Origin of the sequence: Streptomyces sp. NPDC047043 (genome assembly GCF_040644055.1) — a bacterium.
In the GTDB taxonomy this organism is placed as follows: Bacteria; Actinomycetota; Actinomycetes; order Streptomycetales; family Streptomycetaceae; genus Streptomyces.
This window is the reverse complement of record NZ_JBEYVO010000027.1, coordinates 8,495-123,081: the sequence shown is the minus strand read 5'-3', so window position 1 is coordinate 123,081 and position 114,587 is coordinate 8,495. Positions and strand designations below refer to the sequence as shown.

The window sequence follows — 114,587 nt, the reverse complement described above, 5'->3', positions numbered from 1 at the left end:
GCGCTGCTTCGCCCGCAACGGGTTCCATGCCACGTCCATGCAGGACGTGCTGAAGGAGGTCGATCTGTCGGCCGGGGCCGTGTACCGCTACTTCAGCGGCAAGGAAGAGCTCATCGCCGCGATCGTCGGCGAAGTGCTCGGCCAGGTCCACGAGGGCTTCGCGGAGGCGTCCCTCAGCAGCCCGCCCCCGCCTCCGGACCTTCTGGTGACGTCGGTCATGGGCCGCGTCCTCGCCAGCAAGGAGTCCGTGACCGTGGACGGCCGGCCCGCGTTCCCGAGGCTGGTCGTCCAGGTGTGGGCGGAGACGCTGCGGAACGACGAGCTCGCGAACCTGCTGAGCGAGGGCTACGGCGCCGTGCAGGACGCGTGGACGCGGATCGCCGAGGCCTACCAGGACGCCGGGACGATGCGGTCGGACGTGGCCCCGGACCGTGTGGCCCGCACGATGATGGCCGCCGCGATGGGTTTCCTCGCACAGCAGGCCCTGTTCGGGCCGACGTCGGGCGAGGTCCTGCAGGACGGTCTACGGGCGTTGATGAGCGTGCAGGATCACAGCTCGGTTAACTTGCTTGAAACTCGGTCCAACTAGCCTGCCGATCCACGCCACCAGGGACTTTTCCCGGCGGCTGAGGCAACCGGACCCCGCACGGTCCGGAGCGAGGACTGTGAGGTGGGACGTGCAACTGACCCCGCACGAGCAAGAGAGGCTGCTCATCCACGTGGCGGCCGACGTGGCCGAGAAGCGCCGGGCCCGCGGGCTGAAGCTCAACCACCCCGAGGCCGTCGCCCTCATCACGTCGCACATCCTCGAAGGCGCCCGTGACGGCCGTACGGTCGCCGAACTCATGGCCTCCGGACGCAAGCTGCTCACCCGGGACGACGTCATGGAGGGCATCCCCGAGATGATCCACGACGTCCAGGTCGAGGCGACCTTCCCGGACGGCACCAAGCTCGTCACCGTCCACGACCCGATCGTCTGAGGGGGCCTCGATGATTCCCGGCGAGATCCTGTTCGCGGACGAGCCCGTTGTGTACAACGAGGGTCGCGAGGTCACCCGCCTGACCGTCCTCAACGCCGCCGACCGGCCCGTCCAGGTCGGCTCCCACTACCACTTCGCCGAGGCCAACCCCGGTCTGGACTTCGACCGCGCCGCCGCGCGCGGCAAGCGGCTCAACATCGCCGCGGGTACGGCCGTGCGCTTCGAGCCCGGGATCCCCGTCGACGTGGAACTCGTCCCGCTCGCCGGTGCCCGTGTGGTGCCCGGGCTGCGCGGGGAGACCGGAGGTGCCCTCGATGCCTGAGATCTCGCGTGCCGCGTACGCCGATCTGTTCGGCCCCACCACCGGCGACCGCATCCGGCTCGCCGACACCGACCTCATCGTCGAGATCGAGGAGGATCGTTCCGGCGGACCCGGACTCGCCGGTGACGAGGCGGTGTTCGGCGGCGGCAAGGTCATCCGCGAGTCGATGGGCCAGTCGCGCGCTACGCGCGCAGAAGGCACCCCGGACACCGTCATCACCGGCGCGGTGATCGTCGACCACTGGGGGATCGTCAAGGCCGACGTCGGCATCCGTGACGGCCGGATCACCGGGATCGGCAAGGCGGGCAACCCCGACACGATGGACGGGGTGCATCCGGATCTGGTCATCGGCCCGGAGACCGAGGTGATCGCGGGCAACGGGCGGATCCTGACCGCCGGCGCCATCGACGCGCACGTCCACTTCATCTGTCCGCAGATCGCCGACGAGGCGCTGTCCGCCGGTGTCACCACCCTGGTCGGCGGCGGCACCGGTCCGGCCGAGGGCTCCAAGGCCACGACCGTGACGCCGGGCCCCTGGCACCTCGCGCGGATGCTGGAGGCGATGGAGGACTACCCGCTCAACATCGGCTTCCTCGGCAAGGGCAACACCGTCTCGCACGAGGCGATGCTCTCGCAGATCCGGGGCGGTGCGCTGGGTCTCAAGCTGCACGAGGACTGGGGGTCGACCCCGGCCGTCATCGACGCCTCGCTGACCGTGGCGGACCGGACGGGTATCCAAGTCGCCATCCACACGGACACCTTGAACGAAGCCGGCTTCGTGGGCGACACGCTCGCCGCGATCGGCGGACGCGGCATCCACGCGTACCACACCGAGGGTGCGGGCGGCGGGCACGCGCCGGACATCATGAGCGTGGTCTCCGAGCCGCACGTGCTGCCGAGTTCGACGAACCCGACGCGGCCGTTCACCGTCAACACCGCCGAGGAACACCTCGACATGCTGATGGTGTGCCACCACCTCAACCCGGCGGTGCCCGAGGACCTGGCGTTCGCTGAGTCGCGGATCCGGCCGTCCACGATCGGGGCGGAGGACATACTGCACGACCTGGGCGCCATCTCGATCATCTCGTCCGACGCCCAGGCCATGGGGCGCGTGGGCGAGGTCATCATGCGGACCTGGCAGACCGCGCACGTCATGAAGCGGCGGCGCGGGGCGCTGCCGGGGGACGGGCGCGCGGACAATCGCCGGGTACGGCGGTACGTCGCCAAGTACACGATCAATCCGGCGGTCGCGCAGGGGCTCGCGCGCGAGGTCGGATCGGTGGAGACCGGGAAGCTCGCCGACCTCGTGCTGTGGGAGCCCGCGTTCTTCGGCGTCAAGCCGCATCTGGTCGTCAAGGGCGGGCAGATCGCCTACGCGCAGATGGGCGACGCCAACGCCTCGATCCCCACGCCGCAGCCGATCCTGCCGCGGCCGATGTACGGGGCGATCGGGCGGGCGCCCGCCTCCAACTCCTTCAACTTCGTTGCCCCGCTCGCCATCGAGGACGGGCTGCCGGAGCGGCTCTCGCTCGGCAAGCGGTTCGTCGCCATCGAGTCGACGCGCGGGGTGACCAAGGCCGACATGCGGGAGAACGACGCCCGGCCGCGGGTGCAGGTCGATCCCGACAGCTTCGCCGTGCACATCGACGGGGAGCTGGTGGAGGCCACTCCTGCCGCCGAACTGCCCATGGCCCAGCGGTACTTCCTCTTCTGATGTCCAGGGCTGCACTACTGGTCCTGGCCGACGGGCGCTTTCCCGCCGGGGGGCATGCGCACTCCGGCGGGGCCGAGGCGGCGGTGAAGGCCGGGCGGATCACCGGGGCGGCGAGCCTGGAGTCCTTCTGCCGGGGACGGCTGCACACGGCGGGCCTGGTCTCGGCCTCGCTCGCCGCCGCCGCCGTACTCGGTGTGGATCCGGTGGAGTTGGACGCGGCCGCGGATGCGCGGACGCCGTCGCCCGCGCTGCGGGTTGCCGCGCGGAAGCTGGGGCGGCAGTTGATGCGGGCGGCTCGGGCGACCTGGCCTTCTGCTGAACTCGACGACCTGGCACGGGAGTTCCCCAAGGGGGCGCATCAGCCGGTCGTGCTGGGCCTTGCTGCCAGGGCGGCGGGGCTGGGGGCCGAGGATGCGGCCTACTGCGCGGCTTACGAGAGTGTCAGTGGGGCGGCGAGTGCGACGGTGCGGTTGCTGAGTCTTGATCCCTTTGACGCCACGGGGGTGTTGGCCCGGCTGGCGCCGGAGGTGGATCGTGTCGCGGATCGGGCGGTGGAGGCGGCGCGGGGGGTTGTCGACGACGGGGTCGATGCGTTGCCTGCGGCTTCTGCGCCGTTGTTGGAGATCGGGGCGGAGGTGCATGCGGCTTGGGCTGTGCGGTTGTTCGCCTCGTGACTGGGGGCTCCGCCCCCAGACCCCCATCGGCCCTGAAGGGGCCTCGTCCTCAAACGCCGGACGGGCTGAAGATGCCTGAACGGCGCTGAGATTGCACCGTAGAAACACAGTAGGAGCCGCCCCATGCACCTCGACCACTCCCACAACGGCCCCGCCGCCGTCAGCGCCGATGCCCGTCGCCCCGACGGCTCGCGTCGCGCGCTCCGCATCGGGCTCGGCGGGCCCGTCGGATCCGGCAAGACCGCCACCGTCGCCGCGCTCTGCCGGGCCCTGCGCGAGGAGCTCTCCCTCGCCGTCGTCACCAACGACATCTACACCCGTGAGGACGCCGAATTCCTGCTCAGGGAAGCCGTGTTGCCGCCCGAGCGGATCACGGCCGTGGAGACGGGGGCCTGTCCGCACACCGCGATCCGGGACGACATCTCCGCCAACCTCGAAGCGGTCGAGGATCTGGAGGACGAGGTCGGGCCGTTGGATCTGATCCTCGTCGAGTCCGGTGGCGACAATCTCACCGCGACCTTCTCCAAGGGGCTCGTCGACGCGCAGATCTTCGTGATCGATGTCGCGGGTGGGGACGACATTCCGCGCAAGGGTGGGCCGGGTGTGACCACCGCCGACCTGCTCGTCGTCAACAAGACCGACCTCGCGCCCCACGTCGGCTCCGACCTCGCGCGGATGGCGGCCGACGCAAAGGCCCAGCGTGCCGAACTGCCCGTGGTCTTCCAGTCGTTGAGGAGCGAGGCCGGTGTGGGCGACGTCGCCGCCTGGGTGCGGACGCAGCTCGCCGCCTGGACGGCGTGATCGTGAGCGGGGTGCGGGCCACCGCCCGGATCGTCGCCCGGGAGGACGGCAGAGGCGCTACCGCCCTGCCCGTGCTGGAGGGCGACGGACCGCTCGCGCTGCGGCGGACCCGGGGGAGCGGTGCCGAGGCCCGGGTCATGCTTGTCGGGGCGATGAGCGGACCGCTCGGCGGCGATGCCTTCGCCGTGGAGACGGAGGTGGACAGCGGCGCGCGGCTGCGCGTCGGGTCGGCCGCCGCCACCATCGCCCTGCCCGGGCAGGTGAAGGGGGAGGCCCACTACGACGTACGGCTGCGGGTGGCGGACCATGCTGAACTGACCTGGCTGCCCGAGCAGTTGATCTCCGCCAAGGGCAGTGACCTGTACGTCACCACCCGGGTCGAACTCGGTGCCGCCGCGCGGCTCGTGCTGCGTGAGGAGCAGGTGCTCGGGCGGGTGGGGGAGGAACCCGGGCGGCTTGCCAGTCGTCTTACGGTGCGGGTCGCGGGACGTGTCGTGCTCGACCAGGAGCTGGCCTGCGGGCCCGGAGCGCCCAGCGGGTGGGACGGTCCCGCCGTGCTGGGCGGGCATCGGGCGGTGGGGCAACTCGTCGTCGTACGGCCGGAGTTCGGGGTGGCACCGGTGGCTGCCCGGGTGCTCGGGGACGGTGCCGCCCTGGTGCCGCTCGCCGGGCCCGCGGTGCTCGTGAGCGCGGTGGCGGCCGACGCGCTGCGGCTGCGGCGTGTGCTGGACGAGGCGCTCGCCGAGCTCGGCTGAGTCACCGCTGAGCGGGACGGATCTCTCCGTTTATCGGATTGGCAAAGAAGGTCAACGACCCCTGTTCTCAGGCAGCTCACAGCCGCGAGGATCCCTCTACCAATCGCAAAGACGTTGGGGGGAGATCCCACTTGAGGGATATGAGACGGAACAGGCGGACGACGGTGCTCGGCTCGGCAGGGGCGCTCGTCACCGCGACGCTCATAGCCGGCGCCGTCGCCGCGCCGACCGCGAACGCGAGCGCCGGCTCGCGGCACGGGCAGGACCGCGAGGCCCGTGGCGCGGCGATCGCCGCCGAACGAGCCGCCAAGGCCGGCATCGACTGGCAGGACTGTCCCGCCGACTGGGGGCTCGAGAAGCCCATCCAGTGCGGCTATGTCAGCGTCCCGCTCGACTACGCCAAGCCGTACGGCAAGCAGATCAAGCTCGCCGTCGACCGCATCGGCAACACGGGGACGAAGGAAGAGCGCCAGGGTGCGCTGGTCTACAACCCCGGTGGTCCCGGCGGTTCCGGCCTGCGCTTCCCGCGCCGGGTCACGACCAAGAACCCGATCTGGGCCAACACGGCCAAGGCGTACGACTTCGTGGGCTTCGACCCGCGTGGCGTCGGCCACTCGGCGCCCATCTCCTGCATCGACCCGCAGGAGTTCGTGAAGGCGCCGAAGATGGACCCGGTGCCGGACAGCGAGGCCGACAAGACGGCCCAGCGCAAGCTGGCCCGCGAGTACGCCGAGGGCTGCGCCGAGCGCAGCGGCAAGGACGTCCTCGCGCAGATGACCACGCCCAACACGGTGCGCGACCTGGACGTGATCCGTGCCGCGCTCGGCGAGAAGAAGCTCAACTACCTGGGCGTCTCCTACGGCACCTACATCGGCGCCGTCTACGGCACGATGTTCCCGGGCCATCTGCGCCGCATGATCGTGGACAGTGTGGTCAACCCGTCGCGGGAGAAGATCTGGTACCAGGCCAACCTGGACCAGGACGTCGCCTTCGAGGGCCGCTGGAAGGACTGGGAGGACTGGGTCGCCGCCAACGACGCCGCCTTCCACCTCGGCACCACCCGTGCCGCGGTCCAGGCGAAGTGGCTGGAGCTTCGGGCCACCGCGAAGAAGAACCCCATCGGCGGGGTCGTCGGCCCGGCCGAGCTGATCGGCTTCTTCCAGAGCGCCCCGTACTACGACTCCTCGTGGGTGCCGGTCGCGACGGTCTTCAGCAAGTACTTCGCCGGCGACACCCAGGCGCTCATCGACGCGGCCGCCCCGGACCTGTCCGACACCGCGGGCAACGTCGCCTCGGAGAACGGCAACGCCGTCTACACGGCCGTCGAGTGCACCGACGCCAAGTGGCCCACCAGCTGGAAGAAGTGGGACAAGGACAACACCGAGCTCAACAAGCAGTATCCGTTCATGACTTGGGCCAACGCATGGCTCAACCTGCCGTGCGCCACCTGGCCGGTCAAGCAGCAGACGCCGGTGAACGTCAAGACCCACAAGGGTCTGCCGCAGGTGCTGATCGTGCAGTCCACGCGTGACGCCGCCACCCCGTACGACGGAGCCGTCGAACTGCACAAGCGGTTCAAGGGCTCCCGTCTGATCACCGAGAAGGACGCGGGCTCGCACGGTGTGACCGGCCTGGTCAACCCGTGCATCAACCAGCGGGTGGACGACTACCTGCTCACCGGCAAGCTGGACGCCGCGGACGTGACCTGCACCCCGCACGCCACGCCCAAGCCGTAACCGGCAGTCGTACGAAGATGAAGTGAGGGGCGGCCGGAACAACCCGGCCGCCCCTCGCACTTGTTCGACTCGCCCTATCCCAGCGGCATCCGCGGGAAGGCGCGCTTCTTCTCCGCGGCCCCGGCCGCCTCCGCCTCCGCCGCCTTCGCCACGGCCGCGTACTCGTCGACGTACTCCTGCTCGGACAGCGACAGGATCGCGTACATGATCTCGTCGGTCACCGCGCGCAGGATCGCCCTCTCGTTCTCCATGCCCGCGTAGCGGGAGAAGTCCAGGGGCTTGCCGAAGCGGATGACGACGGGGTGGATGTTCGGGATGACCTTGCCGGGCGGCTGCGCCTCGAAGGTGCCGATCATCGCGCAGGGAATCACCGGGACCTGGGCCTTCAGCGCCATGACCGCGACGCCGACCTTGCCCTTGTAGAGGCGGCCGTCGTGCGAGCGCGTGCCCTCCGGATAGATGCCGAGCAGTTCGTCCTTGCGCAGCACACCGAGGCCCTCGCGGATCGCGGCCTGGCCCGCCTCCTTGCCCTTGCGGTCCACCGGGATCTGCCCAGCGCTGCGGAAGAAGGCCGCGGTCAGACGGCCCTTGATGCCCGGACCAGTGAAGTACTCCTTCTTCGCGAGGAAGGTGATGCGGCGCTTGAGGATCGCCGGCATCAGGAAGTGGTCCGAGAACGACAGGTGGTTGCCGGCGACGATCGCCGCACCTTCGGCCGGTACGTGTTCGAGGCCTTCGATGCGAGGCCGGAAGACCAGTCTCAGCAGAGGTCCCAACAACACGTATTTGAGCACGTAGTAGAACAAAGGGGTCGCTCCTCACTCCGGCGGATCGCCTGGGCCGCCTCGTTCCAGCAGGTCAACCGGCGTGTCGTGGGGCTGCCAGTGTATGTGCAGGGGCAGTTCGCCGGAACACGGCGGACGCCGCGTCGCGCGCGGGGGGACAACTGCCGCACCAGCCTCCTGTTACCGGCCGGTAGTCAGCAACCTGAAGACGCATCATGGCGCGATCACGCTCAACTGCTGGCGGACGCACGGCCCTTGCGCATTCCGCGCCCGGTCTGTCAGGGCGACCGTCAGCGGTGGCTCAGCCGGCCCGTATGGCCGCATGGACCGCATCCACGTCATCCACCTCCTCGCTACGGCATGCCACTGGGACTCCCAGGAGTACTACGGCATGCCCGCCTCCGCACGCCTGCCACGATGCATGGGCACAATCGGTAAGGAGAGGCAGGAGAGGCAGGAGAGGAGAGTCGGCGATGGCCGAGCGCATGATCGAGGCGGACGGTGTCGAACTGTGCACCGAATCCTTCGGCGACCCGTCGGATCCGCCCATCCTGCTCATCATGGGCACCGGGGCCTCGATGCTCTGGTGGGAGGAGGGCTTCTGCCGGATGCTCGCCGGGGGCGGGCGGTTCGTGATCCGTTACGACCACCGCGACACCGGCAGATCGGTCACCTACGAGCCCGGCCGTCCCGGGTACACCGCATCGGACCTGGTCGGTGACGCCGCCCGCGTGCTCGACGCCCATGGGATCCCGGCCGCGCATGTCGTGGGCGTCTCGGCCGGAGGAGCGTTCGCACAACTCCTCGCGCTCGACTACGCCGAACGCGTCCTCTCGCTCGTCCTGATCAGCACGTCCTCCGCCGTGCCCGGCGGCCGCGAGCTTCCTGGGCCGACCGGGGAGTTCATGCGGTTCGTCTCGTCCGCGCAGGTCCATTGGTCGGACGCGGAGTCGGTGATCGACTACCTGGTCGCCTACTCGCGCATGCTCGCGGGCGGCCGACGCCCGTTCGACGAGACTGCCGCCCGTGGCCTTGTCCGTCGCGACGTCGAGCGTGCACACGACTTCGCCGCGGCCCGCAACCACGACGTACTGCCGGACGACGAACGCTCACGGACTGCCCTGTCCTCGATCGCCGTGCCCACGCTGGTGATCCACGGGACCGCCGACCCGATGTTCCCGCTCGGGCACGGTGAGGCACTCGCGGAGCAGATCCCCGCCGGCAGGCTGTTGGCTCTGCCGGACGCCGGCCACGGGGCCGAGCGAGCCGACTGGGCGACGATCGTCCCGGCGATCCTCGGGCACACCGCCGGAGGCCAGGGCGGCTAGATGTGCTGTCCTGCTTCAGTTACCTTTTGGGGTCTTCCGGCTGTTGGTCGTCCTGAGCGTGGTCGCACTCGTCTGCTCGGCGCTCGCGACGTGGCGGTTCGCCGGCGGGCGTACCGGCGAGGGGTTTGTCGACGCGGGCGCCGAGCCGACGAGAAAGGGCTCCACGGTGTTCGCCGGCGACGACTGGGGATACCGCTCGCGCGGCGCGCTGCTGGGTTCGGTGCTGCCGAAGGCCGGGGTCCTCGTGCTGGTACTGGGCGCACTGGCCGTCTTGTCGGCCATCCCGCGGCTCGGGCGCAGGCACGGGTACACGCTGCCGCGCACCTTGAGCGCAAACTCCTGGGCCTGCGCCGGGTGTTGTACGCGTCGGACCCGACGGCGCCGACGGGCCGGAAGGTGACCGGCTCGCCCCTGCGTCCTGCGGTCAGGGCATGTTGTTGATGCTGGCTCGGACCTTGGCGATGACGTCGGCGGGGAGCGTGGCGTAGCCCTGGAAACTGAGGTCCTGCTGGCCTTTCCGGCCGGCGATGTAGGTGAGGAAAGCCTTGGTGGCGGGCCAGGTCGCCGGTTTGTTGCCTTTGTTGCAGACGACCTCGTAAGTGACCATGTCGATGGGATAGGCGTTCGCGGCTTTGGTCGAGTAGTCGAGGGCGAGCGTGATGTCGCCCGCGGTACCGGAGATCTTCGCCCCTGCGATGGCCTTCGACGCGGTGATGATGTTCGGGTCGACGGGGGAAGCGGCGCCGGTGGCGATGGAGGTCGTGGGGATGGCGTTGTCGATGGCGTACGGCAATTCGAAGTAGCCGATCGCGCCTGCCGTCTGTTTGACCTTGGTGGCCAGCCCCGAGGAGCCTTTGGCGGACTGGCCGCCCTTGGCGACCCATTGCTTTCCGTGCTTGTACGGCCAGGTGCTGGACGCGGTGGCGCCCAGGTAGGAGGTGAAGTTGTCGGTGGTGCCCGAGGCGTCGGCGCGGTGCAATGGCCGGATCGGCGTCTTCGGCAACGTGGTGCCCGGGTTGAGTTTCGCGATCGCGGGATCGTTCCACGCGGTGATCTGCGAGTCGAAGATCTTCGCGAGCGTGGGGGCGTCGAGGACCAGTTTGCCGACCCCGCGCACGTTGAAGCCGACCGCGATCGGGCCGCCGAGCATCGGCAGGTCGACGGCACGCCCGCCGTCGGTGCAGACGCTCTTGGACTGGGTGATCTGATCCGGGCTCAGCGCGGAGTCGGAGCCCGCGAAGGCGGTGCGGCCGTGCAGGAAGTCCGTCTGCCCGGCTCCGGAGCCGGTGCCGTTGTAGGTGATCCGGGTGCCTGGGCATGCCCGCGTGAAGTTTTTGATCCAGTACTGCATGGCGTACTGCTGCGCGCTCGAGCCGGAAGCCAGCAGGCCGGCCGCCTTGCCGCAGGTGATGCCGCCGGCGGCGACGGTGGTGGAGGCGAGGGGGGTGGCGGGCGCTCTGCTGGAGGGGGTGGACGAGTTGTGCTCCGCGCCGCAGCCACTCAGGACCAGGGCGCCACAGACCACCGCCGCGCCGACGGTCAGGGGATACGGCCCGCTCTTCGGGGGAGACGTCACTTTCGGGCGTTCCTTCCTGTGCGTAACGACCCGATTGCTTAGAGTGTTCACCCCTCGAGATGGACGGCGCACCCTCCCGCGGCAAACGGCGGAAGATCGAGGCTTTCGGAAGATGGAGGCTTTCGGCAGATCGGTGCCGCGGTGGGTGTTCCGCGCTCTCACAGCCGCACGATGACCAGGGCGGTGTCGTCGGTGGCGCCGCCCGGTGGCAGCAGCTCCAGGAGGACCGAGTCCGCGAGCCGCTCGGGGTCCTCGGCGCGGTGGCGGCCGAGGGAGTCGGCGAGACGGGCCAGGCCGGTGTCGATGTCCTCGCGTCTGCGCTCGATCAGGCCGTCGGTGTAGAGGACGAGGGTGGCGCCCTCGCCGAACGTCGTGCAGGCCTGCGGCCGGGGGATCGGCTCGGGGCGGGCGTCCAGCGGTGGGTCGGTGGCCCGGTCGAGGAACTCCACGCGGCCGTCGGCGTGGACGAGCACCGGCGGCGGGTGGCCGGCGCTGCTGTACGTGATGGTGTGCTCGTCGAAGTCGATGAACGTCGTGACCACCGTGGCCGATTCGGCGCCGTCGACGACGTTCGCGTACCGGCCGAGCACGTTGAGCGCCTCGCCCGGCCCCGCGGCCACACGGGAGGCGGCGCTCAGCGCGCTGCGCAGCTGGCCCATGACCCCGGCCGCCACCAGACCGTGCCCGACCACGTCGCCCACCGCCACGCCGATCCGGTTGCCGCCCACCAGGTCGACGAGGTCGTACCAGTCGCCGCACACGTTCAGCGCGCCGACCGCGGGCCGGTAGCGCACGGCCACGTCGTGGTGGCCGACCTGCCGGCGGGCGGGCAGCATCGCCTCCTGCAGGGCGAGGGCCACCTCGCGCTCACGGGCGTGCGCCTGGCGCAACCGCTCGTTGAGCTCCTGCAGTTCGCGGGCGCGGGTGTACAGCTCGGCCTCCAGGACGCGGGCCCGGCTGCCGGTGGGGCCGCCGCGCGCCTTGATCAGCTCGGTGACCTCCTCGACCCGGTGCACCAGCAGCACCACCTTGCCGTCCGGGCCGATCACCGGCGCGTTCACGGGGCTCCAGTAGCGCTCCTCCCACACCCCGGACTGGTGGGGATCCTCGACGTCGTAGCGCTGCAGGGCCATGGTGTCCCGCTCGCCCGTGTCCAGCACGCGTTGCAGCGAGGCCGCCAGGTTGCGCATGCCGGACGCGCCGCCGTCGTTGGGGTTGTCGGGGAAGACGTCGAACAGATAGCGGCCGACCACCTGCTCGCGGGTGCGCCGCGCATTGCGCAGGAACTCCTCGTTGGCGTCCGCGTAGACCAGGTCGGGCGTCAGCAGCGCCACCATCCCCGGCAGGCACTGGAACACCGCCGCGTAGTCGATCGCCGCATCGTTCATGGCTTCCGCCTAACTGCCGGGTTCGCTCTATTTTCCTACGTCATACGACGTATGTACTGACCCTGTTGTGTCAGGCCGGAGACTCCGTCAGCGGCTGCTCGGCCCAGATGACCTTCCCCTCGGGTACGAAACGGGTGCCCCAGCGCTCGGTGAACTGCGAGACCAGCAGCAGCCCGCGGCCGCCCTCGTCGGTGGTGCGCGGATGGCGCAGATGGGGCGCGGTGGCGCCGCCGTCGGATACCTCGCAGATCAGGGCGCGTTCCCGGATCAGGCGCAGCCGGATCGGGCCGTCCGCGTGCCGGATGGCGTTGGTGACCAGTTCGCTGACGACCAGTTCCGTGGTGAACGCCAGCTCCTCCAGGCCCCACTCGGTCAACTGCCGGGTCGCCTCCTTGCGGGCGTCGGCGACCACGGCCGGGTCGGCGGGCAGGTCCCAGTCGGCGACCTGGTCCTCGCCCAGCAGCCTGGTGCGGGCCATCAGCAGGGCCACGTCGTCGTACGGCCGGGCCGGGACCAGCGCGTCGACCACGGCCCGGCAGCGCAGGTCGAGCGAGGACGCGGCCCGTTCCAGGGCCCCCCGCAGCCGGTCGCGGTCCGCGTCGACGGCCCAGTCCTCCCCGCGGGCCAGCAGACCGTCGGTGTGCAGCGCGAGCGTGCTGCCCTCCGCGAGGGCCAGCTCGACGGCCTCGAAGGGCGGCCCGGCCGCGCCGAGCGGCGGCCCCTGCGGGAGGTCGACGAAGCTGACGGTGCCGTCGGGCATGACGACGGCGGGCGCGGGATGCCCGGCGGCGGCCATCGAGCACTGCCCGTCGACGGGGTCGTAGACGACGTACACGCACCCGGACCCGGCGACCTGGACGTCACCGGTCTCCCGCCCGTCCGGGGCGACACCCTCCTCGCGGGCCGTCCGCACGACCAGGTCGTCGAGGTGCGCGAGCACCTCCTCCGGCGGCAGATCCAGCGCCGCGAGGGTCCGTACGGCGGTGCGCAGGCGCCCCATGGCCGCGGCGGCGTCGATGCCGTGTCCGGGGACCTCGCCCACGACGAGGGCGACGCGCGCGCCGGACAGCGGGATGAGGTCGTACCAGTCGCCGCCGAGGCCGGTCAGCTCGTCGGCGGGCCGGTAGCAGGCGGCCACCTCGACCGCGTTCTGCTCGGGCAGCCGACGGGGGAGCAGGCTGCGCTGCAGCACCAGTGCCGCGTCGCGCTCGCGGGTGTAGCGGCGGGCGTTGTCCACGCAGACCGCGGCCCGGGACACCAGGTCCTCGGCGAGGGACAGGTCGTCCTCGTCGAACGGCTCCTGGCGTGCGCGCCGGAAGAACGTGGTGACGCCCAGGGCGACGCCCCGCGCGCGGATCGGCACGATGATCACGCTGTGCAGTCCGAGCTCCAGGAAGGTGGCCGCCCGGCCGCCGGGGATGCGGGTGGCCCACTCCTTGGCGAGCGGGTCGAGCCGTTCCTCGCGCCAGGGCCGGCCCGTGGTGAGACTGCGGATCGGGGGTGACCCGGCGAGGTAGGTGGCCACCTCGCCGATCTCCACGACGGCCTCCGGCACGCCCTCGTTCACCGACTGGTGGCCGGAGCGGCGCAGCGACACCGGTTCCGTGTCGCTGAGCGGCCCGGGCGTGGGCTCCGCGCCCCGCAGCACCGACTCCAGCAGGTCCACGCTGACGAAGTCGGCGAAGTCCGGCACCGCCACGTCGGCCAGCTCCTGCGCGGTCCGCACTATGTCCAGGGTGCGGCCGATGTGCTCGCCGGCCCGGTCGAGCAGGGCCAGCCGCTGCCGGGCGCGGTGCCGCTCGGTGACGTCGACGACCGTGTAGTAGACGCCCATGGGGTGGCCCTGCTCGTCGTCGAGCCGGGTGAACGACATCATGTGCGCCGTCTCGCGGTGCGGCGCGGACTTGATGCGGCCCACGTGCTCGTAGCCCACCACCGGGCGGCCGGTCGCCAGTACGTGCCGCATCTGCTCTTCTATCGCCGCCGTGTCGATGCCCGGCTGGACGTCCGAGATCCGTAGCCCCAGCCGATCCTGCGGCGAACCGCCGCCGAACTTCGCCAGGGCGTCGTTGGACCACACGAAGCGCAGGTTGGCGTCCACGATCGCTATGCCGACGGGCGAGCCGGTGACCATCTGCTCCAGCACCGGGCGGCTCATGTCCCAGCCGCCGGCGTCGGCCATGTCGGAGACCAGCACCAGCCAGTGCGCGACTCCGCCGGGTTCGACCGCCGGAGTGACCCGCACCATGACCCTCACCGGCCGGCCGTCCTTGCGGCGCGCGGTCAGCAGTCCCGCCCAGCCGCCGTCCCTGCGGCACCGCTCGGCGAGCTCGGGCAGGCGCGCGGCGTCCTCGGTGGTGAGCAGCCCGGTCACCCGGGTGCCCACCACCTCGGCGGCGGCATAGTTCAGCAGCCGCTGTGCGTCCCGCGTCCAGCTGGTCACCACGCCCTGTGCGTCGAGCAACAAGGGCACGGCATCGGCCACGTCGAACCGCTGCCGGGCGACGTCCTGCTCCTCGTGAGTGCCCACGGCCGACCTCTCTGTCGCTGAGAGTGGTCTACCACCTCTTGTCCCCATCTTCACCCTTCCAGGATGGAGTGGGGGTGTGCACCCGGCCCGGCGGGAGCGGGGGGTGCGCGGTGGGACGAGGGGCGGCGCGGCGGAGTCGTAGGACCCCTGTGCGTCAGGCCTTCTGCGCCAGCACCCGCTGCAGCGAACCCAGCGCCGACTCCAGCTCCTCCCCGGTGATCGTCAGCGGCGGTGCCAGCCGGATGGTGGACCCGTGGGTGTCCTTGACCAGGACTCCCTCGCGCTGGAGCCGTTCGCTGATCTCGCGGCCTGTGCCGATGGCGGGGTCGATGTCGACGCCCGCCCACAGGCCGCGGGCACGGAAGCCGGTCACGCCGCTGCCGACGAGCGCGGCCAGGCCGCCCCGCAGCACCACGCCCAGCTCGGCCGCCCGGCGCTGGTACTCGCCCGTCTCCAGCAGTTCGACCACGGCCGTGCCGACCGCGGCCGCCAGCGGGTTTCCGCCGAACGTCGAGCCGTGCTCGCCCGGGCGCAGCACGCCGAGCACGTCCCGGCGGGCGACCACCGCGGACACCGGAATGATGCCGCCGCCCAGCGCCTTGCCCAGCAGCAGCACGTCGGGGACGACGCCCTCGTGCTCGACGGCGAGGGTGCGGCCCGTGCGGCCGAGGCCCGACTGGATCTCGTCGGCGATGAACAGGCAGCCCTTGCGGCGGGTCAGCTCGCGCACGCCGGTCAGGTAGCCGTCGTCGGGGATGACGACGCCCGCCTCACCCTGGATGGGCTCGATGAGCACGGCCGCCGTCGTCTCGTCGACGGCCGCCTCCAGCGCCGCCAGGTCGTTGTACGGCACGATCCGGAAGCCCGGCGTGAACGGGCCGAAGCCCGCCCGTGCGGTCTCGTCCGTGGAGAAGCTGACGATGGTCGTCGTACGGCCGTGGAAGTTCTCCGCGGCGACCACGATCGTGGCCTGGTCGGTGGGGACGCCCTTGACCTCGTAGGCCCACTTGCGGGCGACCTTGATGCCGGACTCGACCGCCTCGGCGCCCGTGTTCATCGGCAGCACCATGTCCAGGCCGGTCAACTCGGCCAGCCGCTCGGCGAACTCGGCCAGCCGGTCGTTGTGGAAGGCGCGGGAGGTGAGGGTGAGGCGGTCCAGCTGCTGGTGGGCCGCGTCGATCAGCGCCGGGTGGCGGTGGCCGAAGTTGAGGGCCGAGTAGCCGGCCAGCATGTCGAGGTAGCGGCGGCCCTCGACGTCCTCCACCCAGGTGCCCTCGGCGCGGGCGACGACCACGGGCAGCGGGTGGTAGTTGTGCGCCAGGACCGGTTCCTCGGCGCGGATGAGGTCGGCGGACGTGCGCGTGGTCACGGGAGCGGTCATGAACGGATCTCCTGGGTGCAGCACTTGATGCCGCCGCCTGCCTTGCGGAACTCGGACAGGTCGACGGGCACGGGGACATAGCCGCGGTCGGCGAGGGCGGTGGCGAGGGACTCGGCCTGGGGCGCGATGAACACGTTCCGGCCGTCGGACACGGAGTTCAGGCCGAAGACCAGCGCATCGTCCAGGGTGGCGAGGACGGCGTCCGGGTACAGGCGCGCGAGCACCTCCCGGCTGCCCGGCGAGAACGCCTCCGGGTAGTAGGAGATGTTGTCGTCGTCCAGGACGAACAGCGCCGTGTCCAGGTGGTAGAAGCGCGGGTCCACCAGCGTCAGGCTGATCACCGGGTGGCCGAAGAACTCCTGCACCTCGCGGTGCGCCTCCCGGGTCGTACGGAATCCGGTGCCGGCCAGGACGTAGCGTCCCGTCCAGACCAGGTCGCCCTCGCCCTCGCACACGGACTCGGGGCGGTGGACGGCGAAGCCAGCCGCCTTGAACCAGGTGTCGTAGTGCGTGGACTCCGGGCGCCGCTCGGGCGCGTGGAAGAGGGAGCCGAAGACGCGGCCGTCCACGACGACCGCCGAGTTCGCGGCGAAGACCATGTCCGGGAGACCGGGGGCCGGCTCCAGGGTGTCGACGGTGTGGCCGTGGGCCCGGTAGGCGCCGATCAGCGCCTGCCACTGCTCGTGGGCCAGGTCCACGTCGACGCGGACATCGGGTTGCATCCAGGGGTTGATCGCGTACTGCACGGCGAAATGTCTGGGTTCGCAGACGAGGAAGCGCCGCCGGCGCGGCACACGGGAGTCGGACACAGAGGGGTTCCTCCGCTTTCCTGCGGTGTCGACTGGGGTTGACACCAAGGTAGGAAGTGACGGAGAGGGGCGACAAGCAACGAGAATTGCGTGTCCGCGCAGGAATGCTGCGTCTTTGGCCGAGGGTGCGCAGGTTCGCTGCGTGCTCGGATGTTTATTCGGGAGCGGGCTGGGTGGCGCCGGCCTCGGGGCTCTCCGGGAGCAGGTGGGACAGCACCATCACGCTGATCGTCTTGCGGATGAAGGGCTCGACACGGATGCGTTCCAGCACCTCCTCGAAGTGCTCCACGTCCCGCGCCCGCACATGCAGCAGCGCGTCCGCGCCGCCGGTCACCGTCATCGCCGCGGTGATCTCCGGGTGATTGCGCACGACCTCCGCGAGCCGCCGCGGCGGAGCGGCCCCCTCGCAGTACACCTCGACGTACGCCTCCGTGCGCCAGCCCAGCGCCTCCGGCTGCACCGTGGCCGTGAACCCGGTGATCACGCCCGTGTCGCGCAGCCGGTCCACCCGCCGCTTCACCGCCGTCGAGGACAGCCCGACGGCCGCACCGATCTCGGCGAAGCTCGTTCTGGCGTTCGCCATCAGGGCCGTGATGATCTTCCGGTCGAGCTCGTCGAAGGGGGCCGGCCTGCTGTTCATGAGGGCACTGTATCCAGCGGGAACGTCCACGCCCCGGCACATGTCCAGGCGTACGGATTCCACCTACACTCCGGGTTCATGCTGCGCGCCCTGGCCGTCGACGACGAACGCCCCTCGCTGGAGGAACTGCTCTATCTGCTGCACGCCGATCCCCGCATCGGCAGCGCGGAGGGCGCCGGCGACGCGACCGAGGCGCTGCGCCGCATCAACCGCGCGCTGGAGTCCGGCCCGGGCGGGCCCGAGGCGATCGACGTCGTCTTCCTCGACATCCAGATGCCCGGCCTCGACGGGCTCGACCTGGCCCGGCTGCTGACCGGCTTCGCCCAGCCGCCTCTGGTCGTGTTCGTCACCGCCCACGAGGACTTCGCCGTCCAGGCCTTCGACCTCAAGGCCGTCGACTACGTCCTCAAACCGGTCCGCAAGGAACGCCTCGCCGAGGCCGTCCGCCGGGCCGCCGAGCTCACCGGCAGCGCCCCGCGCATCCCCGTGCACGAGCCCGATCCCGATCACATACCCGTCGAACTCGGCGGCGTGACCCGCTTCGTCGCCGTCGACGACATCACCCACGTCGAGGCCCAGGGCGACTACGCCCGCCTGCACACCGACAAGGGCAGCCATCTCGTACGGATCCCGCTGTCCACCCTGGAGGAGCGCTGGCGCTCCCGCGGCTTCGTCCGCATCCACCGCCGCCACCTCGTCGCCCTGCGCCACGTCGGCGAACTTCGCCTGGACGCGGGCACGGTGAGCGTCGTGGTCGGCGGCGAGGAGCTCCAGGTCAGCCGCCGGCACGCGCGCGAGCTGCGGGACCTGCTGATGAGGAGGCCCTGACCGTGCCCCACCAGGACCCTGCCGAGCGCCGAGTCGTCGTCACCGGCCCGCCCCGCCGCACCCGCCGCGCCTCCGGCTACTACCGCCCGCGCACCGAGATCGACGAGCAGACCACCCTCGGCCACACCTACGTCCGCTCCCTCATGCGCACCCAACTCCGCGCCGCTTTCACGGTGTTCGCGGTCCTGGGCCTGCTCATCGGCCCGCTGCCGCTGCTCTTCGCCGCCATGCCGGACGCGCACCGCCTCGAATGGCTCGTCCTCGGCTTCTGCCTGTACGCCCCCCTGGTTCTGCTCGCCCGCTGGTACGTGAGGCGTGCCGAGCGCAACGAACGGGACTTCGTGCGGCTCGTAGAAGACCGATGAACTCCAGTTACGCCGTTCCGGCGGTCGCCCTGGTGGTCGTGGCGACCGTCCTGGTGGGCGCGTTCGGCCTGCGCATCTCCCGTACCACCTCCGACTTCTACGTCGCCTCCCGCACCGTCGGCCCCCGCCTGAACGCGGCCGCCATCAGCGGCGAGTACCTCTCCGCGGCGTCCTTCCTGGGTATCGCGGGCCTGGTCCTGGTGCAGGGCCCCGACATGCTCTGGTACCCGGTGGGCTACACGGCCGGCTACCTGGTCCTGCTGATCTTCGTCGCGGCCCCGCTGCGCCGCTCCGGCGCCTACACGCTGCCCGACTTCGCCGAGGCACGGCTCGCCTCGCACGGCGTGCGGCGGCTGGCCGGGACCTTCGTCGTCGGCGTCGGCTGGCTGTACCTGCTGCCCCAACTCCAGGGCGCCGGCCTGACGTTGACGGTGCTCACCGGTGCCCCCGACTCGCTCGGCGGGCTGATCGTGGCCGTCGTCGTGGTCGCCACCGTCGCCGCCGGCGGCATGCGCAGCATCACCTTCGTGCAGGCCTTCCAGTACTGGCTCAAGCTCACCGCCCTGCTCGTGCCCGTGCTGTTCCTGGTCCTCGCCTGGCAGGGCGACGGCGCCCCCAGCCACGCCTTCGAGGAACCGGCGACCTTCCGCGAGCAGCGCGTCGTGCGCGTCGACGACAGCGTCGACCTCAGACTCGAGCGCCCGCTGAGCATCACCGTCAGCGGCACGGTCGACGGCCGCCCGCACGACGACCAGCGGCTCCAACTCCCCGCCGGCACGCACCACATCGAGGCCGGCACCCGGCTGACCTTCGCCAAGGGCGACCGGGTCCCGGCCGCCGACCGCGGCAGCAACGGCGGCATGTCCACCTCGCTCGCCGCGGGCCGCGAGGAACGCCCGCTGTACGCCACGTACGGACTGATCCTCGCCACCTTCCTCGGCACCATGGGCCTGCCGCACGTCGTCGTCCGCTTCTACACCAGCCCGCACGGCGTCGCCGCCCGCCGCACCACGGTCGCCGTGCTCGCCCTGATCGGCGTCTTCTACCTGCTGCCGCCGGTCTACGGCGCCCTCGGCCGGCTCTACACCCCCGAACTCACCCTCACCGGCAGCGCGGACGCCTCCGTACTGCTGCTGCCCGACCGGATGATCGGCGGCGTCGGCGGCGATCTGCTCGGTGCGCTGGTCGCGGGCGGCGCCTTCGCCGCGTTCCTGTCCACGGCGTCCGGGCTGACCATGGCGGTGGCGGGCGTGCTCACCCAGGACGTCCTGCCGACGCGCGGCGTACGGCACTTCAGGCTCGGCACGGTGCTGTCCATGGCCGTGCCGCTCGCCGCCAGCGTGCTCGTGGGCGGGCTGCCGGTCGCCGACGCGGTGGGGCTGGCCTTCGCCGTGTCCGCCTCGTCCTTCTGCCCGCTGCTCGTCCTCGGCATCTGGTGGCGGCGGCTGACCCCGCCGGGCGCGGCCGCCGGGATGCTGGTCGGCGGCGGCTCCGCGTTCGTCGCGGTCGCCGTCACCATGGCCGACTTCCCGGGCACGGGCCCGCTGCACGCGCTGCTCGCCTGGCCCGCGCTCTGGTCCGTGCCGCTGGGCTTCCTCACCATGGTGCTGGTGTCCCTGGCCACCCCGGGACGGGTGCCGACCGGGACGGAGGCGATCCTGGCCCGGTTCCATCTGCCGGAGGATCTGCGTGCGGAGGTGAAGGCATGAGCGGATTCCTCGCCGGGCTGTGCGTGGCCGTACTCCCGCTGCTGGCCGCCGGGTTCTGGCTGGGCAGGCGCACCGCGCGCCCCGAGAGCCTGGGCGGTCTCGGCACCCCCGTCGAGCACGCCACCTTCCAGACCCTGCACACCGCCTCGCTCGCCGCGCCCCCGCTGCGGGCCGGCCTCACGGAGGAGACCGCCCGCAAGTCGGCCCGCAGACTGCGCACCCTGCTCGGCACCGACGCGCTGTGCCTGACCGACCAGAAGGAGGTCCTGGTCTGGGACGGCGTGGGCGACCACCACCGCACCGAGATCATGGAACGCCTCGCCTCACCCCTGGAGACCGGCCGCGGCGAGGCCTTCCGGCTCAAGTGCGACACCCCGGACTGCCCGGTGCGCTGGGCGGTCGTCGCCCCGCTCACCGTCGACGACCGGGTGCACGGCGCACTGGTCGCCTGTGCGCCCCGTGAGTCCGCCGTGCTGGTCCGGGCCGCCGGCGAGGTCGCCCGCTGGGTGAGCGTCCAGCTGGAGTTGGCCGACCTCGACCAGTCCCGCACCCGTCTGATCGAGGCCGAGATCAAGGCACTTCGGGCCCAGATCTCCCCGCACTTCATCTTCAACTCGCTCGCGGTGATCGCCTCGTTCGTGCGCACCGACCCCGAACGCGCCCGTGAACTCCTCCTGGAATTCGCCGACTTCACCCGCTACTCGTTCCGAAGGCACGGCGACTTCACCACCCTCGCCGACGAACTGCACGCCATCGACCACTACTTGGCGCTGGTGCGGGCACGCTTCGGCGACCGCCTCTCCGTCACCCTGCAGATCGCCCCCGAGGTGCTGCCGGTCGCCCTGCCCTTCCTGTGCCTGCAGCCGCTCGTCGAGAACGCCGTCAAGCACGGCCTGGAGGGCAAGGCGGCACCGGTGGGCAAGAGCCACATCAGCATCACCGCGCAGGACGCCGGCGCCGAGGCCCTGGTCGTCATCGAGGACGACGGCGCCGGAATGGACCCCGTCCTGCTGCGCCGCATCCTCGCCGGCGAGACCAGCCCGTCCGGCGGCATCGGTCTGTCCAACGTCGACGACCGGCTCCGCCAGGTCTACGGCGACGACTACGGGCTCGTCATCGAGACCGCCGAGGGAGCGGGCATGAAGATCACCGCCCGGCTGCCGAAATACCAGCCGGGGGTGCACTCGGCCGGGCGGATGACCCAGGAATGAGGGTCATGTGCTGCGGGAGCCTCACGAACTGCGGGAGGCGACCATCCCGAGGGTGAGCAGGCCCAGCACGACCCAGCCGAACCACAGCCAGCCGTTGGAGCCCAGCGCCACCGTGTAGGCGGTCACCACGACCAGACCGCCGACGGTGAGCACCCCCATCGCCTTGATAGAACCGTCCGTAGAACCGGGCATCGCAACACCCTCCTCAGGATTCGTCCCCCTCTATGGTGCCCCCGTTCTGCTTCCGGGCGGTGCACACGACGAAATGCGTGCCCGACTTCCATGCGCCCTGACTGGTCCAGGAGCCGGAGGTGTAGACCGACGGGTCGAAGCCGTAGTCACGCGGGGGCACGTCCTTCGCACAGGCCGCATCCGACTCCGTACGGGCCTCGGTGAGCGTCACGTCCTTGCCCAGCCGGGTGAAACCGAGCACCTGCTCGTCGTGCGGGCCGGCGCAGGAGACCAGCCGGGCGTCGCGGTTGGAACGGGCCTGCAGACAGTCCCGGCGCTGCATGTTCGCCGTGTCGGTGAAGGCCGAGCCGATCTTCCGGTTGTCGCCGAGCGGCCCGAAGACCGGCCCGTGGGCGCCCAGCACCAGACAGGCCGTGCGCCGGCCCGCGGTGTCGAACCCGGCGTCGCTCGGCACGACGGCGACGCTGCGCACGTCCGCCAGCCGCTCCCGGATCTCCTGCGTCCGCTGCTCGCACCGGGCCGGCCCCAGCTTGCGCGCCTCGCCCGCGGAGGCGGCCGACACGAACGCCATCACCTGACCGTCGGGCGCCTTGGCCTGGCAGGTCGGGTCGGGTGTGAGCCGGGGCGTGCCCTGGAAACGGGCAGATCCCGGCCAGTCGGCGGTCACGCACTCCCCGTCCTTGAGCGGCTCGGCGAGCCCGACGGCCGAACCGTACGGCGACGTCTTGCCGCCGTCACCCGTCTCGCCACGGTTGGCCATCGCGTACCAGACACCGCCCAGCGCCAGCACCAGCCCGAGGGAGGCGGCGAGGACGGCCCGCAGGACCCGCGGCAGCTCGCGGCGCCGGTGGGCGGGCCCGGGAGCGACGACGACGGGCCCGAAGCCGTTCGACGCGGGCCCCGGGCCCGGCCCCGGCGGGGGAGGCGCGGGCGCCACCCCGGCCCACGGCGGCTGCGAACCGAGGTCGGTCTGCGTGCGGGCGTAGGAGTCGGCCTGCGGCGTGACGATCCGCGACAGCGCCGCCTCGGCCTCCGTCGCGGACGGCCGCCGCGTCGGATCCTTCGCGAGCAGCGCCTGCAGTACGGGGCCCAGCGCACCGGCGCGGACGGCCGGGCGCGGCTCCTCCATGACCACCGCGGTGACCTCGGCGAGGTTGGACTCGCGCTCGAAAGGGCCGCGGCCCTCGACGCCGAAGTACAGCGTGCAGCCCAGCGAGAACAGATCGGCGGCCGGGGTCGGCGGCCCGCCCGTGGCCCGCTCCGGCGCCAGATAGCCCGACGTCCCCACCAGCACCGACGCCAGCGTGTACCGGGTCTCACCGGCGTCCGGCTGCACCGAGATGCCGTAGTCGGTGAGCAGGATGCGGCCGTACGGCGCCCCGCTGCGGTCCGGCGCCAGCAGGATGTTCGCCGGTTTCACGTCCCGGTGCATGACACCCCGCTCGTGCCCGGCGGTCAGTGCGTCGAGGACGGCGAGCCCGAGGCGGGCGCACTGCGCGGGCGCGAGCGGGCCGCGCTGTTGCACCAGGTCGCGCAGGTCGACGGCGCCCGCCACGTACTCCATGACGATCCACGGCAGCCCCTCGTGCTCCAGCACGTCGTGCACCGTGACCACGTGCGGATGGCCGCGCAGCCCCGCCGCGTGCCGGGCCTCCGCGCGGGCGCGGGCGACCCGGGCCTCCAGCTCGTCCCCGGCCGGCCCCGGGCTCCGGAACACGATCTCCTTGAGCGCGACCTCGCAGGCGAGTCTCTGGTCGTGGGCGAGCCAGACATGGCCCATGCCGCCGCTGCCGAGGCGGTTCAGCAGCAGATAGCGGCCGGCGATGACCCGGCCCACTCCCGACGTCGGTGATCCTGAATGCATCCGGTGACTCCCGGGTTCTGCGGGGGCGCTACATGATCGCGCTGGAGGCGGGCCCGGAGGACGCGGGCCCACTCGTGGCGGGTGCGCTGCTCGCCGGCTCGCTGGTGGCCGGGGCGCTCGTGGTCCCGGGCGGCGGTGCGCTGCTGGTGACCGGGTCGCTGGGCGGGGGCGCGCTGCTGGTCACCGGGTCGCTCGGCGGCGGGGCACTGCTGGTCACCGGGGCGCTGCTCGGAGGCGCACTGGTGGTCTTCGGCGGCGTGCTCGGGGGAGGTGCCTTGGAGCTGGGCGGTGCGCTCGAGGGCGGCGCGGAGGACGAGGACCCGCCCCCGCTGCTCGACGGCGAAGACGGCGGAGCCGACGACGATGACGAGGAAGACGAAGACGAGGAAGACGAGGAAGACGAGGACGGTGGTGATGACGTCGACGATGACGGGGGCGTCCTGGACGGTCCCGAGCTCGAGGACGGCGGCGGAGTGGTCGACCCCTCGGACGTCCCCCCGGCCACGCTGAGCATCACGTACTGGCCGAACTGCAGCTCGGTCCCGGCAGGCGGGTCCGAGGCCGTCACCTGCGCATTGTCGGGCGGCCGCGACTTACCGTCGTACCCGACCGCGAGCCCCTTGTCCGCCAGCCGACGGCTCGCGTCACCGAACGTCGTCCCGGCGAGATCGGGCACCGCGCGCTCCTTGCGCGTGTTGAAGGTCTTGTCGTGCGCGCCCGTCGTGCCGACCGGCCGCTCGATGCCCCGGGCGGGATCGTCGACGTCGACGAGAGCGAGCTGCTGCATTTTCTGGGGCGCGGGCTTTACGGCGACCACGGAGGAACGTTCGTATCCCTGCCACTTCTTGTTGCCGTCCTCGAACTTGACCGAAATCCTGTTCGTGTCATCCGTGAAGGGACGCAGCGGATTTCCGCACGAGCACTTCACAGCCGGAAGCCCCTGTTCATCGACGAGAACGGCGATTCCCGCCTGGAGCAGGGAGTTGTAGGGGACGGCCTTGCCCTTTTTGTAGTCGTGATTCTTCACGAGAGTGTCGTGACGCAGGAGAACAGGAGTGAGCCGGTCCAGATATCCCGGAATCTCGGCCGTGGTGATGTTCAGCGCGGCCGCCCACGCCTGCGCCTTCTGCTTGTTCCTGGGATCCGTGAGGAATGCCTTGAGCTGCTTGACGTCGCAGATGGTCGGCTTCCTCGTGCCCCCGTACAGGCCAGGAGTGTCGCCCTGCTGCAGGCTGCCGTGCACCGCCTGCGGCCTGACCCCCACGGCGTCGTGGCCGAGCCCGCTGCCCTCGTCGAAGAAAGGCGCGAGAGAGGGAACTCCCGCGGCCACCGCCTTCACGACGAGCAGCGGCGTATTCCGATCACACCCGCTGAGTGCGAGTAAGAAAACGAGCAGGACGGCGATCCTGCGAATCACCGATTTCCCGGCCCCTTGCATAAATGCATGAAGTGTCATCACCGCTCCCCCCTGCGGTTCCCCCAATGCACTTCATGCTACTGAAAGCTTCCGGACGGCGAAGCCTTCAACGCCCGCGTGCGTTCAATGAGGCCAAATAGGCGTTGTATGCCTCGAGTTCCTTGTCGCCGTCGCGGTCGGCGGCCCGGTCCTTGCGCCTGGCCTGCCGCTGCTCGGAGCCGTACCACTGGAACAGCAGGGCGATCAGCACCAGTACCGACGGAATCTCGCTGAACGCCCAGGCGATGCCGCCCGCCGCCGTCTGGTCGGACAGCGCGTCGATGCCCAGGGAGGCGGGCGGGTTCTTGAACGTCTCGACCATCGGCGTCGACGCCATCATCAGCGCGATGCCGAAGAAGGCGTGGAAGGGCATGCCCGCGAACAGTTCCAGCATCCGCATCAGATAGCCGGGCCGCTGCGGCCCGGGATCCACGCCGATGATCGGCCAGAAGAAGACCACACCCACCGCGAGGAAGTGCACCATCATCGCGATGTGCCCCGTCTTGGAGCCCATCAGGAAGTCGAAGATCGGCGTGAAGTACAGCGCGTACAGGCTCGCGATGAACAGCGGGATGGTGAACGCCGGGTGCGTGATGATCCGCATGTACCGGCTGTGCAGCAGCATCAGCAGCAGCTCACGCGGCCCCTTGCGGCCCTTGCCGGCGGTCGGCAGCGCGCGCAGGGCCAGGGTGACCGGGGCGCCGAGCAGGATCAGGATCGGCGACAGCATGCTGATGATCATGTGCTGCACCATGTGCACGCTGAACATGACCATGCCGTAGTCGTTGAGCCTGGTGCACATGACGAGCCCGATGGTCAGCACACCGAGGACGAACGAGACCGTCCGCGCCGCCGACCACTTGTCGCCGCGCCGCCGCAGCCGCACCACGCCGTACGCATACAGCCCGAGCCCCACCAGGCAGGCCACGAGGAAGAACGGGTCCGCCGACCACTGAAGCCCCCGCCCCAGCGTGAACGGCGGCAGATCCATGGTCATGCCGTGCCCGCTGTGATCCATTTCGCCGGCTCCTGATTCGTGGGGGGTTGTGCAATGTGTCCGTCCCACAGACTAGAACCGCCCCCGGCCGCACTTGCGACCGGGGGCGATTCTTCGATGCCGTACTGGATGGGTCGGGTGCTAGAGCACGCACTCCGCCTCGTCGTACCGCTCGGAAGGAACCGTCTTCAGCGTCTCGACCGCCTCCGCCAGCGACACCATCACGATGTCCGTGCCGCGCAAGGCGGTCATCTTGCCGAACTCGCCCCGGTGCACGGCCTCCACGGCGTGCCAGCCGAAGCGGGTGGCGAGCACGCGGTCGTACGCGGTCGGCGTGCCGCCACGCTGGACGTGCCCCAGGATGACCGGCCGTGCTTCCTTGCCGAGCCGCTCCTCCAGCTCGATCGAAAGCTGACGCGCGATCCCGGCGAAGCGCTCGTGGCCGTAGATGTCCTTGCCGCCCTCGTCGAACTCCATGGACCCGGCCTTGGGCTTGGCACCCTCGGCCGCCACGACGATCGCGAAGCGCTTGCCGGCCTCGAACCGCTCACCGACCCGCTTGGCCAGCTCCTCGATGTCGAAGGGCCGTTCCGGTACGACGATGGCGTGCGCGCCGGCCGCCATGCCGGAGTGCAGCGCGATCCAGCCGGTGTGCCGGCCCATGACCTCGACGACGAGCACCCGCTGGTGGGACTCGGCAGTGGTCTTCAGCCGGTCCAGCGCCTCCGTCGCCACGCCGACGGCCGTGTCGAAGCCGAAGGTGACGTCCGTGACGGCGATGTCGTTGTCGATGGTCTTCGGGACGCCGACGATCGGCAGCCCGCTGTCGTACATCAGCCGGGCCGCCTTGAGCGTGCCCTCACCGCCGATGGGGATGATCGCGTCGAGGCCGAGCTCCTCGACATGGCCCTTGGCCCGCTCGACGCCGTCCCGCAGATGGGAGGGCTGGACGCGGGAGGAGCCCAGGATCGTGCCGCCGCGGGCCAGGATGCCGCCCACCGCGTCGAGGTCGAGCTTGAGGTAGTCGCACTCCAGGAGGCCCTTCCAGCCGTCCCGGAAGCCGATGACCTCGTCGCCGTGGTCGACGACGGCACGGTGCACGACGGACCGGATGACGGCGTTCAGGCCGGGGCAGTCGCCGCCGGACGTGAGGACACCAATGCGCATAGCCCGAAAAACCTTCTCAACGTGGTCGGGTCCGGACCACGCTGTCCGGCTCGAACCCCGCCACCCTAGCGGCAGGAGGGGGCGGGACCGAACCGTGCGTCCGCCTGCTGGACGACCCCGCTCACCTGTGCAGACGCGCCGTCAGACGGGCTGGTTGCGGGGGTGTGGAATGCAGGTGTCAGGCGGGCTGCTGAGCTGCCGCGATGCGCTCGTTGCGAAGCGCCTCGTACCACCGGTCGTCGGTCGGCGGCAGCGCGTTCACGTCGAGCGCAAGCTTCAGCAACAGGTCCGCGATCTGCGGATTGCGTGCCAGCACGGGCCCGTGCATGTAGGTACCGAAGACCGTGTCGTTGTACGCGCCCTCCGTGCCGTCGCCCGTGCCGTTGCCGTTGCCCAGGCGGACGTTGGCCAGGGGGCGGGCGGTGGGGCCGAGGTGCGTGACGCCCTGGTGGTTCTCGAAGCCGGTCAGCGGCGGCAGACCGAGGCGTGGGTCGATGTCGGCGAGCACGTCACCGACGCACCGCGCCCCCTCACCACGGACCGAGACCACGTCCAGCAGCCCCAGGCCGGGCTCGCGCTGGCCGAGGTCGTTGATGAACTCGTGGCCGAGGATCTGGTAGCCGGCACAGACGGAGAAGACGATCGCGCCGTTCTCCACGGCCCGGTGCAGTCCGCCGTCGCGGCGCAGCCGCTCGGCCGCGAGCCGCTGCGGACGGTCCTCGCCGCCGCCGATGAGGTAGATGTCACCGGAGGTCGGGATGGGCTGGTCGCTGCGCACGTCGAGGCGGGCCACGTCGAGGCCGCGCTGGCGGGCCCGGCGCTCCACGACGAGGACGTTGCCCTGGTCGCCATAGGTGCTGAGCAGGTCGGGGTAGATCCAGACGACCCGCAGGCTGTTGTCGCTCACAAAAGTCCCCTGAGTTGTCAGTTGCCGACCCGGCGGCGCAGGTCCTGGAAGGCGGTGTAGTTGGCGATGACCTCGATCCGCCCCGGCGGGCTCATCTGCACCGCCTGGTCGAGATCGTCGCAGACCTGGAAGTGCTGGTTGGCGACCTCCAGACGCACCGCGAGGTCCAGCTTCCGGTCGCCGATCACACAGATCGGGTGGCCGGTCAGGCGCGTGTAGTCGACGTCCCACAGCCAGGAGGTGTCGGTGCCGTCGGCGCCGCGAGCGTTCACGGAGAGGATCACCGGGGTGGGCGGAGGATCGATAAGGCTGAACGTTTCGAGCCAGCCCGCCGGGTTCTTCGCGAGCAGCAGCCGCAGGTCGCGCTGCGCGAACTGCACCACGTCGTAGCGGCCGGCCACGGCCTGCACCTGGTACATGCGTTCCAGGGCGACCTGCGGCGGCACGCCGAAGACGGCGGCGACGGCGGCGGAGCTCGCCGCGTTCGCCTTGTTGGCGCGGCCGGGCAGCTGGAGGTGGATCGGCCAGGCGGAGCCGTGCGGGTCGAGGACGTGGTCGCCGGACAGCGCCCAGCTCGGCGTGGGCCGGCGGAAGCCGCACTCGCCGCAGAACCAGTCGTCGCCCGGACGCTGCATCACACCGCCGCAGGACGGGCAGGACCAGGCGTCGTCCTTCCACATCTGCCCGGCGGCGACCCAGATCACGTTGGGGGAGGAGGAGGCGGCCCACACGACCAGCGGGTCGTCGGCGTTGGCGACGATGACGGCCTTGGACCCGGCAAGACCCTCGCGCCAGTTCTCCGCGAGCATGCGGGTCTCCGCGGCGCGGTCGAGCTGGTCGCGGGAGAGGTTCAGCAGCGCGATGCACTTGGGGTCGGTGTCCCGGGCGACGCCGGCGAGGTACTTCTCGTCGACCTCGATGACCCCGAACCGGGCGTCCGAGCTGCCCGCGAGGGCCGAGGTGATGCCGGCCGGCATGTTCGCGCCGAGCGCGTTGGAGACGACCGGACCGGCGGCCCGGAGCGCCTCGGCGATCAGCCGGGTGGTGGTGGTCTTGCCGTTGGTCGCCGAGACCAGGGTCACGTCCAGGTTCTGGGCGAGCCGCGCGAGGAGGTCGGGGTCGAGCTTGAGCGCCACCCGGCCGCCGATCACCGAACCGCTGCCGCGCCCCGCGGCACGCGATGCCGCCGCGACCGCCTTGCCCGCGGTCACGGCCAGCTTGGCCCGCGGCGTGAGCGGGTCCGAGTTGCCTGACATCAGTTCTCGATCCTCCTTGCGTACGCGCCGCGCCTCTGCCTGACGGCAACGTGGTGTGGACCTCAGCCTATCGAGATCTGTTCACGCTCCCGTACCGTGGGCGGCTGCACGGCGGACGCGCGCCTACGGGACCGTAATCTTGCGCCCATGCGACACGGCTCCATCCCCGGCGCCCGCGGGCGAGTGAGACCTCTCACCCTGTTCGGCGACCCCGTACTGCACGCCCCCGGCAAGGAGGTCACCGCATTCGGGCCCGAACTGGCCGCTCTCGTGGAGGACTTGTTCGCCACGATGTACGCGGCGCAGGGGGTCGGTCTGGCCGCGAACCAGATCGGTGAATCTTTGCGCGTGTTCGTGTACGACTGCCCCGACGATGAGGATGTTCGTCACGTGGGGCACGTGGTGAACCCGCGGCTGGTGGAGGCGGACGGTGTGGTGATCCGTGGTCCCGAGGGCTGTCTGTCGCTGCCGGGCCTGGAGGCGGGGACCGAGCGCTACGACCATGCCGTGGTCGAGGGCCGCACGGTGACCGGGGAGCCGGTCACCGTGCACGGGACGGGTTTCTTCGCCCGCTGCCTGCAGCACGAGTGCGACCACCTGGAGGGCAGGGTCTACGCCGACCACTTGAGGGGCCTGCGCCACCGCCGCCTGATGCGACAGGTGACGCGCTCCTCCTGGCACCGCCCGCGTTAGAAGCCGGGTCCGCCCATCTTGTCCCCGGCCGCCGCGAGCCGCCCCCACAGCAGGTCGGCGAGGCTGCGCACCAACTCCGCGCGCGAGCAGGGCCGTTCGCCCAGCCACCAGTCCCCGGCGGCATGCATCATGCCGACGATCCCGTGCCCCCACACCCGGGCCAGCTGCTGGCCTCCCGGCCCGAGGTCCAGACGGTCCTCGATGACCTGGGCCAGCTCCTCGCCCATCCGGCGCAGCAACGGCGCCGAGTGCTTGCCGACGTCGAAGCCCTGGTCGGCCGTCTGGCTGCCCTCCGCCGGATGCATCAGGAACCGGTACACCTGCGGGCGCAGCTCGATCGCCGCGAGGTAGGTGTCGAGCGTGGACTCGACCCGCTCCCGCCGGTCCGCCGGGGCGTCGAGCGCCGCTCTGAGCGAGTTGAGCAGGGCGTCCGTGTGCCGCTTGGCCAAGGCGGCGTACAGTCCGCTCTTGTCACCGAAGTGCCGGTACAGGATCGGCTTCGTGATGCCGGCCTCCGCCGCGATCGCGTTCATCGAGGCCTGTGGGCCGTCGCGCAGCACCACTCGGTCCGCGGCCTCCAGCAGTTCGCGCCGGCGACGGTCGGCGGACCGTTGCTGCTCGGTCCGCTGCGTGGTGTCCATGAGCTCTCCCCACCCGTGCTGATTCGGTAACGCCTGCGCAAACTAACACTCAGCCTGCACCCTGCATCGAACGGGTTGCCGAGGCGTCATCAGGAGTTGACTTTTCCTACCCGCGGGTAACAAACTAGGGTTACCGCTAGTAACAAGCAAATGTGCCGCCGCTGGAGGGGTCATGGCCGAGTTCACCATGGAGCTCAACGACGAACAGAAGGAGGTCCGGGACTGGCTGCACGGCTTCGCGGCCGACGTGATCCGCCCCGCGGCCGCCGAATGGGACGAGCGTGAGGAGACTCCCTGGCCGGTCATCCAGGAGGCCGCGAAGGTTGGCATCTACTCCCTCGACTTCTACGCCCAGCAGTATTTCGACCCCACCGGCCTCGGTATCCCGATGGCCATGGAGGAGTTGTTCTGGGGCGATGCGGGCATCGCCCTGTCGATCGTAGGCACGGGTCTGGCCGCCGTGGGCGTTCTCGCCAACGGAACCGAGGAACAGATCGGCACCTGGATCCCCCAGATGTACGGGGACGCCAACGATGTCAAGGTCGCCGCGTTCTGCTCCTCCGAGCCCGACGCCGGTTCCGACGTGGCCTCCATGCGTACGCGTGCCGTGTACGACGAGGCCAAGGACGAGTGGGTGCTCAACGGCACCAAGACCTGGGCGACCAACGGCGGCATCGCCAACGTCCACGTGGTCGTGGCCGTCGTCGACCCGGAGCTCGGCTCCAAGGGCCACGCGTCCTTCATCGTCCCGCCGAACACGCCCGGGCTGTCCCAGGGCCAGAAGTTCAAGAAGCACGGCATCCGCGCCTCGCACACCGCCGAGGTCGTCCTGGAGAACGTGCGCGTGCCCGGCTCCTGCCTCCTCGGCGGCAAGGCGAAGCTCGACGAGCGCTTCGCCCGTGCCCGCGAGCGGGCCAAGGCCGGCAACGGCGAGCGCGTGAAGAACGCCGCGATGGCCACGTTCGAGGCGTCCCGCCCGGCCGTCGGCGCGATGGCGGTCGGCACCGCCCGCGCCGCGTACGAGGTGGCCCTCGACTACGCCAAGACCCGCGAGCAGTTCGGCCGCCCGATCATCGACAACCAGGGCGTCGCCTTCCAGCTCGCGGACATGCGCACCTCCATCGACGCGGCTCGTCTGCTGGTCTGGCGCGCCTCCTGGATGGCGGTCAACGGCAAGCAGTTCACGGCCGCCGAGGGCTCCATGTCCAAGCTGTTCGCGAGCGAGACCGCGAAGAAGGTCACGGCCCAGGCGGTGCAGATCCTCGGCGGGAACGGCTACACCCGGGAGTACCCGGTGGAGCGGATGCACCGTGACGCCGCGATCTACACGATCTTCGAGGGCACGAGCGAGATCCAGCGGCTGGTGATCGCCCGTACCCTCTCGGGCATGCCGATCCGCTAGCCCCTTCGGTCCTGCGAGTGGGCCCCCGGCCGCTACCGGCCGGGGGCCCACTGCGTCCACGGCTACGGCACCCACCGGTGCAGGCAGGCCAGGCAGATCACCTCACGGCTCCAGCGGCTCCGGGCCGCCAGGGACGCGGACGCCTCCCGCGACGTGAACACCCCCCACAGCAGACCACCGACCGCCACCAGCAGGCCGAGCAGGACGCCGCCCGACACCATCACCCAGAAACCGCCCACCATCGCCGCGAGCACACCCAGATACTTCGCCTTCACCACCTCCGGCGGCGCAAGTTCCGCCTTCGCCGGCGAACCCTCCGGCAACGACTTCCACCGGTGCGCCACCTTCTCGATGTTCATGCCACCACATCGCGGACACAGCACAGCAACCCCCCGAGGTCCGGCCGCAGTTGAAGACCGCAGCATCCGCGGAGGGCCGGGCTCCGACAAGGGCGCACACGCCGAGCCCCGCCCGTGCACGACGGGCGAGGTCAGCGGTGTCGTAGAGGCGTCAGCTGCTCGATGTCGTAGCGCCGCCGCAGGTCCTCGATGGCCCGGTGGTCCGGTGGTGCCCCGCTGCCCAGGATCTCCAGGAGCTCCTCGAAGTAGCGCTCGTGGTCGGGTGGCGGGGACGCCTGGAAGAACATCTTCGCGGGCCGGTCCGTCGGGTTGGCGAACGCGTGCGGACAGCCCGGCGGTACGACGATGACCGTGCCCGGGGTGGCGCGCACCACGCGGTTGCCCGAACGCGACTCCCACCTCTGCCAGTTGTCGGGGGTACGGATGCAGGGCTCGAAGGCGAGCACGTCCAGTTCGCCCTCGAGCACGTAGAACAACTCCTCGCTGCGGGTGTGCACATGGGCGCCGACGTCGAAGCCGGGCGGCACCTCGACCTCGAAGGTGGACGCCGTGCGCGAGTGTGTGCCGGTCACCTTGAACGTCACGCGCTGGGCCGGGGTCTGGACGACCCGGCCGTGCCCCGGCGGCACCAGCAGCCCCTCCGTCGCGGTCATCGCCCGCTCACCACGTGACCGGCAGTGCTTCGGGGCCCCGGATCAACGCGCCCTTCTTGAAGGGAACTTGGCCGGGCTCCACGGCGAGCGTGAGACCCGGCAGCCGGTCCAGCAGCGCGTCGACCAGCAGCTCGGACTCCAGACGGGCCAGCATGCCGCCCGGGCAGTAGTGCGGGCCGAAGCCGAACGACACATGGGGGTTCGGGGCGCGGGTGAGGTCGATGGTCTCGGGGTCGGGGAAGACGGCCGGGTCGCGGTTGGCGGCCAGGTAGGAGACGTAGATCGGGTCGCCCGCAGGGATCCGTACGCCCTTGATCTCCACGTCCTCCATGGCGATGCGGGACAGGCCGACCGCGTTGCGGTGCGGGATGTAGCGCAGCAGCTCGTCGATGGCCTGGGGGCGGATCTCCGGCTCGGTGCGCAGCCGTGCGGCGAGGTCCGGGCGGGTCAGCAGGAGGTAGAACATCTGCCCGCTGTTGTTGGTGACCGCCTCTCCGCCGATCTGCAGCAGCACCGCGAGGCCGACGGCCTCCTCCAGGGTGATCTCGCCGCGGCCGACGGCGGCACCCAGCAGCGACGCCACGTCCTCGCCGGAGCTGCCCTCCCGCAGCCCGATGAGGTCGGCGAAGTAGGCGCCCATCTCGTTCTTCGCCTTCTCGCTGACCTTCGCGCCGTGCGAGGAGGACAGGATCAGCTGCGTCCAGGTGTGCATGCCCTGCCGGTCGGCGGCCGGGACGCCCATCAGCTCGCAGATCACGGCGATGGGGAAGGGGGTCAGGACGCTCGCGGTGAGGTCAGCCGGCGGCCCGTCCTGCAGCAGCTCGTCGACCAGCTCGTCGAGCATCCGCCGGGACCGCTCGCGCACCCGCTCGACGCCCTTCGCGGTGAAGGCGGCGGCCACCGAGCGGCGCAGCCGGGTGTGGTCCGGCGGGTCGAGGAAGCCGACCGCGCCCCGCTGCGGGATGAAGTGCGGGGCGAGCCGGGTGACCGGCTGGTCCATGACCGCCTCGCGGCTGAAGCGGGGATCGTTGGTCACCATGCGCACGTCGTCGTGGCGCGTGACGAGCCAGGCCCAGCCCTCGCCGTTGGGCAGCTGGATCCGGGTGACGGGTCCCTCGGCCATCAGCTCGGTCAGCACCGGGTCGAAGTCGACGCCGGTCAGGTCGAGGGCCGGCCAGTGCCGGACCGGGGGAAGCGTCTCGGTGAGGGTTTCCTCAGCCATGGTGTGACCACGCCTTCTCTTCGTCCCGGCTGCGCCAGCGGCCCAGGGACATCTCCGCGGTGATGCCGGGACCGAACCCGGCGAGCAGCCCGCGCGCCCGGTCGTGGACACCGCCCTCGTCGAACAGCCTCCGCAGCGCGTCCAGGACGACGGCGCTGGCGATGTTGCCGTACTCGGTGAGGGTGGCCCGGCTGAACCGGAAGGCGTGCGGGTCGACCTGCAGGAACTTGCTGAGATCGTCGAGGATGCGGGGGCCGCCCGCGTGAACGATGTAGAAATCCAGGTCGGCGGCGTCCCAGCCGTGCAGCCCGGCCAGGTCCTGCAGCGCCGGCGCCAGCGGCTCCATGGTGCCCGGCACCCGCTTGTCCAGCAGGAAGTGGAACCCGGTGGCCCGGACGTCGTACATGATCCACTCCTCGGTCTTGGGGATCAGGTACGAGCCGTTGCGCTCGAGCTCGATGCCCTCGCCGCCCCGGCCCCGCACCACCGCGGCGGCGATCCCGTCGCCGAACAGGCCGTTGGACAGCAGGGATCCGATGGCCAGGTCGGTGGGCTGGTAGCACAGCGAGCAGAACTCACAGGCCACGATCAGTGCGTTGGCGTCGGGATAGGCCGTGCAGAAGTCGTGCGCGCGGTTGATCGCCGCGCCGCCGGCCGCACAGCCCAGCTGGGCGATGGGTATCTGACGGGTGGTGGAGGCGAAGTCCATTTCGTTGATCAGCCAGGCGGTCAGCGACGGCATCATGAAGCCCGTGCAGGAGACGTAGATGATCACGTCGATATCGGTGGCCAGCACCTCGGCGTCGTCGAGCGCCCGCTGGATGACCTCCGGCACCCGGGCCTTCGCCTCGGCCACGTAGATCTTGTTGCGCTCCTCGAAGCCGGGGTGCTTGAGAGTCTCCTCGATCGGCTGCACGATGTGCCGCGTGCGGACGCCGGTGTTCTCGATCAGCCGGAGGGCCAGCGGCAGTTGAGGGTGGTCTGCGTGGCGGGAGCGTGCCAGCTCCAGTGTCTCCTCCATCGTGATCACGTGCTCTGGTACGGACACCGAGGGTCTGCACAAAGTCGCCATGAACCGTGCCTGCTTTCGCCGTCCGGAAGGCCTGCGCCCCCCGGTCAGAAAGTGGATCACCGCAGCGGGTGGTTCACCCACGATCACCCGACCCCACGGCGATCTCGCGCCGAACTACTCCGTATCGGGGACGCCGTGTCAGGGTCGAAGGAGCAGGCCCCGTACCCGAACCGACGGAGGACGCGATGACGCGTACGGCCACGGAACTTCTGGCGACGACCACGGCGAAGCTCGCCCCGGACCCGCAGGCCAACCCCCTGGTTCCGCTGATCGCCCGGGGCGAGGCCTCCCGCGACACCCTCGCCACGCTGGCCCTGGAACAGCGCTGGGTGATCCCCGCGGACCGCCGCGCCTTCCACCACTTGGCCGAGCGTGGGACGGAGGAACCCGAGGCCGCCGGGTTCTTCGAGCTGCTCGCCGAGGGCGAGGCCCTGGCGTGGGAGCGCCTGAAGCCGTTCGCGGCGGCCTGCGGCGTGGACGAGCCCCGCGCTCGCGCCTACGACCCCCTCCCGGGCTGCCAGGCCTACCCGTCCTACGTGTCCTGGCTCGCCCTCAACGCCTCCCCGACCGACACGGTCCTGGCGATCACCGTCAACTTTTCGGCGTGGGGCGGCTACTGCGCGAAGATCGCCCAGGCCCTACGAGTCCACTACGGCTTCGGCGACGAGGCCTGCGCCTTCTTCGACTTCTTCGCGGAGCCGGCCCCCGACCTGGACCGGAGGGCAACGGCAGCGGTCCAGGCGGGCCTGGACGCGGGTTACCTGAACGAGGAACGCGCACACGCGTACGGCCGCTTGCTGCAAAGCTACGAGGCGATGTTCTGGGAGACCCTTCAAGCGCGGGCAGCCTGACCGCCCCTACGGCGCAGTCCCGCTGCTGTGAGCGATGCAGGCCACGTCGATCCGGTCGGCAAGCTTCGCCAGCTCAATGGTCAGCGCAGCCACCGTGTCCTCGTCCAGCCCATGCTCCCCGGCCTCGACAAGGTGCAGCCATCGCCCACCCACGGTCCGCAACAACTTGCTCACATCGGCGGCAGCCACCTGCAAGGTCCCGCGGTCATCGACGATCAGAGGCAGAGTCACTTCGCGGTTCACAACCGGGATGTTAGCCGCGCAGCGCTCACGCACCGTGCCAAACCGTAGTGATGTTGCAGAACTCCCGGATTCCGTGCCCGGACAGCTCACGCCCGTATCCGGACCGCTTGACCCCGCCGAACGGGAAGGCCGGGTGGGAGGCGGTCATCCCGTTGACGAACACGCCGCCGGCCTCCAGATCCCGTACGAACCGGTCCACCTCCGCCTCGTCCCGCGTCCACACGTTGGAACTCAGCCCGAACGGCGAGTCGTTGGCGATGAGCACGGCCTCGTCGAGATCGGCCGCGCGGTACAGCGTGGCGACCGGCCCGAAGGCCTCCTCGCGGTGGATCCGCATCTCGCGGGTGATGCCGGTGAGCACGGTGGGCGGGTAGTACCAGCCGGGCAGCTCGGGCCGGCGCAGCCGATGGCCGCCGCACAGTGCCGTCGCCCCGCTGCGCGTCGCGTCGTCGACCAGTTCCTCCAGGTCGGTCCGTCCCTGTTCGCTGGAGAGCGGCCCGACGTCCGTGTCCTCCTCCATCGGGTCGCCGACCTTGAGCGCCTTCATGCCTTCGACGAAACGTTCGGCGAAGGCGTCGTGGACGTCCGTGTGCACGATGAACCGCTTGGCGGCGATGCACGACTGTCCGTTGTTCTGCACGCGCGCGGTGACCGCGATCTGCGCGGCCCGGTCGATGTCGGCGGACGGCATGACGACGTACGGGTCGCTGCCGCCGAGCTCCAGCACCGTCTTCTTGATCATCTCCCCGGAGGTGGAGGCGACCGCGCGCCCCGCGGGCTCGCTTCCCGTCAGCGTGGCCGCCTTGACCCGTTCGTCGCGCAGGATGTCGTCGACCGCGCCGGAGCCGATCAGCAGGGTCTGGAAGCAGCCCTCGGGGTAGCCCGCCTGGTGGAAGAGGTCCTCCAGGAACAGGGCGGTCTGCGGGACGTTGGAGGCGTGCTTGAGCAGGCCCACGTTGCCCGCCATCAGCGCGGGCGCCGCGAACCGGATCACCTGCCACAGCGGGAAGTTCCACGGCATCACGGCGAGCACGGGCCCGAGCGGCCGGTAGCGCACGCGCACGCGGGACGCGCCGGAGTCCTTCACGTCGGAGTCGGCGGGCTCCTCGTCCGCCAGCAGTTCCTCGGCGTGGTCGGCGTACCAGCGCATCGCCTTGGCGCACTTGGCGGCCTCCGCGCGGGCCTGCTTGACCGGCTTGCCCATCTCGGTGGTCATCACGCGGGCGATGTCCTGCTGGATCTGTTCGAGCAGCCCGGCCGCCTTGTTCATGAGGCGGGCGCGTTCGGCGAAGGGCGTCGTCCGGTACGTGCGGAACGTCGCCTCCGCGAGCTGGAGCCGGCGCTCGAGCTCCTCCTCGCCCATGGCCTCGTACGTCTTGAGCGTCTCGCCGTTCGCCGGGTTCACCGTCGCGATGGGCATGGCTGACCTCCTGGGGCGGCTCTGTGATACGACCTTCCCGCGCACCGCGGGCGACCGCAACGCGTGTGCGTCTGCTCAGGGCGAGTGCTCCGCCAGCCGGTCCAGAAACGCGGCCTGGGCCTTCACGATCACCTCCCTGGCCCGGTCGAGTGCGAACCACTCGACGCGGTCCAGTTCCGGGAACTCCTGGAGCTGCCCGGACCTCGGCGGCCACTCCATGCGGAACGTGCCGGGGGCGATCGTCGCCGGGTCGAGGTCGGACTCGATCGCCCAGGCCGTGACGGTCTTGCCGTTGGTCTGCCGGACCTCGCCCAGCTCCGCCGCCTCGCCGTCGGGCGGCTCCAGGCCGAGCTCCTCCTGGAACTCACGCCGGGCGGCGTCCCAGGCGGTCTCCTCCTCGGGCTCGTACTCGCCCTTCGGCACGGTCCAGGCCCCGGCGTCCCGCTTGGCGAAGAACGGCCCGCCCATGTGGCCGAGCAATACCTCCAGGCCGTCGTCGGTGTGCCGGAACAACAGCAGGCCGGCGCTGCGCTTGCCCTTGGCGGCGCTCATGGCTTCACCTCCGGGTGCGCGGCGAGCAGTGTCTCGACCGTGTCCGCCTCCTCGGGGCGCTTGTCCTCGCGGTAGCGGACCACGCGGGCGAAGCGGAGGGTGACGCCGGCCGGGTAGCGGGTGGACTTCTGCAGGCCGTCGTAGGCGATCTCCACGACGAGTTCGGGGCGTACGGTCACCACGTGGCCGTTGGTGTCCGTGGCCAGCTCCTGGAGGCGTTCGGTCTGCCAGGTGAGCATCGCGTCGGTCATGCCCTTGAAGGTCTTGCCGAGCATGGCGAAGGAGCCGTCGGCGTTGCGCGCCCCGAGGTGGAGGTTGGAGAGCTTGCCGGTGCGGCGGCCGTGGCCCCATTCGGCGGCGAGCACCACCAGGTCGAGCGTGTGCACGGGCTTGACCTTCAGCCAGGACGCGCCGCGCCGGCCCGCGCTGTAGGCGGCGTCGAGGGCCTTGACCACGACGCCCTCGTGGCCGCGCTCCAGGGTGGCGGAGAGGAAGCCGTCCGCCTCGGCCACGTCCTCCGGGCCGGACACCAGCGTGCGCCGCACCCGCATCGGCTCGGGGACCAGCCGGGCCAGCTCCGCGTGCCGTTCGGCGAAGGGCAGGTCGAGCAGGTCGCGGTCGTCGACGGACAGGGCGTCGAAGAAGACGGGGGAGACGGGGACCGTCTCCGCGGCCGTCGCCACGTCCACCCGCGAGCCGACGCGCCCGGCGGTCTCCTGGAAGGAGCGGGGCCGCCCGTCCTCGCCGAAGGAGATCACCTCGCCGTCGAGGATGAACCGGCGGCCGCTCAACTCCAGGGCTGCGGCGGTGAGTTCGGGCAGGCGGTCGGTGATGTCGTCGAGGGTGCGGGTGTAGATCCGTACGGTGTCGCCGTCCCGGTGGACCTGGACGCGGATGCCGTCCAGCTTCTCCTCGACCGCGCAGGCACCGAGCTTGTCGACCGCCTCGGCCACCGAGGAGGCGCTGTGCGCCAGCATCGGCAGGACCGGGCGGCCGACGGTGAGCCGGAAGCGGTCCAGGGACGCCGGGCCGTCCGCGAGCAGAGCCTGCGCCACGGGCTGCAGGGAGCCGGCGAGCATCACCGCCCGGCGTACGTCCGCGGGCGGCGCCTCGGTCGCCTGCGCCAGGCCCTCGACGGCCACCGCGTCCAGGGCGCCCTGCCGCACCTCGCCGGTGATCAGGCCGAACAGGAACCGCTGCTCGTCCTCCGTCGCCGCGCCCATCAACTCTCCGACCAGCCGCGCCCGTTCGGCCTGCGAACCGGCGCCCGCGACCTTGCCGAGCGCACTGAGCAGGGCGTCCACCTCGCGCACGGTCAGGGTCGGCTCCGCGGCCGGGGCGACCGGGCGGCTGAGCACCTTCCAGCCGACACCGAGCCGCCCCTGCGGCAGCCGTCCCGCCAGATACGGGATCACGATCGGCACGTCGTCCGCCTCGGCGTCCCGGAACAGCTCGGCGAGCAGAGCGATCTTCCGGGACCGCGCCGAGGTGGCGGCGACCTCCTGGGACACTTGGGCCAGCCGGGCAAGCAGCATGCAGCCATGGTGCGGTGCGCTCCGCTGGGTTTGCACGCCGGCGAAGGGGACGGATTTCGGCTGCGGGTCCGTTGTGGCCGGTCGCGCAGTTCCCCGCGCCCCTTTAGGAGGCTGCGTCCAGGGCGGCCATCAGCAGGTCGGCGTTGATCGTGGCGCCCGCGCGGTAGCCGCCGGCCGCCGCGTTCACGACCTGCTCGGCGAAGCCCATCGCGTTGCCGACCGCCCAGACGCCCGGCACGGAGGTGAGCCCGGTCGGGTCGACGACCGGGTACGCGCCGAAGGGGGTCTCCTGGAGTTCGGCGCCCAGCCGCTCCAGCAGCCCGGTCTGCGGGATGGCGCGGGGCGCGGTGAAGACGACCTCGCGCGCATGCGTCGTACCGTCCGCCAGGCGTACGCCGGTGAGCCGGTCCTCCTCCACCACCAGTTCCGCGACCTCGCCCGGCACCACCTTCACCCCGGCCGCCGCGAGCCTGCGCAGATCGTCGTCGGACAGTTCCTTCTCGGCGACCGTGTGCAGGAAGAGGGTCACGTCCTTCGACCACTGCGACACCATGAGCGCCTGGTGCGCGCTCATCGGGGTCGTCGCGAGCACGCCGAAGGCCTGGTCGCGCACCTCCCAGCCGTGGCAGTACGGGCAGTGCAGCACGTCCCGGCCGAAGCGCTCGGCAACGCCCGGGACCTCGGGCAGCCCGTCCCTGAGCCCGGTCGCGATCACCAGGCGGCGGGCCCGTACGGTCCGCCCGCTCGCCAGAGTGACCACGAAGTCCTCGGTGACGTCCACCGCCCGGTCCCGGACCAGCTCCACGCCGTACTGTGCGATCTCCTCGCGGCCGATCGCCAGGAACTCGGCCGGCGGCATCCCGTCCCGGGACAGATAGCCCTGCATACGGGCGGCAGGCGCGTTGCGCGGCTCGCCCGCGTCGACGACCAGGGTGCGGCGACGGGCCCGGCCCAGCACGAGAGCCGCGGACAGACCCGCCGCGCCGCCGCCGATCACGATCACTTCGTATGTCTCGGTCATGCCGACACCGTGCTCCGCAGGTGCGGGATTGACAAACATCTTTGCCGATCCTGCAATACGAGCATGAGCACCGAAGACGTTCTCGCCGATGTGGGCCCCCGGCTGCGACGGATCCGGAAGGAGCGGGAGGTGACCCTGGCGGCGCTTTCCGAGACGACCGGTATCTCCGTCAGCACCCTCTCGCGCCTGGAGTCCGGCCTGCGCAAGCCCAGCCTGGAACTGCTGCTGCCGATCGCCCAGGCACACCAGGTGCCGCTGGACGAGCTGGTCGGGACGCCGCCGGTGGGGGACCCGCGGGTGCGGGCCAAGCCCCTTCAGCGGCACGGACGCACCTACTGGCCGCTCACCCGGCAGCCCGGTGGGCTCCAGGCCTACAAGGTGCTCGTACCGCAACGGAAAGAGGAGCCCGAACTGCGTACCCATGAGGGCTACGAGTGGTTGTACGTCCTGTCGGGGCGGCTGCGGGTGGTCCTCGGCGAGCACGACGTGGTGATGTCCGCCGGGGAGGCGGCCGAGTTCGACACTCGGGTGCCGCACTGGTTCGGGTCGACGGGGGAGGGGCCGGCGGAGTTCCTGAGCCTGTTCGGGCCGCAGGGGGAGCGGATGCACGTACGGGCGAAGCCCCTGCGGAAGTGACGCGCGCTACTGTTCCCTCCCGGGCAAGCGACCGCTTAGTATGCGTAACGACCCCGGTCAGACTCCGGCACGACAACGCAGTCCCGTGGAGGCACCGCATGCAGGCATGGCAAGTGCACGAGATCGGCGAGCCGAGCGAGGTGATGCGGCTCGAGGAGGTGGAGCGGCCCACGCCCGGTGACGGCCAGGTCCTGCTGAAGGTGCGTGCCGCCAACATCAACTTCCCGGACGTGCTGATGTGCCGGGGCCAGTACCAGGTCCGGCCGCCGCTCCCGTTCACGCCCGGCGTGGAGATCTGCGGCGAGACCGAGGACGGCCGCCGGGTGATCGCCAACCCCGCGCTGCCGCACGGCGGATTCGCCGAGTACGCCGTCGCGGACGCCGCCGCGCTGCTGCCGGTGCCCGAGTCGCTCGACGACGCCGAGGCCGCCGCCCTGCACATCGGCTACCAGACGGGCTGGTTCGGCCTGCACCGCCGGGCCCACCTGGAAGCCGGCGAGACGCTGCTCGTCCACGCTGCCGCAGGAGGGGTCGGCAGCGCGGCCGTGCAGCTCGGCAAGGCGGCCGGCGCAAGGGTCATCGGCGTCGTCGGCGGCGCCGACAAGGCCGCCGCGGCAAGGGAGCTGGGCTGCGACGTCGTCATCGACCGCAAGGCCGAGGACGTCATCGCCGCCGTGAAGGAGGCCACCGGCGGCCGGGGCGCCGACGTGATCTACGACCCCGTCGGCGGCGAGGCCTACACCCAGTCCACCAAGGTCGTCGCCTTCGAGGGACGGATCGTGATCGTCGGCTTCGCGAGCGGGGTCATCCCGAGCCCGGGCCTCAACCACGCCCTGGTGAAGAACTACTCGATCCTCGGACTGCACTGGGGCCTGTACGGCACCAAGAACCCGAAGCTGATCGCGCACTGCCACGAGCAGCTCACCGAGCTGGCCGCCCGGGGCGCCATCAAACCGCTGGTGAGTGAGCGCGTACCGCTCGGCGGGGCCGCGGACGCCGTGCAGCGCGTCGGCGACGGTGTGACCACCGGCCGGGTGGCCGTGCTGCCCTCGCTGTCGCAGGAGAACGGAGCCGCCTGATGACCGACGCAGCCGAACTGCAGAGCCGGACACGGGAGTTGCTGACCGCGCACCCGCCGGCCACCACCGACCGCCTGGACTTCCTCAAGGCCCGCTTCGACGCGGGACTCGCCTGGGTGCACTACCCGGAGGGCCTCGGCGGGCTCGGCGCTCCCCGCTCCCTCCAGGCCGTAGTGGACGCCGAGTTGGAGGCCGCGGGCGCCCCCGACAACGACCCGCGGCGCATCGGCATCGGCCTCGGCATGGCCGCGCCGACGATCCTGAAGTACGGCACCGAGGAGCAGAAGCAGTGCTTCCTGCGGCCGCTGTGGACCGGCGAGGAGGTCTGGTGCCAGCTCTTCAGCGAGCCCGGCGCCGGATCCGACCTCGCGGCGCTCGGCACGCGCGCCCTCCGTGAGGGCGAGGACTGGGTGGTCAACGGGCAGAAGGTGTGGACGTCCAGCGCCCACGTCGCCCGCTGGGCGATCCTCATCGCGCGCACCGACCCGGACGTGCCCAAGCACGCGGGCATCACCTACTTCCTGTGCGACATGACCGACCCCGGCGTCGAGGTCCGGCCGCTGCGCCAGATCACCGGCGAGGCCGAGTTCAACGAGGTCTTCCTCACCGACGTCCGCATCCCCGACTCCCGCCGCCTCGGCGAGATCGGCGACGGCTGGCGCGTCGCGCAGACCACCCTGAACAACGAACGCGTCGCCATCGGCGGCATGCGGCTGCCCCGCGAGGGCGGCATGATCGCCCCGGTGTCGAAGACCTGGCGCGAGCGCCCGGAGCTGCGCACCCACGACCTGCACCAGCGGCTGCTGAAGCTGTGGGTGGACTCCGAGGTCGCCCGCCTCACCGCCGAGCGTCTGCGCCAGCAGCTCGTCGCCGGGCAGCCCGGCCCCGAGGGCGCCGGCATGAAGCTCGCCTTCGCCCGCCTCAACCAGGAGATCAGCGGCCTGGAGGTCGAACTCCTCGGCGAGGAGGGCCTGTTGTACGACGACTGGACCATGCGCCGCCCGGAGCTGGTGGACTTCACCGGACGTGAGGCCGGCTACCGCTACCTTCGCTCCAAGGGCAACAGCATCGAGGGCGGGACCAGCGAGGTCCTGCTGAACATCGTCGCCGAGCGCGTTCTGGGCCTGCCGTCCGAGCCGCGCACCGACAAGGACGTCGCCTGGAAGGACCTCGCCCGATGACCGACCTGCTGTACTCGGAGGAGGAAGAGGCGCTGCGGGCGGCCGTACGGGACCTGCTCGCCGACCACTGCGACGCCCCCGGCGTCATCGCCCGCACCGAGTCCGGTGCCCCGCACGACCTCGCGGCCTGGAAGGCCCTCGCCGACGGCATGGGCCTCGCGGGCCTGCTGGTGCCCGAGGCGCAGGGCGGCCAGGGCGCCACGCACCGCGAAGTCGCCGTGGTCCTGGAGGAGTTGGGCCGCGCGGTCGCCCCCGTGCCGTATCTGACCAGCGCCGTCGTGGCCACCGAAGCGCTGCTGGAATGCGGCGACGAGGGGTTGCTGGCCGACCTGGCATCGGGCCGGAAGATCGGTGCCCTTGCGGTCGCGCTGAGCGTGGCTCCGGGCAGCGCCTACAAGGCCGTGCGGCTCGAAAACGGCACCCTGCACGGGGAGTTGACCGGCATCGCGGACGCCGCCGTCGCCGACGTGCTGCTGGTGCCTGCGGCGGACGGCGGGCTGTACGCCGTCGACGCGGACGCCGCGACCGTCACCCCGCAGACCTCCCTCGACCTCACCCGGCCCCTCGCGAGGGTCATCCTCGACGGGGCGAACGGGCGCCGGATCGGTGACGCCGAGGCCGCCGTACGACGGGCCCTGCGCGCCGGCGCCGGACTGCTGGCCGCCGAGCAACTCGGGCTCGCCGACTGGGCGTTGACCGAGACGGTGCGCTACCTCAAGGAGCGCAAGCAGTTCAACCGGCCCGTCGGCGGCTTCCAGGCACTCAAGCACCGGCTCGCCCAGCTGTGGCTGGAGGTCGTCAACCTCCGCGCCGCCGCCCGCAACGCCGCCGACGCGCTCGCCACCGGCCAGGACGTCGACGTGGCGGTCGCCGTCGTACAGGCCTACGCGGCCCAGGTCGCCGTACATGCCGCCGAGGAGGCGCTGCAGTTGCACGCCGGTATCGGCATGACCTGGGAGCACCCGATACACCTGTACCTCAAGCGGGCCAAGGCCGACTCGATCGCCTACGGCACGGCCGGCGCCCACCGCGCCACCCTGGCCGAACTGGTGGACCTCCAAGCCCCCTGACGTACACCTTCAGACACACCGGGAAAGCCCGCCCCACCTGGGGCGGGCTTTTTCGTGTGCCCGCCGGGGAGGGGGTGAACGCACGGCGGCAGTCCGGCCAACTCCTGTCCGGGACATGCTCTTTGCGGACCTTGGGACCCCATACTCGCTGTCGTCCCACATGGCCCTCAAAGGGAGGCAGAGCATGGCCCTCACCACTCGTCGCAGAGCCCTCAGCACCCTCGGCGCCGCGCTCGCGGGCACCCTCGCGCTGCCCGCCGGCCGGGCGGTGGCCGGTGAACACGGGCGCGGTCCGCGCCCGTTGTGGCGCGCGCACGCCCACAACGACTACGAGCACACGCGGCCCCTCTTCGACGCCCTCGACCACCGCTTCGGCAGCGTCGAGGCCGACATCTTCCTCGTCGGCGACCAGCTGCTGATCGGCCACACGGTGGACGACCTGGACCCGACGCGGACACTGGAGTCCCTCTACCTCGACCCGCTGGCGGCCATCGTCAAGGCCAACCACGGCTCGGTGTACCGGGGTTACCGCAGGCCGCTGCAGCTGCTCATCGACATCAAGACCGAGGGCTCGTCGACGTACCTCGAACTCGACCGCCATCTCCAGCGCTACAAGCACCTGTTCACCACATACGCCCACGGCCGCGTCCACCCCGGCGCGGTCACCAACGTCATCTCCGGCGACCGCGCGGCCCGTACGCCCATGGAGGCCCAGACCGTGCGCCGCGCCTTCTACGACGGCCGGCTCATCGACCTCGGCACCTCGGCGCCCGCCTCCTTCGTCCCGCTGATCTCCGACAACTGGCAGCTCAACTTCACCTGGCTGGGCGAGGGCGCCTTCCCGGACGCCGAGCGGCAGAAGCTGCGGGGCATCATCGGCCAGGCGCACGCCCGCGGGCAGAAGGTGCGCTTCTGGAACACCCCGGACGTGGCCGGCCCCGCCCGCGACGCGCTGTGGACCGAACTGCTCGCCGCCGACGTCGACTACTTCAACACCGACGACCTGGCCGGCCTGGAGGCCTTCCTCGACGCCCGTCGGGCCGCGTAGAACCATCCATTCGGCGGACAGGTCAGCCGCCCGGACGAACCCTCCGCTACGCCACACTTACGGCCGAATGCCGCGAACCGACCTGCGGCGTGGCGGAGGAGGCTGACGATGGCGATTTCCATCTCTGTGGTGGTGCTGCTGCTGATCCTGGCGGTGATCTTCATGCGCAACGGCGGGCTGAAGGTCTCCCACGCGCTGGTGTGCGCGCTGCTCGGCTTCTATCTGGCCAGCACGAGCATCGCGCCCACCATTCACAGCGGCGTCACCGCCACGGCCGACATCGTCGGCAGCCTGCGGCCGTGACCTCTGCGGCGGCTACGACGTCTGGAACACCCCGATGCCGTTGGGGACCGGGCGTTCCGCATCGCCGGACGGATGGTTCCGTACGGAGACGGCGCTCGACCCCGGCTCCCGGGCGACCAGTGTCGTCGACCCGCCGCCGTCCAGGCTGAAGGCGTCGACCGAGCCCAACGCCCGCATTTCCGCAGCCACTTCGGCGATCGTCAGACCCTTGCTGCGGTAGTCGGGCGCACCGTTCAGGGCGAACAGCAGCAGCCGCTTCCCGCCGTTCGCGATGCCGACGGCGGTGCGCACCGCCGCGGCCGTGTTGTCGAGGCCGGCCAGCGGACTGCCGCCCTTCAGTACCGGGTAGCCGCCGAGCGCGAAGCGGTACGGGACCCGGGACGTCGACGCCACCAGCCGGTGCGAGACGGTCACCGGCTCGCCCTTGAAGAACTTCCGCAGCCGCTGCGCGCCCGCCTCCCGGCCGACGAGCACCGTGGTCCCCGCGGCGATGGCGCCCTTGCCCGGGGTGTCGGCGGTGGAGACGACCCGGTTGCCGCGGATCGTCACCTCGTAGGTGTCCTCGCTGCAGGGCGCGGCCCGCTCCTCGTCCGTGCCGCAGGTGGCGCGGACCCGGGAGACGCTGCCCCAGTCGGAGGTGAAGGCGCCGATCGAATCCACCGGCAGCGCGTACTGGTTGAGCCCGCCGAGCGGCAGCCGCCCGACCGGTGTGCGGACCGACCCGGTGAGGCTCATGCTGTCCATGCGTGCCCTGCGGTCGGTGCCCACGCCGAGCACGTCCCGGGTGGTGGTGCCGGGCGGCATCGCCGGGCCGAAGCGCTGGCCGTCCGGCACCGACGCCTTGAGCACGTGCCCGCTCGCGATTGCCGGCCCGTTGGTCGAGCCCGTCGCCTCGACGCCCGGGTGCTGGGTCTCGGAGATGTTGAAGAAGTCGCCGTTGATGCCCGCGACGGCGCCTTGCGCGTCGGCGAGCTTGGACACCGCGGACCGGGCCGCCACCGCTCCCGGGTACAGCAGGTCGAGCCGTACGCGGGTGTTGCTCAGGTCGACGGTGAGCAGATGGGCGTGGGTCAGGCCCCTGGCCCCCTGGACGTCGAACTGTTTGTAGGTGACTCCCGGCGCGATCGTGCCGGCGCCCTGCGCGGCGCCGGCCGGTGCCGCCCCCACCAGGGCCGCACCGGCCAGCGCGCCGAATGCCGTGAGAAACGCGAGTACCGATCTACCCGACGTCAGTTCGGATCTACCGAATCTGCTTGCTGCGAAACGCTTCTGACGATGCGTCACAGTTCCCCCTGAGGGATCGTCAACTGTCTCAGGTCTCAGGGGAAGTGCACCAGACGACGGTGGCCCGCGGGATGGCTATGCGCCGACTACGCGAGAACGGGTGAGAAAACGCACCCCCTCGGGTGCTTCCAGCGAGAAACCGCTGCCGCGGCCTGCTACGACGTCCACGATCAGCCGGGTGTGGCTCCACACCTCGTACTGGCTGCGCGACATCCAGAACGTCACCGGCCGCGCCACCCCCTCGACCTGCAGCTCCGCCAGCAGCACGTCCGAGCCGCCGGTGCGGAACTCGCCCTCCGGGTAGCACATGGGCGCACTGCCGTCGCAGCAGCCGCCGGACTGGTGGAACATCAGCGGGCCGTGCTCCGCCGCCAGACGGCGGATCAGGTCGGCGGCCGCGGGGGTGAGCTCGACGCGCGGGGTCTCGTCATGCATGCGTCCAGGGCAGCACGGCCAAGGTTGCGAGAGGGTTGCACGCACCTGATGTGTCATTCGGTGGGCAGTGCCGCCGCCGTGCGGATGCGCGCCGCCCAGCCGGCCGGCAGGAGCGAGCCCAGGACGGCGATTGCCGTGCCGGCCAGGGCGAGCAGGAGCAGTTGGGGCGCGCCGTAGACGGCGATGACCGATCCGGGCAGCCGCAGGCCCGTGCTGCGCCCCATGGCCGGCACCACCGCGTCGAGCACCGCTACCCCGAGCCACACGCCCAGCGCGCCCCCGACGAGGCCGGGCAGCACGACCGAGGTGACGACCATGGCGACAGTCTGACGGGGCGTCATGCCGAGGGCCTTGTGCACGCCGAGGTCCCGGATGCGTTCATGGGTGTCGAGGACGACGCCGCCGAGCACGCCGAGCGCGGCCACCGAGACGAGCAGCGCGGTGAGGAACGCGGTGAGGGCGTTGAGGACGGTGACGGGGTCGCTGCCGTTGACGTACTTGTCGCCGGTCGCGGAGACGCCCAGCGGTTTGAGCGCCGCGTTGAGCGTCTTGATGTAGGCGTCCGTGTCGGTGCCCGCCTTCAGGTCGATGGAGTACGACGTCGGCTTCAGGTCCGGTACGGCGGACTTCAGCGTCGCCGCGTCGATGAAGACATGCGTGCCGCCTTCGCTGGTGTCGCGGACCTCGCCGACGATCCGTACGGGCACCGGCTTGCCCTGCACGGTCAGTGTGATCGTGTCGCCGACCTCTGCTCCGGCGGCGGTCAGGACCGGTGTCGCGGCCACGGCTTCGCCCGCCCCCGCGCATCCACCTTCCCGAGACCATGCGGAAGCCGCCCCAGGAGGCGTCCCCGTCGTACATGACCAGGTTGATCTCTCCGGACACGCCCGGCAGGGCCGCCGGTGTCGTGGCGGTGCCGTAGTACCGGCGGGTGCCGGACCGGTCCTCGATGGCCCTGGCGACCGCGGCCGGATCGGCGGGGGTCGGTCGCCCGCCGCCGGGAGCGACGTGCACGCCGCCCGCCGGGCCGGCCTCGCCGACGGTGACATCTGCGGCGTTGTGGTTCTTGGCCGCGATCACCTCGCCCAGCGAGGCGGACAGACCGGTGGTGAAGGTGATCGCCGCCGCGCCGAACACAACGGCGGCCACCATCGAGACCGTGCGCGCCGGGTGGGCGAACGGGCGGGCCAGGCCCAGCCCGACCGGCCGCGGCAGCGGAAGCCGGGCGGCCAGACCTGCCGCCCGCCGGCCCCGGCCGGGAGCGGGGGTGCGGCCCACGGCCAGCGCGTCGACCGTACGCAGCCGCCCGGCCCGCCAGGCGCTCGCGCACGCCGTCACGGCGACCACGCCCAGCACCCCGCCGATCACGGCGACGTCCAGCCGCCCGCCTGCACCTCTCCGAGGCGACGGTGAAGACCCACGTCTCGCGCATCCTCACCAAACTCTCCCTGCGCGACCGCGCCCAGGCGGTGGTGGTGGCGTACGAGACGGGTCTGGTCAGCCCCCGGTCCCGGGCGGCGGAGGGCTGACCGGGCCGGGCGGTGCCACGTAGCAGCGCACGGACACCAGCTGGTCCGGTGCCCAGCGCTGCTCGACGACGTCCAGCAACTTCCAGCCCAGGCGCTCGTACAGGACCGTCGCCGCCGAGCGGGAGTCGACGACGTCGAGCACGGGCTGCAGGCCCCGCGCCCGGGCCTCCTCGACGGCCCGGTCCAGCAGCGCGGCCCCCAGTCCCTGCCCGTGTGCGGCCGGCGACACGAACAACCGGCCGACCACGGCGGTGACTTCGGCGCCGACGCCCGCACGGGCGCCCCACAGCCCGGGCGCCGCGTCCCCCTCGGTGGCCCGGGACAGGCTGAGGTGCCCCACCACACGGCCGTCGACCTCGGCCACCCAGGCCTCCAGCTGGGAGTGCGGGGTCAGCCAATCCGCCGGTCTCTCGGGCCAGTTGACGGGGTAGCCGCTGTGCCGGTGCACCTCGGCGAGGATCTCGACGCAGCGGTCGACATCGCCGTCGGTCCGCGGCCGGATGTGTGACTCGTACGCTTTCATGATCCGCAAGTATCACGGCTGGGCGCCGACCGCGGGCACGTTGTACCCCTCGACATGGAGTCTCGGCCTCGTCGCGCCCGGCGCAGAGGCCGGCCAGGAGGCGGTCACGAGCCTGGATTCGCCCGGCAACAGCCACAGGTAGTTGTCGCTGTAGAGGGTCGGCAGCAGCCGGTGCCCGGTCCGGGCGTCGAGGAGCGAGAGGCGGATCATCGCCGCCACCGAGGAGCCGCGGTTGCGCAGTCGCGCCGTGAGCGTGCGGCGGGGCCCCGAACCGTCCGCCGCCGTGATGTCGACGGACACCCGGGTGCGTGCGACGGCGTTCAGCGCCCGCATGTCGTCCGCCTCGCGGTAGCGCCAGTACGTGTTCTCGGAGAGCAGCCCGCCGTGTGCGTCCGTCAGACGGAGCCGCAGCAGGTGGCAGGCGGGCAGACCGTCGGCCGCGTCCATGGTGAAGGCGGATGCCGTCGCCGAGGGCGCGATGTCCACCGACTTGCGCTGCTCGGGGGCGAGTTGGCGGCCGGAGAGGTCGTAGCGGCGGGCGGAGACCGTGGCGCCGGTGATCGGGCGCGGCGTGTGGTTGACCGCCATCACCCGGCCGTCCGTCGGATCGGCCTGGACGTGGATGGGTTCACTCGCCTTGCGGGCGCCGTAGTAGGCGCCGTTGACGTCGAAGTCGTAGTCGTACGTCTGCCACACCGTGCTGTACCAGGCGGGATGCGACATCCACAGCATGAGCCCGCTCGCGTCGTCCCACGGACGGGCGTTCCAGGCCTCGAACATGGCCCGGTGGTTCTCGTAGTTGACGAACTGTGCCTTGCGGCAGAAGTCCTCGAGGTCGGTGGCGGTGTCGAGGCGTGACTCGATGGCGGCGCGGTAGTTCTGCGGCGCCTGATTCCCCTTGGTGCTCCAGTCGTGGTAGTACCAGGCCCCGCCGACCGGCCACTCGGGCTCGTCGCCCACGAGCCGGCGCATCGTCTCCGCAGTCGGCACGACCGGCATGCCGATCTCCGTGTGAAAGCCGAAGCTGCCACTGCCGTAGGTGGCCGGGGAGGAGTAGCGCTCCGGTTCCACCCAGCCGTACGGGCCGCCGCCGGAGACGATCCCGCCCGCCGAGTTGTTCTGGTACAGCAGCTCCGGCGCCTCGGCGCGCACGGCGGCGCGCATGCCGTCGTCCACCGGGCCCGGCGGATTGCCCTCGTTGGCACCGCACCACACGACGACGCAGGGGTGGATGCGGTAGCGGCGCACCGTGTCGCGGGCCAGGTCGAGGAAGGCCTTGTGGTCCGGCGGGTCCATGGCCCAGGCGTTGGGGAAGTCGTTCCACACCAGCAGGCCGTGCTCGTCGCAACTGGCGTAGAACTCCTCGCGGTTGCTGCTGCCCACCCAGTTGCGGATCATCGTGAAGTTCATGTCGCGGTGCATGCGCACGGCCGCGTCCATGCGCTCGGCGGGCATACGGCGCAGCAGCTCGTCCCAGCCCCAGTTGCCGCCGCGGCAGAACACCCGGACGCCGTTGACGGTGATCTTCAGCGGGACGGTGCTGTTGTCGACGGACTTCACGTCCGTCCACTCCTCGCCGTCGTCCGAGACCTGGATCGTGTACGTCTTCGGGTACGCCGTCTCCCACAGGACGGCCACGCGGTCGAAGGTCACCGAGGAGCCGAGGTCGACCTGGATCCACTGGTCGTCCTCGAAGGCGGAGGACCAGCGGGTGTTCGGGTCGCCGTCGGTGGCGTTGCCCGCCGCGTGGTCCGCCTCGTCGGCCGACGAGGCCGAAGCCTGCTTGTGCAGGGCAAGATCCTTGTCCGGCGAGGAGCTGTCCAGGACCGACAGACTCCACATCGACGAGCCCCAACTCGTCGCCCGCGCATGGCAGAAGACCCGCAGATGCCGGGCCGTGCGCGCGGGGAAGTCCGCCGTCTGCAGAGCCGCGGAACCACTGGTCCGGAACGGCAGCGGCACCGCCGTGTTGTCGACCGACGCCGCGTCGGTCCAGGTCTCATCGTCGTCGGACACCTGGATCGTGTACGTCCGCGCGTACGCCTGCTCCCAGGTGATGACGACCCGGTCGAAGGAGACCGACGAGCCCAGGTCCACCCGGATCCACTGGTCGTCCTCGAACGCCGAGGACCAGCGCGTGCCGGCGTCGCCGTCGGTGGCATTGCCCGGTTGGTTGGACGAGTCGTCGACGGAGGAGGCCGTGGCCTGCTGGTGCAGGGCGAGGTCCGTGTCGGGTGCGGAGCTGTCGGCGACGGACAGGGCCCACATGGACGAGCCCCAACTCGTCGTCCGGGTACGGCACATGATGCGCACGTACCGCGCCTTAAGGCGGGCGAAGTTCACCGTCTGGGCGTATGCGTCGCTGCCGGACTGGAAGGTGAGCGGTACGTCGTACTCGTAGCCGAACTGGCGTATCCCGAAGCGGGCGGTGCGGCGGTCGCTCTCCGCGCCGTCGACCGTGGCGGTGAGGGTGAGCCGGTGCAGGGCCGGCTCGCCGTAGCCGTTGGGCCACCACAACGTCGGGTTCTTCAAACGTAGTTGGGGGTGATCTGCGGGCGTGAAGGTGACGTCCGCCGTCTCGCCGCCGGGGATCGTGACCGTCCGGGTCAGGCGTACGCCGTCGAAGGCCGCGGAGAGTGTGACGCGTCGCTCGGCGGGGTCCGCGTTGCGCACCGGGACGACGATCGTCAGCTCGGCCGTGCGGGTGTCGGGCAGATCGGGCAGACGGGTGTCCACGCGGGGGTCGCCCAGGACCGCGGCACCCGTGGAGCGCAGCCGGACGTGGTTCCAGATGCCGGCCGCCCGGTCCCGCACCGCGGGCATCCAGTCCCAGCCCGAAGCGGCCAGATACGTGGGCGAGTTGCGGTTCATCATGTTCGCCCCGGCGTCGACCCATGACAGGCCCGCCGGACCCTTGTCGCCCGGGCTGCCCGGGAACGGCATGGGCGTGATCCGGACCGCCAGCGCCTGCTCGTCGGAGTCACCGATCAGGCCCGTCACGTCGAACGCGGCACGGGCGAAGGGGAAGGTCAGGTCGCCGACCCGGCTGCCGTTCAGCCACACCTCGGCCTTGTGGTTGACCCCGTCGAACTCCAGCCAGACATGGCGTCCGGCGCCGGTGCGCAGGCCCTCGGGCAGGCTGAAGGCGCGCCGGTACCACCAGGCGTGCCGCGAAAGGGCCTCCGGGACATGGAGGTTGCCGAAGCCGGCGACCGGGTCGGGCAGCTTGCCCTGATCCACCAGCGAGGTCAGGACCGTGCCGGGCACCGTCGCGGGCAGCCAGCGGCTGGTGTCCGCGGACGGCTTCGACAGCGTGGCGCCGTCCCCGTCCGCCCAGTCGTCCAGGGTCAGGTCCCAGCCGGACTCCAGCGGCACGGTGCCGTCGTCGGCGACTTTCAGGGCCGGGGGCGTGCGGTGCTGCGAGCCCCAGTCGGTCCAGCCGGTCACGTCCCGACGGGTTGTGCGGCAAGTGCCGTACACCTGAAGGCCGTTGAGGCCGAGCGGGTTCGTGTTGGACCGCTTGTGCACGGTCATCCGGACCCAGCGCGCGGTGACGGGCCCGGGCAGGGCGATCTCCACGACCCCGCCCTTGCCGGAGTCGGTGCGGTACACGGTCGTCCACGCCTTGCCGTCCCGCGACGTCTCGATCACGAAGTCGACCGCGCAGCTGGAGAGGATCTCCTGCCCGGTCGTGTCGTTGCGCGGATTGCCGCCGGGAGCGTTGACGTACGGCGGGTCGTCCGCCGTCGCCTCGAAGGTGAGGCGGAGCGAGGCGACCTCGCACAGCGCCTGGAGGTCGACGGAGATCCACTGGGGGTCGCCGGGCGCGGCCCGCCATCCGGTGCCGCGGACTCCGGGCGCCGGCACCCCGTCGACCGCGAACTCGGCCGGGGTGGGGGCGTAGTCCGTCGAGGACACCGTCACGGGTCGGTAGGCGGCGAGTTCGCCGGGCTGCTTCGGCTGTCCGGAACTGGATGCGAGGGCATCGGCGGGGAAGGTCGCGTCGAGGCCGAAACCCGCAAGGAGTGTGGCCCCGGCGGAGAGCATGGTGCGACGCGAAGGTCTGGAGGGCTGGTCCGACATGAACTGCGGCTCCGATCAGGGACGTTGGCCTCTGACAACGTTGCCAAACAGTGCACCTGGGCCTGGGTGGTGTCAAGACCTGCGGCGGCTCTCGAGGCCGTGTTTGAATAAATTAGGAATTAATATTGACAGGGTTCCGGCCACGAGCCACAGTCGTCGCCGTGACCTCACACCCGCACGGCCGGAAGGCCCACAGACTCGGGCGCCCCGCCCTCACGGCTGCGATCGCAACCGTTCTCGCCATCACCGCTGCCCCGGCGGCAACCGCGCAGAGCGCCGCGGACCAGGGCGCCCCCGCGTACTACGACAGCGGTCTGGCACCGACGCCCTACATGGGCTGGAACACCTACTACGGTCTCGGCGCGCCCACCGAGAAGGAGGTGCGCGCCGTCGCCGACAAGCTGGTCGGCAGCGGTCTGCGCGATGCCGGCTACGACATCGTGTGGCTCGACGGCGGCTGGCAGGCCGACAACCCCCGTGATGCACAAGGGCACTTGGTGGCCAATCCGGACCGCTTTCCCTCCGGTATCCCGGCGCTCGTCTCCTACCTGCACAAGCGCGGACTGCGGGCCGGCATCTACACCGATGCCGGCGCCTACGACGGCGGCAAGAGCTGCGGGCTCGGCAGCCGCGGCTACTACGACCAGGACGCGCGGCAGTTCGCGGACTGGAAGGTCGACGCGATCAAGGTCGACTTCCTGTGCGGGATCGGCGCGAAGCTCGATCCGGGCCCGGCGTTCAAGGAGTTCAGCGACGCGGTCGCCAAGTCCGGCCGCAGGATGCTGCTGAACCTGTGCAACCCGCTGACCGACGACTGGGGCCTGCCGCACAGCCCCGAGCAGGACGCCCACAACACCTACGTCCATGCCCCGACGATCGCCGACTCCTGGCGCACCGGCACCGACATCGCCTGGGGCACCCCGAGCCCCGGCCAGTGGCCCAACGTGCTGCGCAACATGGACGCCAACGCCTGGCACCCCGAGGCGCAGGGCCCCGGCCACTACAACGACCCGGACTACCTCATCCCGATGCGGAGGATGACCGACGGGTCGTACGAGCTCACCCAGGAGGAGTCCACCAGCCAGTTCGTGATGTGGGCCGAGATGGGCTCGCCGCTGATGCTGGGCTCCGACCCGCGCACCCTCTCCGACTCGATGCTCAAGACGCTCCGCAACCCGGAGATCATCGCCGTCGACCAGGATCCGCTCGCCATTCAGGGCGTTCGCGTCGCGACCGACTCGGTGGGCGACGTCTACAGCAAGGTCCTTGCGGGGCACGGGCGGCGTGCGGTGGTGCTGCTCAACCGCTCCGACCAACCCGCCCGGCGCACCGTGCAGTTCGCCGACGCCGGACTCGGCGGGCCGGTGCAGGTCCGCGATCTGCGGGCGCGCGCCGACCGGGGCGCGTACACGGGGTCGTACACCGTGGAGGTCCCCGCGCACGGCACCGCGTTCCTCAGGCTGACCGGAACCGACGCCCTGCCCGGCACGAACCTGGGCGAGAAGGCCACCGCGAGCCCGGCCGTCGTGCGTGACGGCTCCAAGCTGATCACCTTCTTCCGCGGCCCTGGCGGCTCCCTCGTCCAGCAGGCCGACGGCAGGACGAAGGACCTCGGCGGCCCCGCGCAGGGCAGGATCCTCGGCCAGCCCGCCGCGTACGCCTCCGCCGGCGGCCGTATCGACGTCTTCGTACGCGGTGCCGACAACCGGGCCTACCGGCGGGTCTACGCCGACGGCCGCTGGGGTCAATGGCAGTCGCTGGGCGGGAAGTTGACCGACGCGCCCTCGGTGGCGTTCACCGACCCCACGCACTGGACCCTCTTCGCGCGCGGCGCCGACGGCGCGGTGGTCCAGCGCGGACCGGCCACCGACTGGTCCTCGCTCGGACTGCCTGGCGGCAGGCAGACGTACGGTCGTCCGTCCGCCGTCGTCGATGCGCAGGGCCGTGTCCATGTCGCCGTACGCACCGCTGCCGACGACGTGTGGACCCGCTCGCAGGACACGTCCGGTCAGTGGTCGGCGTGGAGTTCGCTCGGCGGGACCGTCAGCGGCAGTCCGACGCTGGTCGCCGTAGGGGATGCGGTGGTGCTGTACGCGCGGGCCGCCGACTACACGCTCTGGCAGCAGCGGTACGCCGACGGTGCCTGGCAGGGGTGGAGCAAGCGACAGGAGTTCCCGAGCGCTGCGTTCGACGGGGCGCTCGGCGCGGTCGCCGGACCGGACGGGGCCGTGGATGCGGTGTTCCGCGGAGTCGACGGCTACCTGCACCGGACCGAATTCAAATAAATTAGGAATACATCATGGCCAACCAACAGCCCAGTCGTCGCCGGATCCTCACCGGGCTCGGTGCCGCCGGGACGGCGGCACTGCTCAGCGGCTGCGTCACCTCCACCTCCTCCGGCAAGACCTCCTCCAAGGGCGATGTGACCCTCCAGTCCAACCTGTCCGCCCCGCAGGCGAAGGCGGCGATGGAGGACATCGTCGCCGCCTACGGCAAGGAGGGGTCCGGCAGGGCCAGCCTCAACACGGTCGCCGCCGAGACCTTCCGCACCCAGCTGCCGACGTACCTCACCTCGGCCAACCCGCCGGACGCGTACACCTGGTACCCCGGCTCGGTGGCGAACGCCTACGCCAAGAAGAACCTGCTGCTCGACCTCGACGAGGTGTGGAACTCCTCGCCCGACCTCAAGCGCTACTCCAAGGCGCAGAACCGCCTGTGCACCTCCGGCGCCGGCAAGAAGGTCTTCGTCCCCGCCACCTACTACTGGTGGGGCATGTTCTACCGGAAGTCCAACTTCGCCAAGTGGGGCATACGCGAACTCCCCAAGAGCTGGGACGACTTCCTCGACCTGTGCGACAAGCTCAAGTCCAAGGGCGTCGCCCCGATCGGGCTCGGCGCCGGCGGGAACACCCCCTGGGTGGCCTCGGCCTGGTTCGACTACCTCGACATCCGGATCAACGGCGCCCAGTACCACCGTGAACTCCTCGCCGGGAAGCACCGGTTCGACGACCCGGAGGTGCGCAAGGTCTTCGACCGGTGGCAGGAGGTCCATCCGTACTTCGACCCGAACGGCACCGCCCTCGCCTTCCAGGACGCCACGACCGCCCTGCTCAACGGCAAGACCGGCATGATGCTCATCGGCACCTTCTTCGCCGACTCGGCACCCAAGAGCGCCCTGGACGACATCGACTTCTTCCGCTTCCCGATCATCGACTCCAAGATCCCGCTCGCCGAAGAGGCCCCCGTGGACGGCTACTTCGCCAGCGCCCGCACCGGCCGCCGCGAGCAGGTCTACGACCTGATGCGCTACCTCGCCACCGCCGAGGCCCAGGAGACCTACATCAAGGGCTCGTCCGGGACCGTCCTGCCCTGCAACCCGGACGCCAAGGACGCCGGGACCGCCCTGGTGAAGAAGGGCCGCGAACACGTCGACTCGGCCGCCGAGATCACCCAGTTCTTCAACCGCGACTCCAGCGACGCCCTCCAGCCCACCGCGGACACCGCGCTGACCAGGTTCCTGGCCAAGCCCAAGTCGATCGGCTCCATCCTGACCGACTGGCAGCGCGACGCCGAGAAGATCTGGAACGCCTGAGATGGCCGTCCTGACCGCCCCCCACCGGAAAAAGCTCCCGGTCCCGACGCCGTCCCGTGGCGGTCGGGGCCGGGGCCCCCGGCGCACCCCACCCCTGGTCCTGGCGTTCGTCCTGGTCCCGCTGCTCGCCGAGTCCGTGTGGGTCTTCTGGCCCGCCCTGCAGGGCTTCTACCTGGCCCTCACCAAGTGGGACGGTGTCTCGGCGCCCCAGTTCATCGGGTTGGACAACTTCCGGGAGATGGCGCACGACGACGTCTTCCGCAGCGCGGCCGGCCACACCGTGCTGTGGCTCGTCGTCTTCGGCGGCCTGTCCGCCCTGCTCGGCCTCGCCGCCGCGCTGCTGCTCCAGCAGGAGCGACGCGGCGTCGGCTTCTACCGGGCGGCCCTCTTCCTGCCCGTCGTGTTCTCCCTGGTGGCCACCGCCCTGGTCTGGCAGGCGATCTACCAGCCGGACGGCGTCCTCAACCAACTCCTGGGCTCCGTCGGCCTCGACAGCCTCCGCCACGCCTGGCTCGCCGACCAGGCCACCGCCCTGTACGCGGTGATCGTGCCCGCGCTGTGGCGCCAGATCGGCTACGTCATGGTCCTGTACCTGGCCGGACTCAAGGGCATCGACCCGGCCCTGTACGAGGCGGCCAAGGTCGACGGCGCGAGCGCCTGGCAGCGCTTCCGACACGTCACCCTGCCCCAACTCCGCAGCGTCAACGCGGTCGTTGTGTCGGTCATCATCATCGACTCGCTGCGCTCCTTCGACGTCGTGTGGTCGCTCACCCGCGGCGGCCCCTACCACTCGTCCGAGCTGCTGAGCACCTACATGTACTCAACCGCCTTCCAGTCCCTGCGACTTGGCTACGGTTCCGCACTGGCCGTCGTCATCTTCGTGCTGGCCTTCGGCGTCATCGCCTCTTACCTCGTCCGCGCGTTCCGGGAGGCCGACTGATGTCCGCCAACTCCACGGCACTGCGCCGCAAACGGGCCGCGACCGCCGGATTCCACCTCGGCGCCGGCGCGCTGGCCGCCCTGTGGCTGCTGCCCGTCGCCCTGGTCCTGGTGACCAGCCTGCGCTCCTTCGACGACATTGCCGCCCACGGCCTGGGCAGTTGGCCGCGCTCCTTCACACTGGAGAACTTCCGCCAGGCCTGGGTCGACGGCGGCCAGCAGCGCGCCCTGATCAACAGCCTGATCGTCACCGTGCCCTGCGTCCTGGTCACCCTCGCCCTCGCCGCGATGGCCGCCTTCGCCCTCAGCCGCTACGAACTCCCCTTCCGCCGCGCCCTGTTGCTCCTGATGCTCGGCGGCAACCTCCTCCCGCCGCAGATCCTGCTCATCCCGGTGTCCAAGCTGAGTGAGCTGATGGGCGTCTACGACACCCTGCCCGCACTGATCGGCGTGCAGATCGGCTTCGGCGTCGGCTTCTACGTCTTCGTCCTGCACGGCTTCATGCGGGCCATCCCGGTGGAGATCCAGCAGGCGGCGGTCGTCGACGGGGCCGGGCCCTGGCAGATCTTCCGGCGGATCATCCTCCCGCTGACCCGCCCGGCCCTGGCCGCGCTCAGCGCCCTGTCCTTCACCTGGATCTTCAACGACCTGCTCTGGGCGATCACCGTCCTGCGCAGCGACACCAAGATGCCGATCACCGCCGCCCTCATCGGACTTCAGGGCCAGTACGTGTCCATGTGGAACGTGATCGCCGCCGGATCGATCATCGCCGCCGCGCCCACGGTCGCCGTATTCCTCCGCTTCCAGCGGCACTTCGTGGCCGGTCTCAACCTGGGGGCGGTCAAGTGACGTACCAACGCTGGACTTTGCGCACCGAGCGCACGAGCTACACCGTGCGCCTGTCCCCGGACGGCCCGTGGGCGGAACTCGACGCCTGGGGCCCGCTCGGCGTCGAACACGGCCCCTCCGCCCTCGACTGGTCCCGGCGCACCCACTTCATCACGCCCGCCGACGCGGCCCCCGCCGAGTATCTGCCGTACGGGCTGCGGCCGTTCACCGGAGCCGAGCTGGTGGCGGCACGTCCGGGCGAGGAGCGGGGTGTGTGGTGGGAGTTCGACGGGGCGCAGCAGGGGGAGGGGGCCCTGCGGCTCGCCTTCACCGACGACGTGCTCGGCCTCCGTACGGTCCTCTGCTACGAGACCGTGCCGGGCACTGACGTCATCCTCCGCTGGACCGAGCACACCGCGAGGCAGGAACTGCGGCTGGAGCGGTTCGACTCCGGTGCCGTGAACATCCCGGTGACCGGTGCGGCGGCCCGGCTCACGTATCTCTCCGGCCAGTGGTCGCAGGAGTTCCAGCGCACCCGACTCGACCTGTCCCGGGGCGCGTTCAGCATCGGCAGCCTCCAGGGCGCGCCCGGACACGCGTACGCGCCCTGGCTCGCGGTGCAGGACGAAGAGGCCGCCTTCGGCATCGCTCTCGAGTGGCCGGGCAACTGGCACATCACGGCGGAGGCCGAGCCGGGCGGCGCCGTGCGCGTCCGTGCCGGGCGCGTCCCGCACGAGGGTGCCGTGCTCCTCGCACCCGGCGAAACCCTCACGACCCCCCGCCTGGCCTGCGCCTTCAGCCCGGGCGGCCTCGACGGACTCTCCGGCGTCTGGCACCGCTACGAGCGCCACCTCGCCGGCGACCGGCTCAACCGCCCCCGCAAGGTGCTCTACAACTCCTGGGAGGCCACCGGCTTCGACGTCGACGCGGCCGGGCAACTGGAGCTGGCCAAGACGGCCGCCGACATCGGGGCCGAGCTGTTCGTGGTGGACGACGGCTGGTTCACCGGGCGGGCCGACGACACCGGGGGGCTGGGCGACTGGTACCCGGATCCGACGGCGTTCCCGCAGAGCTTCGGTCAATTCGTGGAGGACGTACGGGTGTTGGGGCTGGACTTCGGCCTGTGGATCGAACCCGAGGCGGTGAGCCCCGACAGCCGTCTGTACGCCGAACACCCCGAGTGGGTCTACCGGATCGACCACCGCCCCGCCCGTCTGGTCCGCAACCAGCTGCTGCTCGACCTGGGGCGGACCGACGTCCAGGACTTCGTCATCGGCACGCTCGACCGGCTGCTCGGCGCGTACGACATCAGCTATCTGAAGTGGGACATGAACCGGCCGCCCACCGAACGCGGCCGCCCCGGCGCCGGGCCCGCCGACCGCCTCGACCTGGACGCGCAGCACGTCACCGGCTACCTGCGCGTCCTCGACCATCTGCGCACCGCTCACCCCGACGTCACCGTCGAGGGCTGCGCGGGCGGCGGCGCACGCATCGAGCACGCGACCCTCGCCCGCACCGACGTCGTCTGGCCCAGCGACAACACCGCCCCGCTGGACCGGCTGTCCGTCCAGTACGGCTTCCTGCATGCGCACGCCCCGCACGTGATGAGCTCCTGGGTCACCGACGCACCGGGTGTCTTCGACCCGCGCCCGCGCAGCCTCGCCTTCCGCTTCGTCAACGCCATGTGCGGGGTGCTGGGGGTCGGTGCCGACCTGCGTGCGTGGTCGCCGGAGCAACGGGCCGAGGCCGCCCGCTGGATCGCCCGGTACAAGGAGGTGCGGGAGGTCGTCCATCACGGAGAGACCCGGCTCCTCGGTACCCCGCAGGACCCCACCTGCGGGGTGCAGTACGACGCCGGGGAGCGGACCGTCGTCGCCGCGCTGAGCACCGGCCGGCTCGACGGCGCCCCGCTGGTGCCCGGCCGCCCGGACCGCCTGCGGCTGCGGGGACTCGACCCGGCGGCGCGCTACCGCGACACGGCGAGCGGGACCTCGTACAGCGGAGCCCATCTGCTCCACTACGGGCTCCCGTTCGCCTGGAGCGCCGAGCACGACGCCGACCTCGTCGTGCTGAGACGTGAGTGAGCCCCTTATGTTTCGAGCAAGCCCTTTCACGCGAAGGAGTCGAAGCCCACGATGGACCAGCCCGCACGACGGCACGGCGCCCGTTTCACCGGCCGCACGGCCGTGGTCACCGGAGCGGCCTCCGGTATCGGAGCCGCGACCGCCGCACGCCTCGCCGAGGAGGGAGCCGCCGTCGTGCTCGCCGACGTCGCCGAGGAGCGCGGCGAGGTGGTGGCGGAGCGGATCGGCAAGGACGGCGGCCGGGCCCGGTTCGTGGCCGCCGATGTCGCGGTCGAGGCGGACTGGGCGCTGGTCGTCGCCGCCGCGCACGCCTTCGGGCCGGTGGACGTGCTGGTCAGCAACGCCTTCACCGTCGACGTCAGGCCCGCGCACGAGATGTCCCTGCCGTCGTGGCAGCGGCAGCTCGACGTGAACCTGACCGGCAGCTTCCTCGGCTTCCGTGCGGTGCTGCCCGATCTGCGGTCCCGGCGCGGCGCGGTGGTGCTGACCTCGTCCGTGCACGCCCGCATGGGCATCCCCGGCCATCCCGCCTACGCCGCCGCCAAGGGCGCCCTGCTCTCCCTGTGCGGGCAGCTCGCCGTCGAGTACGGGCCCGAGGTGCGCGTCAACGCGGTCGTGCCGGGCCCGATCCTGACCGCGGCCTGGGACAGGGTGCCGTCCGAGGAGCGGGAGCGCAGTGTCGCCGAGACCGCCGCCCGGCGCTTCGGCACGCCCGAGGAGGTCGCCGCGGCCATCGCGTTCCTCGCCGCCGACGAGGCCTCCTACATCACCGGGACCAGCCTCGTCGTGGACGGCGGCTGGAGCGTCGTGAAGGCCTCCGCATGAGCGCGCCCACCGTCAAACACAAGAAAGGCTGTACGACATGACCCCCTACGCCAGCCGCGGCGTGCACGGCCAGACCGTGGAAGCCCTCGCGCGCCGCATCCTGGGCGGTGACATCCCCGAGGGGGCCACGCTCGACCTGGTGGCGCTGCAGAGCGAGCTGGACGTGAGCCTGACCGCCCTGCGCGAGTCCCTGAAGGTGCTCGCCGCCAAGGGGATGGTCGACGCCCGGCAGAAGCGCGGCACCTTCGTCCGCTCCCGGGCCGACTGGAACCTGCTCGACGCCGACGTGCTGCGCTGGCAGTTCGAGGGCGGCCGCACCGGCGAGGCCGACCGGGCGCTGCTGCGGAACCTCGCCGAGGTCCGCGCCATCATCGAGCCCGCCGCCGTCCGCCTCGCGGCCGAGCGCCGCACCGACGCCGACCTCGCCGCCCTCGACGGCGCGCTCGCGGCGATGGGGGAGGAGGACGCCGGGGCCGCCCACGCCGTCGAGGCCGACCTCGCCTTCCACCGCGCCCTGCTCGCCGCCACCCACAACGAACTCCTCGAACGCATGGAGATGGTGATCGAGTCCGGCCTCGCCCACCGTGACCGCATCGTGCACAGCTCCCCGCACAGCGAGGACCCGATACCGGCCCACCGCGCGGTCCTGGATGCCGTGCGCGGCCAGGATCCGCTGGCCGCGGAGGCCGCCATGCGGGCCCTGCTCGACCAGGCCGGCCGCGACCTGGACCGGATCGGCACCGCCGACGACACGGAAGGCTTCAGCGCCCAGTGAAGATCACCCGTATCGAAACCTTCCTGGTCCCGCCGCGCTGGCTGTTCTGCCGCGTCGAGACCGACGAGGGTGTGGTCGGCTGGGGCGAGCCCGTCGTCGAGGGCCGCGCCGAGGTCGTCCGGGCCGCCGTCGATGTCCTGGCCGAGTACCTGATCGGCCAGGACCCGCTGCGTATCCAGGACCACTGGCAGGTCCTCACCAAGGGCGGCTTCTACCGCGGCGGCCCGATCCTCTCCAGCGCCGTCGCCGGCCTCGATCAGGCCCTGTGGGACATCGCCGGGAAGACGTACGGCGCCCCCGTGCACGCCCTGCTCGGCGGGCCCGTACGCGACCGGGTCCGCGTCTACGCCTGGGTCGGCGGCGACGAACCCGCCGAGCTCGGCGAGCAGATCGCCGCCCAGGTGGAGGCCGGCTTCACCGCGGTGAAGATGAACGGCGCCGGAGCCACCTCGCCGGTGGCCACCGCCGCCGAGACCGCGGCCGTCGTCGCCCGTGTGGCCGCCGCCCGCGAGGCCCTCGGCCCGGACCGGGACGTCGCCGTCGACTTCCACGGCCGCTTCAGCGCCGCCGCCTCCCGCCGGGTCCTGGCCGAACTCGCCCCGCTGCACCCGCTGTTCGTGGAAGAACCGGTCGTCCCCGAACAGAGCCATCTGCTGCCGGGCCTGGTCACCTCGACCTCCGTGCCCCTCGCCACCGGCGAACGCCTCTACTCCCGCGCCGAGTTCCTGCCCGTCCTCGCCGCCGGCGTCGCCGTCGCCCAGCCCGACCTCTCCCACGCCGGCGGCATCTCCGAGGTGCACCGCATCGCCTCGCTCGCCGAGACCTACGGCGCCCAACTCGCCCCGCACTGCCCACTCGGCCCGATCGCGCTCGCCGCCAGCCTCCAAGTCGCCTTCGCCACACCCAACTTCCTCATCCAGGAACAGAGCCGCGGCATCCACTACAACAAGGGCGCCGACCTGCTCTCGTACGTCGTCGACCCCGAGCCGTTCCGGTTCGTGGATGGGCATGCGCCGCGTGGCGACGCCCCCGGCCTGGGCATCGAGGTCGACGAGGCCGCTGTGCGTGCCGCTGACCGGACCGGTCATGCGTGGCGCAATCCGGTGTGGCGGCACGCCGACGGATCGTTCGCGGAGTGGTGACAGTGGGGTCGGGGGCGGGGTCGCCGTCGCCGTCGGTGGAGATCGTCACCGACCCCGCGCACGGCGGGCGTTGGACCTCGCTCCGGGCGCACGGGCGCGAATGGCTGTGGCGGCGGGACGGCGTCGGGCGTGCGGACGTGTCGCCCGGGGACGCCTTCGTGGACGCGGGCGGCCTGGAGGAGTGCGTGCCGACTGTTCGGGGTGTGCCGGACCACGGGGATGCCTGGTCACGGGCTTGGAGGAGAGAGAGGAACGGTACGGAGAGCGTGGACTGCGACCGCTTCTCGCTGACCCGGACCATCCAGGACGGCGCCCGGATCGACTACGTCCTGACGGCCGACCCGGGCTTCCGCTTCGTATGGGCCGCGCACGCCCTGCTCGACCTCTCCCGGCGGGCGACACTGCTGCTGCCCGAAGGGGCGGACACCCGGCTGTACCCGTCGGCGAACGGCCCCTGGGTGGAGGGCAGTTGGCCCGCACTCCGGGGAGTGCGTCTGGACCGCTTCGGACCGGACGACGGCACCGCGATCGGCGCGGTCGTCGACGTCCCCCGCGCCTGCGTCCACGACGACCCCGACCGCCTGTCCTTCGCCCTCGAGGCCGACGGCCAGCCGCGGTCGATCGCCCTGTGGCGCAACCTCGGCGGCTTCCCGGCCACCGCCCCCTATCGCAGTACGGGCGTCGAGCCGATGCTCGGCCGCGTCTTCGACCTCGCGGAGGCGGGCCCGGGCGACACCGCCCAGGTGCCGGCGTCCGGGGAGGTGCGCTGGCGGCTCACCGTGACTGCCGATTGCGGCTGTCCCTGAAACCAGCCGTACCTGTCCCTCGCGGGCCGTGGCGCCCGGCGTCGGCATCTCAAGCCGGCTGCGGCGTAAGCCGTTTGTGGCCCTTGCGGTCGTAGTAGCGCGTCATCGCGAAGCCGAAGAGGAGGGCGAGTGCCGCGCCGATCGCGATCATGATCCAGGAGCGGGTGAGGCCCGCGTCGCCGCGGGCGTCGAAGTAGAGGATCGCGCGGACGCCGTCGCTGAGTTGGCGCATGGGCTCGAAGTTGGACAGGAAGCGGTAGAAGCCGGGGACCGCCTGGAGCGGGACCGTGGCGCCCGAGGACGGCAGGCCCAGGACGATGAACACGAACATGGAGATCAGCTGGCCGATTCCGCCGAAGGCCGCGTTGATGGCCTGTACGCCCAGGCCCACGGCGAGGGCCGCGCAGTAGGAGTAGATCCACAGCAGCGGGATGTGCGTGGCGTCCATGCCCAGGATGGTGATGGTGGCGAGCATGACCAGGGAGACGCTGACGACGGTGATGCCCGCGGTCATCCCCATGTTCAGCAGCAGTGTCTGCGTGCGGGTGATCGGCACGGTGGGGCGGCGGGTGTGCCAGGGGCCGATCTCGGTGTCGGCATAACCGAGGGAGGTGTCGACGGCGTTGCTGATGACGTTGCCGCCCATGAAGCCGGCCAGCACGAGCAGCAGCGTGTAGTAGAAGGCGCTCAGCCCGAGGCCGCTGTGGCTGCCGATCGGGTGGCCGACCTGGGTGACGACGTTCACCGGGTCGGCCAGCAGCAGCTTGGTGGTGGAGTTCGCCTGCGTTCCCACGGCCGCGGTGAGCTGTTTGCCGAGGCTCTGCGAGGCCTGGTGCGCGGCGGCCGTGGTGATCTGGCTGGCGAGGGACGAACCCAGGCTGCCCTTGCCGGGGTTCGTGAGCACCGTCATCGTCGGCCGGGCGGTGGCCCCGGTCGTGGTGAGCGCCGTGATCGAGTCGGTGAAGTCGGCGGGGATGACCAGGGCGCCGTAGACCTTGCCGGAGTCGAGCTCGTCCTGGGCCTGCGCGAGGCTGAGCGTGCGCCACTCGGCCTTCTCGTTCGACGTGTCGGAGGTGATGGCGGCGGCGATCTGCGTGCCCGCGTTCTGCTTCTGCCCGGCCGGCGGCTTGCCGGTGTCCCCGTTGACCAGGGCGATCGGCAGACGGTGCAGTTCGCCCTGCGGGTTGACGATGCCGCCCATGTAGAGCAGGGCCAGCAGGAAGGCGAGCAGTCCGGTCAGGACGGTGGGCATGAGCCACAACTTGGGGCGGCCCAGCAACGTGACGGCTCGGGCCTGGGGGCTGGCGTCGGCCATGGTTCTCCGTAGGTTGTCGGGACGGGGGGCGACTACCGGACGGCTCCTTTGCGCACCCCGAGCGTACGGAGCAGAGGGCCCCAAAGAGGACAGGCCGCGCGCGACAGGCCTGAACTGGACTGCGCGGCCCGGGTTCTCAGGGAACCCACAGGGCCATCGGTGCCTCATACCAGGTGCGACCCACGAGAGGAGCGTCCGTTGGACGGCATCGAGTCCCCCGCCGCCGGCACCGGCCCGGCCCCGGGCGGGGCGACGGCACGGCATGCGGTCTCCCGCCGCCGGTTCATGGTCTACTCCCTGGCCGCGTCCACGCTCACGGTCGCCGCCCCGCTCGCCTGCGACACCTCGAAGGCACAGGGCAGCGAGCCCGCACGCGCCGCGTCCGACGTGCTGGTGACCGGCGCCGACGACGAGATGCTCGTCCTGGAGGTCACCGAGGCGAACAAGGTCGTCGTACGGCTGCCGCGGGTCGAGGTCGGCCAGGGCATCACCACCGCCGTCGCCATGATGATCGCCGAGGAGCTGGACGCCCGCCTCGCCGACGTCGACATCCCCCTCGCCGACGCCCGCACCAAGGGCAACCAGTACACCGGCGGCTCCAATTCGGTCAGTTCGCTGTACGGCCCCGCCCGGCAGCTGGCCGCAACGGCCCGCGCCCGGCTGGTCACCGCCGCTGCGCGGCGCTGGCATGTGCCCGCCTGGTCCCTGCGCACCAGGAACACCATGGTGATCGCCCCGGACGGCCGTACCGCCACCTTCGGCTCGCTCAGCGCGAGCGCCGCCAAGATCCGCCGTACGGCCGTGTCCGCCAAGCCCAAGCCGGCGTCCAGACACAAGGTGATCGGCCGGCCCGCGAACCGTATCGACGCCCGGGACATCGTCACCGGCAAGGCGAAGTACACCGGAGACCTCTCCGTGGCCGGGGCCGGGCCGACCGTGGTGGCCCGGCCGCCCACGATCGGCGGGAAGGTCGTCACGGTCGACGACCGGGCGGCCCGCGCGCTGCCGGGCGTGCACGCCGTGGTGAGGGTCGCGGGCGGGGTCGCCGTCGTGGCCGAGACCTTCCACCACGCCTTCAACGCCCGCGACGCCCTGAAGATCAAGTGGGCGCCGGGGCCGCTGGCCCCGCTGTCCGACGCGAAGATCCGCTCCCGGCTGCGGGCGGCCGTGCCCTCCCTGGGGTCGCCGCCGCGTGGATCGACGCAGGTGGAGGGCGAGTTCGAGTTCGCCTTCGTCAGCCATGCCCCGATGGAGGTGCTGACCGCGGTCGCGGACGTGTGCGCCGACAGGGCCGAGATCTGGTTCTCCTCCCAGACGCCGACGGACGCGCGCGACAGCATCGCCTCGGCGACCGGGCTGCCGGCCTCCAAGGTCAAGGTCCATGTGCTGCGGGGCGGCGGCTCGTTCGGGCGGCGGCTGAACTTCGACGCCGCGATCGAGGCCGCCCTGATCTCCAAGGCGGCGAAGCGGCCGGTCAAGCTGATGTGGAGCCGCAACGACGACACCCGGCACGGCCGGATGCGCCCCGCCAGCCACCACAGGATCCGCGCCAGCCACGCGGACGGCCGGGTGGTCGCCTTCGCCCATGCGACGGCCTCGGTGAACGAGTCGTACGGCAAGAAGGGCACCGCGAGCCAGGCGTCCTTCGTACGACCGGTGTCCGCACCCTTGCCCAGCGACTCCGGCCTGTACAACTTCGGCCGCCTGTCCGGCGATTCGGGCGGCGTCGACCTCGCGATGCCGCTGGGCGCCTGGCGGTCGGTGGACTCCGGGACCTCGCGGACCGCCGAGGAGATCATGGTCGACGAGGTGGCACGGAGCCTGGGCAAGGACCCGGTCGCCTTCCGCCGTACGACGCTGCGGAGCAAGGCCGTCAAGGCCGTACTCGACAAGGTCGCCGAGGCAGGGGGCTGGGGCCGGGCGATGCCCGACGGGCACGGGCAGGGTGTCGCCGTGCACGAGGAGTACGGGTCCTGCGTGGCCTGTCTGGCGGAGATCGACGCGAGTGATCCGAAGCATCCGCGGGTCACCAAGGTGGTGATGGCGGCCGACGTCGGCACCTGCGTGAACCCGCGCGGGCTCGAGGCACAGCTGATGGGCACGTCGATCGACGGGATCTCGACCGTGCTGAGCGCCGGGCTGCACATCGACCGGGGTGCCGTGCGCGAGGGCAGCTTCGCCGACTTCCGCTGGGCCCGCCAGGGCCACGCCCCGCTGCACTTCGAGGCGCACATCATGCCGTCCAAGGGGGAGCCCGGCGGGGCCGGCGAACTCGGTGTGCCGGCCGCCTCCGGGGCCGTCGCCAACGCCTACGCCCGGGCGACCGGCACCAAGCCGCGCCGCTTCCCGCTCAGTTTCTGACCGCCAACTCCTGACCGCCGCCGGATCAGCCTTCGAGAAGGTACCGATGCCCTCCTACTCCTTCGTCCTCAACGGCGAGCCGGTCACCGTCGACGCCCCGGCCGACATGCCGCTGCTGTGGGTGCTGCGCGACCTGCTGCACGTCACCGGCCCCAAGTACGGCTGCGGCGTCGGCGTCTGCCGTGCCTGTACGAGCCATCTCGACGGCGCGGAGATCCAGCCCTGCGTCGTCAAGGTCAAGGACTGCGCGGACCGCAAGGTCACCACCATCGAGGGCCTGGCCGACGGCGACACCCTGCACCCCGTGCAGCAGGCCTGGATCGATTGCGACGTCTCGCAGTGCGGCTTCTGCCAGCCCGGGCAGATCATGGCCGCGGCGGCCCTGCTGAAGAAGTCGTCCGAGCCCACCGACGCCGACATCGACGCCATCGAGAACGTCTGCCGGTGCGGCACCTACTCCCGTATCCGCGAAGCCATCAAGAAGGCCGCGACGTCATAAACAGGGTGCCGCGAGCCCATGAAGAAGGCCGCCGACCGCACTCCGTGACCCGACACGCGCAATGAGTGGCCCGGCTCACATGGCCAGAAAGGCATGTCACCGACACCATGGGGGACGTCATCTCGGCAGGCTGAAGGGAGCGGCGATGTTCCGCAAGGTGCTGGTCGCCAACCGCGGTGAGATTGCGATCAGGGCATTTCGCGCCGGCTATGAGCTGGGCGCGAGGACGGTCGCCGTCTTTCCGCACGAGGACCGCAACTCGCTGCACCGGCTCAAGGCGGACGAGGCGTACGAGATCGGTCAGCCCGGGCATCCGGTGCGGGCGTATCTGTCGGTCGAAGAGATCGTGAGTGCGGCGCGCAAGGCCGGCGCGGACGCCGTCTACCCGGGCTACGGCTTCCTGTCCGAGAACCCCGAGCTGGCCAAGGCCTGCGAGGAAGCGGGCATCACCTTCGTCGGGCCCAGCGCGCACACCCTGGAGCTGACCGGCAACAAGGCCCGAGCCGTGGCCGCCGCCCGCGCGGCCGGCGTGCCCGTGCTCGGCTCCTCCGAGCCCTCCAACGACGTCGACGAACTGGTCCGCGCCGCCGAGGAGATCGGCTTCCCGGTGTTCGTGAAGGCGGTCGCGGGCGGCGGCGGCCGCGGTATGCGCCGCGTCGAGAACCCGGCCGCGCTGCGCGAGTCCATCGAGGCCGCCTCCCGCGAGGCCGCGTCCGCGTTCGGCGACCCGACCGTCTTCCTGGAGAAGGCCGTCGTCGACCCCCGCCACATCGAGGTGCAGATCCTCGCGGACGGCGAGGGCAACGTCATCCACCTCTTCGAGCGCGACTGTTCGCTCCAGCGCCGCCACCAGAAGGTCATCGAACTCGCCCCCGCACCCAACCTCGACCCGGAGCTGCGCGACCGCATCTGCGCCGACGCCGTCCGCTTCGCCCGCGAGATCGGCTACCGCAACGCGGGCACCGTGGAGTTCCTGCTCGACCGGGACGGCAACCACGTCTTCATCGAGATGAACCCGCGCATCCAGGTCGAGCACACGGTCACCGAGGAGGTCACCGACGTCGACCTCGTCCAGGCCCAGCTGCGCATCGCCTCCGGCGAGACGCTGGCCGATCTCGGGCTCTCCCAGGAGACGGTGAAGCTGCACGGCGCGGCCCTGCAGTGCCGTATCACCACCGAGGACCCGGCCAACGGCTTCCGCCCGGACACCGGCCGCATCAGCGCCTACCGCTCGCCCGGCGGCTCCGGCATCCGTCTCGACGGCGGAACCACCCACGCCGGTACGGAGATCAGCGCCCACTTCGACTCGATGCTGGTCAAACTCACCTGCCGGGGACGGGACTTCAGGGCCGCGATCGGCCGGGCCCGGCGTGCGGTGGCCGAGTTCCGCATCCGCGGTGTGGCCACCAACATCCCCTTCCTGCAAGCCGTGTTGGACGACCCGGACTTCCAGGCCGGGCGGGTGACGACGTCGTTCATCGAGGAGCGCCCGCACCTGCTGACCGCCCGCTCCTCCGCGGACCGCGGCACCAAGCTGCTGACCTACCTCGCCGACGTCACCGTGAACAAGCCGCACGGCGAACGCCCCGAGCTGATCGACCCCAGCACCAAGCTGCCGCCGCTGCCCGCCGGTGAACCCGCCGCCGGCTCCCGCCAGCGGCTCGTCGAACTCGGCCCCCAGGGCTTCGCCCGCTGGCTGCGCGAGTCGCCGACCATCGGCATCACCGACACCACCTTCCGCGACGCCCACCAGTCGCTGCTCGCCACCCGGGTGCGCACCAAGGACCTGCTCGCGGTCGCCCCGGTGGTCGCCCGCACCCTGCCCGAACTGCTCTCCCTGGAGTGCTGGGGCGGCGCCACCTACGACGTCGCGCTGCGCTTCCTCGCCGAGGACCCGTGGGAGCGGCTGGCCGCCCTGCGCGAGGCCGTCCCCAACATCTGCCTCCAGATGCTGCTGCGCGGCCGCAACACCGTCGGCTACACCCCGTACCCGACCGAGGTGACCGACGCCTTCGTGCAGGAGGCCGCCGCCACCGGCATCGACATCTTCCGCATCTTCGACGCCCTCAACGACGTCGGCCAGATGCGCCCCGCCATCGACGCCGTACGCGAGACGGGCACCGCGATCGCCGAGGTCGCCCTCTGCTACACCTCGGACCTGTCCGACCCGAACGAGCGCCTGTACACGCTGGATTACTACCTCCGGCTGGCCGAGCAGATCGTCGAGGCGGGCGCCCACGTCCTGGCCGTCAAGGACATGGCCGGCCTGCTGCGCGCCCCGGCCGCAGCCAAGCTCGTCTCGGCGCTGCGCCGCGAGTTCGACCTCCCCGTCCACCTGCACACCCACGACACGGCGGGCGGCCAGCTGGGCACCTACCTGGCCGCGATCCAGGCGGGCGCGGACGCGGTGGACGGCGCGGTCGCCTCGATGGCGGGCACGACCTCGCAGCCGTCGCTGTCGGCGATCGTCGCCGCGACCGACCACTCCGAGCGGCCCACCGGCCTCGACCTCCAGGCCATCGGCGACCTGGAGCCGTACTGGGAGAGCGTCCGCCGCATCTACGCCCCCTTCGAGGCGGGCCTCGCCTCCCCGACCGGGCGCGTCTACCACCACGAGATCCCCGGCGGCCAGCTCTCCAACCTGCGCACCCAGGCCGTCGCGCTCGGCCTCGGCGACCGCTTCGAGGACATCGAGAACCTGTACGCGGCCGCCGACCGCATCCTCGGCCGCCTCGTCAAGGTCACCCCGTCGTCCAAGGTGGTCGGCGACCTCGCCCTGCACCTCGTCGGCGCCGGAGTCACACCGGAGGACTTCGAAGCGGCACCCAACCGGTACGACATCCCCGACTCCGTCATCGGCTTCCTGCGCGGCGAGCTGGGCACCCCGCCCGGCGGCTGGCCGGAGCCCTTCCGTACCAAGGCACTCGAGGGCCGGGCCGACGCCAAGCCCGTACAGGAACTGACGACGGAGGACCGCGAGGGCCTGGCGAAGGAACCGCGCGCGACCCTCAACCGCCTGCTGTTCCCTGGCCCGACCCGCGAGTTCGACACCCACCGCCAGGCCTTCGGCGACACCAGCGTGCTGGACAGCAAGGACTTCTTCTACGGGCTGCGCCCGGGCAAGGAGTACTCCGTCGACCTCGAACCCGGCGTGCGGCTCCTGATGGGGCTGGAGGCCGTCGGCGAGGCCGACGAGCGCGGCATGCGCACCGTGATGTCCACCCTGAACGGCCAGCTCCGGCCCATCCAGGTCCGCGACAAGGCCGCGGCCTCCGACGTGCCGGTGACCGAGAAGGCCGACCGCACCAACCCCGGCCATGTCGCGGCCCCGTTCGCCGGCGTGGTCACCCTCGCGGTCGCCGAGGGCGACGAGGTGGACGCCGGGGCGACGGTGGCCACCATCGAGGCGATGAAGATGGAGGCGGCGATCACGGCCACGAAGGCGGGCCGCGTGAGCCGCCTGGCCATCAACCGCATCCAGCAGGTGGAGGGCGGTGACCTGCTGGTCGAGATCGGCTGACCTGGCGGGAACTTGGCGGGAGGGGACGACGGTTGTCCGTCGTCCCCTCTTTCCGTGTCAGGTTCTCAATTCGCGCCGGGTCGGACCGGTTTGAGGGAGAGGCGGGCGGCGGCCCGTTGGGCGGAGTGGCGTGGGCGTGCCGAATGGCACGTGCGGGGGTCGGCTGACGGCTGGCGGGGTCGGTAGGGCGGCCGGTCTGGGGGTGTCGAGGGGGAAGCCTCGCAGGTCGCGCGGAGGGCACCCGCGGGCCGCGTCCGGTCTCACTCGCGCCAAGCTTCTTGATCGTCGACGCTGAGCTTGTTGACCGCCCGCGCGGGGCGCCTTGACCGGTGGCTCGGGATGCCGTCAGACGAATGTCACCGACACCGGCCCGAGGCCGCTGAAGCGTGCCTCGATCTTCTGGCCCGCGACGACGAAGGGGGCGGTGGTCATCGCGCCGGGCAGGACCAGGTGTCCGGGCTCCAGGGCGGCGTCGAAGTCGGCGAGGGTGTTGGCGAGCCAGGCGATCGCGGCGGCCGGATGGCCCAGCACCTCGCGCCCGCTGCCCGAGGCGACGGGCTCGCCGTCGACGAGCAGGTCGGCGCGGACGGTGGCGAGGTCGGGCGCGTCGGCCAGGGGCGTCCAGGGGCCGTGGACCAGTCCGGCGGAGCTGGCGTTGTCGGCGACGGTGTCGACGAGGGTGATCTGCCAGTCGCGGATACGGCTGTCGACGATCTCCAGGGCGGGCGCGACCGCTTCGGTGGCGTCGAGGACCTCCTCGACGGTGACGTCCGGGCCGCGCAGGGGCCGGGCGAGACGGAAGCAGATCTCCGGCTCGATGCGCGGCCGGCAGTAGTGCGCCGCGAGGACCACGCCCCCGTCGCGGTGGACCATGTCGTCCAGCAGATGACCGAAGTCGGGCTCGCCCACCCCGAGCAGCTGCTGCATCGCCGCCGAGGTCAGCCCGACCTTGTGGCCGACGACGATCGCGCCGTCGGCGAGGCGGCGGGCGACGTTGTCCTGCTGCACGGCGTACGCGTCGGCCAGGTCGAGGCCGGGCAGCAGGGCCGACAGCGGGTCGATCGGGGCCACGTGGTGCTCGGCCTCGCGCAGCAGCCGGGCGGCGTGCGCGCGGTCGTGGACGCTCAGGGGCATGTCGTGCCCCCTGCCGCCATGCGGGCGGCCGCGTCGTGGACCGAGCGGGCGTGCAGCTCGAACAGCGCCACGAGGTCGACCGCGTCGCCGTTGATCTCCCGGTGCACGAACAGTCCGTCGGCGCCGGCCACGGCGTAGGCCGTGAGGGTGTGTACGGCCGCGTCGTCCAGGTCGGGGAACAGGCCGCGGATCACCTCCGAGATCTTCTGGGAGGCGATGTCGCGGACCTGGAGGAACACCGTCCGGCCGCGGGGTTCCGTCGGCCGCCGCTCCAGGGCGAGCATGAGGCCGAGGCGCAGGAAGTCCGGGGCGTCGACCAGTGACTTCGCCACGTTGGCCGCCATGGCGGTGGCCCGTTCCAGCGGGGTGTCCGTCTCCTCGCCCGGGAGTACGACCGCCGTGAGCCAGGTGTCGAAGCTGCGCTCGATGACCGCGGCGATCAGGTCGTCCTTGTCCTTGAAGTGCCAGTAGATCGAGCTGGCGGGCAGTCCGCACTTGGCGCTGACCGCCGCGATCGACGTGCCCTCGTACCCGCGCTCGCCCGCGATCTCGACCGTGGCATCGAGGATGCGCTGGCGCGACTCCACCCCGTTGGCCCGCTTCTTGCGCGTGGTCTGCGGCCCGGTCATGCGATCCACCTTCCTCCAATTGGAGTAGACGCTACAGCAAGCGCTGCAGGCAGCGGCGGCGGACTTCTTGACCCCCGCTCGGCCCTCCAGGATGCTGTGTTGCGACACATGAGATGTGTGCCGTATTGAGCAACTTACGGCTCAGTAATCGCACCATCAGTACTCGTAGCTGTACTTGTAGCAAGCCGAGGAGTGGCCATGGCTCACCAGGTCCGCGCTGTCGTCGCGAAGGGCAAGGGTGCCCCCGTCAGCCTGGAAACGATCGTCGTGCCCGACCCCGGACCGGGGGAGGCACTGGTGAAGATCGAGGCCTGCGGCGTCTGTCACACCGATCTGCACTACCGCGAGGGCGGCATCAACGACGAGTTCCCCTTCCTGCTCGGCCACGAGGCCGCGGGCGTGGTGGAGTCGGTGGGGGAGGGGGTCACGGAGGTCGCCCCCGGTGACTTCGTCATCCTCAACTGGCGTGCCGTGTGCGGGCAGTGCCGGGCCTGTCTGCGCGGCCGCCCCTGGTACTGCTTCAACACCCACAACGCCCAGCAGAAGATGACCCTGCTGGACGGCACCGAGCTGTCCCCGGCGCTGGGCATCGGCGCGTTCGCGGAGAAGACGCTGGTCGCGGCGGGTCAGTGCACCAAGGTCGACCGGGCCGCGTCGGCGGCCGCGGCCGGTCTGCTGGGCTGTGGCGTGATGGCGGGCATCGGCGCCGCCATCAACACGGGCAACGTCGGGCGCGGTGACAGCGTGGCGGTCCTCGGCTGCGGCGGTGTCGGCGACGCGGCGATCGTCGGCTCGAACCTGGCGGGCGCGGCGAAGATCATCGCGGTGGACATCGACGACCGGAAGCTGGCCACCGCCCGCAAGCTGGGCGCGACCCACACCGTCAACTCGCGCGAGACGGACGCGGTCGAAGCCATCCGCGAACTGACCGGCGGCTTCGGCGCCGACGTCGTCATCGAGGCGGTCGGCCGCCCGGAAACGTACCAGCAGGCCTTCTACGCCCGCGACCTGGCCGGCACCGTCGTCCTGGTCGGCGTGCCGACCCCGGAGATGAAGCTGGAGCTGCCGCTGCTGGACGTCTTCGGCCGCGGCGGGGCGCTGAAGTCGTCGTGGTACGGCGACTGCCTGCCCTCCCGGGACTTCCCGATGCTCATCGACCTCTACCTCCAGGGCCGCCTCGACCTGGACGCCTTCGTCACCGAGACCATCGCGCTGGACGACGTCGAGAAGGCCTTCGAGCGGATGCACCACGGCGACGTACTGCGCTCGGTGGTGGTGCTGTGATGACCGCGCGCATCGAACACCTCGTCACCTCGGGGACATTCTCCCTCGACGGCGGCACCTGGGACGTGGACAACAACGTGTGGGTCGTCGGCGACGACCACGAGGTCATCGTCATCGACGCCGCGCACGATGCCGAGACGATCGCGGAGGCGCTCGGCGGCCGGACGGTGCGGGCCATCGTGTGCACGCACGCGCACAACGACCACATCGACGCGGCGCCCGAACTCGCCGCCCGCACCGGCGCCCCGATCCTGCTGCATCCGGACGACCTGGAGCTGTGGAAGCAGACCCATCCCGACCGGGCGCCCGACGGCGAGCTGGCCGACGGCTGGGTCCTCACGGTGGCGGGAGTGGACCTGACCGTGCTGCACACGCCCGGCCACGCCCCCGGCGCGGTCTGCCTGTACGCGCCCGCGCTGTCGGCGCTCTTCAGCGGCGACACCCTCTTCTCGGGCGGCCCGGGGGCCACAGGACGGTCGTACAGCCACTTCCCCACCATCATCGACTCGATCCGGGACAAGCTGCTGACGCTGCCCGGTGACACCGTCGTGCACACCGGTCACGGGGAGACGACCAGGATCGCCGCCGAGGCCCCGCACCTACAGGAGTGGATCGAACGGGGTCACTGACCTCCCGACCTGCACCGAGACGCCGTGAAGCGGTGCCGACCCCTGCCCTGAGCATGTTGCTCATGGTGCTGCAAGTTGCATGACAGGCAACAACGGGCAGGGGTCATCCGGCCCACAGGAACTCCTTGACAAGGGTTCTGGGCCGACCTCAGACTGATGTTGCGCTTACCGCAATCCGTTTCGCTATACGCACCGAGGTGTCATGATGATTCCCGCGTGCCGACTCGTGGATCTTCCGCGAGGTGAGGCCTTCCGGCTCGACATCGACCCGCCGGTCTCGGTGTTCCACACCGACGACGGCGAGCTCTTCGCCATCGACGACACCTGCACCCATCAGGACGCCTCGCTCGCCGACGGCTGGCTGGAGGGCTGCGAGGTGGAATGCCCGCTGCACGCCTCGAAGTTCGACCTGCGCACCGGTGCCGTGGACGCCCCGCCGGCCAAGCTCCCGGTCCGCACCCACGAGGTCGTCGTCGAGGACGGCATGATCTACGTCCAGGTGTCCACCGACGCCCCCAACCTGCCGCCCTGCATCGCCTCCCGGCTCGCCGGAGGTCCCGCGTGAGGACGGTGGCCGTGGTCGGCGCCTCGCTGGCCGGTCTCTCGGCGGCGCGCTCGTTGCGCAAGCAGGGCTACGACGGACGGCTCGTCGTCATCGGCGACGAGACCCACCGGCCGTACGACAGGCCCCCGTTGTCCAAGGAGTTCCTGGCCGGCACGCTCGGCGAAGCGGATCTCGTGCTGGAGACGGACGAGGAGGACCTGGGCGCCGAATGGCTGCTCGGCACCCGCGCCACCGGACTCGACCGCACGGCCCGCGCCGTCCGGCTCGGCGACGGGCGGGAGGTCCGCGCCGACGGCATCGTCATCGCCACCGGCGCCGCGGCCCGCGCACTGCCCGGCTCCGAGGGCCTGGCCGGCGTGCACACCCTGCGCACCCTGGACGACGCCCGCGCCCTGCGCGACGAACTCGCCCGCGGCGGACGGCTGGTGGTGATCGGCGGCGGTTTCATCGGCGCCGAGGTCGCCTCCACGGCGTACGCCCTGGGCCTGGACGTGACGGTGATCGAGGCCGCCCCGACACCGCTCGCTGGACCCCTGGGCGAGACCATGGGCGCCGTCGTCTCCGGACTCCATGCCGACCACGGCGTACGGCTGTTGTGCGGTGTCGGCGTCAAGGGACTCAGCGGCGAGCAGCGCGTCGACGCCGTCCTGATGGAGGACGGCCGCACCGTCCCCGCGGACATCGTCGTCGTCGGCGTGGGGGCCCGCCCGTGCGTGGAGTGGCTGGAAGGCTCCGGCGTCACCCTCGACAACGGCGTCAAGTGCGGCGCCGACGGCCGCACCAGCCTGGCCGGCGTGGTCGCGGTCGGCGACTGCGCCAACTGGTACGACCCCCGGGCCGGCGCACACCGTCGCGTCGAGCACTGGACCGGCGCGCGCGAGCGCCCCGACGCCGCCATCGCCACGCTGCTCGCGGGCGGTGCGGTGGAACCGGGCGTGCCCCGGCCGCCGTACTTCTGGTCCGACCAGTACGGCGTGAAGATCCAGTTCGCCGGTCATGCGGCCGGCGCCGACAGCGTGACGGTCGAGGAGGGCGCCGCGGACGACCGCAACGTCCTCGCCGTCTACCGGCGTGCCGGGAACCCGGTCGCCGTGCTCGGGCTGAACCAGCCGCGGCTGTTCACCCGCTGGCGCAAGCAGCTCGCCGCCACGTCTTGACACCGCGGATGCGGCATCCCATGCTGCGGTTCACATAGGTTTCAAATAGCACGCAAAGTTGCGCCATGAGCAACGATGGTGTGCATCATCCCAACGCCGTCCGGAGTCGCTCTTCCCGGCGCGTGAATGACCCCTCCACGACGTTTCCCGAGGAGTGCACCGTGACCTCGACCAGCCTGCCGGACAGCCTGATCGCCACCCTTCCCGGCTCCTCCTACACGGATCCGGCGATCTTCGCCCAGGAGCAGGAGCGCATTTTCGAGACCATGTGGTTCTGCGCCGTGCGCTCGTCCGACCTGGCGAAGCCGGGCGCCTTCCGCACCGTCGACGTGGGCCGCGAGAGCATCCTCGTCACCCGCGCCCGGGACAACTCGATACGCGCCTACTTCAACGTCTGCCGGCACCGCGGGGCCAGGCTCTGCACCGAGGAGTCGGGCGAGGTCAAGCGCGCCTTCCAGTGTCCCTACCACGCCTGGACCTACGGCCTGGACGGCAAGCTCGTCGCGGCGCCCAACCTCACCAAGATGCCCGACGTCGGCCGCACCGAGTACGGCCTGGTGAGCGTGGCCGTCCGGGAATGGCTCGGCTACGTCTGGGTGTGCCTCGCGGAGAACCCGCCCTCCTTCGAGGAGGACGTCATCGGCGCGATCGTCGAGCGGCTCGGCGACGTCGAGTCGATCGAGCGCTACGACATCGACAACCTCTCGGTGGGCAAGCGGATCGTCTACGACGTGCAGGCCAACTGGAAGCTCATCATCGAGAACTTCATGGAGTGCTACCACTGCGCCACGATCCACCCCGAACTCACCGAGGTGCTCCCGGAGTTCGCGGACGGTTACGCGGCCCAGTACTACGTCGGCCACGGCGCCGAGTTCGGCGAGGAGGTCCAGGGCTTCACCGTCGACGGCAGCGAGGGACTCGACCGCATCCCGGGCGTCGCGGACGACCAGGACCGCCGCTACTACGCGATCACCGTCAAGCCGCAGGTCTTCATCAACCTCGTCCCGGACCATGTGATCTTCCACCGGATGTACCCGGTGGCCGTCGACCGCACGGTCGTCGAGTGCGACTGGCTCTACCTCCCGCACGTCGTCGAGAGCGGCAAGGACGTCAGCCGGTCCGTGGAGCTGTTCCACCGCGTCAACCAGCAGGACTTCGACGCATGCGAACGTACGCAGCCCGGAATGGGCTCCCGGATGTACGCCAAGGGCGGCGTGCTGGTGCCGAGCGAGCACCACATCGGAGCCTTCCACGACTGGGTGAACGAGCGCCTGGGCATCACCCAGGGGTGAGTCAGCCCAGGTAGCCCATGCGGTGGCTGATCTCCTCGGCACCCTTGATCAGCACCGGGGCGAGCTCGCGCATCCGCTCCTCCGTGAAGCGGTAGGAGGGGCCGGAGGCGGTGACCGCCGCGATGACCTCGCCGTCCCGGTCGAGGACCGGCGCGGCCATGGCGTGCAGGCCGATCTCCAGCTCCTCCTTGGTCCAGGCGTACCCGGCCTCGCGCACCTCGGCGAGGGTCTTCTCGAGCTTCGCCTTCGAGGTGATGGTGTGCGGCGTGACCTTCTTCAGGCCCGCCTCGGCCAGCAGCGCGGCGCGCTCCTTGGCCGGCAGGTATGCCAGCAGGACCTTGCCGCTCGACGTCGCGTGCAGCGGGGTCAGCTGGCCGACCCAGTTGTGCGCGGTGACCGCCGCGGGGCCGCGCACCTGGTAGAGGTTGATCGCGTAGTGCTCCTGCAGCACCGCGATGTTGACCGTCTCGCCGATCTCCTCGGCGAGGCGCTCGCACACCGGGCGGCCCTGCTGCGTGATGTCGATGCGTCCCGTGACCGCGCCGGCGAGGCGTACGATGCCGAAGCCGAGCCGGTACTTGCCGCGCTCACCCGCCTGTTCCACCAGGCCACGGGCCTCCAAGGCGCCGAGCAGGCGGAAGGCGGTGGACTTGTGAACATCGATCTCGGCGGCCACCTCGCTGACCCCGGCCTCGCCACGCTGGGCCAGGATCTCGAGGACGCTGATGGCTCGGTCGACCGACTGCACTCCGCCGGCCTGCGAATTTGACGTTTCGTTGTCTTGGCTGTGGTTGCTCACAGCGAAACTATACGCGCAGTAAACAACACCCTTGCAAGTAACCGAGTCGAAACGAAGGCCACGTAAGTTGCGTGGCTCGCAACCTAGTGCGTATAGCGCTACTGGTACTAGCATGCCTCGCGTATCTACGGCGCGAGCGAGACGAGGCACCATGGCTCCCCTGCAATACGACTTCGTCATCGTCGGCGGCGGTTCGGCCGGCAGTGCACTGGCGAACAGACTCTCCGCGGACCCGGCCAACAAGGTCCTGGTCCTGGAGGCCGGCCGGTCCGACTATCCGTGGGACGTCTTCATCCACATGCCCGCGGCGCTGACGTATCCGATCGGCAGCCGGTTCTACGACTGGAAGTACGAGTCGGAGCCCGAGCCGCACATGGGCGGCCGGCGCGTCTACCACGCGCGCGGCAAGGTGCTGGGCGGTTCCAGCAGCATCAACGGCATGATCTTCCAGCGCGGCAACCCCATGGACTACGAGCGCTGGGCCGCCGACCCCGGTATGGAGACCTGGGACTACGCGCACTGTCTCCCCTATTTCCGGCGCATGGAGAACTGTCTGGCGGCCGACCCCGACGACGAGTTCCGCGGCCACGACGGCCCCCTCGTCCTCGAGCGCGGCCCGGCCACCAACCCGCTGTTCGGCGCCTTCCTCAAGGCCACCGAGGAGGCGGGCTACGCCCCCACCGACGACGTCAACGGCTACCGCCAGGAGGGCTTCGCGAAGTTCGACCGCAACGTCCACCGCGGACGTCGGCTGTCGGCCTCGAAGGCGTACATCAAGCCCGTCAGGAAGCGCCCGAACCTGACCATCAAGACCCGCGCCTTCGTCACCCGCGTCCTGTTCGAGGGCAAGAAGGCCGTCGGCGTCGAGTACCAGCGCGGCAAGGGCGCCCCGCAGCAGGTGCGCGCCAAGGAGGTCATCCTCTGCGGCGGCGCGATCAACTCCCCGCAGCTGCTGCAGCTGTCCGGCGTCGGCAACGCGGAGGAGCTGCGCGCCCTCGGCATCGACGTCGTGCACGACCTGCCGGGCGTCGGCGAGAACATGCAGGACCACCTCGAGGTCTACATCCAGTACGCCTGCAAGCAGCCCGTCTCGATGCAGCCGTATCTGGCGAAGTGGCGTGCCCCCTTCATCGGCCTGCAGTGGCTGTTCCGGAAGGGCCCGGCGGCGACCAACCACTTCGAGGCCGGCGGCTTCGCCCGCAGCAACGAGGACGTGGACTACCCCAACCTGATGTTCCACTTCCTGCCGATCGCGGTCCGCTACGACGGCTCGGTGCCCGCGGGCGGACACGGCTACCAGGTCCACGTGGGCCCGATGTACTCCGACGCGATCGGCTCCGTGAAGATCAAGAGCAAGGACCCGCGCGAGCACCCGGCGCTGCGCTTCAACTACCTCTCCACCGAGCAGGACCGCCGTGAGTGGGTCGAGGCGATCCGGGTGGCCCGCAAGCTCCTCAACCAGCCCGCCCTGGCCCCCTACAACAACGGGGAGGTCTCGCCCGGACCGTCCGTCGAGACCGACGAGGAGATCCTCGACTGGGTCGCCAAGGACGGCGAGACGGCCCTGCACCCGTCCTGCACCTGCAAGATGGGCCCCGCCAGCGACGAGATGTCCGTCGTCGACCCCACGAGCATGCGGGTGCACGGCGTGGAGGGTCTGCGCGTGGTCGATGCGTCGGTGATGCCGTACGTCACCAACGGCAACATCTACGCACCGGTGATGATGGTCGCCGAGAAGGCCGCCGACCTGATCCTCGGCAAGGAGCCCCTCGCCCCGTCGAAGGCCGCGTACTACCGCCTCCGCGACGCCGAGACGCAGGCCGGGTAGACCTTGGGCGCCGCAGGACTGAGGGCGCTGCTGAACAGCGTCCGCTACGAGGTGCTGCCCGCGAGGGCGACCGAGGAGAAGGTCCTCGCCCATGTCCCGCGCGACGTCGTGGTCACGATCACGGCGTCGCCGGTCAAGGGCCTGGAGCCGACGCTCGCTCTCACCGAGCGCCTGGCGGCGCAGGGCTACCGCGTCGTCCCGCACGTGCCCGCGCGGCTGCTGCGGGACGACGCGCACCTCAAGGAGGTCGCGGGCCGGCTGCGCGAGGCGGGCGTGGACGACGTCTTCGTACCGGCGGGCGACGCGGACCCGCCGGCCGGGTCCTTCGAGGGCGCCCTGCCGGTGCTGCGCCGCCTGAGCGAGCTGGGCGGGCCGTTCGCGGACGTCGGCATCACGGGCTACCCCGAGAGCCATCCCCTCATCCACGACGACCTCACCATCCAGGCGATGTGGGACAAGCGCGCGCACGCCACGTACATCGTGAGCAACCTGTGCTTCGACCCGCGGGTGCTGGGGGAGTGGATCGCCCGGATCCGGCGCCGGGACGTCTCCCTGCCCGTGTATCTGGGCGTGGCGGGACCCGTGCAGCGGACGAAGCTGCTCGCCATGGCCACGAAGATCGGCGTGGGGGAGTCGACACGCTTCCTGACGAAGCACGCGTCCTGGTTCCTGCGGTTCGCGGCGCCCGGCGGCTACTCACCCGAGAAGCTCCTGACCCGCACCGAGGAGACCCTGGACGCGCCCTCGGCCGGGGTGGCGGGCCTGCACCTGTTCACGTTCAACCAGATCGCCGAGACGGAGGCGTGGCGCCGGGCGCTGCTGGACCGGCTCGTAGGCTGAGGCCGTGGAGATACTGCCGCCGACGGTGGCGCGGGTGGCCTGCGCGGCGCCCTGGGTCGTGCCGGCGGCGGGCGCCGTCGCCTACGGTGCCGGGAGCGCGGACGCGCTGTCCTGGTGCGCTGCCGCGATCGTCGTCGCCTTCTGCGCGATGCTCACCGTCCGCGGCTACCGGGTCGGCGTGCGCTGCGAGGCCGATCGGCTCGTGGTGCGGGGACTGCTGTGGACCCGGGCGATTCCGCGGCAGCGGATCGAGGCGGTCACGGACTTTCCCGCGGTCCGTTGGCGGACGGCCGCGGGCCGCAGCCGGTGGACGCCGGTCACGGCCTTCATGAGCGGTGGCGGCGAGTTGGCCTCGCTGCGGGAGGCCAAGGTGCAGTGCGTGGCACGGCTGCGGCGCTGGGCCCGGCGTTCCGGGTGAGCCGGGCGGTCGTACACGATCGCCGTATACGACGAAGGGCGGGCCGGTGATCCGGCCCGCCCTTCGTCGTGGCTCCGCTCAGCGGAAGACCACCGTGCGGTTGCCGTCCACCATCACCCGGCTCTCGCTGTGCCACTTCACCGCGTGTGCCAGGACCTGGGCCTCGACGTCCCGGCCGACGGTTACCAGCTCGCCGGGGTCGAGGGAGTGGTCGACGCGGACCACGTCCTGTTCGATGATCTGGCCCTCGTCGAGGTCCGAGGTCACGTAGTGCGCGGTGGCGCCGACGAGCTTCACGCCGCGGTCGTAGGCCTGGACGTAGGGGCGTGCGCCCTTGAAGCTGGGCAGGAAGGAGTGGTGGATGTTGATCGCACGGCCCTCCAGCTGCTTGCACAGGTCGTCGGAGAGGACCTGCATGTAGCGGGCCAGCACCACCAGGTCGACGTCCAGCTCGCGCACCAGCTCCAGCAGGCGCGCCTCGGCCTCCGGCTTGGTCTCCTTGGTCACCGGGATGTGGTGGAAGGGGATGCCGTAGGTCTCGGCCAGCCCCTCGAAGTCGCGGTGGTTGGAGACGATCGCCGGGATCTCGATGTTGAGGGCGCCGGTGCGCCGGCGGAAGAGAAGGTCGTTCAGGCAGTGCCCGAACTTGGACACCATGATGAGCGTGCGGGTCGGGGTCGAGGCGTCCCACAGCTTCCAGGAGATGCGGTAGGCCTCGGCGACAGGGCCGAATCGGTAACGCAGAGTTTCCAGATCCGCGTTTGGATCGGAAACGTCGAAGTGGACCCTCATGAAGAAACGACCCTGGAGTCGATCATCGAACTGCTGGCTTTCCAGGATGTTGCCCGAGTTGCGGACGAGGAAGCCGCTCACGGCGTGGACCAGTCCCGCGCTGTCGGGACAGGAGAGAGTGAGGACGTACTCACGGCCGGGCTGGGGACGAGGGGACATGGGCGGCCTCCGTCGGTGCGTATTGCACAACAGGGTGAGCGATACGCAACATCGTCGGCGCGGTGCCCCTCGCGGTCAAGGGTGGCCGGGCAACTGCTCGCAATGTGAAATCGTCATCCGCCAACCACTTGACGTATGTGTGCGCTTTCGCCAGGGTGTTCCACCACAAGCAATTGAATGCACGATGCGCAACGCATTTCAGCTGAAGGGCTTGGCGCGTGGCAGATCTGTATGTGGCCGGTGAATGGCGGGATCCGGTGGCCGGAGGCCTCCGGGAGATCCGATGTCCCGCCGACGGCACGCTCTCCGCGACCGTATCGGAAGGGACACGTCCCGACTCCGAGGCGGCGATCGCCGCGGCCCGCCGTGCCTTCGACGAGGGCCCCTGGCCCCACACCCCCGAGCGCGAGCGCGGCGCCCTGCTGCTGCGCACCGCCGACATCCTCGAGCGCGACGCGAAGGAGTTCGCCCGCGCCGAGTCGCTGGACACCGGCAAGCGGCTGGTGGAGAGCGAGTACGACATCGCCGACGTCGTCTCCTGCTTCCGCTACTACGGCGGACTGGGCGGCACCGACGCGGGTCGTGTGATCGACACCGGACGGGACGACGCCATCAGCCGCGTCGTCTACGAGCCGATCGGCGTCTGCGGGCTGATCACCCCGTGGAACTACCCTCTGCTGCAGGCCAGTTGGAAGGTCGCCCCGGCGCTTCTCGCGGGCAACACGATCGTCCTCAAGCCCAGCGAGCTCACCCCCTCCACCTCCATCCTGCTCATCAAGGCGCTGGAGGAGGCCGGACTGCCCGCCGGCGTCGCCAACCTCGTCCTGGGCACCGGGCCCGAGGTCGGCGCCCCGCTCTCCGAGAGCCCGGACGTCGACATGGTCTCCTTCACCGGCGGCCTGGAGACCGGCAAGCGGATCATGGCCACCGCCGCGGCGAGCGTGAAGAAGGTGGCGCTGGAGCTCGGCGGCAAGAATCCCAACGTCGTCTTCGCCGACGCCGACTTCGAGACGGCCGTGGACATGGCCCTCACGGCCGTCTTCCTGCACTCCGGGCAGGTCTGCTCGGCCGGCGCCCGGCTGATCGTCGAGGACTCGATCCACGACCGCTTCGTCGACGAGGTCGTCCGCCGGGCCCGGCAGATCCGCCTGGGCGGCCCCTTCGACCCCGAGGCCGAGACCGGCGCGCTGATCTCCGCACAGCACCTCGCGAAGATCGAGGCGTACGTCGCAGCCGGCATCGCCGAAGGCGCCGTACTGCGCTGCGGCGGTGAGCGGCCGGACGACCCGGCCCTCGCCAACGGCCACTACTACCCGCCGACCGTGCTCGCCGAGTGCACCCAGGGCATGAGCGTGGTGCACGAGGAGTCCTTCGGGCCCGTCCTGACTGTCGAGCGCTTCACCGACGAGGACGACGCCGTACGCATTGCCAACGACACCGAGTACGGACTCGCCGGAGCCGTCTGGACGCAGGACGCCGGCAAGGCCCAGCGCCTCGCCCGGCGGCTGCGCCACGGCACCGTATGGATCAACGACTACCACCCCTATGTGCCGCAAGCGGAATGGGGTGGCTTCGGGCACTCGGGCGTGGGCAGGGAGCTGGGACCCTCCGGCCTGAACGAATACCGAGAGCCCAAGCACGTCTGGCAGAACATCCAACCCCGGCCGCAGCACTGGTTCCGCGGCTGAACGCCGAAAAGAGGTCGAACGTGACCCCCACACAGACCGAGGTGGCGCAGCGGCGCGGCACCCCTCAGGACTCGGACGGCACCGCCGTCATATCCGTGCGCAATCTGTGGAAGGTGTTCGGGCCGAAGGCCGACCGGGTGCCGGAATCGGAGGAGCTGTGCGGCCTCAGCCGCCGCGAGCTCATGGACCGCACCGGATGCACCGCCGCCGTACGCGACGTCAACTTCGAGGTCGCGCCCGGCGAGGTCTTCGTCGTCATGGGCCTGTCCGGCTCCGGCAAGTCCACCCTGGTGCGATGTCTGACCCGGCTGATCGAACCCACCTCCGGTGAGGTCGTCTTCGAGGGCCAGGACATCCGCCAGGCGGACGACAAGCGGCTGCGCGAACTGCGCCGCAGCAAGTTCTCCATGGTCTTCCAGCACTTCGGGCTGCTGCCCCACCGCCGCGTGGTGGACAACGTCGCCTTCGGCCTGGAGATCCGCGGCATGGGCCGGGCCGAGCGCACCAAGCGGGCCCTGGAGGTCGTCGAACTGGTCGGCCTCGCCGGCTACGAGAACTCCTACCCCGACCAGCTCTCCGGCGGCATGCAGCAACGCGTCGGCCTCGCCCGGGCGCTGGCGGGCGATCCGGACGTGCTCTTCTTCGACGAGCCGTTCTCCGCTCTGGACCCGCTCATCCGCCGCGACATGCAGAACGAGGTCATCCGGCTGCACCACGAGGTCGGCAAGACCATGGTCTTCATCACCCACGACCTCTCCGAGGCCCTCAAGCTCGGCGACCGCATCCTGATCATGCGCGACGGCAAGATGGTCCAGTGCGGCACCGGCGACGAACTCGTGGGCGCCCCCGCCGACGACTACGTCCGCGAGTTCGTCAAGGACGTGCCGCGCGGCGACGTCCTCACCCTCAAGTGGATCATGCGGGCGCCGGAGGACGGCGACGACCTCGACGGCCCCGAGCTGGGCCCGGACGTCGTGGTCAAGGAGGCCACCCGGGTCGTCCTGGCCGCCGACAAGCCGGTCAAGGTCGTCGAGAACGGCAAGCTGCTCGGCATCGTCGGCGACGAGGAGATCCTCGCGGTGGTCGCCGGGCACGAAGGCGGCGCGTGATGACCGTCGCCATAGAGAAACCCGAGAAAACAGACGCCGTAGAAAAGGCCGCGCCCGCCAAGAGCGGGCGCAAGGTCAGCCGGCCCATGGTCATCGGCGCCATCCTCGTCGTCTGGCTGGTGCTGTTCGCCCTCCTGCGCGGCAAGCAGACCCTGACCCTCGCGGTGGCCGACCTGACCGACCTGCACCGGTCGATCAACGACTTCAACGACTCCATCGGCGCCAACCGCAACTCCAACCCGCTCTTCCTGTACTTCTTCAACGAGATCCGGCTGGTCATCGACAACCTGGTGACCTTCGTCCAGCACCTGATCTCCCAGCCCTCCGGGGCCCGCCCGGTCCCGCAGATCGGCTGGCTCGGCGTCGTCGGCCTCGCCGGATTCGTCTCCTGGGCCGTGGGCAACTGGAAGGTCGCCCTGCTGGCCGTGGCCGGCTTCACCTTCTTCGGGCTGCAGGGGCTGTGGCAGGCGAGCATGGACACCCTCGCCCTCACCCTGTCCGCGGTGTTCGTGGCCCTGCTGTTCGCGATCCCGCTGGGGGTGTGGGCCGGGCTGTCGGACCGGTTCAACCGGATCATCACGCCCTTCCTGGACTTCATGCAGACGATGCCGACCATGGTCTACCTGGCGCCGCTGACCCTGTTCTTCCTCATCGGCGGCGCGTCCGCGACCATCGCCACCGTGATCTACGCGGCCCCGCCGACGATCCGCATCACGGCGCACGCCATCCGCAACGTGTCCAAGACGACCGTCGAGGCGGCCGACTCCCTGGGCGCCACACGCCGCCAGTCGCTGCTGAAGGTCCTGCTGCCGATGTCCAAGCGGACCGTCGTGATGGGCGTCAACCAGACCATCATGGCCGCCCTGGCCATGGTGACCATCGCCGCCCTGATCAACGCACCCGGCCTCGGCGTGAACGTCCTGCAGGCACTGCAGTCGCTCGACGTCGGCACGGCCTTCAACGCCGGCCTCGCCATCGTCATCATGGCGATCGTGCTGGACCGGGTCACCACCGCGGCCAGCGCCCGCCAGGAGCACGCACGCAACTCCAAGAACCGCCTCGAGAAGTGGCGCACGCCGCTGCTGGGCGCCGGCGCCCTGGTCACCGTGGTCCTGATCTACCTCTCGCACACCTACCTGTGGGCGGCCGACTTCCCCGGTGACGGCACCGTCGGCACCCACATCGCGAGCGCGACGGACACCGCGGCCACCTGGGTGCAGGACAACCTGTCGGGCCTGACCAACGCCTTCCGCGACGCCATCACCAACGGCCTGCTCAACCCGTTCCAGACGCTGCTCACCGACTCCCCGTGGTGGCTCGTCGGCGCGGTGCTGGTCGCCCTGGCCGTGGTGCTCGGCGGCTGGAAGAGCGGGATCACCACGGCCGTGTGCGTGGGCCTGCTGGTCGCCACCGGCGTGTGGTCGGACGCCATGACCACGCTGGCCTCGACGCTGGTGGCCACGGTGCTCGTGATGATCCTCGGCATCGTCTTCGGGGTGTGGATGGGCCGCAGCATGGTGGCCGACCGAGCGATCCGGCCCACCCTGGACGCGGCCCAGGTCATGCCGCCGTTCGTCTATCTCGTGCCGTTCCTCGCGCTGTTCGGTGCCACCCGGTTCACGGCCATCGTCGCCGCGATCGTCTACGGGGCGCCCGTCGCCATGAAGATCATCGCCGACGGGATCCGGGCCGTGCCCGAGACCACCGTGGAAGCGGCCACCTCCGCCGGGTGCAACACCTGGCAGATCATCACCAAGGTTCAACTGCCGATGTCACGCAGTGCCCTGACACTCGCCACCAACCAGGGCCTGATCTACGTGCTGTCGATGGTTGTTGTGGGCGGCCTGGTAGGCGCGGGCGCCCTCGGCTACGACGTCGTGGCCGGATTCTCGCAGGGAGAGCTGTACGGCAAGGGGCTGGCGGCAGGACTCGCCATCGTACTGCTCGGAGTCATGTTCGACCGGATCACTCAGGCAGCGGCGCGACGCGCGGGCGCTTAAGGAGCACGACACCATGGCAAGACACTGGCGAGCCGGCGCGGCCGGCCTGGCCGTCCTCGGCCTCACCCTCACCGCGTGCGGCGGGGCGAAGGTCGGCGACTCGGGTTCGGACAGCGCGGACAGCTCGGGCAAGTGCGGCACGTTCAACCTCGCGGTCAACCCCTGGGTGGGCTACGAGGCCGACGCGGCCGTCGTCGCGTACGTCGCGCAGCACGAGCTCGGCTGCACGGTCAACAAGAAGAACCTGAAGGAAGAGATCGCCTGGCAGGGCTTCGGCACCGGCGAGGTCGACGCGGTCCTGGAGAACTGGGGCCACGCCGACCTGGTGAAGAAGTACATCGACCAGCAGAAGACCGCCGTGGACGCCGGCCAGACCGGCAACAAGGGCATCATCGGCTGGTACGTGCCGCCGTGGCTGGCCAAGGCGCACCCCGACATCCTCGACTACAAGAACCTCAACAAGTACGCCTCGAAGTTCAAGACGTCCGAGTCGGGCGGCAAGGGCCAGCTCCTGGACGGCGACCCGTCCTACGTCACCAACGACGCGGCGCTGGTGAAGAACCTGAAGCTGAACTTCAAGGTGGTGTACGCGGGCAGCGAGGCCGCCCTGATCACGGCCTTCCGCGACGCCGAGAAGAACAAGAAGTGGGTCATCGGCTACTTCTACGAGCCGCAGTGGTTCCTGTCCGAGGTCCCGCTGAAGAAGGTCAGCCTGCCCGCGTACAAGGACGGCTGCGACGCGGATGCGGCCAAGGTCGCCTGCGACTACCCCGTCTACAACCTCAACAAGATCGTCAGTGCGAAGTTCGCCAAGTCGGGCAGCCCCGCCTACAACCTGGTGAAGAACTTCAACTGGACGAACGACGACCAGAACGAGGTCGCCAAGTACATCGCCCAGGACAAGCTGTCCGACGATGCGGCGGCCAAGAAGTGGGTCGAGGCCAACAAGGACAAGGTCGACGCCTGGATCAAGTGACCGAGTCCACGAGCCGGTCGAACATGCCCGGCGGGCGGTGTGCGCAGGCGCGCGCCGCCCGCCGGGCATTTCCGTGTTCCGGGCCATTCTCCGAGGTCACGGACCCCTTGACACCGTTCCTGTGCAGTGAGCGGCAGTCCGCGCACTGGCACGCCCCGAACGGTTTTGGGCGCACTGGTCATCCGCTTTCGCATCCTGGGCGGCGACACGAATCCTGTCCGTGGTCCGAGCCGGGCGGGCGGAGTCCCTCACGACCCGGCCAATTGAGTACGGCCAGAGGCGACGGGGAGGCCCTGAACCATCCCTCTGGTGGAGCAGGGGCCCCGCACGCTGGCGCCGCACTCGGCGTCCCGGATCGCGCTGCCACGCTAACCCGCGCTCCGCCCAGTGCCACAAGCTCGTGAGCGGACCATCACACGATCTAGCTAAACGGTCCTCATGCACACTCCGCGCCGAGCAGTTGCCACCCCTTGACACCCCTTCCCGCGACAGGCACATTGAGTTGCGCAACCTGAATCACGTTGCGCAGAAAGCAACTGGCTGGTTTTGATTTCGGAGGTGCGGCGATGGCGGGACCCCGAGTGGTGATCATCGGAGCGGGTGTCGTGGGAGCGGCCCTCGCGGACGAGATCTCCGCACGAGGCTGGACCGAAGTGACCGTGGTCGACCAGGGCCCGCTCCCCGCGACCGGGGGGTCCACGTCACACGCCCCGGGCCTGGTCTTCCAGACGAACTCGTCCAAGACCATGACCGAGCTGGCCCGCTACACCGTCGAGAAGTTCTGCTCCCTCGACGTCGACGGCAAGCCCTGCTTCCTGCAGGTCGGCGGCCTCGAAGTGGCGACCACCCCCGAGCGCCTGGCGGAGCTGCACCGCCGCCACGGCTGGATCACCGCCTGGGGCATCGAGGCCCGGCTGCTGAGCGCCGACGAGTGCGTCGAGCAGCACCCGCTGGTCAACCGCGACAAGGTCCTCGGCGGCCTGCTGGTCCCGACCGACGGCCTCGCCAAGGCGGTCCTCGCCGTCGAGGCGCAGATCCGCCGGGCCACCGAGCGAGGCGTCACGTTCCGTCCCCGCCACGAGGTCCTGGACGTCCTGCAGGCCGACGGCCGCGTCACCGGCGTCCTCACCGACCAGGGCGAGATCGCGGCCGACATCGTGGTGTGCTGCGCCGGCATCTGGGGCCCGAAGATCGCCCGCATGGCCGGCATGAACCTCCCGCTGACCCCGCTCGCCCACCAGCTCGCCTGGACCGGCCCGATCCCGGCGCTCGCGGGCCAGACCGAGGAGGCGGTCCGGCCGATCCTGCGCCACCAGGACGCCGACCTCTACTACCGCGACCGCTTCGACGGCATCGGCATCGGCTACTACGGCCACCGCCCCATGCCCATCACCGCCGACGAGATCCTCTCCTTCGACGAGGCCGAGTCCATGCCCTCGGTCCTGAAGTTCACCGAGGACGACTTCGCCGACGCCTGGACGGAAACGCAGTCCCTCCTGCCCTCCACGAAGGAGGCGAAGGTCGAGGAGGGCATCAACGGCCTCTTCTCCTTCACCACCGACAACTACCCGCTGCTCGGCGAGTCGAGGGACGTCAAGGGCTTCTGGGTCGCCGAGGCGGTGTGGGTCACGCACTCCGCGGGCGTGGGCCGGGCGATGGCCGAATGGCTGGTCGACGGCTACTGCTCCTCCTTCGACCTGCACGAGTGCGACGTCAACCGCTTCGAGCCGCACCAGCTGACCCCCGAGTACGTCCTGGCCCGCGACTGCCAGAACTTCGTCGAGGTCTACGACATCCTCCACCCGCTGCAGCCCTCGGGTAAGCCGCGGCCGATCCGCAAGAGCCCCTTCTACGCCCGCCAGCAGGAGCACGGCGCCTTCTTCCTGGAGGCGGGCGGCTGGGAGCGCCCGCAGTGGTACGAGGCCAACGCCTCGCTCGTCGAGGGCCGCAACATCCCCACCCCCAACGACTGGGCCGCGCAGTACTGGTCGCCCATCGTCGGCGCGGAGGCCCAGCGCACCCGCGAGACCGTCGCCCTGTACGACATGACGGCCCTCAAGCGCCTCGAGGTCAGCGGCCCCGGTGCCGCCGACTTCCTGGAGGGCCTGGTCACCGGCAAGGTCGCCAAGTCGGTCGGCTCGGTGACGTACACACTGCTGCTCGACCACGACGGCGGCATCCGCAGCGACATCACCGTCGCCCGCCTGGCCCGCGACCTCTTCCAGGTCGGCGCCAACGGCAACCTCGACCTCGACTGGTTCACCCGCCACCTGCCCGCCGACGGCACGGTTCAGGTCCGCGACATCACCCCCGGCACCTGCTGTATCGGCCTGTGGGGCCCGCTGGCCCGCAAGGTCCTGCAGCCGCTGACGGACGAGGACTTCACCAACGACGGCCTGAAGTACTTCCGCGCCAAGAGCGCCCACATCGGCAGCGTGCCGGTGACCGCGATGCGCCTGTCGTACGTCGGTGAGCTGGGCTGGGAGATCTACACCACCGCCGACCTGGGCGAGAAGCTGTGGGACACCTTGTGGGCGGCGGCCGAGCCGCTCGGCGGCATCATCGCCGGCCGCGGCGCCTTCAACAGCCTGCGCCTGGAGAAGGGCTACCGCTCCTTCGGCACCGACATGACCTACGAGCACGACGCGTACGAGGCCGGTGTGGGCTTCGCCGTGAAGCCCGACAAGGGCGACTTCGTCGGCAAGGAGGCGCTGGAGCGCCGCAATGCCGACGTCAAGCGCAAGCTGACGTGCCTGACGATCGCCGACCCGCACTCGGTCGTCCTGGGCAAGGAGCCGGTGTACGACGGTGAGCACGCGGTCGGCTATGTCACCAGCGCGGCGTACGGCTACACGATCGGCAAGGGGATCGCCTACGCGTGGCTCCCGGCCGAGCTCGCCACGCCCGGAACCACCCTCCAGATCGGCTACTTCGACCAGCGCTTCGAGGCGGTCGTGGCCGAGGAGCCCCTGTTCGACCCGACGATGTCCCGACTTCGTGGCTAGCCCTCAAGAAGGAGCACCGCAGGTGACCGCACAACTTCTCGACGGCAAGGCGACCGCCGCCGACATCCGTCGTGAACTCGCCGAGCGAGTGGCCAAGTTGACGGCCACCGGCGGCCGTCCGCCGGGCCTGGGCACCGTTCTGGTCGGCGACGACCCGGGCAGTCGTGCCTACGTCGCCGGCAAGCACCGCGACTGCGCCCAGGTCGGCATCGCCTCCATCCGCCGGGACCTGCCCGCGGGCGCGAGTCAGCAGCAGGTCGAGGACGTCATCGACGAGCTCAACGCCGACCCGGCCTGCACCGGCTACATCGTCCAACTCCCGCTCCCGCGGCACCTGGACGCCAACGCCGTACTGGCCCGCATGGACCCGGCCAAGGACGCCGACGGACTGCACCCGGTCAACCTCGGCCGGCTCGTCCTCGGCACCGAGGCGCCGCTGCCGTGCACCCCGCGCGGGATCGTCGAGCTGCTGCGCCGCTACCAGGTGCCGATCGCCGGAGCCAGGGTCTGTGTGATCGGGCGCGGCATCACGGTCGGGCGGCCCATCGGCCTGCTCCTCACCCGCCGGTCCGAGAACGCCACCGTCACCCTCTGCCACACCGGCACCAAGGGCCTGGCCTGGCACGTCCGGGAGGCGGACATCGTGGTCGCGGCCGCCGGCTCGCCCGGACTGATCACCAAGGACATGCTGCGCCCCGGCGCGGCCGTCCTGGACGTCGGCATCACCCGCACCGAGAACGGGCTGGTCGGCGACATCCACCCGGAGGCCGCCGAGGTCGCCGGCTGGCTCGCACCGATGCCCGGAGGAGTGGGCCCCATGACCCGCGCGATGTTGCTCGCCAACGTCGTCGAGGCCGCCGAGAGGAACGCGAACGCCGTATGAACGCGCTGAACACCCCCCTGGCGGAGCTGGACCCCGAGGTCCACGCCGCGCTCGCCGCCGAACTGCACCGTCAGCAGTCCACCCTCGAGATGATCGCCTCCGAGAACTTCGCGCCCACCGCGGTGATGGAGGCCCAGGGCTCGGTCGCGACCAACAAGTACGCCGAGGGCTACCCCGGCCGCCGCTACTACGGCGGATGCGAACACGTCGACGTCACCGAGCGGCTGGCGATCGAGCGGATCAAGTCCCTGTTCGGGGCCGGGTTCGCCAACGTCCAGCCGCACTCCGGAGCCCAGGCCAACACCGCTGTGTTCTTCGCCCTGTTGCAGCCCGGCGACACCATCCTCGGCCTCGATCTCGCGCACGGCGGCCACCTCACCCACGGCATGCGCATCAACTACAGCGGCAAGATGCTGAACGTGGTGCCCTACCACGTCTCCGAGGCCGACAACCTGGTCGACATGGACGAGGTCGAGCAGCTGGCCAAGGAACACCGCCCCAAGATGATCATCGCGGGTTGGTCGGCGTACCCGAGGCAGCTGGACTTCGCGGCCTTCCGGCGCATCGCCGACGAGGTGGGCGCGCTGCTGATGGTGGACATGGCGCACTTCGCGGGCCTGGTGGCCGCCGGGCTGCACCCGAACCCCGTACCGCACGCGCATGTGACGACCACGACGACGCACAAGACGCTCGGCGGCCCGCGCGGCGGCGTGATCCTCACCAACGACGCCGACCTCGCCAAGAAGATCAACTCGGCGGTGTTCCCCGGGATGCAGGGCGGTCCGCTGGAGCACGTCATCGCCGCGAAGGCGGTGTCGTTCAAGGTCGCCGCGTCCCCGGAGTTCGCCGAGCGCCAGGCCCGTACGCTGGCCGGCTCCCGCATCCTCGCCGAGCGCCTCACGCAGCCGGACGCGGCGGCGGCCGGGGTGAAGGTGCTGACCGGCGGCACGGACGTGCACCTGGTCCTGGTCGACCTGCGGGAGTCGGAGTTGGACGGCCGCCAGGCCGAGGACCTGCTCCACGAGATCGGCATCACGGTCAACCGCAACGCCGTGCCCTTCGACCCGCGCCCGCCCATGGTGACCTCCGGCCTGCGCATCGGCACCCCGGCGCTGGCCACGCGCGGCTTCACCGAGGAGGACTTCGCCCAGGTCGCCGACGTGATCGCGCTGGCGCTCCAGCCGGAGCCCGACGTCGCCGCGCTGCGCGCCCGCACGGAGGCGCTGGCGGCCAAGCACCCGCTCTACCCGCACCTCTCCGGTGCCTCAGGAGACGCCCGATGAGCCCCACCACCCCCGGCGCCGACCTCCCCGACCACCCGGACTTCCTCTGGCGCACGCCGGAGCCGAAGCGCTCGTACGACGTCATCGTCGTCGGCGGCGGCGGGCACGGTCTGGCCACCGCCCACTACCTGGCGAAGAACCACGGCATCACCAACGTCGCGGTGCTGGAGAAGGGCTGGCTCGCGGGCGGCAACATGGCCCGCAACACCACGATCATCCGCTCCAACTATCTCTGGGACGAGAGCGCCGGCATCTACGAGCACGCGCTCAAGCTCTGGGAGAACCTGGAGGAGGAGCTCGACTACCCGATCCTGTTCTCCCAGCGCGGTGTGCTCAACCTCGCCCACAGCCTCCAGGACGTCCGCGACAGCGTCCGCCGCGTCGAGGCCAACCGCCTCAACGGCGTCGACGCCGAGTGGCTCGACGCCGAGCAGGTCAAAGAGGTCTGCCCGATCGTCAACATCTCACCCGACGTGCGCTACCCGGTCCTCGGCGCCACCTACCAGCCGCGCGCCGGCATCGCCAAGCACGACTACGTGGCCTGGGGCTACGCCCGCTCCGCGGACGCGGCCGGCATCGACATCATCCAGAACTGCGAGGTCACGGGCCTGGACGTGGTCGGCGGCCGGGTCGTCGGAGTGCAGACCAACCTCGGCCCCATCGCGGCCGGCAAGGTGGCGCTCTGCTCGGCGGGCCACACCTCGGTCCTCGCCGCCATGGCGGGCATCGAACTCCCGGTCCAGAGCCACCCCCTGCAGGCGCTGGTCTCGGAGCTGCTGGAGCCGGTGCACCCGACGGTCGTCATGTCCAACGCGGTCCATGTGTACGTCAGCCAGGCGCACAAGGGCGAGCTGGTGATGGGCGCGGGCATCGACTCGTACAACTCCTACACGCAGCGCGGCGCGTTCCACATCATCGAGGACCAGATGGCGGCGGCCCTGGAGCTCTTCCCGGTCTTCGCCCGCGCCCACGTCCTGCGCACCTGGGGCGGCATCGTCGACGTCAGCCCCGACGCTTCGCCGATCGTCGGCCTCAGCCCCGTCGACAACCTCTACCTCAACTGCGGCTGGGGCACGGGTGGTTTCAAGGCCACCCCCGGCGTCGGCTGGGTCTACGCCCACACCATCGCCCACGACACCCCCCACCCGCTCAACGCCCCCTTCTCGCTCGACCGTTTCACCACCGGCGCGCTCGTCGACGAGCACGGCGCGGCCGCGGTGGCCCACTAGGGAGCCGATCCATGCTGCTCATCCCCTGCCCGTGGTGCGGGCCCCGCGACGAGGCCGAGTTCCACTACGGCGGCCAGGCGCACGTCCCGTATCCGCAGACCCCGGCCGACCTCACCGACGAGGAGTGGGCGCGCTACCTGTTCTTCCGCGACAACCCCAAGGGCCCCTTCGCCGAACGCTGGAGCCACTCGGCGGGCTGCTGCCGCTGGTTCAACGCGGTACGGGACACGGCGACGAACGAGGTGTTGGCGGTGTACCGGGCGGGGGAGGAGCGTCCGGCAACCTTTGAGCCGAGGCCTGCCGTTTCAGCCTGTCCGGCGTTTGAGGACGAGGCCCTTTCGGAGCCCCCTGGCGGGGTCGAAGGGGCAGCGCCCCTGGAGGACGGGACGGGTAGGGGCGGCGGGGGCGAAACAACTCCGTTCCGCCACCCCACCCGCGGCCGAATCGACCGCGACACCCCCCTCACCTTCACCTTCGACGGCACCGAATACCAGGGCTACCAAGGCGACACCCTCGCCTCCGCCCTCCTGGCCAACGGCGTCATCCAAGCCGGCACCAGCATCAAGCTGGGCCGCCCGCGCGGCATCCTCTCCGCCGGCGTCGAAGAACCCAACGCCGTCATCCAGATCGAGGAACCCTTCCCCGAGCCGATGCTGCCCGCCACCGCCGTCGAGCTCTACGACGGCCTGGTCGCGACCAGCCTTCCCGGCCAGGGCCGCCTCGCCACCGAACCGGACCCGGCCCGCTACGACGCCGTACACGCCCACTGCGACCTGCTGATCGTCGGCGCAGGCCCCGCCGGCCTCGCAGCGGCGGCCGCGGCGGCGAGAAGCGGCGCCCGCGTGATCATCGCCGACGACCGTCCCGAACTCGGCGGCAGCCTCCTCGGCACCGGCGAACTCCTCGACTGGGTCGACGAGTTGGCCAGAGAGCTCGACGCCGCCCCCGACGTCCGCGTCCTGCGCCGCACCACCGTCTTCGGCTACTACGACGACAACCACCTCCTCGCCGTCGAGCGCCGAACCAACCACCTTGGCGCAGGGGCCCCCGACAACGTCTCCCGCGAACGCGTCCACCGCATCCGCGCCCGCCGGGTCGTCCTGGCCACCGGCGCCCACGAGCGCTCCCTGGCCTTCGCGGACAACGACCGCCCCGGCGTGATGCTGGCCGCCTCGGCCCGCACGTACGTCAACCGCCACGGCGTCCTGCCCGGCCGTCACGCGGTCGTGTTCACCACCAACGACAGCGCGTACGCCGCCGCCCTGGACCTCGCCGCGTCCGGCGTGGAGATCTCGGCGATCGTCGACACCCGCCCCGAGCCGGGCCAGTGGGCGGACCGTGCCCGGCAGGCCGGCATCGAGGTGCTGCCCGGTCACGCCGTCACCGGCACGGAGGGCGAGGCACGCCTGACGGCCGTGACCGTCGCGCCGTACGGGCAGACCACAGGACAACGGGAGTTCGCGGCCGACCTGCTGCTGGTCTCGGGCGGCTGGAACCCGGTGGCGCACCTGTTCAGCCAGTCCGGCGGCAAGCTTCGCCACGACGACACCCTCGGCACCTTCGTCCCCGACACCGGCCGCCAGGCCGTCGAGGTCGCGGGCAGCGCGAGCGGCGAGTTCGACCAGGCCGCGGTCCTCGCGCAGGGTGCAGCCGCCGGCGCCCGTGCGATCGAGGCCGAGGGCTACACGGCCCAGGCGCCGAGCCTCCCGCAGGTGCCCGCACAGCCGCAGCCGACCCCGTCCATGCAGGTCTTCACGGTCCCCGGCCGCGAGGGCGCCCCCCGCTTCGTCGATCTCCAACGCGACGTCACCGTCGACGACTTGGCGCGTGCGACCGGCGCCGGCCTGAACTCGGTCGAGCACACCAAGCGCTACACCACCGCCGGCACGGCCAACGACCAGGGCAAGACCTCCGGCGTCCTGGCCAGCGGCGTCGTTGCGGAACTGCTCGGCGTGGACATCTCGGCGCTCGGCACGACCACCTTCCGCCCGCCCTACACCCCCGTCTCCTTCGCCGCCCTGGCCGGCCGGGACCGCGGCGCGCTGAGCGACCCGGTCCGCACGACCGCCCTGCATCAGTGGCATGTCACACACCACGCCCTGTTCGAGAACGTCGGCCAGTGGAAGCGCCCCTGGTACTACCCCCAGGCCGGCGAGGACATGGAAGCGGCCGTACTGCGCGAGTGCGCCGCCGCCCGCGACAGCGTCGCCTTCATGGACGCCTCCACCCTCGGCAAGATCGACGTACAGGGCCCGGACGCCGGCGTCTTCCTCGACCTGCTCTACACCAACATGATGAGCACCCTGAAGGTCGGCATGATCCGCTACGGCGTGATGTGTCGCCCGGACGGCATGGTCTTCGACGACGGCACGGTCATCCGCCTGGCCCCGGACCGCTTCCTGGTCACCACGACCACCGGCAACGCGGCGACCGTACTGGACTGGATGGAGGAGTGGCTCCAGACCGAGTGGCCGGAGCTGAAGGTGCACTGCACCTCGGTCACCGAGCAGTGGGCCACCGTCGCCCTGGTCGGCCCGAAGTCCCGCACCGTCCTCGGCTCGCTCGCGCCCCAACTGGCCGTCTCCAACGACGACTTCCCGTTCATGGCCTGGCGCGAGACGACCGTTGCCGGCATCGAGGCCCGCGTCTGCCGGATCAGCTTCTCCGGCGAACTCGCCTACGAGATCAACGTGTCGCCGTGGGAGGCCCTCGCCCTGTGGGAGGCGCTGTACGAGGCCGGCGCCCCGTACGACATCACCCCGTACGGCACCGAGACCATGCACGTCCTGCGCGCCGAGAAGGGCTACCCGATCATCGGGCAGGACACCGACGGCACGGTCACCCCGCAGGACCTCGGCATGAGCTGGGCAGTCTCCAAGAAGAAGCCGGACTTCATCGGCAAGCGCTCCTTCGCCCGCGCCGACACCGTGCGCCCCGACCGCAAGCACCTGGTCGGCCTGCTCCCGGAGGACCCGGGCACCTTCCTCCCCGAGGGCACGCACCTGGTCGCCGAGAGCGAGCTGCCCGCGCCACCGGTCCCGATGCTCGGCCACGTCACCTCCAGCTACCGCAGCGCCGCCCTCGGCCGCACCTTCGCGCTCGCCCTGATCAAGGGCGGCCGCGAGCGCATCGGCGAGCGGCTCTACGCCCCCGTCGGCGACCGGCTGGTCCCGGTGACCGTCGCAAGCCCCGTCCTCTACGACCCCGAGGGAGCCCGTCGCGATGGCTGACACCGCACTCAACGCCCCGCCCCGCAGCCCCCTTTCGCACGCCGCGGACCGCCTGGCCGCCGCGACACACGCCTCCCAGGGCGCGATCCGGCTGGCCGAACTCCCCTTCCTGGCCCAGCTGAACGTCCGTCTGGACGCCAAGGGCGCCGCCGCGGACGCCGTAGGCCTGACGCTGGGGCTCCAACTGCCCCTGGAGCCCAACACAGTTGTCCGCGCAGGGGAGTTGACCGCGCTGTGGCTCGGACCGGACGAGTGGCTGCTGGTCGGCCCGCCGGGGACGCAGCGCGACCTCGAGGGCCGTATCAGGGAGGCCGCCGGAGAGGAACCGGTCTCCGTCACCGACGTCTCCGCCCAGCGCACCACGCTCCTGGTCGCGGGCCCCAGCGCCCGCGACCTGCTGGCCCACGGCTGCGCACTCGACCTGCACCCCCGGGTCTTCGCCCCCGGCCGCTGCGCCCAGACCACACTCGGGCGCACCCAGGTCGTCCTGGTCGCCCGCGACGAACCCAGGGCCGGATTCTGGGTACTGGTCCGCTCTTCCTTCGCCGGCTATCTCGCGGACTGGATACTGGACGCGGCGACGGAATACGTGTGAACATCGGGTCTCCGTCAGCCGGGTGACCGCGACCCGAAATTCACGGAGACCCGATGGAACGACGTCAGCTGGAATACTTCATCGCCGTGGTCGAACACGGCGGATTCACAGCCGCGGCCATTGCGCTCCATGTCGCCCAGCCCTCGCTGTCGCATGCCATTCGGGCCCTGGAGCGCGAATTCGGCGGAAGCCTTTTTCACCGTCTTCCGCACGGCGTCGTGCTCACCGCGGCCGGTGAAGCGCTCGTCCGCCCGGCCCAGCAGGTCCTGCGCGACCTCGCCACCGCGGGCTCCCTGGTGCGCGAGGTCCTCGGCCTGGAGGGCGGGCGGCTCGACATCGTCTCCCAGACGACACTGTCCGTCGATCCGCTCGCCGGCCTGCTCGGACGCTTCCACCGCGCGCATCCGAAGGTCTCCGTGCGCGTGGTGGACCCGGAGCGCGGAGCCGACGTGGCGGTCATGGTCGGGGCCGGCCGGTGCGAGCTCGGTCTGGTGGACGCCTCGGTGCCCACCGGGGACCTCAGCGGGATCGACCTGCCGGCGCAGGAGATGCACGTCGTCCTGCCCCCGGACCACCCGCATCCGCCGGGCAGCACCATCACCTCGCGCGAACTGGCCGCGCTGGACCTGATCGTGACGCCACCGGGCACCGAGACCCGGGTGGCGGTGGACGACGTGTGCACCGCGCTCGGCGTCGAACCGCGGATCGTGGTGGAGACCGCGCACCGCGCGATGATCGTGCCGCTGGTCCTCTCCGGCGTCGGCGCCTCCCTGCTGCCCGCCTCCATGGCCCGGGACGCCGAGCTGCGCGGGGCCCGCATGCTCTCCAACCGCCCCCGACTGCTGCGCCACGGGCGCCTGGTCTGGCGGTCGGGCCCGCTCTCGCCCGCCGCCCAGGCCTTCGTGGACCTGGCGGCCGCACCGGCCGTAACGGCCGAGGGCTGACGCCTGCAGCAGCCATAGAATTTTTCTACCGCCGTCATTCAAAACCGGTCCAGGGTGATTCTCCGCACCGTGTTGACCTGCATCGACGCCGACTGACATTTTTAATGAGCCGCAGGCGAACACGGCTGGAAGTCCAGCTGTATTGCGCCATTGATTCGGCATTGCGAAAAGTTTGTGAAATTTCCCCGGCGGACCGCATCGGAGAAATGCATGACTGAGTTCGACGCCGGACGGCACATCCTTCCCCGCCCCGACTTCCGCCGGCCCCTGACGACCGCGATGGACGTCCACGAGCAGCAGACCGCCTTCACACCCATCGGCCCGGTCCCGCCGCCGCAGGGCGCACCGAACGTGGTGATCGTGCTCGTCGACGACCTCGGCTTCGGCACCTCCAGCGCCTTCGGCGGACCGTGCCGGATGCCGGCCGCGGAACGCCTCGCCGAGGGCGGACTGCGCTACACGCGCTTCCATGTCACGGCCCTGTGCTCACCGACCCGCCAGGCCCTGCTGACCGGACGCAACCACCACTCGGTCGGCATGGGCGGCACCACCGAGATGACCACGGCGGCCCCCGGATACAACGGCTTCCGCCCGCGCAGCGCGGCCACCCTCGCCCAGATCCTGCAGGGCAACGGCTACAGCACCGCCGCCTTCGGCAAATGGCACCAGACCCCGCCGCGGGAGATCAGCGCGGTCGGGCCGTTCGACCGCTGGCCGACCGGCGAGGGCTTCGACACCTTCTACGGGTTCATGGGCGCCGAGATGAACCACTGGTACCCGCTGCTCTACCAGGGCACCACCCCCGTCGAGCCGGACCGCCGCCCCGAGGACGGCTACCACCTCTCCGAGGACCTCGTCGACCACGCCGTCGACTGGGTGCGCACCCAGCGCACCCTGACCCCGGGCCGCCCGTTCTTCACCTACCTCGCCCTCGGCGCCGCGCACGCACCGCTGCACGTGGCCCCGGAATGGCAGGAGAAGTACCGCGGCCGCTTCGACCACGGCTGGGACCGCCAGCGCGAACTGACCCTCGAGCGGCAGAAGGAACTCGGCGTGGTGCCCCAGGACGCGGACCTCGCGAACTGGGCGGAGGGCGTGCCGCACTGGGACGAACTCACCGACAACCAGCGCCGGTTGGCCGCCCGCTTCATGGAGACCTTCGCCGGGTTCACCGAACACGCCGACGTCCAGGTCGGCCGCTTCCTCGACGCCCTCGACGAACTCGGCGAGCTGGACAACACGTTGATCCTCTACATCCTCGGCGACAACGGCGCCTCGGGCGAGGGCGGCATCGAGGGCACCGTCGTCGAGCACCGGCTCGGCCACGGCATCGTCGACGACCCGGACGAGATGATCGAGCACCTCGACGAGATCGGCGGCCCCCACAGCTACCCGATCGCCCCGGCGGGCTGGGCACTGGCCCTCAACACCCCCTACCAGTGGACCAAGCAGGTGGCCTCCCACTTCGGCGGCACCCGGGACGGAATGATCCTGCACTGGCCCCAGGGAGTCCCCGAACCCGGCGGTCTGCGCCACCAGTTCTCCCACGTCATCGACGTCCTGCCGACGATCCTGGACTGCGTCGGCGTCCCGGCCCCCTTCAGCGTCGACGGCGTCACCCAGCAGCCCATCGAGGGCACCAGCATGTGGCGCACGCTCACCGATCCCGAGGCGCCCGAGCACCGTCGTACGCAGTACTTCGAGATGTGCGGCAACCGCGGCATCTACCACGAGGGCTGGATGGCGGTCACCCGGCACGGCATCCCGTGGGAGATGGTGCCCGACAAGAACAAGCGGTTCGCCGACGACGTCTGGGAGCTGTACGACCTCACCACGGACTGGAGCCAGGCCCACGACCTCGCCGCCGAACACCCCCAGAAACTGCGCCGGTTGCAGGACCTGTTCCTCATCGAGGCCGCCAAGTACCAGGTCTTCCCGCTGGACGACCGCGTCACCGAGCGGGAGAACCCCGCCGTCGCCGGACGCATCGACCTGCTCGGCGACCGCACCTCCGTGACCTACCGCGGCGGCATGCGACGGTTCACGGAGGAGACCACCCCCAACATCAAGAACCGCTCGCACAGCATCACCGCCGACATCGAGACACCGCAGACACCCGGCACGCCGGCCGAGGGCGTGCTCATCGCCCAGGGCGGCCGCTTCGGCGGCTGGTCCCTGTACGTCACCGAGGGACAACCGGCCTACGTCTACAACTACTTCGGGATGAACCGGTACACCGTGCGCGGCCAGAGGCCCCTGACGCCGGGACGGCACCAGGTGCGGCTCGAGTTCGACTACGACGGCGGAGGGCTCGGCAAGGGCGGCACCGCCACCCTCCTGGTCGACGGCGAACGGCAGGCCACCGGACGGGTCGAGCAGACCATCCCGTACTACTTCTCCTTCGACGAGACCCTCGACGTCGGCGTGGACCTCAGCACACCGGTGACCGACGACTACCCCGTCCTCGACAACGAGTTCACCGGCACCGTGCACACCGTCCGCATCGACCTGGACGCCGCGGCCGGCGAACAGGCGGCGTTCGACGGCGGGTTGCACCGACGCGTCATGGGGGCCCAGTGAACTGCTGTGCGCCGTCCGGCGGTCGGGACGCCGGGCGGCCGTCAGCCCTGCAGACCACCGACCGCCTCGCGACCACCGAGGGCATGGTGGCCATTCCCGCCGGCGACTTCCTCATGGGCAGCCAGGACGCCCACGCCTACCCCGCCGACGGCGAGGGCCCGGTGCGGACGGTGCATGTCGACGCCTTCTGGATCGACGCCTGCACGGTGTCCAACGAGCAGTTCGCCCGCTTCACCGACGAAACCGGCCACCGCACCTCCGCCGAGCGGATCGGCTGGTCGTTCGTCTTCGCCGGCCTGCTCCCGGACGACTTCCCGCCCACCCGGGGCGTGGTGGGCGCACCCTGGTGGCGTCAGGTCGAGGGCGCGGACTGGCGCCGCCCCGACGGGCCGCACTCCACCTGGCAGGACCGGCCGGACCACCCCGTCGTCCACGTCGACTGGCACGACGCCCGCGCCTACGGCGCCTGGGCCGGCAAACGCCTGCCCACCGAGGCGGAGTGGGAGCGCGCCGCCCGGGGCGGACTGCACGCCAAGGTGTTCCCCTGGGGCGACGAGCTCGAACCGGGCGGCCGCCCCCGCATGAACGTGTGGCAGGGCGACTTCCCCAGCCGCCACCCGACGGCCGATGGCTGGTACGGCACCTGCCCGGTCGACGCCTACGAGCCGGGCGGCTTCGGCCTGTACAACGCCACCGGCAACGTGTGGGAGTGGTGCGCGGACCCCTTCTCCCGCAGCGGACAGCAGCGCGTCGCCAAAGGCGGCTCGTATCTGTGCCACGCCTCCTACTGCCGCCGTTACCGGGTGGCCGCGCGGCAGGGCCTGTTCCCGGATTCGGCCACCGGCAACGTGGGATTCCGGTGCGCCGCGGACATGACGTGAAACCCTTTCGACCAAGGAGCAGGACCATGGCGGAACGAACCAGACACTGGCGCGCCGGTGCGGCGGGCACGGTGGTGCTCGGCCTCGCCCTCACCGCCTGCGGCGGCGCGAAGGTCGGCGACAACTCGGCCGCGGCGGACGGCAGTTCGGGCAAGTGCGGCACCTTCAACCTCGCGGTCAACCCGTGGGTGGGCTACGAGGCGGACGCGGCCGTCGTCGGCTACGTGGCGGAGCACGAGCTCGGCTGCAAGGTCGCCAAGAAGGACCTGAAGGCGGAGATCGGCTGGCAGGGGTTCGAGACCGGCGAGGTCGACGCCATCCTCGAGAACTGGGGCCACGAGGAGCTGAAGAAGAAGTACATCACCGGGCAGAAGACCGCCGTCGACCTGGGCGCGACCGGCAACAAGGGCATCATCGGCTGGTACATCCCGCCGTGGATCGCGAAGAAGTACCCGGACATCACCGACTGGAAGAACCTCAACAGGTACGCGTCGAACTTCAAGACCTCCGAGTCGGGCAGCAAGGGCCAGCTCCTGGACGGCGACCCCTCGTACCAGACCAATGACGCGGCCCTGGTCAAGAACCTGAAGCTGAACTTCAAGGTCGTGTACGCGGGCAGCGAGACCGCGCTCATCCAGGCCTTCCGGGACGCCGAGAAGAACAAGAAATGGGTGATCGGCTACTTCTACGAGCCGCAGTGGTTCTTCTCGGAGATCCCCCTGGTCCACATCGACCTGCCCCAGCACACGACAGGCTGCGACGCCGAACCGGCGAAGGTCGCCTGCGACTACCCCGTCTTCGACCTCGACAAGATCGTCAGCACCAGGTTCGCCAAGTCCGGCAGCCCGGCCTACGACCTGGTGAAGAACTTCCAGTGGACCAACACCGACCAGAACACCGTGGCGAAATCCATCGCCCTGGACAAGATGACGCCGGAGGCGGCGGCGAAGAAGTGGGTCGACGCCAATCCGGACAAGGTCAAGGCCTGGCTCGGGTAGGGCTCCTCAGCCGAGGATGCGGCGCTTCTGCTCCTCGAACTCCGCCTCGGTCAGAACTCCTTGCGTCTTCAGCTCGCCCAGTTGCTTGAGCTGCGCGATCTTGTCGGACATCTCGTCCGACGGGGCGGCCGGCGGCGCCGACTGGGCAGGCGCCTGCTGGTACGTCTGTTGTTGTTCGTAGTCCTGCTGCGCCCACCGTCCGGCCTGACGCCGCGAAACGCGGTTCGACACGGCCGTGGCGGTGCCGGCGACGACGGCGGTGCGCGCGACACCGCGAAGCAGTCCGGGCATGTCCACTCATCTCCCAGGATTGTGCAACCCGCCGGCGCAGGGGCCTGCGCCGCGGGCCCGCGTCTTCGATCAGCCGACGGCAGATCCCGCGCCGGACGCTGCGGCCTCGGCAGCGTCCAAGGAGGCCAACAGGGCCTGGACCGGGATACGCCCGCTGGCCACCATCTGAGCGCCGCTCCGCCGCAGCGCCCGTGCCAGCGGGGCCGCCCACACGTTCTCGTAGACCAGGAGTGCCGCGGAGTTGCCCGGCTCCAGCACGTTCCCTGCTTCCTTGATGTCCTCGTCGCCCATGAGGCCGGAGGAGGCTCCTTCGAAGACGGACAGATCCACCTCGTCCCCCACCTCCTTCAGCTCCAGAACCGAGACCGAGCCGTCCTTGTCCTTGCGGACGAAGAGAAAATCAAGAATGCGGATGATGCCGCGATCGACCAGGTCGACGAGCAGCGGGAATCCCTCACCCGTCATCCGGTTGCCGGGGAACTCGACGACCAGATAGTCGACGGGCCCCATTTCTTCCAGGTCGTCACTCATGGTCACTCCTGACCAGCGGAAGGGATGGAAAACAGGTGCGTCAGGCGCTGTCGTTCACCAATCCGAACGCCTCGGCGATCTTGCCGGCCGCCGAGACGACACGAGCGCTGCCGACCACCGGGGCGATGGCGACCAGCGTGCCCTGCACCTTCTCCAGCGGAACGCCGCTCTCGGCGGCAGCGCCCACGTTGAGCAGGTAGCTCGAGGGCGCCGCGTCCAGGGCGACCAGCGCGGCGATGCGCGCCAGCAGGTACGTCTCCGTGTCCAGTCCGGACCGCTCGAAGGTGTCGAGCTGCATCTGGACAAGCGTCTCGAACACGGGGGCGTCGGCCGCGGCGAGGTTCCCGATGTTCCGTTCTGCCGTCGTTTCGCCGGCCATGTCAGCGCTCCTTTCGGCTCCTTTCGTTCCTGGCACGCTGCTCATGGTCACGCGATCGGGACGGGGCGGCATCACCCATGGCGGGTGGTCCGGTGGGCGCCGCTCGGCTGGCGCCGGCCGCGATGAACGGCTTCGTGCAGCTCCCGGAGCGGGATCATGCGCCCGCCCCTGGGGGAATGCGTGAGGTGGTCGTCACTCGTCGCGGCCGGCCGACGGGTTCAGGGTGCTCCGACCGAGCGCCCCGTCCACGACGGGGCCGGCTCCGTCAGCGCCGCGAGACGCTCACGGACCGTCTCGGGAAGCGGCGTCGCCCGGCCGGCCGCCTGGTCGACGTGGAGCAGGAGCAGCTCGATGGTGGCCACCGGCTCGGCATCGGCCGCCGGCTCCGTGCCCACGTACATCTCGTGCGTGAACCACGCCTTCTTCCCCGCCGCACTCAACATCCTTGTCCGTACGGCGAGTTGGGCGCCCTCCGGGACGTCCCGCAGATAGCGGACGTGGGACTCCACCGTGTACAGCGAGCAGCCGGTGCTCTTGCGGTACGCGGCGTCCATGCCGGTGAGCTCCATCATGGTGTCCGTCGCGAAGCCGAAGACCAGGACGTAGTACGCCTCGCTCATGTGGCCGTTGTAGTCGATCCACTCCGGGCGCACGGTGTCCCGGTACAGCGGCAGGTGTGACGGGTTCACTGGGTGCCCTCCCCGGGCAGTCGGCCGGTGGCGCGCAGGACGGCGATCACGCCCCGGTCGCGTTCGGCGACCAGGTCTGCGATCGTACGGCCGTCGGCGGCCTCGTCGCAGCCGGCCACGACCGCGTCGTAGAGCGCCTTGTCCAGCTCAGGGGCCTCCAGGCGGGTCCAGGGGGACTTCAGGGACGGGCCGAAGTGGTCGAGCATGTGGGCCATTCCGCCCTCGCCGCCCGCGAGGGCGAAGGTGAGCATCGGGCCCATGATCGCCCAGCGCAGGCCGGGGCCCTCGGTGATGGACAGGTCGATGTCGCGGACGGTCGCCTCACCGCCGGCGACCATGTGCAGGGCCTCCCGCCACAGTGCCTCCTGGAGGCGGTTGGCGATGAAGCCGGGGACCTCGCGGTCCATGGTGATGACCGACTTGCCCGCCACCTCGTAGAACCGGGACGCCCACCGCACCGCCTCCGCATCCGTGCGCTCCCCGCCGACGACCTCGACGAGCGGGATGAGATACGGCGGGTTGAACGGGTGGCCGACGACGAGGCGGCCCGGCGTGACCGCCTCGGTCTGCATGTCGGTCATCGGGTAGCCGGAGGTGGAGGAGGCGATGACGACTCCCGCGGGCGTCGCGGCGTCCAGCTTCGCCAGCAGTTCGCGCTTGAGGTCGAGCTTCTCCGGGGCGCTCTCCTGCACGAACTGCGCCTCGGCGACGGCCTCTTCGAGGGTCGCGGTGACCGTGAGGCGGTTTGTCGAGGCGCCCGGCGCGAGCCCGAGCTGTTCGAGTGCCGGCCATGCGGCCTCGACGAGGCGTCGCAGCCTGGCCTCTGCGTCGGGGGCCGGGTCCCAGGCCGTGACGTCGTAGCCGCGGGCCAGGAAGTGGGCGACCCAGCCGCCGCCGATCACTCCTGCGCCGACGCAGGCGACGCGGCGTACGTCCTCGGGGGAGGGCGTGGGGGTGGAAGTCTCCGTCATCTACGGCTCCTTGCAGTGGGGGAGGGGCGATGCGGGTTGGGGCGGGCGCTCACCCCCGGGGCTTGAGCCCGAGCTTGAGGCGGGCCTCGTCGGGAGTCGCGACCCGCGCCCCCAGCGCCTCGACGATCGTCACGGCGCGCTCCACCAGCTGGGCGTTGGTCGCCTTGACACCCTTGCCGAGGTAGAGGTTGTCCTCCAGGCCGACCCGCACATGCCCGCCGAGCAGCATCGACTGCGCCACCCACGGCATCTGCATCCGGCCCAGCGCGAAGCTCGCCCACTGGGCACCCTCCGGCAGCATGTTGACCATCGACTGCAGTACGCCCGGGTCTGCGGGCGCTCCCCACGGGATGCCCATGCACAGCTGGAACACGGTCGGATCGTCCAGCAGCCCCTCGGCGAGCAGCTGCTTGGCGAACCACAGGTGCCCGGTGTCGAAGATCTCCAACTCGGGTCGTACGCCCAGCTCCTGGATGCGCTTGGCGCCGGTGCGCAGCATGTCGGGCGTGGAGACGTAGAGGTTGGAGCCGTCGCCGAAGTTGAGCGAGCCGCAGTCCAGGGTGCAGATGTCGGGCAGCAGGTCCTCGACGTGCGGCAGCCGCTCCAGGCCGCCGACCAGGTCGGTGCCGGGCAGCTGCTTCAGCGGTTCGTCCGGGTCGATGACCAGGTCGCCGCCCATGCCCGCGGTGAGGTTGATGACGACGTCGGTCCCGGTCTCCTTGATGCGCTCGACGACCTCGCGGTACAGGCGCGGATCGCGGGAGGGCGCCCCGGTCTCGGGATCGCGGACGTGGATGTGGACCGCGGCGGCACCGGCCTCGGCGGCCTGCACCGCGGAGGCGGCGATCTGCTCGGGGGTGACGGGCACGTGCGGGCTCTTGCGCACGGTGTCACCGGCGCCGGTGAGGGCGCACGTGATGATGACGTCCTGATTCATGGTCGCGCTGGTTCCTCTCGGGGACGGAGGCGGGCGACGAAGACCCCACGACCGTAACCGCGCACACGCCGAAGCGGCAAGCCCCTGGTTTCATGATGCGTGCGCTCATCGCGCATTATGAAATCGGCGGGGTGTCAGAGGGTCTGTGCCGCCCGTGCGATCTCGTCCGCCGCCGCCCGTGCCAGCGGTCCCAGCGTCGTGAACCGCGACTCGGGCACCCGGTCCTGCGGCCCCCAGATGCTGACCACCGCGAACGGCCGGCCGCGGCTGCCGAGCACCGGTGCGGAGACGCCGTACAGATTCCGCTCCAACTCGCCCACGCAGACGCCGTAGCCGCGCTCCCGCGTCTCCTGCAGCTCGGCCCGCAGCCGCGCCCGGTCGGTGACCGTGGTGTCCGTGAACGCGTCCAGCGGCCCGGCGAGCAGCGCGTCCGCCTCCTCCTCGGGCAGCCAGGCCAGCAGCGCCTTGCCGGTGGACGTCGCGTGCAGCGGCACCTGCCGGCCCAGCCACTTGGCGCTGAGCACGACCGGTGGGGTGACCTCGTCGATGTAGGTGAGCCCGAGCTGCTGGACCACCGCCAGGTTCGCGGTCTCGCCCGTCTGCTCGCTGACCCGGCTCAGCGTGCCGTGCGCCCGGCGGATCAGCCCGTCGTAGCCCGCCGCCGAGGCCATCCGGGCCACCGCGAAACCGATCGTGTAGCGGTTGGTGACGGGGCTGCGCTCCACCAGCCCGAACTGCTCCAGCGTGGACAGCAGGCGCCAGGCCGTGGCGCGGTTGAGGTCGCAGCGGGCGGCCAGGTTGGCGGCCGTGTCCCCGTCCGGCGCGCTGTCGGCCGTCGCCTGCAGCAGGACGATCGCCCGCTCCAGCGACTGGACCTTGCCCGACGCCGACGCCGACGCCGCGACCGGGGCCGATGCCTCGCCCGGCTCGACGGTCTCGGGCGTCTCGCCGTTGTCGGTGGTGTGTCCGGCCTTCGACTTACGCATCTCTTCCCCTTGACTCTCGGCCCCTTGACCTACCTGACAGTCGTCCCTATCTTCTCACCATCCGTGCGGCCATCGCGTCATATGAACGTCTCGAACGTCTTGCGATCTGAACGACTCGCGATCCGAAGGCGAGGCCAGCCATGCCCGACACCCATTCCCCTCCCCACGCGATGACGCGCAGGGACATCCTCCGCGGCGGCGCCCTCCTCGCCGCCGCCCTCCCGGCCGCCGGCCTGCTCACCGCCTGCTCCAGGACCACCGTCGCCGCCACGAGCGGCAGGCCGGTGCGCGGCGGCGCGCTGCGCGTCGGCGTCAGCGGCGGCAGCGCCAAGGACACCCTCGACCCGCACAACCCGCTGTCCTACCCCGACCAGGCGCGGGTGGTGAACCTGTTCGAGCCGCTCTTCTACCACGACGCCGACTACCGCCTGAAACCCTTCCTCGCCGAGTCGATCGAACCGTCCAAGGACGGCAGGACCTGGCTGCTGAAGCTGCGCCCCGGCGTCGAGTTCCACAACGGCAAGCCCCTCGACGCCCGCGACGTCATCGCCACCCTGCGCCGCATCGTCGACCCCAAGGCCCCCACCGCCGGCGCCACCAGCCTCTCGGTGATCGACGCGAAGGCCCTGCACCGGGTGGACGCCACCACCGTACGCATCCCGCTGAAGTATCCCTACGCGCTGCTGGAGGACCTGCTCGCGCAGTACAGCCTCGGCATCGTCCCCGAGGACTTCGACCTGAAGCGGCCCGTCGGCACCGGCCCCTTCGTGTACGGGTCCTTCGCGCCCGGCGACCGGTCGACGTTCACGCGGTTCGCCAACTACTGGCGGCGGCCCGCCTACCTCGACGAGCTGCACATCCTCGACTTCCCCGACGACACCGCGAAGATCAACGCCCTGCTCAGCGCACAGATCGACGCCATCGACAACCTCCCGCCCGCCTACATCGGCATGATCAAGAAGCAGGGCGGCCATGTGCTCGTCTCCCAGACCGGCGCCTGGAACCCGTTCACGATGCGCGTGGACACCGCACCCTTCGACGACGTGCGGGTACGCCAGGCATTCCGCCTCATCGTCGACCGGCCCCAGATGGTCAAGCAGGTCCTCGGCGGCCAGGGCCGCATCGGCAACGACCTCTACGCCCCCTTCGACGTCGCCTACGACCATCAACTCCCGCAACGCCACCAGGACTTGGGGCAAGCGAGGTCCCTGCTCAAGGCGGCCGGGCAGGAGAACCTGACCGTCGAGCTCGTCACCTCCACCGGCATCGGTTCGGGCTCCATCGAGGCGGCCCAGCTCTTCGCCGAGCAGGCCAAGGGCGCCGGAGTGAAGGTCAAGGTCCGCATCGCCGACTCCGCGACCTTCTACGGCGACCGCTATCTGAGCTGGCCGTTCGCCCAGGACTACTGGTTCACCCGCAACTACCTGCCCCAGGTGGACGTCGGGTCCCTCAAGACCTCCCCGTACAACGAAACCCACTGGAACGACGCGGAGTTCAACACCCTCATGGACCGGGCCCGCCGCGAATTCGACGCGGACAAACGCAGCGAACTCCTCAAAGCCGCCCAGAAGATCGAGTACGAGCGGGGCGGCCACATCATCTGGGGGTTCAAGAACCAGGTCGACGCCTACGCCGCCAACGTCACCGGCTTCACCCCCAACCGCAATCTGCCGCTCTCCAACTACGAGTTCCGCAATGTCTCGGTCAGCGGCTGAGGCCGCGGCGCTTCCCGCGACGGTCGGGTCCACCCGTCGCGACGACGCCTCCTCGTCCGCCGCACGCACCTGGACCCTGTGGCTGCTGCGCCGGGTCGGACTCGCGCTGCTCACCCTCTGGCTGATCTCGCTGCTCGTCTTCACGGCCACCCATCTGCTCGGCGACCCCGCCCAGGCCATCCTCGGCCGCTCCGCCACCCCGGAACGCCTGGCCGCCCTGCGCAGGCAGCTCGGCCTCGACCACTCCGCCGTCCACCAGTACTTCTCCTGGCTCGGCGGCGTCCTCACCGGCGACTTCGGCACCTCGCTCGCAACGAAGGGCCCGGTGTCCACGCTCATCGGCGGGCGGATCGTCAACAGCACGGTGCTGGTCGCCGTGTCCGCCGTGATCATCGCCCCGCTGTCGGCCCTGATCGCCCTCTACTCGGCCCGCCGCCGCGACCGGGCCGCCGACCACATCATCCAGGTCGCCCTGCTCGGCACGGCCGCACTCCCGGAGTTCGTGATCGGCATCCTGCTGGTCACGCTCTTCTCCACCGTCGTCTTCACCTGGTTGCCGTCGGTGGCGGTGTCCTGGACGGGCAGCCCGTGGACGGACCCGATCGTCATGATCCTCCCGGTGGCCACGCTCACCCTCGCCGTCGTCCCGTACGTCGCCCGCATCCTGCGAGCGAGCCTCATCGAGGTCCTGGAGAGCGACTACGTGGAGATGGCCCGCCTCAAGGGCGTGCCCGAGCGCAGGGCGGTCGGCCGGCACGCCCTCGGCAACGCCGTCGTCCCCGCGATCCAGGTCATGGCGCTCCAACTGGCCTGGCTGGCCGGGGGAGTCGTCGTGGTCGAAAGCCTCTTCCTCTACCCCGGGATCGGCACCGCGCTGGTCGACGCGGTGCGCAACCGCGACGTACCGGTGATCCAGGCACTGGCCCTGCTGATCGCCGCGGTCTACGTCGTCGTCAATCTGATCGCCGATGTCCTGACCATCCTGGTGACGCCCAAGTTGCGGACGGGGGTGCGGTGATGACAGCCGCAGTGCTCGAAGTGCCGGTTCCTGTACGGCGGTTCCGGCTGCGCGGCGCGTTCGCCTCCGGCCGTACCTGGGTCGGCATCCTGCTGACCGTACTGGTCATGGGCGTGGCCTTCCTGGGCCCGCTGTTCGCCCCGCACGGCGAGAACGACATCGTCGGGGCGCCGTACTCGGACTCCGCGCCCGGCGCGCTGCTCGGCACGGACTACCTGGGCCAGGACGTGTGGAGCCGACTGCTGGCCGGCGGCAACTGGGTGGTCGTGACCGCCGTGTTGGCCACGCTGCTCGGCATGGTGCTGGGCGTGGCGGCAGGCCTGATCGCGGGTTACGCCCGGGGCTGGGTGGACGAGGTGGTCATGCGGGTCTGCGACGTGGTGCTCGCCTTCCCGCAGATCGTGCTCGTCCTGGTGCTGCTGTCGGTGGCGGGCCCCAAGCGGTGGCTGGTCGTGGTGGTCGTCGGCGTCTCGCACGCGCCACGCGTCGCCCGGCTGACCCGGGGCATGACGACCGGCCTCGCGACACGTGAATTCGTCCAGTCCGCGGAAGCGCTGGGCGAGAAACGGACCCGGATCCTCTTCGCCGAACTCCTGCCCAACATGACCGCGCCGCTGCTGGCGGAGCTGGGACTGCGCCTGACGTACTCGGTGGGTCTGGTCGCCTCCATCGGCTTCCTCGGCTTCGCCTCCGACCCCAGCGCCGCCGACTGGGGCCTGATGATCAACGAAAACCGCCTCGCCCTCGCCGTCCAGCCCTGGGCGATCCTCGCCCCCGTCCTCGCCATCGCGGTCCTCGCCCTCGGCACCAACCTCATCGCCGACGGAATCGCCCGGGCAGCAGCGGGAGCGGACGCCGGCACGACCAAGGGGGCGAACTCATGAGCGTGCAGCACATCGGTACGTCTGCCGCCGGAGCCGGAGCCGGAGCCGGAGCCGGAGCCGGAGCCGGCGTCGGCGAGAGCGGCGACGCCATGGGTGCCGTGTCCGTCGCCGCCACTGCCGTCGGGTTCTTGGCCGGCGTGGGGAGCGGGTCTCTGTGCGCCGAGTTCGTGGATGCGATGTCCGTCGGGTCGTTGACCAGTGAGCGGAGCGGTTTCGCGGGCGCTGTTCCTGTCGTAGAGGCGTCTGTCGGAGTTGGCCTTGGCGCCGGGACGGCCGTCGGGTTCTTGGCCGGCGTGGGGAGCGGGTCTCTGTGCGCCGAGTTCGTGGATGCGATGTCCGTCGGGTCGTTGACCAGTGAGCGGAGCGG

General features: G+C 70.8%; 102 protein-coding genes and 1 pseudogene (1 of these 103 cut by a window edge). 62 read left to right on the top strand and 41 right to left on the bottom strand.

Going from position 1 to position 114,587, the window contains the following annotated elements; translation table 11 throughout:
* The 8 genes from ABZ880_RS36265 to ABZ880_RS36230 all read left to right on the top strand — a co-directional run.
* Window positions 1-589, top strand: the 3' portion of a protein-coding gene (locus ABZ880_RS36265; RefSeq protein WP_361272013.1) for a helix-turn-helix domain-containing protein. The gene continues 62 nt to the left of window position 1, outside the view; 589 of the gene's 651 nt are visible here — the last part of the coding sequence; its start codon lies off the left edge, out of view; its stop codon occupies window positions 587-589.
* Window positions 590-677: 88 nt separating this feature from the next.
* On the top strand, window positions 678-980 hold the full coding sequence (locus tag ABZ880_RS36260) for an urease subunit gamma (RefSeq protein ID WP_010355509.1): 303 nt from the start codon (window positions 678-680) through the stop codon (window positions 978-980).
* 10 nt (window positions 981-990) lie between these two features.
* Window positions 991-1,302: an urease subunit beta gene (locus tag ABZ880_RS36255; RefSeq protein ID WP_115914097.1), complete on the top strand. Its 312-nt coding sequence runs from the start codon at window positions 991-993 to the stop codon at window positions 1,300-1,302.
* Window positions 1,295-3,016 carry an urease subunit alpha gene (locus ABZ880_RS36250; protein ID WP_361272009.1) on the top strand — a complete coding sequence of 574 codons (1,722 nt, stop codon included), beginning with the start codon at window positions 1,295-1,297 and terminating at the stop codon, window positions 3,014-3,016. Before ABZ880_RS36255 ends, ABZ880_RS36250 begins: the two co-directional genes overlap by 8 nt.
* Complete coding sequence (locus ABZ880_RS36245) at window positions 3,016-3,690, top strand: urease accessory UreF family protein (RefSeq protein WP_361272006.1); 675 nt, start codon at window positions 3,016-3,018, stop codon at window positions 3,688-3,690. Before ABZ880_RS36250 ends, ABZ880_RS36245 begins: the two co-directional genes overlap by 1 nt.
* Before the next feature lie 123 nt (window positions 3,691-3,813).
* Window positions 3,814-4,491: an urease accessory protein UreG gene (ureG, locus tag ABZ880_RS36240; protein ID WP_361272003.1), complete on the top strand. Its 678-nt coding sequence runs from the start codon at window positions 3,814-3,816 to the stop codon at window positions 4,489-4,491.
* On the top strand, window positions 4,479-5,246 hold the full coding sequence (locus ABZ880_RS36235) for an urease accessory protein UreD (RefSeq protein WP_361272208.1): 768 nt from the start codon (window positions 4,479-4,481) through the stop codon (window positions 5,244-5,246). The genes ureG and ABZ880_RS36235 overlap by 13 nt, the downstream gene beginning before the upstream one ends.
* 140 nt (window positions 5,247-5,386) lie before the next feature.
* Window positions 5,387-6,982: an alpha/beta hydrolase gene (locus ABZ880_RS36230; RefSeq protein WP_361272001.1), complete on the top strand. Its 1,596-nt coding sequence runs from the start codon at window positions 5,387-5,389 to the stop codon at window positions 6,980-6,982.
* 74 nt (window positions 6,983-7,056) lie between these two features.
* Here the strand turns inward: ABZ880_RS36230 and ABZ880_RS36225 are convergent, their stop codons facing one another.
* Window positions 7,057-7,788: a lysophospholipid acyltransferase family protein gene (locus ABZ880_RS36225; RefSeq protein WP_361271998.1), complete on the bottom strand. Its 732-nt coding sequence runs from the start codon at window positions 7,786-7,788 to the stop codon at window positions 7,057-7,059.
* A gap of 452 nt (window positions 7,789-8,240) precedes the next feature.
* On the opposite strand from ABZ880_RS36225, the gene ABZ880_RS36220 reads away from it, so the two are divergent.
* Together ABZ880_RS36220 and ABZ880_RS36215 are read left to right on the top strand one after the other, a co-directional pair.
* Entirely contained in the window at window positions 8,241-9,095 is an 855-nt protein-coding gene (locus ABZ880_RS36220) for an alpha/beta fold hydrolase (protein ID WP_361271995.1), read from the top strand.
* A gap of 58 nt (window positions 9,096-9,153) precedes the next feature.
* Entirely contained in the window at window positions 9,154-9,495 is a 342-nt protein-coding gene (locus tag ABZ880_RS36215) for a hypothetical protein (RefSeq protein ID WP_361271992.1), read from the top strand.
* Window positions 9,496-9,519: 24 nt separating this feature from the next.
* Here the strand turns inward: ABZ880_RS36215 and pstS are convergent, their stop codons facing one another.
* From pstS to ABZ880_RS36185, 6 genes are all read right to left on the bottom strand, one after another.
* Entirely contained in the window at window positions 9,520-10,671 is a 1,152-nt protein-coding gene (pstS, locus tag ABZ880_RS36210) for a phosphate ABC transporter substrate-binding protein PstS (RefSeq protein WP_361271990.1), read from the bottom strand.
* Between the two features lie 158 nt (window positions 10,672-10,829).
* Window positions 10,830-12,059: a SpoIIE family protein phosphatase gene (locus ABZ880_RS36205; protein WP_361271987.1), complete on the bottom strand. Its 1,230-nt coding sequence runs from the start codon at window positions 12,057-12,059 to the stop codon at window positions 10,830-10,832.
* A 70-nt stretch (window positions 12,060-12,129) separates the two neighbouring features.
* Window positions 12,130-14,589, bottom strand: a complete 2,460-nt coding sequence (locus tag ABZ880_RS36200) for a SpoIIE family protein phosphatase (RefSeq protein WP_361271985.1) — start codon at window positions 14,587-14,589, stop codon at window positions 12,130-12,132.
* Window positions 14,590-14,743: 154 nt separating this feature from the next.
* Window positions 14,744-15,970: an ornithine--oxo-acid transaminase gene (gene rocD / locus ABZ880_RS36195; RefSeq protein ID WP_361271983.1), complete on the bottom strand. Its 1,227-nt coding sequence runs from the start codon at window positions 15,968-15,970 to the stop codon at window positions 14,744-14,746.
* On the bottom strand, window positions 15,967-16,779 hold the full coding sequence (gene ddaH / locus ABZ880_RS36190) for a dimethylargininase (RefSeq protein ID WP_361271981.1): 813 nt from the start codon (window positions 16,777-16,779) through the stop codon (window positions 15,967-15,969). Before ddaH ends, rocD begins: the two co-directional genes overlap by 4 nt.
* 154 nt (window positions 16,780-16,933) lie before the next feature.
* A complete protein-coding gene (locus ABZ880_RS36185) occupies window positions 16,934-17,419 on the bottom strand; it encodes an Lrp/AsnC family transcriptional regulator (protein WP_361271979.1) in 486 nt (161 codons plus the stop codon).
* Window positions 17,420-17,497: 78 nt separating this feature from the next.
* Between ABZ880_RS36185 and ABZ880_RS36180 the strand changes: the two genes are divergently transcribed.
* The 4 genes from ABZ880_RS36180 to ABZ880_RS36165 are packed head-to-tail and all read left to right on the top strand — an operon-like array spanning window position 17,498 to window position 21,532.
* The gene (locus ABZ880_RS36180) at window positions 17,498-18,247 is read left to right on the top strand and encodes a LytTR family transcriptional regulator DNA-binding domain-containing protein (RefSeq protein ID WP_361271976.1); all 750 of its coding nucleotides are present in this window, start codon (window positions 17,498-17,500) and stop codon (window positions 18,245-18,247) included.
* 2 nt (window positions 18,248-18,249) lie between these two features.
* Window positions 18,250-18,612 (top strand): hypothetical protein, encoded by a 363-nt coding sequence (locus ABZ880_RS36175; protein WP_361271973.1) that lies wholly within the window; start codon window positions 18,250-18,252, stop codon window positions 18,610-18,612.
* Entirely contained in the window at window positions 18,609-20,321 is a 1,713-nt protein-coding gene (locus tag ABZ880_RS36170; RefSeq protein WP_361271971.1) for a cation acetate symporter, read from the top strand. Before ABZ880_RS36175 ends, ABZ880_RS36170 begins: the two co-directional genes overlap by 4 nt.
* Window positions 20,318-21,532 carry a histidine kinase gene (locus ABZ880_RS36165; RefSeq protein WP_361271968.1) on the top strand — a complete coding sequence of 405 codons (1,215 nt, stop codon included), beginning with the start codon at window positions 20,318-20,320 and terminating at the stop codon, window positions 21,530-21,532. The genes ABZ880_RS36170 and ABZ880_RS36165 overlap by 4 nt, the downstream gene beginning before the upstream one ends.
* A 21-nt stretch (window positions 21,533-21,553) precedes the next feature.
* Here the strand turns inward: ABZ880_RS36165 and ABZ880_RS36160 are convergent, their stop codons facing one another.
* From ABZ880_RS36160 to ABZ880_RS36130, 7 genes are all read right to left on the bottom strand, one after another.
* Complete coding sequence (locus ABZ880_RS36160) at window positions 21,554-21,691, bottom strand: hypothetical protein (RefSeq protein ID WP_361272215.1); 138 nt, start codon at window positions 21,689-21,691, stop codon at window positions 21,554-21,556.
* A 46-nt stretch (window positions 21,692-21,737) separates the two neighbouring features.
* The gene (locus ABZ880_RS36155; protein ID WP_361271966.1) at window positions 21,738-23,588 is read right to left on the bottom strand and encodes a septum formation family protein; all 1,851 of its coding nucleotides are present in this window, start codon (window positions 23,586-23,588) and stop codon (window positions 21,738-21,740) included.
* Window positions 23,589-23,616: 28 nt separating this feature from the next.
* Window positions 23,617-25,026 carry a DUF6777 domain-containing protein gene (locus tag ABZ880_RS36150; protein WP_361272206.1) on the bottom strand — a complete coding sequence of 470 codons (1,410 nt, stop codon included), beginning with the start codon at window positions 25,024-25,026 and terminating at the stop codon, window positions 23,617-23,619.
* 85 nt (window positions 25,027-25,111) lie between these two features.
* Entirely contained in the window at window positions 25,112-26,062 is a 951-nt protein-coding gene (locus tag ABZ880_RS36145; protein WP_361271964.1) for a cytochrome c oxidase assembly protein, read from the bottom strand.
* Window positions 26,063-26,182: 120 nt separating this feature from the next.
* Window positions 26,183-27,208 carry a 6-phosphofructokinase gene (locus ABZ880_RS36140; protein WP_361271961.1) on the bottom strand — a complete coding sequence of 342 codons (1,026 nt, stop codon included), beginning with the start codon at window positions 27,206-27,208 and terminating at the stop codon, window positions 26,183-26,185.
* 178 nt (window positions 27,209-27,386) lie between these two features.
* Complete coding sequence (locus ABZ880_RS36135; protein WP_361271959.1) at window positions 27,387-28,115, bottom strand: glutamine amidotransferase; 729 nt, start codon at window positions 28,113-28,115, stop codon at window positions 27,387-27,389.
* Window positions 28,116-28,132: 17 nt separating this feature from the next.
* Window positions 28,133-29,371 (bottom strand): MurT ligase domain-containing protein, encoded by a 1,239-nt coding sequence (locus ABZ880_RS36130; protein ID WP_361271956.1) that lies wholly within the window; start codon window positions 29,369-29,371, stop codon window positions 28,133-28,135.
* 147 nt (window positions 29,372-29,518) lie between these two features.
* On the opposite strand from ABZ880_RS36130, the gene def reads away from it, so the two are divergent.
* Window positions 29,519-30,064, top strand: a complete 546-nt coding sequence (gene def, locus ABZ880_RS36125; protein WP_361271954.1) for a peptide deformylase — start codon at window positions 29,519-29,521, stop codon at window positions 30,062-30,064.
* Here the strand turns inward: def and ABZ880_RS36120 are convergent.
* Window positions 30,061-30,705 (bottom strand): TetR family transcriptional regulator, encoded by a 645-nt coding sequence (locus ABZ880_RS36120; protein WP_361271952.1) that lies wholly within the window; start codon window positions 30,703-30,705, stop codon window positions 30,061-30,063. The genes def and ABZ880_RS36120 overlap by 4 nt on opposite strands.
* 172 nt (window positions 30,706-30,877) lie before the next feature.
* Between ABZ880_RS36120 and ABZ880_RS36115 the strand changes: the two genes are divergently transcribed.
* Window positions 30,878-32,107: an acyl-CoA dehydrogenase family protein gene (locus ABZ880_RS36115; protein ID WP_361271950.1), complete on the top strand. Its 1,230-nt coding sequence runs from the start codon at window positions 30,878-30,880 to the stop codon at window positions 32,105-32,107.
* A 62-nt stretch (window positions 32,108-32,169) separates the two neighbouring features.
* Here the strand turns inward: ABZ880_RS36115 and ABZ880_RS36110 are convergent, their stop codons facing one another.
* The 4 genes from ABZ880_RS36110 to ABZ880_RS36095 all read right to left on the bottom strand — a co-directional run bounded on the left by ABZ880_RS36110 (window position 32,170) and on the right by ABZ880_RS36095 (window position 35,461).
* Window positions 32,170-32,466, bottom strand: a complete 297-nt coding sequence (locus tag ABZ880_RS36110; RefSeq protein WP_361271947.1) for a hypothetical protein — start codon at window positions 32,464-32,466, stop codon at window positions 32,170-32,172.
* Window positions 32,467-32,597: 131 nt separating this feature from the next.
* A complete protein-coding gene (locus ABZ880_RS36105; protein WP_361271945.1) occupies window positions 32,598-33,119 on the bottom strand; it encodes a cupin domain-containing protein in 522 nt (173 codons plus the stop codon).
* A gap of 7 nt (window positions 33,120-33,126) precedes the next feature.
* Window positions 33,127-34,341 carry a cytochrome P450 gene (locus tag ABZ880_RS36100; protein WP_361271942.1) on the bottom strand — a complete coding sequence of 405 codons (1,215 nt, stop codon included), beginning with the start codon at window positions 34,339-34,341 and terminating at the stop codon, window positions 33,127-33,129.
* Window positions 34,334-35,461: a type III polyketide synthase gene (locus ABZ880_RS36095; protein ID WP_361272203.1), complete on the bottom strand. Its 1,128-nt coding sequence runs from the start codon at window positions 35,459-35,461 to the stop codon at window positions 34,334-34,336. Before ABZ880_RS36095 ends, ABZ880_RS36100 begins: the two co-directional genes overlap by 8 nt.
* 137 nt (window positions 35,462-35,598) lie before the next feature.
* Here ABZ880_RS36095 and ABZ880_RS36090 point away from each other — a divergent pair, with 137 nt between their 5' ends.
* Complete coding sequence (locus ABZ880_RS36090; protein ID WP_361271940.1) at window positions 35,599-36,264, top strand: transcriptional regulator; 666 nt, start codon at window positions 35,599-35,601, stop codon at window positions 36,262-36,264.
* Window positions 36,265-36,270: 6 nt separating this feature from the next.
* Here the strand turns inward: ABZ880_RS36090 and ABZ880_RS36085 are convergent, their stop codons facing one another.
* The 5 genes from ABZ880_RS36085 to ABZ880_RS36065 form a co-directional block, all read right to left on the bottom strand.
* On the bottom strand, window positions 36,271-36,507 hold the full coding sequence (locus ABZ880_RS36085; protein WP_361271938.1) for a DUF6213 family protein: 237 nt from the start codon (window positions 36,505-36,507) through the stop codon (window positions 36,271-36,273).
* Window positions 36,508-36,532: 25 nt separating this feature from the next.
* On the bottom strand, window positions 36,533-37,927 hold the full coding sequence (locus ABZ880_RS36080) for an NADP-dependent succinic semialdehyde dehydrogenase (RefSeq protein ID WP_361271936.1): 1,395 nt from the start codon (window positions 37,925-37,927) through the stop codon (window positions 36,533-36,535).
* A 75-nt stretch (window positions 37,928-38,002) separates the two neighbouring features.
* The gene (locus tag ABZ880_RS36075; protein ID WP_361271933.1) at window positions 38,003-38,479 is read right to left on the bottom strand and encodes an NUDIX domain-containing protein; all 477 of its coding nucleotides are present in this window, start codon (window positions 38,477-38,479) and stop codon (window positions 38,003-38,005) included.
* Window positions 38,476-40,014 carry an ATP-dependent DNA ligase gene (locus ABZ880_RS36070; RefSeq protein WP_361271931.1) on the bottom strand — a complete coding sequence of 513 codons (1,539 nt, stop codon included), beginning with the start codon at window positions 40,012-40,014 and terminating at the stop codon, window positions 38,476-38,478. The genes ABZ880_RS36075 and ABZ880_RS36070 overlap by 4 nt, the downstream gene beginning before the upstream one ends.
* A gap of 103 nt (window positions 40,015-40,117) precedes the next feature.
* Window positions 40,118-41,035 (bottom strand): NAD(P)/FAD-dependent oxidoreductase, encoded by a 918-nt coding sequence (locus ABZ880_RS36065; protein WP_361271928.1) that lies wholly within the window; start codon window positions 41,033-41,035, stop codon window positions 40,118-40,120.
* 63 nt (window positions 41,036-41,098) lie between these two features.
* Here ABZ880_RS36065 and ABZ880_RS36060 point away from each other — a divergent pair, with 63 nt between their 5' ends.
* The 6 genes from ABZ880_RS36060 to ABZ880_RS36035 all read left to right on the top strand — a co-directional run bounded on the left by ABZ880_RS36060 (window position 41,099) and on the right by ABZ880_RS36035 (window position 46,352).
* Window positions 41,099-41,671 (top strand): XRE family transcriptional regulator, encoded by a 573-nt coding sequence (locus ABZ880_RS36060; RefSeq protein ID WP_361271925.1) that lies wholly within the window; start codon window positions 41,099-41,101, stop codon window positions 41,669-41,671.
* Window positions 41,672-41,769: 98 nt separating this feature from the next.
* Window positions 41,770-42,750 carry an NADPH:quinone oxidoreductase family protein gene (locus ABZ880_RS36055; protein ID WP_361271922.1) on the top strand — a complete coding sequence of 327 codons (981 nt, stop codon included), beginning with the start codon at window positions 41,770-41,772 and terminating at the stop codon, window positions 42,748-42,750.
* A complete protein-coding gene (locus ABZ880_RS36050) occupies window positions 42,750-43,931 on the top strand; it encodes an acyl-CoA dehydrogenase family protein (protein WP_361271919.1) in 1,182 nt (393 codons plus the stop codon). Before ABZ880_RS36055 ends, ABZ880_RS36050 begins: the two co-directional genes overlap by 1 nt.
* On the top strand, window positions 43,928-45,001 hold the full coding sequence (locus ABZ880_RS36045) for an acyl-CoA dehydrogenase family protein (RefSeq protein ID WP_361271916.1): 1,074 nt from the start codon (window positions 43,928-43,930) through the stop codon (window positions 44,999-45,001). Before ABZ880_RS36050 ends, ABZ880_RS36045 begins: the two co-directional genes overlap by 4 nt.
* Before the next feature lie 184 nt (window positions 45,002-45,185).
* Window positions 45,186-46,049: a phosphatidylinositol-specific phospholipase C/glycerophosphodiester phosphodiesterase family protein gene (locus ABZ880_RS36040; RefSeq protein ID WP_361271914.1), complete on the top strand. Its 864-nt coding sequence runs from the start codon at window positions 45,186-45,188 to the stop codon at window positions 46,047-46,049.
* Between the two features lie 108 nt (window positions 46,050-46,157).
* A complete protein-coding gene (locus tag ABZ880_RS36035; protein ID WP_361271911.1) occupies window positions 46,158-46,352 on the top strand; it encodes a hypothetical protein in 195 nt (64 codons plus the stop codon).
* 12 nt (window positions 46,353-46,364) lie between these two features.
* Here ABZ880_RS36035 and ABZ880_RS36030 read toward each other — a convergent pair whose 3' ends face one another.
* From ABZ880_RS36030 to ABZ880_RS36020, 3 genes are all read right to left on the bottom strand, one after another.
* On the bottom strand, window positions 46,365-47,519 hold the full coding sequence (locus tag ABZ880_RS36030) for a phosphodiester glycosidase family protein (protein WP_361271908.1): 1,155 nt from the start codon (window positions 47,517-47,519) through the stop codon (window positions 46,365-46,367).
* 192 nt (window positions 47,520-47,711) lie between these two features.
* A complete protein-coding gene (locus ABZ880_RS36025; RefSeq protein WP_361271905.1) occupies window positions 47,712-48,071 on the bottom strand; it encodes a DUF779 domain-containing protein in 360 nt (119 codons plus the stop codon).
* Window positions 48,072-48,124: 53 nt separating this feature from the next.
* Window positions 48,125-48,856 carry an ABC transporter permease gene (locus tag ABZ880_RS36020; RefSeq protein WP_361271902.1) on the bottom strand — a complete coding sequence of 244 codons (732 nt, stop codon included), beginning with the start codon at window positions 48,854-48,856 and terminating at the stop codon, window positions 48,125-48,127.
* Window positions 48,857-49,450: 594 nt separating this feature from the next.
* Here ABZ880_RS36020 and ABZ880_RS36015 point away from each other — a divergent pair.
* A pseudogene (locus tag ABZ880_RS36015) lies at window positions 49,451-49,600 on the top strand (LuxR C-terminal-related transcriptional regulator); the annotation flags it as partial.
* Here ABZ880_RS36015 and ABZ880_RS36010 read toward each other — a convergent pair.
* Together ABZ880_RS36010 and ABZ880_RS36005 are read right to left on the bottom strand one after the other, a co-directional pair.
* Window positions 49,569-50,123: a GNAT family N-acetyltransferase gene (locus tag ABZ880_RS36010; RefSeq protein ID WP_361271899.1), complete on the bottom strand. Its 555-nt coding sequence runs from the start codon at window positions 50,121-50,123 to the stop codon at window positions 49,569-49,571. The pseudogene ABZ880_RS36015 and the gene ABZ880_RS36010 overlap by 32 nt on opposite strands.
* Before the next feature lie 12 nt (window positions 50,124-50,135).
* Window positions 50,136-54,206 (bottom strand): discoidin domain-containing protein, encoded by a 4,071-nt coding sequence (locus tag ABZ880_RS36005; protein WP_361271896.1) that lies wholly within the window; start codon window positions 54,204-54,206, stop codon window positions 50,136-50,138.
* 161 nt (window positions 54,207-54,367) lie between these two features.
* Here ABZ880_RS36005 and ABZ880_RS36000 point away from each other — a divergent pair, with 161 nt between their 5' ends.
* From ABZ880_RS36000 to ABZ880_RS35960, 9 genes are read left to right on the top strand one after another with little or no spacing between them, the layout of a single operon-like run.
* Entirely contained in the window at window positions 54,368-56,491 is a 2,124-nt protein-coding gene (locus tag ABZ880_RS36000; protein ID WP_361271893.1) for a glycoside hydrolase family 27 protein, read from the top strand.
* A gap of 14 nt (window positions 56,492-56,505) precedes the next feature.
* Window positions 56,506-57,798, top strand: coding sequence for an extracellular solute-binding protein (locus ABZ880_RS35995; RefSeq protein ID WP_361271890.1), 1,293 nt, complete (start codon window positions 56,506-56,508; stop codon window positions 57,796-57,798).
* A gap of 1 nt (window position 57,799) precedes the next feature.
* On the top strand, window positions 57,800-58,738 hold the full coding sequence (locus ABZ880_RS35990) for a sugar ABC transporter permease (protein WP_361271887.1): 939 nt from the start codon (window positions 57,800-57,802) through the stop codon (window positions 58,736-58,738).
* Entirely contained in the window at window positions 58,738-59,586 is an 849-nt protein-coding gene (locus tag ABZ880_RS35985) for a carbohydrate ABC transporter permease (RefSeq protein ID WP_361271884.1), read from the top strand. The genes ABZ880_RS35990 and ABZ880_RS35985 overlap by 1 nt, the downstream gene beginning before the upstream one ends.
* A complete protein-coding gene (locus ABZ880_RS35980; protein ID WP_361271881.1) occupies window positions 59,583-61,649 on the top strand; it encodes an alpha-galactosidase in 2,067 nt (688 codons plus the stop codon). The genes ABZ880_RS35985 and ABZ880_RS35980 overlap by 4 nt, the downstream gene beginning before the upstream one ends.
* A gap of 51 nt (window positions 61,650-61,700) precedes the next feature.
* Entirely contained in the window at window positions 61,701-62,474 is a 774-nt protein-coding gene (locus ABZ880_RS35975) for an SDR family NAD(P)-dependent oxidoreductase (protein ID WP_361271878.1), read from the top strand.
* 37 nt (window positions 62,475-62,511) lie between these two features.
* The gene (locus ABZ880_RS35970) at window positions 62,512-63,249 is read left to right on the top strand and encodes an FCD domain-containing protein (protein WP_361271875.1); all 738 of its coding nucleotides are present in this window, start codon (window positions 62,512-62,514) and stop codon (window positions 63,247-63,249) included.
* A complete protein-coding gene (gene dgoD / locus ABZ880_RS35965; RefSeq protein WP_361271872.1) occupies window positions 63,246-64,391 on the top strand; it encodes a galactonate dehydratase in 1,146 nt (381 codons plus the stop codon). The genes ABZ880_RS35970 and dgoD overlap by 4 nt, the downstream gene beginning before the upstream one ends.
* Window positions 64,385-65,197, top strand: coding sequence for a hypothetical protein (locus ABZ880_RS35960; protein ID WP_361271869.1), 813 nt, complete (start codon window positions 64,385-64,387; stop codon window positions 65,195-65,197). The genes dgoD and ABZ880_RS35960 overlap by 7 nt, the downstream gene beginning before the upstream one ends.
* A gap of 49 nt (window positions 65,198-65,246) precedes the next feature.
* Here ABZ880_RS35960 and ABZ880_RS35955 read toward each other — a convergent pair whose 3' ends face one another.
* Window positions 65,247-66,512: a DUF3533 domain-containing protein gene (locus ABZ880_RS35955; RefSeq protein ID WP_361271866.1), complete on the bottom strand. Its 1,266-nt coding sequence runs from the start codon at window positions 66,510-66,512 to the stop codon at window positions 65,247-65,249.
* 285 nt (window positions 66,513-66,797) lie between these two features.
* Between ABZ880_RS35955 and ABZ880_RS35950 the strand changes: the two genes are divergently transcribed.
* The 3 genes from ABZ880_RS35950 (at window position 66,798) to ABZ880_RS35940 (ending at window position 72,892) form a co-directional block, all read left to right on the top strand.
* Window positions 66,798-68,873, top strand: a complete 2,076-nt coding sequence (locus ABZ880_RS35950) for a molybdopterin cofactor-binding domain-containing protein (protein ID WP_361272201.1) — start codon at window positions 66,798-66,800, stop codon at window positions 68,871-68,873.
* Window positions 68,874-68,919: 46 nt separating this feature from the next.
* Window positions 68,920-69,372 (top strand): (2Fe-2S)-binding protein, encoded by a 453-nt coding sequence (locus tag ABZ880_RS35945; protein WP_361271862.1) that lies wholly within the window; start codon window positions 68,920-68,922, stop codon window positions 69,370-69,372.
* A 145-nt stretch (window positions 69,373-69,517) separates the two neighbouring features.
* The gene (locus ABZ880_RS35940; RefSeq protein ID WP_361271860.1) at window positions 69,518-72,892 is read left to right on the top strand and encodes a pyruvate carboxylase; all 3,375 of its coding nucleotides are present in this window, start codon (window positions 69,518-69,520) and stop codon (window positions 72,890-72,892) included.
* Window positions 72,893-73,237: 345 nt separating this feature from the next.
* Here ABZ880_RS35940 and ABZ880_RS35935 read toward each other — a convergent pair whose 3' ends face one another.
* On the bottom strand, window positions 73,238-74,026 hold the full coding sequence (locus tag ABZ880_RS35935; protein ID WP_361271858.1) for a fumarylacetoacetate hydrolase family protein: 789 nt from the start codon (window positions 74,024-74,026) through the stop codon (window positions 73,238-73,240).
* Entirely contained in the window at window positions 74,017-74,655 is a 639-nt protein-coding gene (locus tag ABZ880_RS35930) for a TetR/AcrR family transcriptional regulator (RefSeq protein ID WP_361271855.1), read from the bottom strand. Before ABZ880_RS35930 ends, ABZ880_RS35935 begins: the two co-directional genes overlap by 10 nt.
* Before the next feature lie 198 nt (window positions 74,656-74,853).
* Here ABZ880_RS35930 and ABZ880_RS35925 point away from each other — a divergent pair, with 198 nt between their 5' ends.
* The 5 genes from ABZ880_RS35925 to ABZ880_RS35905 all read left to right on the top strand — a co-directional run bounded on the left by ABZ880_RS35925 (window position 74,854) and on the right by ABZ880_RS35905 (window position 79,582).
* The gene (locus tag ABZ880_RS35925) at window positions 74,854-75,939 is read left to right on the top strand and encodes an S-(hydroxymethyl)mycothiol dehydrogenase (RefSeq protein ID WP_361271853.1); all 1,086 of its coding nucleotides are present in this window, start codon (window positions 74,854-74,856) and stop codon (window positions 75,937-75,939) included.
* The gene (locus ABZ880_RS35920) at window positions 75,939-76,568 is read left to right on the top strand and encodes an MBL fold metallo-hydrolase (protein ID WP_361271850.1); all 630 of its coding nucleotides are present in this window, start codon (window positions 75,939-75,941) and stop codon (window positions 76,566-76,568) included. Before ABZ880_RS35925 ends, ABZ880_RS35920 begins: the two co-directional genes overlap by 1 nt.
* Window positions 76,569-76,770: 202 nt before the next feature.
* Window positions 76,771-77,133, top strand: a complete 363-nt coding sequence (locus ABZ880_RS35915) for a bifunctional 3-phenylpropionate/cinnamic acid dioxygenase ferredoxin subunit (protein WP_361271847.1) — start codon at window positions 76,771-76,773, stop codon at window positions 77,131-77,133.
* Window positions 77,130-78,290, top strand: coding sequence for an FAD-dependent oxidoreductase (locus ABZ880_RS35910; RefSeq protein ID WP_361271845.1), 1,161 nt, complete (start codon window positions 77,130-77,132; stop codon window positions 78,288-78,290). Before ABZ880_RS35915 ends, ABZ880_RS35910 begins: the two co-directional genes overlap by 4 nt.
* Window positions 78,291-78,451: 161 nt before the next feature.
* Complete coding sequence (locus tag ABZ880_RS35905) at window positions 78,452-79,582, top strand: aromatic ring-hydroxylating dioxygenase subunit alpha (RefSeq protein WP_361271842.1); 1,131 nt, start codon at window positions 78,452-78,454, stop codon at window positions 79,580-79,582.
* Window position 79,583: 1 nt separating this feature from the next.
* Here the strand turns inward: ABZ880_RS35905 and ABZ880_RS35900 are convergent, their stop codons facing one another.
* Complete coding sequence (locus ABZ880_RS35900; RefSeq protein WP_361271840.1) at window positions 79,584-80,330, bottom strand: IclR family transcriptional regulator; 747 nt, start codon at window positions 80,328-80,330, stop codon at window positions 79,584-79,586.
* A gap of 202 nt (window positions 80,331-80,532) precedes the next feature.
* Between ABZ880_RS35900 and betA the strand changes: the two genes are divergently transcribed.
* The 3 genes from betA to ABZ880_RS35885 are packed head-to-tail and all read left to right on the top strand — an operon-like array spanning window position 80,533 to window position 83,467.
* Window positions 80,533-82,209, top strand: coding sequence for a choline dehydrogenase (betA, locus tag ABZ880_RS35895; protein ID WP_361271837.1), 1,677 nt, complete (start codon window positions 80,533-80,535; stop codon window positions 82,207-82,209).
* Between the two features lie 3 nt (window positions 82,210-82,212).
* Entirely contained in the window at window positions 82,213-83,049 is an 837-nt protein-coding gene (locus ABZ880_RS35890; RefSeq protein ID WP_361271834.1) for a 5,10-methylenetetrahydrofolate reductase, read from the top strand.
* A gap of 4 nt (window positions 83,050-83,053) precedes the next feature.
* Window positions 83,054-83,467 carry a hypothetical protein gene (locus ABZ880_RS35885; RefSeq protein WP_361271831.1) on the top strand — a complete coding sequence of 138 codons (414 nt, stop codon included), beginning with the start codon at window positions 83,054-83,056 and terminating at the stop codon, window positions 83,465-83,467.
* 78 nt (window positions 83,468-83,545) lie between these two features.
* Here ABZ880_RS35885 and purU read toward each other — a convergent pair whose 3' ends face one another.
* Complete coding sequence (purU, locus tag ABZ880_RS35880; RefSeq protein ID WP_361271828.1) at window positions 83,546-84,418, bottom strand: formyltetrahydrofolate deformylase; 873 nt, start codon at window positions 84,416-84,418, stop codon at window positions 83,546-83,548.
* 218 nt (window positions 84,419-84,636) lie between these two features.
* Here purU and ABZ880_RS35875 point away from each other — a divergent pair, with 218 nt between their 5' ends.
* The 14 genes from ABZ880_RS35875 to ABZ880_RS35810 all read left to right on the top strand — a co-directional run bounded on the left by ABZ880_RS35875 (window position 84,637) and on the right by ABZ880_RS35810 (window position 105,819).
* Window positions 84,637-86,106, top strand: a complete 1,470-nt coding sequence (locus ABZ880_RS35875; protein ID WP_361271826.1) for an aldehyde dehydrogenase family protein — start codon at window positions 84,637-84,639, stop codon at window positions 86,104-86,106.
* 20 nt (window positions 86,107-86,126) lie between these two features.
* The gene (locus ABZ880_RS35870; protein ID WP_361271823.1) at window positions 86,127-87,215 is read left to right on the top strand and encodes a glycine betaine/L-proline ABC transporter ATP-binding protein; all 1,089 of its coding nucleotides are present in this window, start codon (window positions 86,127-86,129) and stop codon (window positions 87,213-87,215) included.
* Window positions 87,215-89,215 (top strand): ABC transporter permease subunit, encoded by a 2,001-nt coding sequence (locus ABZ880_RS35865; protein ID WP_361271821.1) that lies wholly within the window; start codon window positions 87,215-87,217, stop codon window positions 89,213-89,215. The genes ABZ880_RS35870 and ABZ880_RS35865 overlap by 1 nt, the downstream gene beginning before the upstream one ends.
* A 13-nt stretch (window positions 89,216-89,228) precedes the next feature.
* A complete protein-coding gene (locus tag ABZ880_RS35860; protein ID WP_361271819.1) occupies window positions 89,229-90,191 on the top strand; it encodes an ABC transporter substrate-binding protein in 963 nt (320 codons plus the stop codon).
* A 566-nt stretch (window positions 90,192-90,757) separates the two neighbouring features.
* On the top strand, window positions 90,758-93,196 hold the full coding sequence (locus tag ABZ880_RS35855) for an FAD-dependent oxidoreductase (protein ID WP_361271816.1): 2,439 nt from the start codon (window positions 90,758-90,760) through the stop codon (window positions 93,194-93,196).
* 22 nt (window positions 93,197-93,218) lie between these two features.
* Window positions 93,219-94,079 carry a bifunctional methylenetetrahydrofolate dehydrogenase/methenyltetrahydrofolate cyclohydrolase gene (locus tag ABZ880_RS35850; protein ID WP_361271813.1) on the top strand — a complete coding sequence of 287 codons (861 nt, stop codon included), beginning with the start codon at window positions 93,219-93,221 and terminating at the stop codon, window positions 94,077-94,079.
* Window positions 94,076-95,362, top strand: a complete 1,287-nt coding sequence (gene glyA / locus ABZ880_RS35845; protein WP_361271811.1) for a serine hydroxymethyltransferase — start codon at window positions 94,076-94,078, stop codon at window positions 95,360-95,362. The genes ABZ880_RS35850 and glyA overlap by 4 nt, the downstream gene beginning before the upstream one ends.
* Window positions 95,359-96,591, top strand: coding sequence for a sarcosine oxidase subunit beta family protein (locus ABZ880_RS35840; RefSeq protein WP_361271809.1), 1,233 nt, complete (start codon window positions 95,359-95,361; stop codon window positions 96,589-96,591). The genes glyA and ABZ880_RS35840 overlap by 4 nt, the downstream gene beginning before the upstream one ends.
* Window positions 96,592-96,602: 11 nt before the next feature.
* Entirely contained in the window at window positions 96,603-99,821 is a 3,219-nt protein-coding gene (locus tag ABZ880_RS35835) for a sarcosine oxidase subunit alpha family protein (RefSeq protein WP_361271807.1), read from the top strand.
* Window positions 99,814-100,416: a sarcosine oxidase subunit gamma family protein gene (locus ABZ880_RS35830; protein ID WP_361271804.1), complete on the top strand. Its 603-nt coding sequence runs from the start codon at window positions 99,814-99,816 to the stop codon at window positions 100,414-100,416. The genes ABZ880_RS35835 and ABZ880_RS35830 overlap by 8 nt, the downstream gene beginning before the upstream one ends.
* A gap of 53 nt (window positions 100,417-100,469) precedes the next feature.
* The gene (locus ABZ880_RS35825) at window positions 100,470-101,360 is read left to right on the top strand and encodes a LysR family transcriptional regulator (RefSeq protein ID WP_361271801.1); all 891 of its coding nucleotides are present in this window, start codon (window positions 100,470-100,472) and stop codon (window positions 101,358-101,360) included.
* A gap of 210 nt (window positions 101,361-101,570) precedes the next feature.
* A complete protein-coding gene (locus ABZ880_RS35820; protein ID WP_361271798.1) occupies window positions 101,571-103,940 on the top strand; it encodes an arylsulfatase in 2,370 nt (789 codons plus the stop codon).
* Window positions 103,941-104,023: 83 nt separating this feature from the next.
* A complete protein-coding gene (locus ABZ880_RS35815) occupies window positions 104,024-104,821 on the top strand; it encodes a formylglycine-generating enzyme family protein (protein WP_361271796.1) in 798 nt (265 codons plus the stop codon).
* Between the two features lie 26 nt (window positions 104,822-104,847).
* Window positions 104,848-105,819: an ABC transporter substrate-binding protein gene (locus ABZ880_RS35810; RefSeq protein WP_361271793.1), complete on the top strand. Its 972-nt coding sequence runs from the start codon at window positions 104,848-104,850 to the stop codon at window positions 105,817-105,819.
* A gap of 6 nt (window positions 105,820-105,825) precedes the next feature.
* Here the strand turns inward: ABZ880_RS35810 and ABZ880_RS35805 are convergent, their stop codons facing one another.
* The 7 genes from ABZ880_RS35805 to ABZ880_RS35775 form a co-directional block, all read right to left on the bottom strand.
* On the bottom strand, window positions 105,826-106,110 hold the full coding sequence (locus ABZ880_RS35805) for an SHOCT domain-containing protein (protein ID WP_361271791.1): 285 nt from the start codon (window positions 106,108-106,110) through the stop codon (window positions 105,826-105,828).
* A gap of 69 nt (window positions 106,111-106,179) precedes the next feature.
* Window positions 106,180-106,641 (bottom strand): DUF6325 family protein, encoded by a 462-nt coding sequence (locus tag ABZ880_RS35800; protein ID WP_361271789.1) that lies wholly within the window; start codon window positions 106,639-106,641, stop codon window positions 106,180-106,182.
* Window positions 106,642-106,681: 40 nt separating this feature from the next.
* Window positions 106,682-107,020, bottom strand: coding sequence for a carboxymuconolactone decarboxylase family protein (locus ABZ880_RS35795; RefSeq protein ID WP_361271787.1), 339 nt, complete (start codon window positions 107,018-107,020; stop codon window positions 106,682-106,684).
* A gap of 218 nt (window positions 107,021-107,238) precedes the next feature.
* Window positions 107,239-107,709, bottom strand: coding sequence for a thioesterase family protein (locus tag ABZ880_RS35790; RefSeq protein WP_361271785.1), 471 nt, complete (start codon window positions 107,707-107,709; stop codon window positions 107,239-107,241).
* Window positions 107,706-108,680: a 3-hydroxyacyl-CoA dehydrogenase NAD-binding domain-containing protein gene (locus tag ABZ880_RS35785; RefSeq protein ID WP_361271782.1), complete on the bottom strand. Its 975-nt coding sequence runs from the start codon at window positions 108,678-108,680 to the stop codon at window positions 107,706-107,708. The genes ABZ880_RS35790 and ABZ880_RS35785 overlap by 4 nt, the downstream gene beginning before the upstream one ends.
* A 49-nt stretch (window positions 108,681-108,729) precedes the next feature.
* The gene (locus ABZ880_RS35780; RefSeq protein ID WP_361271780.1) at window positions 108,730-109,617 is read right to left on the bottom strand and encodes a 3-keto-5-aminohexanoate cleavage protein; all 888 of its coding nucleotides are present in this window, start codon (window positions 109,615-109,617) and stop codon (window positions 108,730-108,732) included.
* A 134-nt stretch (window positions 109,618-109,751) separates the two neighbouring features.
* On the bottom strand, window positions 109,752-110,603 hold the full coding sequence (locus ABZ880_RS35775; protein WP_361271778.1) for an IclR family transcriptional regulator: 852 nt from the start codon (window positions 110,601-110,603) through the stop codon (window positions 109,752-109,754).
* Between the two features lie 140 nt (window positions 110,604-110,743).
* Between ABZ880_RS35775 and ABZ880_RS35770 the strand changes: the two genes are divergently transcribed.
* The 4 genes from ABZ880_RS35770 to ABZ880_RS35755 form a co-directional block, all read left to right on the top strand.
* Complete coding sequence (locus ABZ880_RS35770) at window positions 110,744-112,318, top strand: ABC transporter substrate-binding protein (RefSeq protein WP_361271775.1); 1,575 nt, start codon at window positions 110,744-110,746, stop codon at window positions 112,316-112,318.
* The gene (locus ABZ880_RS35765) at window positions 112,299-113,336 is read left to right on the top strand and encodes an ABC transporter permease (protein WP_361271773.1); all 1,038 of its coding nucleotides are present in this window, start codon (window positions 112,299-112,301) and stop codon (window positions 113,334-113,336) included. Before ABZ880_RS35770 ends, ABZ880_RS35765 begins: the two co-directional genes overlap by 20 nt.
* On the top strand, window positions 113,336-114,220 hold the full coding sequence (locus ABZ880_RS35760; RefSeq protein WP_361271770.1) for an ABC transporter permease: 885 nt from the start codon (window positions 113,336-113,338) through the stop codon (window positions 114,218-114,220). The genes ABZ880_RS35765 and ABZ880_RS35760 overlap by 1 nt, the downstream gene beginning before the upstream one ends.
* On the top strand, window positions 114,217-114,587 hold a 371-nt coding region (locus tag ABZ880_RS35755; protein ID WP_361271767.1), incomplete at its 3' end, for a hypothetical protein. The genes ABZ880_RS35760 and ABZ880_RS35755, both read left to right, overlap by 4 nt.

Coding starts and splice junctions, on each gene's coding strand:
- ABZ880_RS35780 (WP_361271780.1), bottom strand. CDS start 109,617: ATGAATCAGGACGTCATCATCACGTGCGCCCTCACCGGCGCCGGTGAC.
- ABZ880_RS35810 (WP_361271793.1), top strand. CDS start 104,848: ATGGCGGAACGAACCAGACACTGGCGCGCCGGTGCGGCGGGCACGGTG.
- ABZ880_RS35955 (WP_361271866.1), bottom strand. CDS start 66,512: ATGGCCGACGCCAGCCCCCAGGCCCGAGCCGTCACGTTGCTGGGCCGC.
- ABZ880_RS35985 (WP_361271884.1), top strand. CDS start 58,738: ATGTCCGCCAACTCCACGGCACTGCGCCGCAAACGGGCCGCGACCGCC.
- ABZ880_RS35835 (WP_361271807.1), top strand. CDS start 96,603: ATGCTGCTCATCCCCTGCCCGTGGTGCGGGCCCCGCGACGAGGCCGAG.
- ABZ880_RS35950 (WP_361272201.1), top strand. CDS start 66,798: ATGGTCTACTCCCTGGCCGCGTCCACGCTCACGGTCGCCGCCCCGCTC.
- ABZ880_RS35830 (WP_361271804.1), top strand. CDS start 99,814: ATGGCTGACACCGCACTCAACGCCCCGCCCCGCAGCCCCCTTTCGCAC.
- ABZ880_RS35925 (WP_361271853.1), top strand. CDS start 74,854: ATGGCTCACCAGGTCCGCGCTGTCGTCGCGAAGGGCAAGGGTGCCCCC.
- ABZ880_RS36130 (WP_361271956.1), bottom strand. CDS start 29,371: ATGTCAGGCAACTCGGACCCGCTCACGCCGCGGGCCAAGCTGGCCGTG.
- ABZ880_RS36150 (WP_361272206.1), bottom strand. CDS start 25,026: ATGCAAGGGGCCGGGAAATCGGTGATTCGCAGGATCGCCGTCCTGCTC.
- ABZ880_RS36070 (WP_361271931.1), bottom strand. CDS start 40,014: ATGCTGCTTGCCCGGCTGGCCCAAGTGTCCCAGGAGGTCGCCGCCACC.
- ABZ880_RS35820 (WP_361271798.1), top strand. CDS start 101,571: ATGACTGAGTTCGACGCCGGACGGCACATCCTTCCCCGCCCCGACTTC.
- ABZ880_RS35765 (WP_361271773.1), top strand. CDS start 112,299: ATGTCTCGGTCAGCGGCTGAGGCCGCGGCGCTTCCCGCGACGGTCGGG.
- ABZ880_RS36075 (WP_361271933.1), bottom strand. CDS start 38,479: ATGAGCGCCGCCAAGGGCAAGCGCAGCGCCGGCCTGCTGTTGTTCCGG.
- ABZ880_RS36025 (WP_361271905.1), bottom strand. CDS start 48,071: ATGCATGACGAGACCCCGCGCGTCGAGCTCACCCCCGCGGCCGCCGAC.
- ABZ880_RS35840 (WP_361271809.1), top strand. CDS start 95,359: ATGAGCCCCACCACCCCCGGCGCCGACCTCCCCGACCACCCGGACTTC.
- ABZ880_RS35970 (WP_361271875.1), top strand. CDS start 62,512: ATGACCCCCTACGCCAGCCGCGGCGTGCACGGCCAGACCGTGGAAGCC.
- ABZ880_RS36155 (WP_361271966.1), bottom strand. CDS start 23,588: ATGCATTCAGGATCACCGACGTCGGGAGTGGGCCGGGTCATCGCCGGC.
- ABZ880_RS36255 (WP_115914097.1), top strand. CDS start 991: ATGATTCCCGGCGAGATCCTGTTCGCGGACGAGCCCGTTGTGTACAAC.
- ABZ880_RS36145 (WP_361271964.1), bottom strand. CDS start 26,062: ATGGATCACAGCGGGCACGGCATGACCATGGATCTGCCGCCGTTCACG.
- ABZ880_RS35940 (WP_361271860.1), top strand. CDS start 69,518: ATGTTCCGCAAGGTGCTGGTCGCCAACCGCGGTGAGATTGCGATCAGG.
- ABZ880_RS36105 (WP_361271945.1), bottom strand. CDS start 33,119: ATGACCGCGACGGAGGGGCTGCTGGTGCCGCCGGGGCACGGCCGGGTC.
- ABZ880_RS36220 (WP_361271995.1), top strand. CDS start 8,241: ATGGCCGAGCGCATGATCGAGGCGGACGGTGTCGAACTGTGCACCGAA.
- ABZ880_RS36120 (WP_361271952.1), bottom strand. CDS start 30,705: ATGGACACCACGCAGCGGACCGAGCAGCAACGGTCCGCCGACCGTCGC.
- ABZ880_RS35825 (WP_361271801.1), top strand. CDS start 100,470: ATGGAACGACGTCAGCTGGAATACTTCATCGCCGTGGTCGAACACGGC.
- ABZ880_RS35860 (WP_361271819.1), top strand. CDS start 89,229: ATGGCAAGACACTGGCGAGCCGGCGCGGCCGGCCTGGCCGTCCTCGGC.
- ABZ880_RS36080 (WP_361271936.1), bottom strand. CDS start 37,927: ATGCCCATCGCGACGGTGAACCCGGCGAACGGCGAGACGCTCAAGACG.
- def (WP_361271954.1), top strand. CDS start 29,519: ATGCGACACGGCTCCATCCCCGGCGCCCGCGGGCGAGTGAGACCTCTC.
- ABZ880_RS35805 (WP_361271791.1), bottom strand. CDS start 106,110: ATGCCCGGACTGCTTCGCGGTGTCGCGCGCACCGCCGTCGTCGCCGGC.
- ABZ880_RS36160 (WP_361272215.1), bottom strand. CDS start 21,691: ATGGGGGTGCTCACCGTCGGCGGTCTGGTCGTGGTGACCGCCTACACG.
- ABZ880_RS35990 (WP_361271887.1), top strand. CDS start 57,800: ATGGCCGTCCTGACCGCCCCCCACCGGAAAAAGCTCCCGGTCCCGACG.
- rocD (WP_361271983.1), bottom strand. CDS start 15,970: ATGACCGCTCCCGTGACCACGCGCACGTCCGCCGACCTCATCCGCGCC.
- ABZ880_RS36055 (WP_361271922.1), top strand. CDS start 41,770: ATGCAGGCATGGCAAGTGCACGAGATCGGCGAGCCGAGCGAGGTGATG.
- ABZ880_RS36230 (WP_361272001.1), top strand. CDS start 5,387: ATGAGACGGAACAGGCGGACGACGGTGCTCGGCTCGGCAGGGGCGCTC.
- ABZ880_RS36050 (WP_361271919.1), top strand. CDS start 42,750: ATGACCGACGCAGCCGAACTGCAGAGCCGGACACGGGAGTTGCTGACC.
- ABZ880_RS35935 (WP_361271858.1), bottom strand. CDS start 74,026: ATGCCCCTGAGCGTCCACGACCGCGCGCACGCCGCCCGGCTGCTGCGC.
- ABZ880_RS36245 (WP_361272006.1), top strand. CDS start 3,016: ATGTCCAGGGCTGCACTACTGGTCCTGGCCGACGGGCGCTTTCCCGCC.
- glyA (WP_361271811.1), top strand. CDS start 94,076: ATGAACGCGCTGAACACCCCCCTGGCGGAGCTGGACCCCGAGGTCCAC.
- ABZ880_RS36100 (WP_361271942.1), bottom strand. CDS start 34,341: ATGGCTGAGGAAACCCTCACCGAGACGCTTCCCCCGGTCCGGCACTGG.
- ABZ880_RS35795 (WP_361271787.1), bottom strand. CDS start 107,020: ATGGCCGGCGAAACGACGGCAGAACGGAACATCGGGAACCTCGCCGCG.
- ABZ880_RS36035 (WP_361271911.1), top strand. CDS start 46,158: ATGGCGATTTCCATCTCTGTGGTGGTGCTGCTGCTGATCCTGGCGGTG.
- ABZ880_RS36005 (WP_361271896.1), bottom strand. CDS start 54,206: ATGTCGGACCAGCCCTCCAGACCTTCGCGTCGCACCATGCTCTCCGCC.
- ABZ880_RS36045 (WP_361271916.1), top strand. CDS start 43,928: ATGACCGACCTGCTGTACTCGGAGGAGGAAGAGGCGCTGCGGGCGGCC.
- ABZ880_RS36090 (WP_361271940.1), top strand. CDS start 35,599: ATGACGCGTACGGCCACGGAACTTCTGGCGACGACCACGGCGAAGCTC.
- ureG (WP_361272003.1), top strand. CDS start 3,814: ATGCACCTCGACCACTCCCACAACGGCCCCGCCGCCGTCAGCGCCGAT.
- ABZ880_RS35855 (WP_361271816.1), top strand. CDS start 90,758: ATGGCGGGACCCCGAGTGGTGATCATCGGAGCGGGTGTCGTGGGAGCG.
- betA (WP_361271837.1), top strand. CDS start 80,533: ATGGCTCCCCTGCAATACGACTTCGTCATCGTCGGCGGCGGTTCGGCC.
- ABZ880_RS35800 (WP_361271789.1), bottom strand. CDS start 106,641: ATGAGTGACGACCTGGAAGAAATGGGGCCCGTCGACTATCTGGTCGTC.
- ABZ880_RS36115 (WP_361271950.1), top strand. CDS start 30,878: ATGGCCGAGTTCACCATGGAGCTCAACGACGAACAGAAGGAGGTCCGG.
- ABZ880_RS36140 (WP_361271961.1), bottom strand. CDS start 27,208: ATGCGCATTGGTGTCCTCACGTCCGGCGGCGACTGCCCCGGCCTGAAC.
- ABZ880_RS36110 (WP_361271947.1), bottom strand. CDS start 32,466: ATGAACATCGAGAAGGTGGCGCACCGGTGGAAGTCGTTGCCGGAGGGT.
- ABZ880_RS35785 (WP_361271782.1), bottom strand. CDS start 108,680: ATGACGGAGACTTCCACCCCCACGCCCTCCCCCGAGGACGTACGCCGC.
- ABZ880_RS36010 (WP_361271899.1), bottom strand. CDS start 50,123: ATGAAAGCGTACGAGTCACACATCCGGCCGCGGACCGACGGCGATGTC.
- ABZ880_RS35775 (WP_361271778.1), bottom strand. CDS start 110,603: ATGCGTAAGTCGAAGGCCGGACACACCACCGACAACGGCGAGACGCCC.
- ABZ880_RS35930 (WP_361271855.1), bottom strand. CDS start 74,655: ATGACCGGGCCGCAGACCACGCGCAAGAAGCGGGCCAACGGGGTGGAG.
- ABZ880_RS35945 (WP_361271862.1), top strand. CDS start 68,920: ATGCCCTCCTACTCCTTCGTCCTCAACGGCGAGCCGGTCACCGTCGAC.
- ABZ880_RS36185 (WP_361271979.1), bottom strand. CDS start 17,419: ATGAACAGCAGGCCGGCCCCCTTCGACGAGCTCGACCGGAAGATCATC.
- ABZ880_RS35975 (WP_361271878.1), top strand. CDS start 61,701: ATGGACCAGCCCGCACGACGGCACGGCGCCCGTTTCACCGGCCGCACG.
- ABZ880_RS35815 (WP_361271796.1), top strand. CDS start 104,024: ATGGTGGCCATTCCCGCCGGCGACTTCCTCATGGGCAGCCAGGACGCC.
- ABZ880_RS36180 (WP_361271976.1), top strand. CDS start 17,498: ATGCTGCGCGCCCTGGCCGTCGACGACGAACGCCCCTCGCTGGAGGAA.
- ABZ880_RS36065 (WP_361271928.1), bottom strand. CDS start 41,035: ATGACCGAGACATACGAAGTGATCGTGATCGGCGGCGGCGCGGCGGGT.
- ABZ880_RS35995 (WP_361271890.1), top strand. CDS start 56,506: ATGGCCAACCAACAGCCCAGTCGTCGCCGGATCCTCACCGGGCTCGGT.
- ABZ880_RS36040 (WP_361271914.1), top strand. CDS start 45,186: ATGGCCCTCACCACTCGTCGCAGAGCCCTCAGCACCCTCGGCGCCGCG.
- ABZ880_RS35920 (WP_361271850.1), top strand. CDS start 75,939: ATGACCGCGCGCATCGAACACCTCGTCACCTCGGGGACATTCTCCCTC.
- ABZ880_RS36060 (WP_361271925.1), top strand. CDS start 41,099: ATGAGCACCGAAGACGTTCTCGCCGATGTGGGCCCCCGGCTGCGACGG.
- ABZ880_RS35865 (WP_361271821.1), top strand. CDS start 87,215: ATGACCGTCGCCATAGAGAAACCCGAGAAAACAGACGCCGTAGAAAAG.
- ABZ880_RS36205 (WP_361271987.1), bottom strand. CDS start 12,059: ATGAACGATGCGGCGATCGACTACGCGGCGGTGTTCCAGTGCCTGCCG.
- ABZ880_RS35915 (WP_361271847.1), top strand. CDS start 76,771: ATGATGATTCCCGCGTGCCGACTCGTGGATCTTCCGCGAGGTGAGGCC.
- ABZ880_RS36165 (WP_361271968.1), top strand. CDS start 20,318: ATGAGCGGATTCCTCGCCGGGCTGTGCGTGGCCGTACTCCCGCTGCTG.
- ABZ880_RS36170 (WP_361271971.1), top strand. CDS start 18,609: ATGAACTCCAGTTACGCCGTTCCGGCGGTCGCCCTGGTGGTCGTGGCG.
- ABZ880_RS35770 (WP_361271775.1), top strand. CDS start 110,744: ATGCCCGACACCCATTCCCCTCCCCACGCGATGACGCGCAGGGACATC.
- purU (WP_361271828.1), bottom strand. CDS start 84,418: ATGTCCCCTCGTCCCCAGCCCGGCCGTGAGTACGTCCTCACTCTCTCC.
- ABZ880_RS35760 (WP_361271770.1), top strand. CDS start 113,336: ATGACAGCCGCAGTGCTCGAAGTGCCGGTTCCTGTACGGCGGTTCCGG.
- ABZ880_RS36250 (WP_361272009.1), top strand. CDS start 1,295: ATGCCTGAGATCTCGCGTGCCGCGTACGCCGATCTGTTCGGCCCCACC.